Here is a 112329-nt window from a genome sequence, read left to right as displayed (position 1 = left end):
GAGCACGCAAATCAAACACCTGATCGCCACACTGCCTCTGGAAGATCGAAAAGCCATTGAGTATGGGAAAGTGACCCTGCTGACCGAGCACAGCATCTCTCATACCGCCTTCAACCAGAACCGTGTTGAAACCAAGGTACCCGACAGCCTGCTGCTGAAAACAGAGCTCGACGGCGTCGTCACTGTTTATCAAGTCAATTTAAGAGACAGCAACATCCGCCAGCGCGAAGAGCTCAAAGACCACCCGATCGGGCGCCAGACTGATGAAGCGGATAAGTGGCGCTACGCGAAAATGCTGCTGGAGGTTAAACCTTCCGGCCGTTATTCAGCACGCATTGCTGAAGAAAAACGGCGAGCGGGCACACCCGACAGCTTTGCCAGCGAACGGTCCGGCTACATTGCCGACGCCCTGGTCGAAGACCTGAACATCCGGGCGCTGCAGAGTGAGGCGCGGGGTGTGACGACGTTTGATACCGAGGTGCCATTCTACAAAAAAGCCCGCGAATTCATGCTCAACCTGATTCCCCTGCGCTCGGCAATCCAGAACTTTCGAGCCGGCGCCGTGGGCGACGGCATCGTTGACTTGGCGTTCGACGCCTTCGGGTTTGTCGTCGGCGTAGGCTTCGCAGCCAAAGGTGCCAAGGCACTGCAAGCAGGTACCAGCGCGGCGGCCAGGCTGGCCCAGGGCGTGAAGATCGTGGGGCGTGCTGCGCTGAGCGCACTCAACCCGCTGGATGGCGTGGGCAGCCTGATTTCCCGTGCCGCGGGTGGGGTGCAAAAAGGTGGTCTGTATGCCTACAACACGCTGCGCGGCAGCGCCGAGAGTTACAGCCTGATCAAGGCGAGTCGACATTTTGATGCCAGCGCAGTGGGCACCTTCAGGCTGGGCGGCGCCATCGCTGAAGGGCCGGCAGTGCTTCAACGTGGCAAGTGGTTTGCCTTCGATACGCTAAGTGGCCAGCCGTATGGCAAGGCTCTGGAGGACTTCCACCCCTCGATCAGAGCCAGCGGAGAATTACACGAGGCTCAGCAGACCGCCGGTGAAAGCGCCTGGACCGCCTGGGTTGAACACCACCAACACGGTGCAAACAGTGTGCAGTTCAACCATGGCTATACCCAAGTCGACCCGCTGACGATCAGCGGCTATCGCGCCGGAATGAAATCCGCTGAAGTGATGGCGCTGGCGCGCACGCCTGGACGCACACCGGCCGAGGTCGGCGCCTTGGTACGCCAGCGCGAGCGTTTGGCGGTGCAGCACAGCTTCAGCGGGGTCAATGCGTTTTACCAGCACATCAGCGGGGGCGGCGGCACGTTCACGCCCGTTCCCCAACTGTTCTATCTCAGCCAGACCACCCCGCTCAGCAAAGGCCAATGCGCAGCAATGTCGCGCGTCATGGCGACGGCCATGGAGCAAGGCAAGCACACCCGTTTCGCCGCCAGCTTATTCAGCGCAGCGGCCAACCCCACCGCCGCCGAGTCCAGGCAGTTCGTGGCGAACCTGACGCACATTCAAAAGCAACTGGATACACCCACGCAGTTTCATGCCGGTGCGCCCGTTCGCAAAATGGGCTACGCCCAACTGATGGATGACATTGCTGACGCCAGCGGCCCCAAGACCATGATGATCGGCACCGCCGACCACGCCATGATGATTGGCACGCAGGGCGAAGGCGTCGCCAAGCGGTTTTTTTATTACGACCCCAACTACGGCCTCGCCGAGTTCACGAGCGCTGCCGCCATGAAGAAGAGCCTGGGCAAGCTGTTTACCGACAAACACCTGCCGTTGCCCTACAAAACCGCGGGCGGCGACCCCACCCGGCTAGAGTTCAACGTCAGCACTCACAATGACGCATGGAAGAAAACCAACGATATTGCCGACGCACATGTTCAGTCGCTGTTCGACGACGCCCTGGGCGCGAAGCCTTCGGTCGCTGATGCGGCTGTGCAGCCACCGCTCATAGCCAACAGCGCCAGTAAGCCCGCCGTGCAAAACGTTGAAGTGTTCGTGGCCGAGGCGAAAACCCTCGATGACCCCACAAGCATCCTCAGCACCCATGGACTCGGTGACTGCTCGGCACTGGTGGTGCTGACCGATCTGCGCAACGGGGTGTACCACAAACGCACCTTGGTGCACTTGAACGGCAGCAATCTGGAGGCGCCTGTGGGGGCTGAGCACAATGCCTTTGCCCTGCTCCAGCAGCTGGACAGCGCATTGGAGAATGGCGGCAAGGTCATTTTTGTCGGCGGCACCGCAACACGCTCATCGCTGATGGTCGGCAGGGTAATAGGCCAAGTCGATAGCAACGGTAACAAACCGTTGTTATCGATCCTGCAAAAGAAAGACGTGTCCGTGACCTACGCCAGCTCCGTCGGGGTAGAAGTCTATCCCGATGGCAATTTCAAGCTGCGTGATGATGAGGGGGCGGGCGTGTTCGACCGCTCAAAGATCAACGAAATTCTGGACTGGGCGCGCGACTAAGCCGGTGAATGCTGCCAGGGACAGTGATACGCATCCCTGGCACAGACCGAACTCAAGCCAACAATCGCTGGATATGCTCCTGCAGCGTATCCAGATCAAACGGCTTGGCCAGGATCGGCGCGTTGCGCGTGATCGGGCTGTTGCAGTCGAGGATTTCCTGCGGATAACCGCTGATAAAGATCACTTTCAATTCCGGTCGCAACTTGATCGCCGGTTCAGCGATCTGTACCCCGGAAATTCCGCCCGGCAGGCGGTAGTCCGTGACCATCAGGTCCAGGTGCGGCTTGGTCGCGAGGATTTCGAAGGCTTGCTCCCCATCAATCGCCTTCAGTACTCGATACCCCAGCCCGGCCAGGTATTCACCCAGCACGAACATAATCGATTCGTCGTCCTCGACGATCAGAACAACATCTTGTGCATCTTCACTCATGGGAAGCCTTTGTCCGGTCAATTGCTGCAGTTACGACCATCGGGTCACGCAGAGGTTGCGTCGAGCTGACGATAGATTTCACGCCGGCGTCTCAAGGGGCAGGCACACCCGAAACAACGCGCCCTCGCCTATCTGGCTTTCTACCTCGATGGTGCCGCCGTGGGCCGCCACGATCTGCTCGGAAATAAACAGCCCCAGGCCCAGGCCAGCCGCAACATGGCTGGCGGAAACGCGCTCGAACTGCTGAAAAATTCGCTTCTGGTTGTCTGCGCTGATGCCGATCCCGTGATCGCGCACTTCAACCCTTGCCTCACTATGCTCGGTATACACCCGTACTTCCACCGGGCTTTTGGCCCCGTAGCGCAGCGCATTGGTCAGCAGGTTGGAAATCACCTGCTCGATGCGGAACTCATCCCAGTTGCCTTCTACCGGCCCCTGGACCTCCAGGTGCATCGACGACTCGGCGGCGGCCACTTGTGGCGCGAAGTTTTCCACCAGGTTGTGCACCAACTGGGTCAGGTCAAACCGCGCCGGGCGAATCGACAGCTTGCCGGTGCGGATGCGTGACACATCGAGCATGTCCTCGATCAGCCGAATCAGGCTTTTGATCTGCCGCTCATCGCGATCGACCATGGCGTGCATCTTGTCCAGGGTGAACGCGGCGGCGTTGTCCCGGGCCAGGTGCATTTTGCGCAGTTGAGTCTCCAGGATGAGCCCGTTGAGCGGCGTACGCACCTCATGGGCGACGATCGACATGAAATCGTCACGCATGCGCACTGCCTGCTCCAGCTCGGCCTGGGTGGCCTGCAGGCGGGTCAGCAAGAGTTCCTGCTCGCGGCGGCTGCGCTCCAGCGCTTCGACCTGCAGCTTCATCGCCTTGCTCTGGCGGTACAGGTCGACGAACACGTTGACCTTGCTCTTGACTGCATGGATGTCCAGCGGCTTGTGCAGGAAGTCGACGGCGCCGCTTTCATAGCCCTTGAAGGCATAGTTGAGTTCACGGCCGGCAGCGCTGACGAACACAATCGGGATGTTTTTGGTCTTTTCGGTGCCGCGCATCAGTTCGGCCAGCTCGAAACCATTCATGCCGGGCATCTGCACGTCGAGAATCGCCATGGCGAACTCGTGCTCCAGCAACAGTGACAAGGCCTCGTCGGCGCTCAATGCCTTGTAGACCTGGCGATCCTCGCTCTTGATCAGCGCTTCAAGGGCCAGCAGGTTTTCCGGCAGATCGTCGACGATCAGCAGTTTGGCCTGGACAGTACTTAACATGGGGAAGATTCCAGCAAAGCCAGCAACGAGCCAATTTGGCTCAGAGTCAGAATATAGTCAGGTGTTTGCAGGGCCAGGGCCGCCAGCGGCATCACGGCGATGCGTGCATCCTTGGGGTCTTGTACAACCGTGGTCCCGCCTGAGCGCTTGACGTGCGCCAGCCCGCGGGCACCGTCCTGGTTGGCGCCGGTCAACAAAATGGCCAGCAGACTTTTGCCATAGGCATCGGCGGCTGACGCAAACAGATAGTCAATGGAGGGCCGCGAATGGTGTACGCGGTCTTCCTGGCTCAGGGACAGGCTGCGGTCATGCTCCACCGAGAGGTGATAACCGGGCCCGGCGAAATACAGGGTGCCCGCCTCGATCACTTCCTTGTCACGCGCTTCACGCACCGGGATTCGCAGGCGCCGGGCAAAGACCTCGGCCAATTGGCTGCGGCGTTCGTCCGGCAGGTGCAGCACCGCGATGATCGGCAAGCCAAAGCCCTGGGGCAATGCACCAAAAATAGTCAGCAACGCCTCAACGCCGCCAGCAGAAGCGCCGACGACGATGGCTTCAATCCCGACAATCGGGTTGGCTGCAACGTCGTTCATGATTTGCGGTAGATCCGTTCCTGCTTGACCAAGGGTTCGAACTGTTTGCTGTAGGCGGAAAAATCCAGGGTTTCCTTGCTGCCCAGCACCAGGAAGCCGCGATGACACAGCGACTCGTGGAACAATCCAAACGCTCGGTCTTGCAATTTTTTATTGAAATAAATCAGTACGTTACGGCACGAAATTAACTGAGTTTCTGAGAATACACTATCGGTCGCCAGGCTGTGGTCGGCGAAGGTCACATTCTCGCGCAGGGACTTGTCGAAGATTGCGTAATCGTAGGCCGCGGTGTAGTAGTCGGCAAATGAACGTTGTCCGCCGGCCTGCTGATAATTGGCGGTGTAGGCGCGTACGTTCTCCAAAGAAAAAATGCCTTGCTTGGCTTTGTCCAGCGACGCCGGGTTGATGTCCGTGGCGTAAATGATCGTACGCTCCAGCAACCCTTCCTCGCGCAGCAGGATCGCCATGGAGTACACCTCCTCGCCCGTGCTGCAGCCGGCAATCCAGACCTTGATCGACGGGTAGGTTTTGAGCAGCGGCACCACTTCCCGACGGATCGCCAGGAAGTGCGACGGGTCGCGAAACATCTCGCTCACCGGGATCGTCAGGAACTGCAGCAACTGCATGAACGCGGACGGGTCGTGCAGCACGCGCTCCTGCAACGCCGAGATCGTGGCGCAATCGAACTGGCGCAAGGCATGGGCCACGCGTCGTTTGACCGACGCACCGGAATAGTCGCGAAAGTCGTAGCTGTACTTGAGGTAAATCGCCTCAATCAACAGGCGCAGCTCAATATCGCTGCTTTTATCCAAAAAACGTTGCTCCACTTAAATACGTTCCATCTTCGGTAGCCAGACGCGAATCAGCGAGAACAGGCGGTCCAGGTCAATCGGCTTGGCCAGGTAATCGTTGGAGCCCGCCGCGAGGCAGCGTTCCTGATCGTCCTTCATGGCCTTGGCCGTCACCGCAATGATCGGCAGCTTTTTCCAGCGCGGATCCTGGCGAATCAAGGCGGTTGCCTCGTAACCGTCCATCTCCGGCATCATCACGTCCATCAGCACCAGGTCGATGTCGTCAACTTCATTGAGTTTGTCGATGGCTTCACGGCCATTACGCCCGATCACCACCACCGCACCTTTGTGCTCCAGGGCGCTGGTCAGGGCGAAGATATTACGCACATCGTCGTCCACCAACAGGATCTTGCGGCCCTCGAAGACCTTGTCGCGGCTGCGGGCGGTCTTGAGCATCTTCTGGCGATCATGGGACAGCTGGGATTCGACTTTGTGCAGAAAGAGTGTCACTTCATCCAATAGGCGCTCGGGTGAGCGCGCGCCCTTGATGATGATCGAGCGCGAATACTTGCGCAGCTCGGCTTCTTCATCGCGGGTCAGGTTGCGCCCGGTGTAGACAATCACCGGCGGGAACGAGCAGATATCCTCGGTAGCCATGCGCTTGAGCAGCTCGTTGCCGAGCATGTCCGGCAGCTTGAGGTCGATGATCATGCAGTCGTAGACATTGGTGCGCAGCAGGTCCAGGGCGGCCTGGGCGTAGCCGACGTCGGTGATCTCAATGTCATCGTCGCCGATCAGGCGGGCAATGCTGTCACGCTGCAAGTCATCGTCTTCCACCAGCAGCACGCGCTTGACCTTTTGTGTCAGCTTGGCCTCCAGGCGCGCAAACACATCCTTGAGCTCCTCGCGGGTGGTGGGCTTGACGGCATAACCGATCGCGCCCATGTGCATGGCGGCTTCGACGCGGTCTTCGACGGATATCACGTGCACCGGGATGTGGCGGGTGCTGGCGTGTTCTTTCAGACGTTGCAGCACGGTCAGCCCGGAATGGTCGGGCAGGCGCATGTCGAGCAGGATCGCGTCGGGAATGAACTCTTCGGCCAGGCTGTAGCCTTCGTCCGCACCGTGCGCCACCAGGCAGTTGTAGCCCAGCTCATGGGCCAGGTCGAACAGGATGCGCGCGAAATTCGGTTCGTCTTCCACCACCAGAATGCATCGGGTGGTGAACGGCGCTTTGTCACGGTCATCGGCAAACCGCGGGATCTGTTGAACGTCGGCCACCGGCAGGGGTGAGACCGCCACGGGCTTGGGCGCAGGGGCCGTTACGGCTTGGCGCGGCTGCTCGACAGGTGCGGCGCCCTCCTCGCGCTCGACGTACTGCTCTGGCAATACCAGCGTGAACACACTGCCTTTGCCCGGCTCACTGCTCACGCTGATATAGCCGCCGAGCAATGTCGCCAGGTCGCGAGAGATCGACAAGCCCAGCCCGGTGCCGCCGTAACGGCGGTTGGTGGTGCCATCGGCCTGGCGGAACGCTTCGAAAATGCTTTCCTGCTGGTCCGGGGCAATGCCGATGCCGGAGTCGCGCACCGTAAAGGCAATGCCCTCGCCCGGCGCCCTGGACACCGACAGGCTGACTTCGCCCTGCTCGGTGAACTTGACCGCGTTGGACAGCAGGTTCTTGAGGATCTGCTCCAAACGCTGGCGGTCGGTGAACATCAGCGTCGGCGCATCGGCCTGAACCTCCACCTGGAAACCCAGCTTGCGGTCGGCGGCCAGCGGCTCGAACATGCCACGCAGGCCGTCCACCAGGCGCACAACGCTGGAGTTTTCCGGGCGCACTTCGAGTTTGCCGGCTTCCACCTTGGAAATATCCAGGATGTCGTTGATCAGGTTGAGCAAGTCATTGCCTGCCGAATAGATCGACTCGGCAAACTTGACCTGCTCGGCGCTGAGGTTGTCCTGAGGGTTTTCCGCCAGCAGCTTGGCCAGGATCAATGAGCTGTTCAGCGGCGTGCGCAGCTCGTGGGACATGTTGGCCAGGAACTCGGACTTGTACTTGCTGGAGCGCTGCAGTTCGTCGGCGCGGTCTTCGAGTTGAAGCTGGGCCTGGTTGAGCTCGACGTTCTTGCGGTCCATGGCGTCGCGCTGCTCGGCCAGGGTCTGGGTCTGCTCGGCCAACTGTTCGTTAGTCTGCTCAAGTTCGGCCTGCTGGGTTTCCAGGTGAGCCTGGGATTCCTTGAGGATGCGCGACTGTTCTTCGAGTTCTTCGTTGGCGGTCTTGAGCTCTTCTTGCTGCACTTGCAGCTCTTCGTTGAGCTGCTGGGTTTCAGCCAGCACTTCCTGCAGGCGCTGGCGATAGCGCGCAGCTTCGATGGAGGTGCCGATATTGCCGGCAATCAGCTCCACCAGTTCGACGTCACGCTCGTCCAGTGGGCGCAGGAAACCCAGTTCGATCACGCCGTTGACACGGTCGTCGTCGCTGGTCGGCATCACCAGTACGCTGCGGGTAGCGCCTTCGCCCAAACCGGAGCTGACCTTGAAGTAGTCCACCGGCACATCGTCCAGGCGAATCAGGCGATCGAGCTGGGCCGCCTGGCCGACAATGCCTTCGTCACTGTAGATCGCCTGCTCGCGTTGCTCCTGTTCGCGGGAGAAACCATACGTGGCCACACGCCTGAGACCGCCGTGTTCTTCACGCACATACAGCGCGGCGACCGCCGAGCCCATGTACTGGGCAAAGAACTGCAGGATGTTACGGCCCAGCATGTTCAGGCTGAGTTGCCCCAGCACTTGTTCGGCCAATTCGGTCTGGCCGTTGCGCAGCCAGGCTTGCTGTTCCAGGCGACGCGCAATCTTCTGTTGCGACGCGAGGTTTGCGCTGTAACTGTCTGATAACGCGATTAAATTCTTGCGACCCACATAGGCAAGAAAGCCGCTCAGACCGAGCACAAAGACCAGGTACAACGTGACGCTGACCACCGTCGTACGGGTGACGTCCTGGTTACGGGTCACACGGAACTGCTGCTCCATGTCCACCGCGTCCGCGTATTCCTGGCGAATCGCGTCGGTCAGGCTCTTGCCCCGGCCGGCCTTGACCGCTGCGCGGTAGTCACCGCTCTGGCGCTGCAGGTCAATCATCGATTGGGCGTATTTATTCCATTCGGCCTGCATGGCCTCAAGACGCTTGAGGCGGTCCACCTGTTGCGGGTTATCCGCTACCAGCTCCTGCAAATTGTGCAAATCGCCAATGATGCGCGGCTTTGCCACTTCGTACGGGTCCAGGAAATGCTCGTCGCCGGTGATCAGGAAGCCGCGCAGCCCGGTTTCCAGGTCCACCGTCAGCTTCGAAGACTCATTGAGGTTATTGATGACCCGGTCGGTGTGCTCTACCCACTGGATCACCGACAACAGGTAAGTGATCAGCACGACGAAAAACGCCGCGCTGAGCACGCCCACACCCAAAGGGAGGGCCACGTTACGGCTCAGGAGTTTACGAAAGCTCTTTTCATCGACAGACGACGCGGGAGTCATGGGCATGCCTTGGCCAGGTATGGAAAAACTGGGAGTTTGCCCGAATATCGACGCCCAAGGCTATGTTTCTGCATTGGTTTGAGGTGACTTCCTACGCTCTAAACGTGAATTTCCAAAGAATTCTGTCCGAATTCACCAATTCATTTACACAAATAAATACAGGTACGTGGCGCCGTGCTGGAACGAAATTTCCTCGTTTCAGCACTCAGGTGTGCGCCTCAGGAACACGGAAGATCTTTTGGGAAGGCGTCTTTTTAACCCAGCAAGGTAAACCAGATGACCAACACGAATGCAGTACAGCAAACCTTCAGGCTACAGTTGGCGCCGATGGCCAAAGCGCCTACACCGGCTGCGTTGAACGCCGCAACCGGCGCCGCCAACGATGACGTAACGTTGCTCGCCGAATATATCGCTGCCCTGCAGGACAAGTTGAAAGGCGTCGATGAAAAGATCGAGGTGCCAAAAAACACGCTGCTGGGTCAGTGGTTGACCCTCTATCACGCCCAGCTTGAGCGTCCGGTTGTACAGGAGTGGATGCGCCAGCAGCACATCGATCCTGCCACCGTCAGCATCGTTGCCAGCACCGGCGTGTTGCATGCCACGGTTGATGGCGTAGCCAGAAGATTTACCCTGAGCGATACCCCAGGCTGGAAGGCTATCGCCGAGCCAATACTGGCAGCGGCGCGCGTCATCACGCCCACGCCGGACACCCCGTTGCACCTGTCGTTCGAGAATGGCGTCCTGAAGGTGCCTCTGGCGGTTGTGGGCGATTTTTATGGCCAACCGCGCATGGACGGTGACGAGGTTCAGGTAGAACGCGAAATCCAGATATTGATCGCCACCAAGCGCCTGCGCCCTATCTCGGCAGGCGACCCGTTGCGACCTGCCGCGACCCGCTCTGTGCTGGCAATTGCAGATCAACGGTTAAGTGCTGAAACGTTCTATGCCGCCAAGCCCCAGGACGGTAGCGCCACAGGCACGGCGGTGCTGACCAAAACGGTAAAACACCTCATAGCAGACAAGGCAGATCTTTACGACTTGGCCGTCAAGCTGCGGTACGCAGCCACCCAGGGTGATGGTCAGCCTGCTACCGGTGCCCAGATCGCATACAGTTTGAACAATGAACGGTTAGTCCCTTTTGTCGGTTCGACATACGCCATGGCGCAAGGCCCGGCGCCCACATTGGCAGTAGCGCTGACCGACCTCGGCCTGGCACTTCCGCGCACCATGGAAGAGCTCACTGCGTTGGCGACCACGTTGGAGCAGCAGTCGCAATTGAGCCCTCTGGGCAATCTGGGTGGCGCACTTTCCTGGCCAATCCCGATGTCGCAAGCCGATCAACAAAAAATGTTGGATTTCCTCTACAGCGCCGAGCCCGGTGCGCCAGGCGGGGCATTGTCACCTGACAGCCAGGCGACGCTCGGTTACTTGATCAGAGGCAGTGCATTGACGGCGAACGATTTGCAGGACCCAGAAAAGGCCCTGCAAAAACTGCTCGACACCCCCAGGGCCCAAGCGTTGGGTAAAACCCTGCAAACGCAGATGAACGGCGCCTCCTCGGACAGCAGTATCTACGACTATCTATTGACCGCGCTCAACCTTGGAATGGATCCAAAGTCCTATCTTTCGCGTGAACGCAACGTAGTGGGCGAATTTGACCTGGCGGACCCGCAGCATTGGGGTCATTCACCCTCCTCGGTCATTGAAAGCCTTGGCCAGCATCTTGTCGCCACCCAAAAAGCCACGGTAGATACCGCCAAGCTCGCCACTCACCTGTTGTTAGGCCATACGGCCCCGCAGTTTCTGATTAAAGATATTCCCGGCAACCTGACCGTCGGCAGCCAGGCGTGGGCTTTCCTGTCGATTGCAGCGGCAACTATAGAAGCCGAGCGACCTGGCGCTGTGAGGCACATGACGTACGCCGAGGTCATGCTGGAGTACAACGCCTCCAAAGGCCGATCACCCGCTACCGAATACGCCCAAAGTACCGCGCTGGTTGATTGGGCTGTCGCCAACGGCGTCATTGCAAAAAATGCTGACGACACCTATACGCCCGCACAACTCGACAGCATAAAAAACAGCTTCAACCAACAACTGGAAGAGCGGCTCTCGGCTTCCAAAATGCTCTACGGAGCAATACCGACGCGAAAAGAAATTGCCCTGGCTACATTAAAGGAACGCTTTGGGGATCTGGGCCCGGTATTTGAAAAGAAAGTATTGGGCACTGATAGCTATCGCGGCACCGAGGACCAAACCGGGTTGGTCGGCCGACATTCGATGTTGGATATCGCCATGATGGACATGCCGAATCCGCGTCCTTGGAGGTCAGACGACCCCAGCATCCCATTGGAGCAGCTCAATGCAGCCCCGATAGTGGGTGTACAGAAAGCCTTCGATCAGCAGTTCACCCAAGCGATCTGGGATAAAAAGACCGGCACTAACGCCACGGTCAGGCATATGATCGCGCAGCTTCCACTCGAAGACAGACAAAACTTTGAGTTTGGAAAAGTCACTGTCTTTGAAGAGAGTTCACATCGGCTGGGCATGGGCTTTTTACCGAATAACACTGACCACCAAAAAGAACCCGGGCTGATATTCCGAACCGAACTGAATGGTCAGTCTCAAGCCTACGAAATCAATTTAAATGAAAGCACGATCAAACAGATCAATCTGAGCCGGGCACACACCAAGGTGTCGAGAGTAGCCAACCAGGTGCATGAGACCAAGCAAATCACGTTCAACCATCACGTGCATGACTTGGGTACAGAACGTGGCGTGCTGGCGTTACCTATGGATAGCTTTAACAGCATTCGATCCAACTTGATTGCCAGCGCATTTGTCGATCACCTCGAACTTGATGACCCCAGCATAAAAGAAGACGCCCGCGGGCAAACCACCCTGGATGCGTTACAAGGCGGCCCCAAACCACTTGACGATTTTTTGTTGAATCTGATCCCGTTCAGATCAGCCATTGTCAATTTCAATAGCGGCAACTACGGTGAAGCAGCCCAAGACCTCACCATGGATATATTCGGCTTTCTCACTGCCGGCGCTGCAGTCGCAGGCAAGCTGATCAAGATCGGCCGCTCAGCGCTCTCCATTGGCTCCAAGGTACTGAGTGGCACCCGCGTCATTGGCGCCGAAGCCATTTCCCTACTTAACCCTCTCAGTGGCTTGAATGAAATGGCGGCGCAGGGGGGCAAACTGCTGCTCAAAGGCGGGCGTTACGCACTGAACAAAAGTCTTGAAGCCGTTAACAAACTCAAAGGGGCTACCGGTAGCTATGACCTGCTTAAAGCCGCGAGTAAAAGCCAGGGTATAACAGCAACGGGCACCTACAAGTTTTTGGAGCAACGAGTGGACGTGGGCGCGACCCTACAGAACAATAAATGGTATGCCCTTGACCCCCTCAGCCAGAAACCCTTTGGGCAACCGCTGCTCGACTTCAAACCTGTCACTGTTGCTGGGAATGGTGAGATAAACCACAACTTCATTAACTGGTTGTCCACGTGGGTGGCGCCAACCCCCCGGACCCCTAATCTTGGCGAAGTGTTTAAGAAGGCCATAGATGACGTCAAGCTCAAGGATATCGCTGGTTACAACCGTGGCTACGCTAACCCAAGGGGCCAAACCATAGACGGCTACTACCCAACCATGAACGTGCTTGAACTTAAAGAGCTGGCCATCCTCCCCCGCCGAACCCCCGAAGAGACAGGGGCACTGGCCAAACTGATAGAAAATCTCCAGACCAAAAACAGTCTTGAGTACTCCAGGATGTTTAGCGAAGAAATTGCAAAGGCAGGCGGTAAAGCCATCGGCATGCCGCAAACCTTCTACCTGGCTTCAAACGACATTACTTCATCAGGAGAATGTGCTGCGTTGGCTAACACCATGGCGTTGGCTATTCAGCATGGTAAAGAGCGTGTACTGATCGATAACTTCTTCAAAGCCAGCTTAAATTCCATCGACCCCACCATTACTGGTTTCCGCCGACAACTGAACACCATGCACCAAGCGCTTCGCGTGAACTTTCACGGCACCAATCCGGTTTCCCGGCAAGCGTACACCGACATTATTAATGACCTCAGTAATAGAACCACATCAACCACCCTCAAGATCAGCACCCAAAATCACGGGCTTCTGGCGGGCGTCATTGTCAATAACAACCAGAAAGAATGGTTTTTCTTTGATCCCAACTTCGGCCTGGCGAAGTTCCCGGACGAAGCTTCAATGCGCCGGGGGCTGGACGCTACCTTGAATAGCGGCTGGAGCGCCGGCACGCTTAAACCGGTTGCCATTAACCACGGCATTCCGGAGTACGACGTCAGCACCTTCAATGACTTGGACTTTCTGGCGACGGTTCCTTACAACAACCCGTACGCACTGTTCAATACCGCGCTCTGATCCACAGGTGACTCACTGGCGTGAATGGCACTTTTGGACGGTGCCATTCACGCAACGCGTCATCCCCCCAAGCCGCGGACTTGCACGCGACATTTGCGCCCATTCCCTTCACAATGCCTGCGCCAACGGAACTTGCCGAGATTGACGCGACTCATTAGAGAATGGTCTTTCAACCGCTAAAGACCTGCCCACTTCATTTTTTCGGGAATTTTGATTATGTCCGCCACCCCCTCCACCCTCCTTGTAGTCGAAGACGACGCCATCGTGCGCATGCTGATCGTCGATGTACTCGAAGAATTGGAGTTCACAGTGATAGAAGCGGCGGACGCTGAAGAAGCTTTGAAAGTGGTCGAAAACACTGCACAGGTGATCGACCTGATGATGACCGATGTTGGCCTGCCTGATATGGACGGTAAAGAACTGGCCGCCAAGGTGCGTGAGCTACGCCCTGCCCTGCCAATCCTGTTTGCCAGCGGCTATGCCGAAAGCATCGACGTGCCGGCCGGCATGCAAGTAATTGGCAAACCTTTCTCCATCGATCAATTGCGCGACAAAGTCAAATCCATGCTGCCCCACGCATAGTCCCTCATTTGCCGCAGGCCGCCGGATACGGGGGCATTCCCGACCTCAGCGTATTTCGCCATTCCCAATGGCGCTGCGCGCTCATTTGACTGAGCCGCTCGCGCGTCAGGGATTTGCTGCTAGCTTGAATCGATATCATCCGTGAATGCCCAAGCGCGTCATCGTCAACACCTGCGTCAAACCGCAACAGACAGGGGCGCGCCAAGGCGATGATTTACCTCAGTTGGCCTGGTTTGCAGGGATTAACGTGACGTTCGCGAAATAAAACTGGAAACTCGTCGCCTTCAACTCCCGTCAGTCAAAAGAACTCTGGAAGGACGCAACAACATGATTGGAAAACCGACGCGCCTGCTGTTGGCGAGCCTCTCGATATTCATGAGCACCGGTGCCTGGGCTGACTTCACGGCAACCCCCGCCGAAGCACGGGCGATTGCCAAGGAAGCCTACCTGTATGGCTACCCGGTCGTGGCGATGTACAAGACGCTCTACACCCAGGCCGTCGATAAAGGCGGGCCCAACTTCAAGGCGCCGTTCAACCATATCGGCAATACCGCGCAGGTGTTCACCCCCAAGGACACTGCGTTCGCCACCCCGAATTCGGACACGCCCTACTCCTTCGTATGGATGGACCTGCGCAAAGAGCCGTTGGTGTTGACCCTGCCCAAGATCGAAGACAACCGTTACTACTCGGTGCAGCTGATCGACCTCTACACGCAGAACATCGCTTACCTGGGCACCCGCAGCACCGGCAACAACGGCGGCCACTACATGATCGCCGGCCCGGACTGGAAAGGTCAGCAGCCGGTTGACGTTGACCGCGTGGTGTACAGCGAAAGCAATATCGCCTACGCCCTGTACCGCACGCAGCTGTTCGATGAAAAAGACCTGAACAAGGTCAAGCAGATCCAGAACGGCTACAAAGTGCAGCCCCTGAGCAGCTACGTCAAACAGCCTGCGCCGGCCGCGGTGCCGAAAATTGAATGGCCCAAGCCGATGGCCACCATGACCGAAGGGCCGCAGCTGTTTCGTTACCTGAACTTCATGTTGGCCTTCGCCGCCCCTCAGGACAGCGAAAAGGACCTGCTGGCGCGCTTTGCCAAGATCGGCATCGCCCCGGGCGCGCCGTTCAAGGTCAAGGACTTGACCGCAGAGCAGCGCAAAGCCCTGGAAGACGGGATTGCCGACGGCCGAGCCGAATTCGCCGCGTTCAAGAAAGACAAAATCGACACTCACCAAGTGGCCAGCGGCGACCTGTTCGGCAGCCGCGACCGCCTGAAAAACAACTACCTGTACCGCTACGCCGGTGCGGACCTGGGAATTTTCGGCAACTCCCCCGATGAGGCCATTTACCTGAACTACTTCGTCGACAGCGAGGGTAAACCGGCCAACGGCGCACGGCACAGCTACACCGTGCACTTTGACAAGGATCAACTGCCGCCCGCTGAAGCGTTCTGGTCGCTGACCATGTACGACGCCAAGACCAAGCTGCTGGCGCCCAACCTCAAAAAGCGCTACCTGATCAATTCGCGGATGTTGCCCAACCTCAAACTGGACGCCGACGGCGGCCTGACCCTGGCATTGCAGCACCACGAGCCACCGAAGGCCGAACAGAGCAACTGGCTGCCGGCACCGCCCGGCCCGTTCTACGCAGTACTGCGCATCTACTTGCCCAAGCCTGAAGCAAGTAACGGCCAATGGAAGTTGCCACCGCTGACGCCGCTCAAATAATCCTCGGCTAACAGCCGCGTGCCCGTTCGCCACCGGTTTGCGACCGGGCATGCACCCTGCGGGTCTTCGAAGCGGGTGCGCCAAGTACGCCAGCAAGACCGCGCCCTCCCTCACTCCCACTGGTTCAGCGGACACTAAACCGGGTAAGGTGCGCGCGTTATTTATGGAGTTGTACCGCACATGACTTGCTGGGATGTCCTCGGCCTATCCCCGAATGCCGATAGCCGCACGATCAAACGCCAATACGCCACCTTGCTGAAGAAAACCCGACCGGATGATGATCCGGAAGGTTTTCAACGCCTGCGTGAAGCGTACGAACACGCCTTGAATTGGCAACAATGGACGCAGGAAGACGACGGCGCTGAGCTGGCCGTGGCCACGGTGCCGACGGCCTTGGCTGCCCAAACCTTGCAGGAGCACTACACGCTGGCGATGGCCGCGGGTGCCGGGCTGGAATTTGAAGTGGGGCTGCTTAAACGCTGCCTCTGGGACGAGGAGCTCAATGAAGAGGATCGGCGTTGGGCGTTTGACACTTTCCAGTGGCTCAGCGCCTGGCAACGCCTGGAGTTGCCGCAAGCGCTGATCGAAGCCTTGGCCGAACAGCGCAGGCAAGCCTTCCCACACACTGAGCCTGGCCATGGCCGAGCGTGACGAAGCGGCTTTTCTCGCAGCTTATGCCGCGCGCGTTGATCAGCCCTGGCTCCAGCAACCGGCGCATGCCCAGTGGGTTCACCACATGCTGGCGACGCTGTTGACCGAAAGCCAGTTCTGGTCCCCCGCCGTGTTTGAGGCCGTGCGCACCGGCCAGGGATGGCAGGGCAGCGAACACGCCTGCCCCGCAGACGAATGGCAACACTTGATACGGCGCCAGCAAGGCCCGGTATTCATGGCCCACCAGTACGCGTTGGCGGCCACAGCGCCCAATACCCCACAGCAACGCGCCGCGCGCTTATTGCTGGCGCCGATGTCTCTGGGCCAGCGGCGTGCATTCGCCCAGCGCCTGAGTGAACACGACTGGGAGGCGTGCCGAACCTTGGCCGCGACCCTTAAAGCCGACCATCCCGACATAGCACAGGCGATGCCAGGCGGCACGCCGTATTTCTGGCAGGATTGGGAAACCGCCTTCGACACCTTGCCGCTGCTGCTCGCGATTGTGCTGGGCTGCCTTGTCGGAGCGCTGTTCCAGTCGTCCTGGCAAGCGGGCGCGTTAGTGGACACTGCGGGGGACGCGTTGGCCTGGTCGATGGCCTACATGGCCGTTGGCGCACTGGCCTGGCAGGTGTGGCGCCCGTTGGCGCATTGGCTGCGCGTGCTGGATGAACGTCTCGGTGCAACACTACCGCGCTGGATGAGCCCCACCCGCCTGCCGTTGTTGCCGGTACGCGACCTGATCCCGGGTGCGGCCATGGGCATTGCCATCAGCGCTCAGTTCGGGCCCGTCGCCGGCCTGACACTGGTGGCGGTCCTGGCTGCCGTCGGCGCGGGCAAGCGCCGGGCAGGCATGAGCGTGAAGGAGTGGGCCGCCCATTTTCCGCGCCGGGCCTTGGGCGCCATCGGCCTGGGCGCCCTCGCCTTCGCCCTGGTGTTTGCCGGGTTCAAACACCTCGACAGCCGCCATCAAGTCGGTCGCCACCAAGGCCTGCAGCAATGGACCGAACGCGTGTGCAGCCGCATGCCGCAAACCGCTGAAGACTGTCAGGCCCCGGCCACACACGCGCAATGGTATGGCCAGGAGGCCGAGCAATGAACCCAGCCCTGTTACTCCCCATTGGCCTCGCGTTTATGCTGATGCTGGTCGGCCTGGCCGGCGCGGGCAAACACACCCAAGTGCTCGAGTTGTGGCTGGATAGGCTCGACGGCCCGCAAACCGCGGCCGCCAGTGCGCTGGCGCCGATCATCGACTGCATGAACCGCGTTGACCGAGACACGCGGCTGGCCTACCAGCGTTTGGTGCACCCGCCAATGGCCGAGTCAGCGCCTGAAGCGCAAACCTCTTTGCCGGCAGGTCGCTACGCCAGGTCACGCGAAGAGTTCGGCGACAACAGCGAGCCGCAGGCGCGGGTGATCCAGAACGACGTGTGCGCGCCCACCCTCACTACCAAGCTGGCGCATCAGCACCCCGCCAGCCCCTTGATCGGGATGACCGCTGAGTACCTCGCGAGCCTGCAGAAAATCTCCTCTACGCTGGGCACCTCGAACCAGCGGCGGCTGTTCGGCGACGTCTTGCAGCAACGCATTCAAGACGAACTCAGCAGAAATGGCGAAGCCTACGCGACGGTGTCCAGCCAGCTGCGCCGCGGCCTGGCGGTGCAAGATCAGCGTCTGCGCGTTGAGCAACGGGCTGTGCTGGAAGCGCGTCTGGGCCAGGACCTGCACTGGCACCTGCTCAATTACATGATCAGCGCACGCGCGGCGGTGGACCGGATCGACGACGGCGTGCGCACTGCCAGCCTGACGCCCCAGGCGCTGGCGAAGCTGACGGCGGCGGTGCAGCGCGCCAACGAAAACAGCGCAACCTTCGTGGACCACATCCCGAATAAAAACCTTAATGATGAAGCCCTGCACCTTTGGTACGTCATCAGGCAGCCCGCCGATGCCTACCTCATCGCGCTGCACAATCTGCTTCAAGACTGGCTGGACCACGCCCCGCCGCAACAGCTGAGTGACGATTACTACCTCGTGACTCGCCGCTACGACGCGCTGCTCAGTTATTACAACCGCCCGGCAAGAAATGCGTTCTAGCCCTGAGTGCGTGCGGCGCCCAGCTCAGGACTGCGCCGGGGCACCCGGCGCCGGGCGAGCCCGCTCAAACGCGATCGCGCGGGATCAGGCTCTGCAACTGCGACGCCAGAAAATTTGCGTCGAAGGCAAACGTGTCCGGGTCCTTCAGGCCGTTGGTTTTTTTCCATAGCCAATCGTTTTTATCAGCCGGCAGCACCAGTGATACGCTGCCGTGCCGTGCGGCGGTCAAGCCCATCACCGACACGGCGATCGAGCCGCCCGCCCCCATCACGTCCGGCACGAACTCCACCGTCTTGCCGGTGATGTGCACCGTCAGTTTTTCGGTTTTGAAGGTCGACGTCTCAACCGGCAGGCTCGGGCCGCTGGCGACATAGGCCTCACGGTGGACTTCCAGCAGCCCAGTGGTCTTGACGGGTTCCAGCCACTGCTCGATCTGCCCGAACAGCTCGCCGAGCTTTTGCGCCCAGCGTGCGGACTGTACGTCGAACTGCTGTTTTTTGTGCGCTTCGCTGTCGGCGTAATGACGAAGCATCTCGCCCAATTGCTGTACATCGTCCATTGCGGATTTCCTTGGGTGGGCCAGGTTGCGAACGCTGATCATGGCAGATGCGGCGGTTCAGCGTGCGGCTTAACTGCACCGGTCATTTGAACGGCAACTGCGTATGACTATTACGCAGCCGATGGGTAAGGTGAGGCGACATCCCCTGTCAGGAGCATCGCATGCGCACCATCGGCCTTATCGGCGGCATGAGCTGGGAGTCCAGCGCCGAGTATTACCGCATTATCAACCAGCGCGTGCGTGACCAGCTGGGCCCGCTGCGCTCGGCGCAACTGTTGATGTACAGCGTGGATTTCGGCCCGGTCGAGCAGGCGCAGCATGCCGGCCGTTGGGATGACGCCGCGCTGATCCTCGAGGATACGGCGCGCCGCTTGCAGGCTGGCGGTGCGGATTGCGTGGTGCTGTGTACCAACACCATGCATCGGGTTGCAGCGCGTATCGAGGCGGCCGTGTCGATTCCGTTCCTGCATATTGCCGATGCCGCCGGTGCCGCTGCGGTAGAAGCCGGTACGCTGACAGTCGGTTTGCTGGGCACGGCATTCACCATGGAGCAGGACTTTCTCACCGCACGCCTGACCGCCCAAGGCTTGACCGTGTTGGTGCCCGACGCTGACGAGCGCCAGGCCGTGCACCGAATCATCTATGAGGAGTTGTGTGTCGGCGTGCTCAGCGCGGCCTCGCGCCAGGTCTATCAGCGGGTGATCGAGTCGCTGGCCGCACGGGGCGCCCAGGCAATCATTCTTGGGTGCACGGAAATCGGCCTGCTGATCAAACCGCAGCACAGCAACCTGCCATTGCTGGACACCACCGAGCTGCATGCGCAGGCTGCGGTGGCGTTTGCTCTGGGGGGTTAAGCCGTCTGGCGCAGGCGCGCCATGCTCAGGGTGTCAACGAAGACGCCGTCACGCAGGGCGTAATCGCGCATCCGGCCTTCGACCTCGAAGCCGAACTTGCGATAGAGGTTATGCGCGGCTTCGTTGTCGGCGTACACCGTCAGTTCGACGCGGCGCAAATTCATCCAGTTGTCGGCCACGTCCAGCGCGGCCGTCAACAGCCTGGAGCCGACGCCCTTGCCTTGCCAGGCCGTGGCGACGCCCATGCCGAACGAACCGACATGGCTGCGGCGCACCCGCAGGGTTTGCTCCAGGCCAAGCTGGCCGATCACTTCCCCTGCATGCATCGCCACCAGCTGTAGCCGCCGCTCGTTATCCAGCGCCAGCTTGTTACGCCACGCCTGCACCGACTGAAAAGGCATTTGCAGCACCTGACGGCACACAGCCGGTTCGTTGTAGAGCGCAGCGACGCCTTCAAGGTGGGCCTCGGTGAAGCGCTGGATCACGATAGGGGATTCAGGTGTGCGCATTGCGTTTCTTCCTTGGAAAAACAAGTGGCCGCCCAGTGTAGAGGCCAAGCCGCCACGCTGGCTAGGGTGCTGGCACTGTCGTCCACAACGTCGGCCAATCGCCGTAACCCACCCCATTGCAGCGCGGCATCTGATGCAACTCGCGCAGTTGGAAAGCCTTGCCGTCAAACACCCAGACACCGCCCTCGCCGCAATCACCAACGCCACGCAGTTTGTAGAAATAGCTCAAGGTGCCGGTGGTCGGGTCGTAGCCGACCGAGCCTTGCAGGGCAGCGCCCTCCACAGGTAGCGGTTGAATGCTCAACGTGGTTTCGGCGTACGGCGCCTTGCGCTCACGGCTGCTGACTTCGTACTCGCAGGTGTAGGCCGCGCAGTCATAGCGCACCACTGTCAGGGCTTGAGCTTCGCTCAATGCGCCGACTTCGGCCTCGGGTTTCATCGCGGTGTCGGTGGTGGTGATCGCCTTCACCGCAGCGGCGGCCAGCGCGGCGTGTTCCTGGTCGTTGAGCGCCGGCGCCGACGTGAAGGGGCGCAGCACCGGTGGCGGCAAGCGTGCCGGCACGTCGCTGGCCGCGCTCTTGCCAGGCCGCGCAAGTGCGGTGACGTTATCCACCCGCCCTTGCACCGCGTCCATCAACAGCAGCGAGGCACTCAGCCCGCTCAGGGACACATGCGCGGTGTCATCGCCCGGTAACTGCAAACGCTGGCCGTTGCGCAAGCGCTGCAGCCAGAGCCGTGCCGGCGCGTCCTCGATCACGCCGTAGGATTGCAGGTGGGGATCAACACCTTGATCGTCCAACTGCACCTCCAGGCTGCGCGTCAGTGCCTGGCCCAGGGGCTTTCCGTCCAATTGCAGAGTAGAGAGGTCCAGCGCCTCACCGCGATGATCAACGCGTAAGCGCAGGTACCCTTCGGGGCCGGCTTGATGCCAGATATGCAAGGTCAGGGAGCTGGCATCTTCCTCATCCACGCCACTGGGCGCGCTGAGGGCGTGACAATTGCGCAGGTTGTCGCAGCCGGTGACCCAATTCTTGATTTCCCGCAGCAGCGGGACGGTTTCAGTCGCGGGTTGAGCGAGGGCCGGGGCGCTGATGCCAGTCAGCAACAGGGCCAGCAAAGCGGTGGTGCGCAGCATGGGGACTCTCCGTGTCGAAAAACGGCGCGGATTGTCCCACGTTCACGGTGTTGCGTCAGCGCCCGGTCGCTGTGCGCCACAGTCGCGCAATATCTGCCGCGCGCTCGCGCAGCAGGCGCGGCGCGTCGCTGCACGCCTGTTCAAGGCTCATCGGCCCGGACGGCAAGGCGAATGCGGCGCTCACGCCGTGGCTATACATATGCTCGTAGCCGTCGCCCAGGGTACCGGCGATCACGATGACGGGCACGTTGTGCTGCTGGGCGATGCGCGCCACGCCGAAGGGGGTTTTGCCGCGCAGGGTCTGGGCGTCGAAACGGCCTTCGCCGGTGACCACCAGGTCAGCCCCCTGCACCGCTGCATCCAGGCCGACCAGTTCGGCCACCACCTCAACACCCGCGCGAAATTGCGCGCCCAGAAACGCTTTGGCGGCAAAGCCCAGGCCACCGGCGGCGCCGCTGCCGGGTTCATCGCGCACGTCTTTGGGCAGGACCTTGGTGCAATGATCGGCAAAGTGACCCAGGGCTGCGTCCAGTTGTTCGACCTGCTGCGCGCTAGCACCTTTTTGCGGGCCGAAAATGGCAGATGCGCCGTGCGGACCACACAGCGGGTTATTCACATCGGCGGCAATTTCAAAACGCACCTGAGCCAAACGTGGGTCCAGCTGCTCAAGGCTGATCCGCGCAAGCCGCGCCAGCGCCAGGCCACCCGGGGCAAGTGCCTGATCTTGCGCATCGAACAGTTGCACACCCAGCGCCTGCATCGCCCCGGCACCGGCATCGTTGGTCGCACTGCCGCCAATCGCCAGAATGATGCGCTGGGCACCGGCGTCCAGGGCTGCACGGATCAGTTCGCCCGTGCCGTAGGTGCTGCTCGAACAGGCGTCGCGTTTGCCCGGCGCCAGCAGTTGCAAACCACTGGCTTCGGCCATTTCGATAATGGCGGTATGGCTGTCGGCCAACCAGCCCCAGCGTGCTTCAACCGACGCGCCCAAGGGGCCTCGAACGGTTTGGCTGCGCAACTCGCCCTTGCAGGCAGCAAGGACCGAATCCACCGTGCCTTCACCACCGTCCGCCATCGGGCACTGGACCAGATGTGCCTGCGGCCAGACCTCGGCCAAGCCTTCGGCGATGGCCTGGGCGACGCCTTCGGCGCTCAGGCTGTCCTTGAACGAGTCGGGGGCGATGATGATTTTCATGGGCGTTCTCCGGTTTTTATAACGCCCATGCTGCCAGTTGGCTGCGGCAATGACGCCGGTCCGATGCACAAGTGTGGCGCAGGTTTGTTGTTCATTCCGACAAAGCCTGGGGCAAAAGCTGTACGCCAAGGTACAGGGCCAGCATGCCGTCGAGGGTCAACGGGTCGACGCCGCTGAGCTCGGCAATGCGTTCCATGCGGTAGCGCAAGCTGTTGCGGTGGATGCCCAGCGCGTCGGCGCAGGCCTGGCTCTGGCCGTCGTGGTCGCACCAACTGCGCAGCGTGGCAAGCAGCTGGCCGTTGTTGTCCTTGGCCAGCACTTTGCGCAACGGGTTCAGCAGTTCATCCAGCGCATCGTCGTTGCGGTGGCGCCAGAGCATCACCGGCAGGCGGTAGCGGTTGAGCGTCAACAAACGTGACTGGGGCAGGATGTCACGACCGTAGGCCAGCAGATCGCCGACCCGGCGATAACACCGGCGCAGGCCCGCCAGGCCATCTGCTTGCCCACCGACGGCAACCCGCAGGATGTTCCAGCCCAGGCCCTGAAGTTTTTCCAGCAGCCGTGGGTTGTCCACCTGCACCGCCGCCGGCCGGCACCACAACAGGGAAAACTGCGCAGAGCTGACACACCAACTGTCCGGGTAACGGCTGGTCAGCCAGGCGCTCAGCGCTTCGGCCGACTGACCCACGCCCAGCTCAAACAGGTACGGCGTGCGCGGCATGTGCGGCTTGAGCCCCAGTTGCTGGGCCTCGTCCACCAGGCGCGGCGAGTCACCGCGTTCGGCCAGCAATAACGCAAGCAGGTCGTCGCACCGCTGGCGTCGCCATTGCTGCTCGGCTTGCTGATGACGGTGGCTGACCAACATCTCGGCGGTCATGCGCACCAGTTCAGCGTAGGTGCGCAACAGCTCGGGTTCACCGGTAATGCCCAGCACGCCGATCAGGCGTTGGTCGTGCATCAAGGGCAGGTTGATACCCGGCTGCACGCCTTTGAGGTGCTTGGCAGTCTGGCCGTCGATCTCGACTACCCGGCCGTTGGCCAGCACCAGCTGCGCACCCTCATGGCGGGTATTGATGCGCTCAGGCTCGCCGCTGCCCAGAATCAGGCCCTGGCTGTCCATGACGTTGACGTTATAGGGCAGGATCGCCATGGTGCGATTAACGATATCCTGCGCCAGGTCATGATCCAGCTCGAACATGGGGCTAAATTCCTGAAAAAAGCGAGTTGGTCATAGGCACAGCGCAAAGCGTGCCTGACTGTGCGCAAGCACAAAGACAGCACCCCGCAAGGTGGCCGAGACTCATTGAGCGATCAACGTTACCTTCGCATCGCGAAAAATCATAATAAAGAGAGACTGACATGTCACAGAGCGCCGCTGCCACACTGGCCACCGATGACGATAAAAACGCCATCTACAAGCGCATCACCCTGCGCCTGATCCCCTTCATTTTCATCTGCTACCTGTTTAATTACCTTGACCGGGTAAACGTTGGTTTTGCCAAGTTGCAGATGCTCGATGCGTTGAAATTCAGTGAAACGGTATACGGCCTGGGGGCCGGGATTTTCTTTATCGGTTATGTACTGTGCGGCGTGCCGAGCAACCTGGCGCTGACCCGGTTCGGCCCGCGGCGCTGGATTGCGCTGATGATGATCGTGTGGGGCACGCTCTCCACATGCTTGCTGTTCGTGACCACGCCGACACACTTCTATGGCCTGCGCCTGTTGACCGGTGCCGCTGAAGCCGGGTTCTTCCCAGGCGTGGTGCTGTACCTCTCGCAGTGGTTCCCGACCTTCCGCCGTGGGCGGATCATGGCGTTGTTCATGTCGGCAATCCCGGTGTCCGGCCTGCTTGGCAGCCCGTTTTCCGGCTGGATCCTCAACCACTTTGCCGCCGGCCAGGGTGGCCTGGCCGGCTGGCAGTGGATGTTCCTGTTGCAAGGCATCCCGACGGTGATTCTGGGCGCGCTCGCTTATTTCCTGCTCAGCGACAGCTTCGCCAATGCCAAGTGGCTTACGCCGCATGAGCGTGCAGTGCTGGAGGCCGACCAGGCGACGGATCTGGCGAACAAACCGAAAACCACCACAGATTCGCTCGGCGAGGTGTTCAAGAACCCGGCCATCTGGGCGTTTGGCCTGATCTACTTCTGCATCCAGAGCGGCGTGTACGCGATCAACTTCTGGCTGCCGTCGATCATCAAGAGCCTGGGCTTCAGCGATAACCTGGTGATTGGCTGGCTCAGCGCGATTCCGTACCTGCTGGCCGCGGTGTTCATGTTGCTGGTGGGCCGCTCCGCCGACTTGCGCAAGGAGCGTCGCTGGCACTTGGTGGTGCCGATGTTGATGGGCGCTATCGGTTTGGTGATCGCCGTTAATTTCGCCACTACTCCGGCGATTGCGATTCTTGGCCTGACCATCGCCACCATGGGCGCCCTCACCGGCCTGCCGATGTTCTGGCCGGTGCCGACGGCTCTGCTCAGTGCCGGCGCAGCGGCCGGTGGTTTGGCCCTGATCAACTCCATGGGCCAGATGGCCGGCTTCCTCAGCCCGTATATCGTAGGGTTTGTGAAGGATGCCACCGGGTCCACGGATGTGGCGTTGTACTTGCTGGCGGCGGTGATCGTTGCCGGTAGCGTGTTGGCGCTGCGCATGACGCGCACGTTGAAGGTATAACGCGCGCCCAGCAGCAATGAGTTCAATGTGAAAGCGGGCTTGCTCGCGAATGCGGTGGTTCAGTCTATACATTCAGTGACTGACACACTGCTTTCGCAAGCAAGCCCGCTCCCACTTTTGGTTGCCGGGTTTACAACAGGCCGCCGCCGTCGATGTCGATCACGGCGCCGGTGACGAAGCCATTTTCCATGGCCAGCACGTACCCCGCCGCCACTTCTTCAGCCTGCCCCACGCGCCCAACCGGCAAGGCCCCGCCGGCCTTGGCAAACATCGCCTGGCGCTGTTCTTCTGGCAAGCCTGCATAAGCAGGCGTGTCAATCACCCCCGGGCTGATCACATTGACCCGACGTGGTGCCAGCTCCTTCGCCAGCTGTTTGCCCAGCGCCTCGGTCGCGGCGTTGATGCCGGTCTTGATGAACTGGCCGGGCGCCAATTTACGGCCCAGTTGGCCAGAGGTCAGCGTGATGCTGCCGTGCTCGTCGAGAAATGGCAGCGCCTGTTGAATCGCGCGCAGCGAGCCCCAGAGCTTCACGTTGAAATTGTCCTGGGCTTCATCCAGGTCAGTGTCGAGCAAGGGTTTGGCCCGCACCGACGGCCCAGAGGTGTAGACCAGATGGTCAAAACGCCCCACCGCCTCGAACAAGCGTTGCAAGGACGCAGTGTCGGTCACATCCACCGGCTCGCTGCGTACGCCGTTGTCGACACCGGAGGTCAACCGGCGCCCGGCCAGCACCACCTGTGCGCCTCGTGCCGTGGCTGCCTTGGCCACGGCGGCGCCGATACCGCTGCTGCCGCCGATGACGATGACGGTTTTACCGCTGAGGGAAGATGTCATGGGTTAACTACCTGACTAAGAAAGTGAGCGTTGATCTTCTCAGCTTGGCAATCAGCGAAAAATCCCGGTAAAACGACAAGATCTTTAAAGGATTTTTACAAATGAGCTCAACCCTCGACCTTGAAGTGTTCGTGCGCACCGCCGACACCGGCAGCCTGTCAGCGGCGGCGCGCAGCCTCAACCTCACACCGGCTGCAGCGAGCATTGCGCTCAAGCGGCTGGAAACCCGGCTGGGCATCCGCCTGCTGGCCCGCTCTACGCGCAGCATGCGCCTGACCGAAGAAGGCCGGCGCTACCTGGACAGCGTGCGGGTTGCGCTGGAAGCCTTGTCGGAAGGCGAGCAGGCGATCAAGCAACAAGGCCAGAGCCTCAGCGGTTTATTGCAATTGGCGGCGCCCTCGGATTTTGGCCGCAATGTGCTGCTGGGCTGGCTGGATGAATTCAAGCGCGAACACCCGAACATCCGTTTGCAGTTGTTGCTCAACGACAGCAACGCCGACTTATTCCGCGACACCGTCGACATTGCCCTGCGCTTTGGTGTGCCACGCGACTCCAGCCTGGTCGCGCTGCCGGTGGTGCCGGGCCACCACCGCATTCCCTGCGCCAGCCCCGATTACCTGGCGCGCCATGGCACACCGCGCACGCCGGCAGACCTGGCGCAGCACAGCACGCTGCGCTACATGCGCCGTGGGCAGGCCAACAACACTTGGTACTTTCGTCAGGGCGCACTGCTGCAGGAAGTCGAGGTGACGGGCGATTACCTCAGCGACGACGGCGAAATCGTGCGGCGCTGGGCGCTGGCAGGCCATGGCATTGCCTACAAGGCCAACCTGGACATCGCCAGCGATATCAAGGCCGGGCGCCTGGTGTGGTTGTTGCCTGACTGGCAAGGCGAACCCACGCCGTTCAACCTGATGTGCCCGCACCGCCTGCAAGTGTCGGAACGGGTGAAAGTGCTGCACCGATTTCTGCAGGCACGCTGTCAGGCCTTGCTCAGTGCATGAAGAAACGCGCGCCGGGCTTGTTCCAGAGCCCTCGAGTCTGGTATTGCAGGGTTCACGTTTCCCTGCCATGAGGAGCTTTGCATGATTTACCGCACATTGGGCCAGTCCGGGTTGAAGGTCAGCGCACTGACACTGGGCACCATGATGTTTGGCGAGCAGACCAACACCGAAGACTCGCTGCGCATCATCGACAAGGCCTGGGACCAGGGCATCAATTTTATCGACACCGCCGACGTCTACACCGGCGGGCGTTCCGAAGAAATCGTCGGCGAGGCCATCGTTCGTCATCGCCAGGACTGGGTGGTGGCATCCAAGGTCGGCATCGGCCCGGCGGACGGCGTGCCGAATCGCAGCGGCTTGAGCCGCAAGCGCATTTTCAACGCGCTGGAAGCCAGCTTGACGCGCCTGGACACCGACTACCTGGACATCTATTACCTGCACCGCGAAGACCATGACACGCCGCTGGAAGTCACGGTGTCGGCAATTGGCGACCTGATCCGCCAGGGCAAGATCCGCTATTGGGGCCTGTCCAACTACCGGGGCTGGCGCATCGCCGAAGTGATTCGCGTGGCCGAGCGTTTGGGCGTGGACCAGCCGATCATCAGCCAGCCGCTGTACAACATCGTCAATCGCCAGGCCGAGGTCGAGCAGCTCACCGCCGCAGCCGCCTACGGCCTGGGCGTGGTGCCTTACAGCCCGTTGGCGCGCGGCGTGCTCAGCGGCAAGTACGCACCCGACGTCGCTCCTCAAGCGGGCAGCCGTGCGGCGCGTCAGGACAAGCGCATTCTGGAAACCGAATGGCGCGTGGAGTCACTGCGCATCGCCCAACAGATTCAGCAGTACACCCAAGGGCGCGGCGTCGGCATTGTCGAGTTTGCGATTGCCTGGGTGCTGAACAACTCGGCCGTGAGCTCGGCAATTGTCGGGCCGCGCACCGAAGCGCAGTGGGATGCCTACACCGGCGCGCTGGAGGTGAAGATCAGCGCTGAAGATGAGGCCTTTATTGATTCACTGGTAACGCCGGGGCATTCGTCCACGCCGGGCTTCAATGATGTGGGGCATTTTGTTTCGGGCCGCGTGGCACGCGCGTAGCGCCTGCAACGTGCAGGTGTGTATGGCGAGCGGGCTTGCCCGCGTTGGGCTGCGAAGCGGCACCATCGAGGACACCGTGTTGTGTCAGGCACAGCGCGGGGTCTGGTTTTGGGTCTGCTTTGCAGCCCAGCGCGGGGCAAGCCCGCTCGTCACAGGCGCTTGCATGAACCTGGTGTGGTGAGAAAATTTCCTGCAAAACGCCCCAAAACAGCGCAACCGTCTTGCGCCAAAAGCACCATAATCCCCTCCTGAAAATATCCCCCCAATTTATAGCTTTTCGTTTTCGCGAGGACAGTGTGTCTAAAGGTGTTGTGTTGTCGGTATTGGCCTCGGTGTTGTTTGCCGTGATGTATTACTTCACCTCGCTGCTCACGCCATTGAGCGGCCTGGAAATTTTCGGCTGGCGCATGTTGCTGACCGTGCCGTGCATGACCGTGTTCATGATCATCAGCGGCGAATGGCGGCGAGTCTGGGAGCTGGTGCGAATGCTGGCGGCCAGGCCGCGGCTGATCGGCGGCGTGCTGCTGTCGTCGGCCTTGCTCGGCGTGCAACTGTGGCTATTTATGTGGGCACCGCTCAATGGGCGCAGCCTGGATGTGTCGGTCGGCTACTTCCTGCTGCCGCTGACCATGGTGCTGACCGGGCGCCTGGTGTACGGCGAACGCTTGTCGCGCCTGCAGCAGATCGCGGTATTTTTTGCCGCGCTCGGCGTGCTGAACGAGTTGTATCAGGCCGGTGGTTTTTCCTGGGCAACCCTGGTGGTGATCATTGGTTACCCGATCTATTTTGTGGTGCGCAAATACCTGACCACTGATCACCTGGGCGGGTTGTGGCTGGACATGGCGCTGATGCTGCCCGTGGCCTGGTGGTTTGTGCAGCACGGTGAACAAGGTTTTGCCGTGATGGACATTCATCCAAAGCTGTATGCATTGATTCCGATGCTGGGGGTGATCAGTGCCTCGGCGCTGGTCAGCTATATCGTGGCCAGCCGGCTGTTGCCGTTCAGCCTGTTCGGGCTGCTCAGCTATGTGGAACCGGTGTTGCTGCTGGCGGTGGCGTTGATATTGGGCGAAGGCATCAAGGGCGGCCAGTGGCTGACCTATATCCCGATCTGGCTGGCGGTGATGGTGCTGGTGTACGAGGGCTTCAAGCACTTGGTGCGTCAACGCAAAGCGTGATGCGCAGGCCATAAAAAGCCCGGCCGAGGGTTACCTCGGCCGGGCTTTTTTACGCTTAGTCGGCGGTCAATACACCACGACGCACCTGGTCACGCTCGATCGACTCGAACAGTGCCTTGAAGTTGCCCTCGCCAAACCCATCATCGCCCTTGCGCTGGATGAATTCGAAGAACACCGGGCCCATCAGGGTTTCCGAGAAGATTTGCAGCAGCAGGCGCTTGTCGCCGGCAATCGACGAACCGTCGAGCAGAATGCCACGCGCTTGCAGTTGATCCACCGGCTCGCCGTGGTTAGGCAGGCGGCCTTCGAGCATTTCGTAGTAGGTGTCTGGCGGCGCGGTCATGAAGCGCATGCCGATCTTCTTCAGCGCGTCCCAGGTCTTGACCAGGTCGTCGGTGAGGAACGCCACGTGCTGGATGCCTTCGCCGTTGAACTGCATCAGGAACTCTTCGATCTGGCCCGCGCCCTTGGACGATTCTTCGTTCAGCGGGATGCGGATCATGCCGTCCGGAGCGCTCATGGCCTTGGACGTCAGGCCGGTGTATTCGCCCTTGATATCGAAGTAGCGCGCTTCGCGGAAGTTGAACAGCTTCTCGTAGAAGTTGGCCCAGTAGACCATGCGCCCGCGATACACGTTGTGGGTCAGGTGGTCGATGACCTTGAGGCCGGCGCCCACCGGGTTGCGGTCCACACCTTCGAGGTACACGAAGTCGATGTCATAGATCGAGTTGCCTTCGCCGAAGCGGTCGATCAGGTACAGCGGCGCGCCGCCGATGCCCTTGATGGCTGGCAGGTTAAGCTCCATCGGGCCGGTTTCGATGTGGATCGGCTGTGCGCCGAGTTCGAGCGCGCGGTTGTAGGCCTGCTGCGAATCCTTGACGCGGAACGCCATGCCGCACACCGACGGGCCGTGTTCGGCCGCAAAGTACGAGGCCAGGCTGTCGGGCTGGTTGTTGAGGATCAGGTTGATTTCGCCCTGGCGATACAGGTGCACGTTCTTGGAGCGGTGGGAGGCGACTTTGGTGAAGCCCATGATCTCGAAGATCGGCTCCAGAGTGCCCGGCGTTGGCGATGCGAATTCGATGAATTCAAAGCCCATCAGGCCCATTGGGTTTTCGTATTGGTCTGCCATGGTGGCACCTCATCATTCTTGTCATTAACACAGGGTTATTTGCGAGCAAGGATGAGGTTGCAGGGTGGCGCACAGGACAGGCCTCGCACACTGCGCGCGAGGAAATCACCAAAGATGAGGGGGGAGCCGAGTAGCTTCATGGTTACATCAGTCTCTGACGGCCGAGGCTTGCGTGAGCGCAAGTCCATATTCTTGTATGCGTAAATCGATTCTACACAGCGTAACAGCGTTTGTCCGCACTCTTATCAAATCCTCAATGGCTTGGGCTGCGCAAGGGGTTTGTTGCACAGATGGATGCCCAGCAGGATCACCGCCCCGCCCACCAGCATCGGCGTGCTCAGGTGCTCATCCAGCAGCATGGCGCCGCAGATCACTGCCGTCAGCGGGTTGAGCGCGATGAACACGCCGGCGCGGGTTGCGCCGATACGGCGAATGCCGTCATACCAGGCGATGTAAGCCAGCGGCGAGCCGAACACGCCCAGGTACAGCAGGCTGAGCATTTGCGGTAAATGGATCGCGCTCAGGGCTTTTAATGTGAGCTTGCCACCGACCAGTGTGGTGACCGTCAACATCGCCGTGCCCAGCAAGATCGACCAGGTCACCGTCTGCAATGGCCCCAGGCTCTGGTTGAGGCTGCGGGAAAACAGCGAGTAGGCGCCCCACCCCAACACACAGCCAAAAATCAGCAGATCGCCCAGCCAGGCGTTGGCCGCACCCTGCAGCACTTGGGGATTGCGGCTGATGATGACCGCACCCGCGCCGCCCAGGCACAAGGCAATGCCCAGGCATCTGGCCGTGCCTAGCCGCTCCTTGAACAGCCACCACGAACCCAGGCCGATCACCGCCGGGTTCAAGGCCACGATCAGCGACGCCCGCGACGCATTGATGTAATTCAGACCGTAGAAGAAACACAGGTTGTAGAAAAAGATTCCGCAGAACCCCAGCATTGCCAACTGCGCGAGTTGCCTGGCGCTGGGCCGCGCCAGGCGCACGCGTGCCAGGGCCATGAAGCCCAGCAGCGCTGCGCTGGCCAACACAAAACGCAGCGTGGCCGCCAGCAGCGGCTCCACGTCGGCTGCCAGGTAGCGGCCGGACACAAAGGTCGCGCCCCAGATCATGGTGACAGCAGCAAGTTTGAGGTAAGTCAGGCGATCGGGAGAGGACGTCATCGGTGAGGCTCAGTGGATGTCAGGATTGGGATATCCTGTGGCTAATGACTGATCATCGTAAAATGAGTAATTGCTCATGACCCTTACGCAGCTGCAAATCTTCTCGCGCGTGGCCGAGCTGCAAAGCTTCACCCACACCGCCCACCGCCTGGGTATCAGCCAGTCAGCCGTGTCGCATGCCATCAAGGCCCTTGAGCAGGAACTGGGCGTCGAACTGTTCCGGCGCCATCAGTCCCAGGTCGAACTCAGTGATATCGGCCAGCAATTGCTGATGCGTGCGCGCACCTTGCTGGGCGTGGCCGACACCCTGCAACAGGAAGCCTCGGATGCGCGGGGCATGAAGCGCGGCACGCTGCGCATCGGCTCTTTTGGCCCGACTTCGTCCAATTGTCTGCTGCCGCGCATTCTCGAGCCATTCAGGCGTCAGCACCCGGGCATTGAGGTGCACGTGGACGAAGGCCCGGACCGCCAAGTGATCCAGTGGCTGGACGAGCGGCGCATCGACGTGGGATTTGTGGTGCTGGAACAGGAGCGCTTCGATACGTTTGCGCTGTTCAACGACCAGATGGTCGCCCTGCTGCCCGCTGCGCACCCGCTGGCTGCGCAGCCTTGCGTGACTTTGAAGGCGCTGTGTGACGACCCGTTCATTCTCACCGACGCCGGCTCGCAGGAGCTGGTCTCGCGATTGTTCAGCAGCGCGCGACTAACCCCGAATGTGCGTTACCGCTGCTCGCAACTGCTCAGTACGCTTGCGGCAGTAAGCCGCGGCGACGGCGTGAGTGTGGTGGCGCAGGCGTCCTTGCCGCAGACGCCAGACGCACGTTACCAGGTGCGCCCGCTGTCGCCACGAGTGAATCGGGACATTGGCCTGGCGGTGCTGGACCAACGTCAGGCGACACCTGCGACCCTGGCGTTTATCCAACTGGCGCAGACGCTGAACTTCCAGCGGGGCTGACTCACCTGACCGCCAGGTACAGCGAGCTTATTTCGCACGCGCCATCTATCATTTGATGTATCTGATTAGCCCTTCGGGGCTTTTCCCATCCTGCGACAGGCCGTCTCTCCATGCCCCTGACCGTAAACGGCCCGCGAAAACGCGCCACCCGCTATTTGCTTACCACCCTCAGTGGCCTGCTGCCGATCGCGCTGGGGATGGTCATTCTGCACTGGCAAGCCGAACGCACCCTGCAACAAAGCACTGCGCAAACCGCCCGTGAAGCCGTGCGCCAGTTTGACCTGATGCTCGATAACACCACCCTCGCCGCCCAGGCCTTGCTGCCACTGGCGGGTCAGCCGTGCGACAACGGCGCGCAGCTGGCGCTGCGTGAACAAGTCACGCGCCGGCCCTTTGTGCGCGCAACAACGTTGTCCTGGCAGAAAAACATCTATTGCAGCTCGCTGTTCGGCGATCACTACCAGTCAGCGGTCAACCCGGATGATTACGTGGACGGGAGCCTGTGGTTGATGAATGGCAATCCGGTCACACCCGATACTGCGCTGCTGGTTAACCGGCTGGTCGAAGGCGACAAGGCGGCGTTCGCCTCGATTGATGGTTATCACCTGACCAACGCCTTGCGCTTGATCAGCCGTTACGCACACCTGGTGTTGCAAGTGGGCCCCAACTGGCTGGATGCCGACGGCAAGGTGCACAACACGCCCGTGCCGGTGTTCGAGGTGGCCCATCACCACCTGGCCTCGCAGCGCTATCACTACAGTGTCGACGCCGGCATGCCGGCCGGTGAAGTGTGGCGGTACATGGAAGCGCGCTATCCGGCCCTGTTCAGCCTGCTGGTGTTTTTTGGCGTACTGTCGGGCGTGCTTGCGCACTGGCTGCAAAAGCGCTCGTCTGCGCCCACCCATGAACTGCAACGCGCCTTGGGTGCCAACGAGTTCATTCCGTACTTTCAACCCGTGGTCCGCGGCGACACGCGTGAATGGGCCGGCTGTGAAGTGCTGATGCGTTGGCAGCACCCGAAAGAAGGCCTGGTGCGTCCCGACCTGTTTATCCCGTTGGCGGAGCATTCCGGCCTGATCGTGCCGATGACCCGCGCCTTGCTGCACCAGACGGCGGCGCAGTTGGCCCCGCATGCTGAGCGCTGGCGTCCGGGCTTTCATATTGGCGTGAATATCACGGCACGCCACTGTGAGGATCTGGACCTGGTGGAAGATTGTCGAACGTTTCTCGCCGCGTTCGCCCCAGGCCAAGTGACGCTGGTGCTGGAGTTGACCGAGCGTGAACTGATCAAGCCTACGGATATCACGCGTCAGCTGTTCGACGCCCTGCATCAACTGGGCGTGATGATTGCCATTGATGACTTCGGTACCGGGCACTCCAGCCTCGGTTACTTGCGCAACTTCAATGTCGATTACTTGAAAATCGATCAAAGCTTTGTCGCCATGATTGGCGCTGATGCACTTTCACGGCATATCCTCGACAGCATCATCGAACTCTCCGGCAAGCTGGACCTGGGCATCGTGGCCGAGGGCGTGGAAACAGCAGAGCAATGTGAATATCTGGCGGCCCACGGTGTGGATTTTCTGCAGGGTTACCTGTTTGGCCGACCACTCCCCGGTGACGAATTCATTAAGTCGCTGGCCAGCCATTGAATAGCCACTCATTACGCTTGATGAAATAATCTTATTTAGGTAAACGACGTGATTTACTCGTGGGGCATTAACTACTACAATTTTTCCTGCCTGTGCTGAACTCGCAGAAAGGCCTCTTTCTTTGAGTCACCTTATAAGCGCTTGGCTTATAGCTTTGTCTGCAGTTGATATCAGCAAACTACATTATTGGAGTACAGATTTTGTCCAGACTCGCCGAATTTCGCGCAGCAGAAAAAGCCCTTCAAGAGCAGCTGGCCCAGCTGGAATCACTGAAGAACGACGCCGGCCTGAAGAAAGAAATCGAATTCGAAGAAAAGCTGCAAGGCTTGATGAAGCACTACGGCAAAGGCCTGCGCGACATCATCGCGATCCTTGACCCTCACCCTGCCAAGGCCGGTGCTGCAACGGCCGCCGCCCCTAAACAGCGCCGCGCACGCGTGGTCAAGGTGTACCATAACCCGCACACCGGCGAGCTGATCGAGACTAAAGGCGGCAACCACCGCGGCCTCAAAGCCTGGAAAGAACAGTATGGCGCCGCCACTGTAGATTCCTGGCTTCGCGGCTGATCGCACTGCACTAACAAAAAGCCCCGCTGATGCGGGGCTTTTTTTGTTTAAGGATTCGAAAACGAACTTAACTAACATTTCACTTTGTTCAAATCCGATCAACCTGGCACATTCAAAGTTTCAGGCTGTCGCGTACCGATCCGACTTCGCCCTGGCTGGCCTCATAGGCTTCGGCTTGGCCGGCGTATGAAAAAACATAGGCTTTGTCAGTATCTACCGCACCGACTAATGTTTGCGACAACACGTGCCGCCCATTCTCGGTAATCACGCAAGTTGTTTCCAATGCATCAAGACGGCTCAATGTGGTTGGGTGCATCTTGGTGCACACGCTTTGATAACCGCTGCCGCCAAAGTCTTTCTGGATGGATTTACGCATTTCCAGCAACACGCCTTGAAGATTAACTTTATGACCCGCCTCGATCGGCGTGCCGGTCAACTCCATGACCATCAAGGTATTGCCATTTTCGTCATTTTTGATCGCGCGCTGGCGAGACACGGCCTGGGGTTTTACCGGGGCTTCGCCGTCCGGCTCCACTTCCTCGACCTGCCAGCCACTGGGCCAGTGAATTTCCGGGGCGGCTGCCAGTACGAACGGGCTGCCCAGCAGTAGAAACAACGAGCTCAACAGCGATTTACGAAATTCGATCATTACAAAAAACGCCCAAGGTTCAAGCGTCAAAGTTTGAGCCCCGGCACCCGCTAGTCGCAAGCGCTGCGTGACCTTTTTCATTTGGCGCAGTGGGCGGCCCTTGCGTATCATGGCTCGGCTGCATGGACGCTTGCCGCAAGCCAACGGACCGCGCCTATCATTTCAAGTCGCGTTTGCCCCATTTTTTTCTGGAGGGCCCATGAGCCTGCACGAACTGAACACTTTCCCGGGCGTCACCGCCCAGCCTGACACCGCCACCACGAACTTCGTGTTCAACCACACCATGCTGCGGGTCAAGGACATCACCAAGTCGCTGGATTTCTACACCCGCGTCCTGGGTTTTTCCCTGGTTGAAAAGCGCGACTTCCCGGAAGCCGAATTCAGCCTGTACTTCCTGGCCCTGGTGGACAAGGCTCAGATCCCGGCCGACGCCGCTGAACGCACCCAGTGGATGAAGTCGATCCCGGGCATCCTGGAACTGACCCACAACCACGGCACCGAAAACGATGCCGACTTCGCATACCACAACGGCAACACTGACCCGCGTGGCTTTGGCCACATCTGCATTTCGGTGCCGGACATTGTCGCTGCGTGCGAACGCTTCGAAGCCCTGGGCTGCGACTTCCAGAAGCGCCTGACCGACGGCCGCATGAAAAGCCTGGCCTTCATCAAGGACCCGGATGCGTACTGGGTCGAGATTATTCAGCCAGCGCCGATGTAAAAGCCTCGCGCAATAAAAAAACCCCATGATCACTCATGGGGTTTTTCATTTCCGGGTCCGACTTTACGCAGGTGCGGAAGTGCGGATCAGGTGATCAAACGCGCTCAGGGAAGCCTTGGCGCCCTCGCCTACCGCAATCACGATTTGCTTGTACGGTACGGTGGTGACGTCACCGGCGGCGAATACGCCTGGCAGCGAAGTTTCACCACGCGCATCGACAATGATCTCGCCACGTGGGGTCAGCTCCACTGTGCCTTTGAGCCAGTCAGTGTTGGGCAACAAGCCGATCTGGACAAAGATGCCTTCCAGGTCGAGGGTCTTGAACTCGCCACTGTCGCGGTCCTTGTACGCCAGGCCAGTGACTTTCTGACCATCACCTTTTACTTCACTGGTCAGCGCACTGGTGATCACGTCGACGTTCGGCAGGCTGTAGAGCTTGCGCTGCAACACGGCATCGGCGCGCAACTTGCTGTCGAATTCAAGCAAGGTCACGTGGCTGACGATACCCGCCAGGTCGATAGCCGCTTCCACGCCAGAGTTACCACCGCCGATCACGGCCACGCGCTTGCCTTTGAACAGCGGACCATCGCAGTGCGGGCAGAAGCACACGCCTTTGGCTTTGTATTCCTGCTCGCCCGGCACACCCATTTCGCGCCAGCGGGCGCCAGTGGCCAGGATCACGGTCTTGGACTTGAGGGTCGCACCACTTTCGAAGCGAATCTCGTGCAAGTCACCGGCGTTTTTTGCAGGGATCAAGCTGCTGGCACGCTGCAGGTTCATGATGTCCACGTCGTACTGACGCACGTGGGCTTCCAGCGCGCTGGCCAGCTTAGGCCCTTCGGTCTCCTGCACCGAGATGAAGTTCTCGATGGACATGGTGTCCAGCACTTGCCCGCCGAAGCGTTCAGCCGCCACACCCGTGCGGATGCCCTTACGTGCGGCGTAGATAGCGGCCGCCGAACCGGCTGGCCCACCGCCGACTACCAGAACATCAAAGGCGTCTTTGGCGCTGATTTTTTCTGCTGCTTTTTCGATGCCGCTGGTGTCGAGCTTGGCGAGGATTTCTTCCAGGCCCATGCGGCCCTGACCAAAGTTCACGCCATTGAGGTACACACTCGGTACCGCCATGATCTGGCGCTCATCGACTTCAGCCTGGAACAGCGCACCGTCGATGGCGACGTGGCGGATGTTCGGGTTGAGCACGGCCATCAGGTTCAGTGCCTGGACCACGTCGGGGCAGTTCTGGCAGGACAGCGAGAAGTACGTCTCGAAGCTGAACTCGCCTTTGAGGGCGCGAATCTGTTCAATCACTTCGACACTGGCCTTCGACGGGTGGCCACCGACTTGCAGCAGGGCCAGCACCAGCGAAGTGAATTCATGGCCCATAGGGATGCCGGCGAAACGCAGGCTGATATCGGCACCCGGGCGATTGATGGAGAACGACGGCTTGCGCGCATCATCGCCATCGGTTTTCAGAGTAATCAGCGTGGTGAGGCTGGTTACGTCTTGCAAAAGGGCAAGCATTTCCTGGGATTTCGCACCGTCGTCGAGGGAGGCGACGATCTCGATCGGCTGGGTGACCCGTTCCAGGTATGACTTCAACTGAGCTTTAAGATTGGCGTCCAACATACGGGCGATTTCCTATTAATTCGGTTTATTGCAGACAAAAAAACGCCCGAGCGAATCTCGCCCGGGCGTTTTGAGGGCGGTTGCGGCTTACTTAAGTGCGGAGTTCCGCCCTTGGTGCTTCACAGACTTAGATCTTGCCGACCAGGTCCAGGGACGGAGCCAACGTCGCTTCGCCTTCTTTCCACTTGGCTGGGCATACTTCGCCTGGGTGGGCAGCTACGTATTGAGCAGCTTTGATTTTGCGCAGCAGCTCGGAAGCGTCACGGCCAACACCACCGTCGTTCAGTTCAACGATCTTGATCTTGCCTTCTGGGTCGATCACGAAGGTGCCGCGGTCTGCCAGGCCAGCTTCTTCGATCAGTACGTCGAAGTTGCGGGAGATGGTCAGGGTTGGGTCGCCGATCATGGTGTACTGGATTTTGCCGATGGCTGGCGAAGTGTTGTGCCAGGCAGCGTGGGCAAAGTGGGTGTCGGTGGAAACGCTGTAGATTTCGACGCCCAGTTTCTGGAATTCGGCGTAGTTGTCAGCCAGGTCTTCCAGCTCGGTTGGGCAAACGAAGGTGAAGTCGGCTGGGTAGAAGAACACTACGGACCATTTGCCTTTCAGGTCAGCGTCCGACACGTCTACGAAGTTGCCGTTTTTGTAAGCAGTTGCTTTGAACGGTTTTACTTGGCTGTTGATGATAGGCATCGTTGACTCTCCGTCAGGGGTTAAGAAGTTGATGGGGTGAATCCTACCCACTCTCCTGGCCGTTGGCTCATTGGCAAACCTGATGCTGACGATTGGTTTTGCCTATCAGGTGACCGTATTAATAGAAGAAATCTCAAATCAACGGTTGAGTCGCCAAGGTCATGCCAAGAAAGGGCGTCGCTTCAACATAGCGCATGGCGGATTTCATGTCGTTCCAACCGACATAACTCATCAGCGACTTCAAGTCCCAGCCACTGCGATGAGCCCAGGTGGCGAAGCCTCGGCGCAGGGAGTGGCTGGTGTATTGATCAGCCGGGATACCCGCGCGCTCCAGCGCCTGGCGCAGCAGCGGAATGACGCTGTTGGGGTGCAAGCCCTCCTCGCCCAGGTTGCCCCAGCGATCAATCCCACGAAACACCGGGCCACGCACCAACGCCGAAGCACTGAGCCAGTCGCTGTAGGCCTGTACCGGGCACAGACGCAGTAATGCCGGGGTCTGGTAGGTTTTGCCGAGGTTGTCTCGATCACTTTTGCTGCGTGGCAGGTACAGGCTGATGCCAGCACCGGGTACGGCCTGCACGTGTTCGATCTGCAGGCGGCACAACTCGTCGCTGCGAAACCCTCTCCAGAAGCCCAGCAGGATCAGCGCGGTGTCGCGCTTGGCGCGCAGCAAGCGAGGCGTGTCCTGGTCGCTGCTCGCCTGCCGCGCTTCTGCGTCCAGCGATGCAACCACCTGCTCAAGGTGCTTGAGTTGCAGGGGCTCGGCCTGTTTCTCCTGCACCGGGTGCACCGCGCGAATGCCCTTGAGCACCTTGCGCACCACCGGCGCCTTGGTCGGGTCGGGAAACCCCTGGCTGCTGTGCCATTGCGCCAGTGCCGAGAGCCGCAACTTCAAGGTGTTCACCGCCAGCACGCCGGCATGCGCCACCAGGTAGCGCGCGACGCTGTCGCTGGTCGCCGGCAGGAAACCGCCCCAACTCACCTCGAAGTGCTCAATGGCCGCCCGGTAACTACGGCGCGTGTTATCGCGCGTGGCGGCGTTTAGGTATCGATCCAGTTCGCTCATGAAAGGCCTATTCGTACTGCTGCAAGGTGAATCCGCGTTTAAAACCGTTATGACACGGGATAATACGCCAATATCCCATCTGTTAAATCATGAATTTAAACGTGTTTTATTTATGTTACAGTATGTATATACATACTCTGTACCACAGTACGAAATCGACGGAGACTCCATGGCTCGCGGCGGCATAAACAAAGCAGTAGTTCAAACGGCACGCTTGGCGATCCTTGCCCGCGGCGAAAACCCCAGCATCGACGCGGTGCGCATCGAGATGGGCAACACCGGCTCGAAAACCACGATTCATCGTTACTTGAAGGAATTGGACGATAGCGAAAGCCGGCTGACGATCACCGAGGCGCCAATCGACGACGAGCTTGGCGAACTGGTTGCACGGCTGGCTTTGCGTTTGAAAGAGAAGGCTCAGGAACCTATCGACCTGGCCTTGGCGCAGTTCGAACAGCACAAAGCCGCCCTGCTCGCCCAGGTAGAGACGCTGGAGGCGGCTCACGCCGAGCTCAAGCAGCAATTTGATATCCAGGCCTCTGCATTGGCAGAAGAAAGCGCCGCCCTGCAGACCGTCAGTACCAGTCTGCAGACCGAGCAAACCCGCAACGCCGGGCTCAGCCAGGCGTGCAGCGATTACGAGTTGAGGATTACCGACAAGGACGAACAGATTCGATCACTGGAAGAAAAGCACCTGCACGCGCGCGAGGCGTTGGAGCATTACCGCACTGCAATCAAGGAGCAGCGCGAGCAGGAACAGCGACGCCATGAAGGCCAACTGCAACAAGTGCAGGCGGAACTGCGTCAGGCCCAGCAAAGCGCCATGGTGCGCCAGGACGAAATCACGCAGTTGCATCGCGACAATGAGCGGTTATTGATCGAACACCGTGTAACCCTGAAGGAACTGACCGCGCTGCAAGCGCAAACCCGCAAAGACCAGGCCCTGCAGCAAAAACTTGGCGAACAGTTAAACCTGATTGAAAGCGAACGCACCCTGCTTCAGGAACGCCTGCGGGTGGCGGTACTGGAGAGCCAATCGCGCCAGGAAGCGCTGACCGAACACCAGCTTGCCAACAAAAATCTGGAACTGGACCTTATCAAGGCCCAGGCCAGTATCGAGGCATTGCGCCTGGCGGCCGTCGTTGCAACGGCGCCAGAGGCAACACCGCAAGCCTGATCAGTCAGCCACAGGCGTGCGCATGGTGACGAATTCTTCCGCCGCCGTAGGGTGCACGCCGATGGTCTCATCGAAATGCTGCTTGGTCGCGCCCGCCTTGAGCGCGATCGCCAGGCCTTGCAGGATCTCGCCGGCATCCGGGCCGACCATGTGGCAACCCAATACCTTGTCGGTGTCGGCGTCGACCACCAGCTTCATCAAGGTTTTTTCCTGGCAATCGGTCAACGTCAGCTTCATGGGTCGGAAGCGGCTTTCGAAAATCTGCACCTTGTGGCCGTTCTTCTTCGCTTCTTCTTCAGTCAGGCCGACAGTGCCAATGTTTGGGAGGCTGAACACCGCTGTCGGGATCATCGCGTAATCCACCGGGCGGTATTGCTCGGGCTTGAACAGACGACGTGCCACCGCCATGCCTTCAGCCAGAGCCACCGGCGTCAATTGCACGCGACCGATCACATCGCCGATCGCCAGGATCGACGACTCAGCGGTCTGGTACAGGTCATCCACCTCAACGAAGCCGCGCTCGTCCAGCTTGACGCCGGTATTTTCAAGGCCCAGGTTGTCCAGCATCGGGCGGCGGCCAGTGGCGTAGAACACGCAATCGGCCTCCAGCACGCGGCCGTCTTTGAGGGTGGCCTTGAGGCTGCCATCGGCTTGCTTGTCGATACGCTCGATGTCAGCGTTGAACTGCAGATCCAGGCCGCGCTTGGTCAGCTCTTCCTTCAGATGGGTACGCACTGAACCGTCGAAACCGCGCAGGAACAGGTCGCCGCGATACAGCAGCGTAGTCTGCGCGCCCAAACCATGGAAAATGCCCGCGAACTCAACGGCAATGTAACCACCGCCCACCACCAGTACACGCTTGGGGAGCGCCTTAAGGAAGAATGCTTCATTGGAACCAATGGCGTGTTCGCGCCCTGGAATCTGCGGAATCTGTGGCCACCCACCTGTCGCGATCAGGATGTGCTTGGCGGTAAAACGTTCGCCGTTGATCTCTACCTGATGCGGATCCACCAGACGCGCATGCCCTTCATGCAGGGTCACACCGCTGTTGACCAACAGATTGCGATAGATGCCATTGAGGCGGTTGATTTCGCGATCCTTGTTGGCGATCAGGGTCGCCCAATCAAAGTCAGCCTCCCCCAGCGACCAGCCGAAACCGCTCGCTTGCTCGAAGTCTTCGGCGAAATGCGCGCCGTACACCAACAGTTTTTTCGGCACGCAACCGACGTTAACGCACGTGCCGCCCAGGTAGCGGCTTTCCGCCACGGCCACCTTGGCGCCAAAGCCAGCGGCAAAACGCGCCGCGCGAACACCGCCAGAACCGGCGCCAATTACATACAGGTCAAAATCGTAGGCCATTTCACTCTCCTCGGCAGGTCATCAGCATACCGATTTAGATGGGGCTGAAAAACGAAAAAGCCACCCGAGGGTGGCTTTCTCTTAAAACACTCAGCAAGCGTGAATCAGTAAGCCTTGCCAGTCTTGTAGAAGTGCTCGTAGCAGAAGTTGGTCGCCTCGATGTAGCCTTCAGCGCCACCGCAGTCAAAACGCTGACCTTTGAACTTGTAGGCAATCACGCAGCCGTCTTTGGCTTGCTTCAACAGGGCGTCGGTGATCTGGATCTCGCCACCCTTGCCCGGCTCGGTTTCTTCGATCAGCTTGAAGATGTCCGGCGTCAGGATGTAACGGCCGATGATCGCGAGGTTCGACGGCGCGTCTTCCGGCGCTGGCTTCTCGACCATGTCGCGTACGCGGATCAGGCCATCACCAATGTCGTCACCGGCGATCACGCCGTACTTGTTGGTTTCGGCCGGATTGACTTCCATCACCGCAACGATGGTGCAGCGGTATTTCTGGTACAGCTTGACCATTTGGGTCAGTACGCCGTCGCCTTCCAGGTTGACGCACAGGTCGTCCGCCAGTACCACGGCGAACGGTTCGTCACCGATCAGCGGGCGGCCGGTGAGGATCGCGTGGCCGAGGCCTTTCATCTGGGTTTGACGGGTGTAGGAGAACGAGCACTCGTCGAGCAATTTGCGGATACCGACCAGGTATTTTTCCTTGTCGGTGCCCTTGATCTGGTTTTCCAGCTCGTAGCTGATGTCGAAGTGGTCTTCGAGTGCGCGCTTACCACGGCCGGTGACGATGGAGATTTCGTTCAGACCGGCATCCAATGCCTCTTCGACGCCGTACTGAATCAGTGGCTTGTTCACCACCGGCAGCATCTCTTTGGGCATGGCTTTGGTCGCTGGCAAGAAGCGAGTGCCGTAACCGGCTGCTGGGAACAAGCATTTCTTGATCATATGAGTCCTTACAAAGGGCTGTGCGTACGGAATTCGGCGCAGTCTAATGAGGCCGCAGTCACCTTACAATGGGTCCTGCTGGCGTTGCGATGTCATCATAGAGAAAAAATGTCGGCGTAAGTTCCGCTGATCCTGCCAAGAGCGTGCCCAGCGGTTCGGCAAAACATGCCATCCCCCAATGATTAAAAGGGGTGTAACTGTTTTAGCACGCTTTGCCATGCGTCACACTGACCTGCAACAACTTGCGCTTTCCCCCGGCATTTGGCGCTATCATGAGCCGCTTGAACCAGACCACGAGATTGTTAATAGATGTCAGAACCAAAAGGCGTAAACGGCTACCTGATCACACAGCGAGCAGACGGCTGGCACTTGATCAACTTTCACGGTGACAGCGTTGCCGGGGTATTCCCGACTGAAAGCCAGGCTATTGCGGTAGCCGAAGTGTTTGTGGACGAAGCCGGCCACGCATCGAGCAAAAGACCCAAAGGCAAGTAAGCCAGAGCGACTTGCGCAAAAAGCCCCGTTTGACGGGGCTTTTTTGTGTTTGTCTGTACCTAGGTGGCAGTTCGCTATAATCTGCTGCGAACGCCCCACGACAGTGTCAGCGCTCCCTCCAACACCCTCGACGACGACTCAACTCATGAACAAGATTCTGGCACTGACTGCGGCCCTGGCGCTGATGACCGGCTGCACCACGACCTCCGACACCTTTCTGAAAAATGGCGAACAAGGCCTGACCATCGACTGCTCGGGCGAAGCCAACTCGTGGGCCAGCTGCTACGAGAAAGCCGACGCCTCCTGCGCGGGCACCGGCTACCGTATCGTCGGCACCGAAGGCACGCCCTCGCTCAAGGAAGACGACAAGACCCTGGGCAAAGATGTAGGCAACTTCAAGAGCCGAAGCGTAGTGGTCGTGTGCAAATAGCCAACGGCTACAGGTGAATTTCGGCGAACTTGATGCCCAGCCCGCGCAGAAGCTCAATGAGGTCATCCAGGCGCGCGAATGACTCGACTTCGTCCTGCTCGTCCACCAGAAAAAAACTGCGTCCGCCGCTTTTCTTGAAAAACACGATCCACTCGCCAAGATCGGCAGGGTTCTGAATGACATGGGTGGCCGAAATCTGACCCTCGGCCTGGCGGGCTTTGACGTGTTCACGCTTCATGACGGTTTTCCAGAAAAAGACAAATGCCGCGCATCCAGGAGGTTGCGCGGCATTTTTTGCATTGAATGCCCAACAGTTTAACGGATGCCTTGCCCGATCAACACGCTCATCACGGCTGCATTTTTAGAGTTATAGGTTTAGATCGCAAGCGCATAAGCTTACAAACGGTTGGGGAATGGACCTTTTGCGAAAACACCCAAAATGACTGCAAAAAAAACCTGACGCTGCAGTGCAGCGTCAGGCTTTTTATCGGATTCAAGCGCCCAATGAGGCTGGGGCTCAGCCGGAGATGCAATCCTCTGCGGCTTTTTTCACATCACCAGGTCGAATGGGCACGTTCGACATGCTTTCGTAAAGTTTGATACTGCTGCCGCTGGAGCGCTCTTCAATCTCGAAGATCGCCGACGGGTCAGCCGAGAATTTCTGCGGCACAATCACCTGTACACCGTCCTTGTGAGGCTCGATCTGCGGCGGTCTGCGGGTGGCGGCGAGCTTGCGCACGACACACGCGGCGTATTCCGGCGGTTTTTTACCTGAAATGACCACCAATGTTGGCGGGGTCTGCTTGATATCTGCAACCGAAGCACACCCACCTAAGGCCAAGGCCAGAACCAACACACTCCACTTCATACTTAAACCTCCGATAAAGATCCTACGACAGCGTAGAGAGTAAATTTCTCCCGCCAATGTAGGATTTATCTCTAAAAACTCGGGAAATAACTGTTTTAAATTGTCGAAGTCGTCGACGACGACCCGATAATAAACGCGCTGGGGCTGATAAACTCTATCTTAACCTACGTATCATTCTGATTTTTCAGAAAAAGCCCTTCTGGAGACACCCCATGAAATTCATCCACCAGCGCGAGCACCTCAACGAGGGCGACATCGTTGTCATTGAATGCTCACAGACGTGCAACATTCGCCTGATGAGCGACGCCAATTTTCGCAGCTTCAAGAACGGCGGCCGCCACACCTATCACGGCGGCGCATTCGACAAGTTCCCGGCAAAAATCACCGCCCCCAGCACCGGTTTCTGGAACATCACCCTGGATGTAGTGACACGCCGCGCCATCAGCGTTACGCGCAAGCCCGCGTTGTCGCACAAAATTCGCATCGTTCGCCGCACCAGTACCAAACTGAGCTGACCCGAACACTCGACAGGAAAACACTGTGACTACCACAACCAAATACGTCATCAAGTACAAACTCAACGGCGAACGTCGCTTTGAGTTCGCGCAATTGCGCACCAACAGTGTCGAAGAAGCCCAGCAGGCGCTGGCGAAAATCCACGATGCCAGTGACGAAATCACCGACATCACTGTGAGCAAGGCGCTGTAAGCCATGTCCGGCCCTACGGCGGATCTGTTCGCCGACGATGCGCTGCAACAACCGGCCGGGCGCGAGCAGATCGGCGAAGAGTCTTACGTGCTGAGGGGCTACGCCCTGCCCTGGATTGATCGCCTGCTACCTGAGCTGCGGCGCGTATTGGCTCAATCCCCGTTTCGGCAGATGGTCACACCCGGCGGATTTACCATGTCGGCGGCCCTGAGCAGTTGCGGCGCACTGGGCTGGACCACCGACAGCTCTGGCTATCGATACAGCCCGGTTGATCCGCGCAGCCTGCAACCCTGGCCGGCAATGCCGGACGCTTTGCGCGAGCTTGCCAGGCTGGCGGCCGCAGAGGCCGGCTTCAATGACTTTTCCCCGGATGCCTGCCTGATCAACCGTTATGTGCCCGGGGCCAAAATGTCGCTGCACCAGGACAAAAACGAACGTTGCTATAGCGCCCCGGTGGTGTCCGTGTCCCTCGGGCTGCCGGCTGTTTTCCTGTTCGGTGGGCATGAGCGTGGCAACCGCACGCAGAAAATCTCGCTGTTTCACGGCGATGTCGTGGTCTGGGGTGGCGTCGATCGCTTGCGTTTTCATGGGGTGATGCCGATCAAGGAAGGTGTGCATCCGGTGATGGGACCACAACGTATCAACCTGACTTTCCGCACGGCCGGTTGATTTGACCGCAAGCTTCGGAGTGTCGAGCGCAACCCGCGCGGTTAATCTGCCCGTGACCCGTCAAGAGTGCAGGCCATGAACAACCAACAAGACCCTCGCTGGGCCGCCATCGTTGCCCGCGACGCCAAGGCCGACGCGCTGTTTGTCTACGGCGTAAAGACCACCGGCGTTTATTGCCGTCCCAGCAGCGCCTCGCGCTTGCCACGGCCGGAGAACGTCGAATTTTTTGACTCCCCCGCCCAGGCCGAAGCGGCGGGTTATAGGCCGAGTAAACGCGCCGCGGGCGACCAGACCCAATTGGCCGCGCACCACGCGCAAATAGTCGCCGATGCTTGCAGGCATATAGAGCACGCCGAAACACCGCCCAGCCTGGACGTACTTGCGCGCCTGGCCGGGTTGAGTTCGTTCCATTTCCATCGCGTCTTCAAAACCATCACCGGCCTGACGCCCAAGGGCTACGCCAGCGCCCTTCGCTCACGCAAAGTACGCGTTGGCCTCAAGGGCGAGCATTCCGTGACGGACGCGGTGTACGGCGCAGGCTTTAATTCAAACAGCCGCTTTTATGAATCCGCCGATCAGTTACTCGGCATGAAACCCAGCGATTACAAGGCCGGCGGCACTAACAGCGAGATCCATTTTGCCGTGGGCCAGTGCTCGCTGGGGGCCATTCTGGTGGCGCAGAGCCAACGGGGCGTGTGTGCGATTTTGCTGGGAGACGATCCGGACACGCTGGTGCGCGACCTGCAGGATCAATTTCCCAAGGCCGAGTTGGTCGGCGCGGATCGGCATTTCGAGCAATTGATCGCCCAGGTCGTGGGCTTTGTCGAAGCACCGGCGCTGGGCCTGAATTTGCCCCTGGACTTGCGCGGGACCGCCTTTCAGGAGCGTGTGTGGCAGGCACTGCGCGACATTCCGGTGGGCAGCACGGCCAGCTACGCGCAGATCGCCCAGCGTATCGGCGCGCCCACGTCCTTTCGCGCAGTGGCCCAGGCCTGTGTGGCGCCAATCACCTGGCAGTGGCGATCCCCTGCCATCGCGTCGTACGCAGCAATGGCGAGCTCTCCGGGTACCGTTGGGGGGTTGAGCGCAAGCGGCAGCTGCTGGAGCGGGAAAGTCAGTAAAGACTCAGCGCACAAAACAGCAGCACACCGGTCCGACGTTGTGCGCCGGAGGTCGGACCTTCATCCGCATTACGTGCGCCCAGGTTAATCCCGGCCACCCGAAATTGCCTGCACCGCCCTCTCCTTTTATAGCGCCAGTGTGCGTTTACAAGGCCTTGCGTTTACGAAACTGCGCGACTTTATGCCGGTTGCCACACAACGCCATGCTGCACCAACGGCGCTTGTGCGCTTTGGTCCGGTCATAAAACCACAGGACACATTCCGGATGCTCGCAGCGGCGAATCAAGCTGAAATCGCCGGCCACCAATAACTGAGCCGCTGCTTCGGCAATCGGCGACAAAAACTGCTCCGCCGTCTGTTGCTTGCGCTGGCGCTCCAGTTGAGGCTGCCCGGACGCAGGCCAGACCAACTGCGGATAGCTGACCGCTTTGCGTAAAAAACCGTTGAGCACCGCAGGGTCGCCCGTCTCACCGTTCTTGCGCGCAGCCACCAGTTCACGGACTACCTCGCGCAGTTGGCGTGCAGCTCCCAGCAATGCGCCTTCTTCAAATGTGGGAATGCTCGCTTGCGCTACCCACTCCAGGCGCACCAGCCAATGCGCAACGTCGGCGTCGGTGTGCCAGAAATCCACCGGCTGGCCGTCGATATTCGCCAGGGTATTGAGCATGTCCAGCACCGGCTCATCGGCCAGTACATAGGGTTGTGATGGTGGCGCATGGGGCGTAAGGGTGGCCATGATTTGTCCTCTTGAGCACCGCGCAATCGTAACTGCTATTTTTGCCCCTGGATAGTTACAGCATGAAAAAAGATAACCGTAATAATTGGTTTGACAGGTTACATTTTTGGGCGCAGCTTTTAAATCAGTAACCCGTATTACCAGTCAATCCAGTTACAGAGGTGTCCTCATCATGTCTATCGCAACCCCCGTCGTTCGCTACCAGCACGTTGATGTCGATGGTGTGCGCATGTTCTACCGTGAAGCCGGCGATCCTTCGGCTCCGGTCATGTTGCTGCTGCACGGGTTCCCCAGCTCGTCGCACATGTACCGCGACCTCATTCCGCTGCTCGCCACGCGCTTTCGGGTCATCGCCCCCGATTTGCCCGGTTTCGGCTTCACCGAGGTGCCCGTCGAGCGCGATTACCTGTACAGCTTCGATAACCTGGCGATCAGCGTCGGGCATTTCGTCGATGCGCTGAAACTGAGCCGCTTCGCCCTGTACGTATTCGATTACGGTGCACCCGTGGGCCTGCGACTGGCGGTGGCGCATCCGGAACGGGTCAGCGCGCTGGTCTCGCAAAACGGCAACGCGTATCTGGAAGGGCTGGGCGATGCCTGGGCGCCGATTCGCGCCTACTGGGCGGACGCGAGCACAGCCAATCGCGAGGTGATCCGCAACGCGGTCATCAGCCTGGAAGGCACGCGCTACCAGTACTTGCATGGGGTGAGTCAGCCGGAGTTGGTCGCACCGGAGTCCTACATGCTGGACGTGCTGTTGATGCAACGCCCGGGTAACGACGAAATCCAGCTGGACCTGTTTCTCGACTACCGCAATAACCTCACGCTGTACCCGGCGTTCCAGGCATTTTTCAAAGCCAGCCAAGTGCCGACGCTGGTGATCTGGGGCCAGAACGATCCGTTTTTCATCCCGCCTGGCGCCCATGCCTACAAGGGCGACAACGCCAACGCGGTGGTTGAACTGCTGGACACCGGCCACTTTGCCCTGGAAACCCATGCGGCCCATATTGCCGAGCGCATTCACGCGGTGCTGGGGCATGCCATCGACTGATGGCGCTGCACGAAACCCTGCCCTCGTCCAGTGAATAATACGGACTGGCCGGGTGCCAATGGCCCTGTTAAAACAGCGCAAAGTCCTACTCACGCTGGAGACGCATCCCATGAGCACCTGGCCAGACTCGCGCATCATCGACCTGCTGGGCATCCAACTGCCCATCATCCAGGCCCCCATGGCCGGCGCTACGACCGCCGCCATGGTGATTGCCGCCAATGAAGCGGGTGCGCTGGGCTCGATGCCCGCCGCAGCGCTGACCATCGAGCAACTGCGCGAAGCCTTGAGCACGATCCGCCAGGCTGGTACGCGCCCCATCAACGTGAATTTCTTCTGCCATCGACCGCCCGACGCCGACGAGGCCGGCGACCGTCGCTGGAAGGACTTGTTGCAACCCTACTACCGCGAACTGGGCGCCGATTTCGATGCGCCAACACCCGTTTCCAACCGCGCGCCCTTTAATGAGGCCGCCTGCCAGGTGGTCGAGGCGTTTCGCCCCGAGGTGGTGAGCTTTCACTTTGGCCTGCCGGAAAAAACCTTGCTCGACCGGGTAAAAGCCACCGGCGCCAAGGTGCTGTCATCCGCCACCACCGTGGAAGAAGCGGTCTGGCTGGAACAGCATGGGTGCGATGCAATCATCGCGATGGGAATTGAGGCCGGCGGGCATCGCGGCTTGTTTCTCAGCGACGATCTCAATACCCAGATCGGCTTGATGGCGCTGGTACCGCAGATCGTCGACGCCGTCAGCGTGCCCGTGATTGCGGCCGGCGGTATTGCTGATGCGCGCGGCATTGTCGCGGCCCTTGCTCTGGGCGCATCAGCCGTACAAATCGGCACCGCCTACCTGTTTACACCCGAAGCCAACGTCAGCGCCTCCCACTACTCTGCGTTGCGTCAAGCCCAGGCCAGCGAAACCGCGCTGACCAACCTGTTCACCGGCCGCCCGGCGCGCGGCATCGTCAACCGCGTGATGCGTGAACTGGGTGCGATCAATCCGGCGGCGCCTGCCTTCCCCACGTCCGGTGGTGCCCTGATGCCGCTCAAGGCCAAGGACGAGGCGGGTTTCAGCAACCTGTGGTCGGGCCAGGCACTGCGCTTGTGCAAAGATGCATCTACTTACGACCTGACTCGCGAGCTGGCCGCGCAGGCGCTGGCAAAGCTCAAGCACAACTGATGCCGCGGGCAACTTTGCGCTGTACCGGCGATGGCTAACCGCTATATATTCCTCTACATAGCGGTAAAGCCTTCTATCTATAACAAGCCGTACATCCTCAAAGGAGCTGCTTCATGATGATCCGCGCCTCACGTCTGGCCCCCACAGCCCTCGCCACCCTGATCGCGGCCTTTGCCCTGGGCTCGGCGCAGGCCGACGAAGTGCAGGTGGCCGTGGCTGCCAACTTCACCGCGCCGATCCAGGCGATCGCCGCCGACTTCGAGAAAGACACCGGCCACAAACTGGTTGCGGCCTATGGCGCTACTGGCCAGTTCTATACGCAGATCAAGAACGGCGCGCCGTTCGAAGTGTTCCTCAGCGCAGATGACACCACGCCTAAAAAGCTCGATGACGAAGGCGCGACCGTCAAAGGTTCGCGCTTCACCTACGCGGTCGGCACCCTGGCGCTGTGGTCGGCCAAGGAAGGCTACGTCGATGCCAAAGGCGAGGTGCTGAAGAAAAACCAGTACCAGCACTTGTCGATCGCCGACCCCAAAACTGCACCCTATGGCCTCGCCGCCACTCAAGTGCTGGCCAAGGAAGGTCTGAGCGAGCAGGTCGCAGACAAGCTGGTCACCGGGCAGAACATCACCCAAGCCTTCCAGTTCGTTTCCACCGGCAACGCTGAACTGGGCTTCGTCGCCCTGTCGCAGATCTACAAGGACGGCAAAGTCACCAGCGGTTCGGCGTGGATCGTGCCCGCCTCGTTGCACGATCCGATCAAGCAAGACGCGGTGATCCTCACCAAAGGCAAGGACAGTGCCGCGGCCAAAGCCCTGGTCGACTACCTCAAGGGCCCGAAAGCCGCTGCGGTGATCAAGTCCTACGGTTATGAGCTGGCCCAGTAAATGCCGCTGTCGAGTGCCGATTTTTCCGCGATCTGGTTGACGGTCAAACTGGCGTCACTGACCACTGTGATCCTGCTGGTCATCGGCACTCCGATTGCCCTGTGGCTGTCGCGCACCCGTTCCTGGTGGCGCGGCCCCATCGGCGCAATCGTCGCCCTGCCGTTGGTATTACCGCCAACGGTCATCGGGTTTTACCTGCTGTTGACCATGGGGCCCAATGGGTATTTCGGCCAATTCACCCAATGGCTGGGCCTGGGCACCCTGACCTTCAGCTTCACCGGGCTGGTACTGGGCTCGGTGATCTACTCCATGCCGTTTGTGGTGCAGCCATTGCAAAACGCCTTCGGCGCCATCGGCACCCGCCCACTGGAAGTGGCCGCGACCTTGCGCGCCAATCCGTGGGACACCTTTTTCACGGTGATCCTGCCCCTGGCCCGCCCGGGGTTTATCACCGCGTCGATTCTCGGCTTTGCGCACACCGTCGGTGAATTCGGCGTGGTGCTGATGATCGGCGGCAATATCCCCAACAAAACCCGCGTGGTCTCGGTGCAGATCTACGACCACGTCGAAGCCATGGAATACGCCCAGGCGCACTGGCTGGCCGGCTCCATGGTGGTGTTCGCCTTCCTCGTGTTGCTGGCGCTTTACTCCAGCCGTAAAACCAAGATGGGCTGGAGCTGATCGCGATGATTGAGGTACGCCTGAAACTGAACTACCCAGGCTTTGCGCTTGAAGTGGATTTGAAATTGCCCGGCCGTGGCGTCACCGCGTTGTACGGGCATTCCGGCTCGGGCAAGACCACCTGCCTGCGCTGTATCGCCGGGCTGGAGCGTGCCGAAGACGGCTTTGTGCAGATCAACGATCAAGTCTGGCAAGACAGCCGCAACGGGCTGTTTGTGCCACCGCACAAACGGGCCTTGGGTTATGTGTTTCAGGAGGCGAGCCTGTTTCCACATCTGTCGGTGCGGGCCAACCTGGAATTCGGCTTCAAGCGTATTGCTCGTCAGCAGCGGCGCGTGGACATGGCTCACGCCACCGAACTGCTGGGCATTGCTCATTTGCTCGACCGCCACCCGCAGCATTTGTCCGGGGGTGAACGCCAACGCATCGGCATCGCCCGCGCGCTGCTCACCAGTCCCCAATTACTGTTGATGGATGAACCCTTGGCGGCGCTGGACAGCAAACGCAAAAGTGAAATTTTGCCGTACCTCGAACGCCTGCACGATGAGCTCGATATCCCCGTGCTGTACGTCAGCCATGCCCAGGACGAAGTGGCGCGGCTGGCCGATCACATCGTGTTACTCAGTGACGGCCAAGTGCTGGCCAGCGGCCCCATCGGTGAAACCCTGGCGCGGCTGGATTTGCCCATGGCCCTGGGTGACGATGCCGGGGTAGTGATCAATGGCAGCGTCAGTGCCTACGACACGCACTACCAACTGCTGACGCTGCAATTGCCCGACAGTGCGTTATCGATGCGCGTTGCCCATGCGCCGTTGGCACTGGGCAAACAGTTGCGCATCAAGGTACAGGCACGGGATGTCAGCCTCAGCCTGCAGGCGCAGGAACCCAGTAGCATCCTCAATCGCTTGCCGGTGACGGTGACCGGGGAGATCTCTGCCGACAACAACGCCCATGTGCTGGTGCGCCTCGACGCCGGCGGCACGCCGTTGCTGGCGCGCATCACGCGGTTTTCCCGCGACCAGTTGCAGCTGCATCCCGGCCAGGCGCTGTGGGCGCAAATCAAGGCGGTGGCGGTGCTGGCTTAAGAATTTGGCACGAGCGCAAAACCCTGCGGTCAATCAGACATACCGGCCTGATTACTGCCAAGGAATTTGCACCATGCCCGACTCCGCGTTGCTTGCCGACCTGCCCCGCGACCTGCATTACGTTGACGACACCCAACCGGGTATCCGCCGCAAGAAGCTGCGCGGCAAGTTTCAGTATTTCGACACCAACGGTGAGCGCATCACCGATGCCGACGAAATCAAACGCCTGAACTCATTGGCTGTGCCACCCGCCTACACCGACGTGTGGATCTGCGCCGACCCGCGCGGCCACTTGCAAGCCACCGGCCGCGATGCCCGTGGCCGCAAGCAATACCGCTACCACCCGCGCTGGCGTGAGGTGCGCGACACCGACAAGTATTCGCGCCTGCAACAGTTCGGCAATGCATTGCCGAAACTGCGCGCGCAACTGGAAGCACAAATTGCCGCGCCCGGTTTCACCCGCGAAAAAGTCCTTGCCACCGTGGTGATGCTGCTCGATGCCACGCTGATTCGCGTGGGCAACACTCAATACGCGCGGGACAATAAATCCTACGGCCTGACCACGCTGCGCACCCGTCATGTCGACATCAAGGGCAGCGAGATACTGTTCCAGTTTCGCGGCAAGAGCGGCGTCGAGCATCAGGTCAGCGTCAAGGACCGGCGCCTGGCCACGGTGGTCAAGCGTTGCCTGGAATTGCCAGGGCAAAATCTGTTTCAGTACCTGGATGAAGACGGTGAGCGGCATACCGTCAGCTCCCATGACGTCAACGCTTACCTGCACAGCCTCACCGGTGCCGACTTCACTGCCAAGGATTACCGCACCTGGGCAGGCACCGCCCTGGCCCTGGCGGTATTGCGCGAACTGGAGTGGCAACCGGAATCGGATGCCAAGCGGCATGTGGTCGCCATGGTCAAGGACGTCGCCAAGCAACTGGGCAATACCCCGGCGGTGTGCCGCAAGTGCTATATCCACCCTGCTGTGCTGGAGCATTTCAGCCTGGGCGAATTGTCCAAGCTGCCCAAGCCCCGGGTGCGCAAAGGCTTGAAAGCCGAAGAAGTTGCGCTGGCAATGTTCCTCGAGCAATTGGCCGCGGACTTGCCGAAAAACGCCAAGGTGGGTTAGCCTTTGCGCCTCCTCTGAATCACGGGATGCACGCCGACGTGAACAACTAAGCCTTCCAAAATGTATCTGCAACGAGCCGCCTGGCGCGCTTGTTGGCCTGTCCGACATTTTTTTGGAGGTGCTGATGACTGACGTCAAACGGCCGCCCGTACTCGTTTCATTGCAACACGTGTCCTTGCAGTTCGCCGATGGCGAAACCCTGCTGAACGACCTCAACCTGTCGATCGATCACACCCCCACCGGGATTGTCGGGCGTAATGGCCGGGGCAAAAGCCTGCTCGCCAAGCTGCTCGCCGGTTTGCTGACGCCCACTGCCGGCACGTTGAAAAGCTCGGCCAGCGTGGCATATGTGCCGCAGGCGCTGGCGGTTCAACCGGGCGAAACCGTCGCCGATGTCACCGGCACCGCGCAGGTGTTGGCCGCCCTTGAGCGACTGGCCCACGGTGAGGCCCGCGCGGATGATCTGGCGCTGGTCGATGATCGGTGGGACCTTGCCGAACGCCTGCGCACCGCGCTGGGTGCAGCCGGGTTGCATCGACTCGACGCTGCCACGCCAGCCGATCAACTCAGTGGCGGCCAACTGGCCAGGGTTGCGGTGATCGGTGCGCTGCTGGCCGCGCCGCAGTTGTTGATTCTCGATGAGCCAACCAACCACCTCGACAGCGCCGGCCGTGACTGGCTGCTGCGCACGCTGGCAGCCTGGCCCGGCGGCCTGGTGGTGGTCAGCCATGACCGGCAACTGCTCAATGCAATGGCGCGCATCATCGAGCTGTCGCCGCTTGGCGCGCAGGTGTATGGCGGCAACTACGATGCCTATCGCTTGCAACGCGACAGCGAACAGCATGCGGCCGTGGCCGCCCTGGAACACGCCCGCCTGGCGCGCAGCCGCGAACGCAAACGTCTGCAGAAAGATCATGACAACCTGCAGCGCAACGCCGCCCGCGCACGTAAGCACGCAGAAACCGCCAATGTCACCGGGTTCACCAAAGCCCGCTGGAAGGGCGCCGCCAAGGAGATCGTCAGCAGCGTGCGCAGCGCGCATCACGCGTATAAACACGCGCTCGATGCGCAGGTACGCCAAGCCCATGAGCGTGTGGAGGATCAATCGCCCACGCTGCTGGCGCTGCCCGGTTCAGTATTGCCCAATGGCCGCCAGGTTCTGAGCGTGGAAAACGCTCAACTGCCATGGCTTGACCCGCACCACGCCTGCAGCTACGTCACACTCAACCTGGCGGGCCCGGTGCGCATGGTCGTGCGCGGGCCGAACGGGTGCGGAAAATCCACGTTGCTCAAGGTGCTTGCGGGCCAATGGCCGGTGGTCAGTGGCGAATGCACCGTGCATGTGGCCAGTGCCTATATCGACCAGCACCTGGCACTGCTGGATGGCAACCGTAGTATCGTCGAACAGCTCAACCTGCTCGACACCCCTCTGGCCGAAGCCGAGCTGCGCACGCGTTTGGCGTTGCTGCAACTGGATGCCTTGCGGGTGACTCAACCCACCCGCCACTTGAGCGGCGGCGAGCGCTTAAAGGCCGCGATGGCGATTGCCTTGTGGCGCGAGGTGCCGGCGCAACTGCTGTTGCTGGACGAGCCGACCAACCATCTGGACCTTGAATCCGTGCTGGCCTTTGAGCAGGCGTTGCAAGGTTTTACTGGGGCGATGGTGGTGGTGTCCCATGACGAGACGTTCGTGCAAGCCGTCAAGCCGACGCACCTTTTGACCTGGCAGCGTCAGGGCTGGCGACTGGAGTGTGTCTGAGGTCATTGCGCGCGCAACCAAAGCGTCCTACGGTGGTGGCCGAATAATCTCACCGAGGAACATGGGGCCATGCTGCCTTCATCGCGCAAACCCTACGCCAACGCCGCACTCGCCCACCGCCAACGCTGGCGTGGGCGCGTCGGCTTGATGCTGGTGGCCAGCCTATCCGTGCTGGCCGGCATGACCGATGCGATAGGCTTTATGGCCAGCGGCGATTTTGTTTCGTTCATGAGCGGTAACACCACGCGCCTGGCCGTGGCAATCAGCGCAGGCGACCTGGGCCTCACCGGACGGTTGTTGCTGCTGGTCGCAACATTTGTCGTCGGCAACGCCCTGGGTGTGGTGATCAGCCGCCTCAGCCGTCGGCACGCGCTGCCCTTGCTGCTGTGCATTGCGGCTTTGCTGTGCGGCGGCGCGGTGTGGCCCTTCGACGACACCTTGCCTGCGCTGCTGGCAGCGATTGTGGCGATGGGTATGCTCAATGCTGCTGTGGAAGAGGTAAACGGTTTGCCGGTGGGCCTGACTTATGTGACGGGCGCCCTCTCGCGCTTCGGCCGCGGGCTGGGCCGCTGGATGCTGGGAGAACGGCGCAATGGCTGGAGGGTGCAACTGATTCCGTGGGCCGGCATGTTCGTGGGCGCGGTGATCGGCGCGGTGCTGGAGCACCAGCTCGGCCTGAAGGCGCTGCTGGTCAGTGGCGCGCTCGCCGCGTTGCTGGGCGTCGTGTCGCTGAAGATTCCGCGGCGCTGGCACTTGGGCTACATGCCACGCTAGGAGAAACGAGGCCCGCTCGACGTTGCGGCCTCGACGTCCGTGTACTGGTAAAGAGCCATCACGTCGAGCGAGCGGGGGAATGATAAGCCAATGTCCGTCGGCTGTCCCGCCGGGCTTTTCCGAATATTACTTAGGCAAAGGATTACAGGCAGGTCGCGAGCGCGGCCAGTCGACGCTTGGCGGGCATCGTGTCGGCAATGGCAAAGTAATTGACGCTGGAACCGGCGCCGGCACTGCGCACGTCGACAAAATAATCGCCGCCGGTGGTGTACACGGTAAAACCGCCTGCTTCGATCGGCTCCTTGAAGCCTCCGGCGTCAACGCCAAATACCGCCTCGTCCTGCCAGCCGAACTGAATGCATTGGGCGACCACCAACGGCGTCTTGTCCGAGGCCAGCGTTTTGTACGGCACGCCGGTGCGCGCGTCGTTCATTTTCGAGCCCGCGCAACCGGACAGTACTGCCAGTGCCAATGCGCCAATTACCAGCTTTCGCATGCCATCGCCTCCTTGGAAAAAAAACGCGACTCTACCATTAGCAGGCGACACTCAAGGATTATTACGTCACGCTGTCGCCTACTGATGCCCCCGCTTGCCCCTGGAACCCCGATGACGCCCAACGCCGAACGCTATAACCCGTCCACCGACTACGCCGATAAGCTGATCAGTCGCATCGGCCAGACGCCGACGTGGATCGCCAAGCGCATCGGCGTCACCGACAAGCGCATCCGCTACATCCTTGATGGCGAACGCACGGTAAAAGGTGAAAGCACGCCGATCCAGATGACCTATACCGAGCAGTTCGCCCTGGAATGCCTGGCGGCGGAGGCCAAGGCCAAGAAGCCACCAAAACCTGCGGCCGAATGAATTTAGTTTCACTGTGAAGGGCGCTCGCGCTGCCTATAGTTGGCAGGCTCATTTTTAAGAAGTCTCCCTTCTGCCCGCCCTCCCGCGGGCTTTTTTTTGCCTGGGTGTCGGTGGATGACCTCCAGCAACTCACCTGCGCATCAGAGCCACCAACGAAACAAATAGAACAGCCCCATGCTCAACAGCACCGTGATCAACACGCTACGCGTCCAGAACATCAACGCCACCGCACAGATCCCCGCCAGCAAGTAAGGATTGGCCGGACTCAGGTTGAGCTTATGCTCGGCGAGAAAAATGATCGGCCCGCAAATCGCCGTCAGCATTCCCGGCACCGCAAACCCGAGAAACTCGCGCGCGCCGCGATTGAGGCGCACCGGCAGACGCGGCTCGATAAACAAGTAGCGGTTGAGAAATACCACCAGGCCCATGGCCACAATCATGATGTAGATCATCGCTGCCCTACTCCCAGCCGCTTGCAGGCAAACCCTGCGCCCATCCCCAGCACGCCCGACACCACCACCGCCGACTCCCAGTGCAAGTAACTCAGCCATACCGAACACAGCAGCGAGACCGCCACGCAGACCACCGTGGGCACATCGCGCACCACCGGCGTGATCAAGGCGATAAAAGTCGCAGCGATGGAAAACTCCAGCCCCAGCTGATCAAGCCCCGGAATACTTTTGCCAAGCACGATGCCCGCCAGGGTGAAGAGGTTCCAGATGATGTAGAACGTCAGGCCGACGCCCAGCGCATACCAGCGATTGAAGGTCTGGCGGTCATAGTGGTTGACCAGCGCGAAAAACTCGTCAGTCAGCAAAAAGCCCAGGCTCATGCGCCACCGTACATTGAGCGACGAGAGCGTCGGGCGCATGTGCATGCCGTAAAGCAAATGCTGGGATGTGAGCAGCAAGGTGGTCAGCACAATCGAGATCAGGCTGGCACCGCTCTTGACCATGCCGATCGCCACCAACTGCGCGGCACCGGCGAACACAATGGCGGACAAACCCTGAGCTTGCAGCGGAGTAAATTGCGCATCAATCGCCATGGAGCCGGCCAACAATCCCCAGGGGGCACAGGCCAGAGACAGTGGAATAACGGCAAGGGCGCCGCGACCGAAGGCGTAATGAGGTAAGGCTGTAGGCATGGAGACGGCTCATCGACAGACAGTCGACAAGCATGCCAGCGTGATACGGGGCTTGTCTTGAACGATCGTGCTCAGGCGAGTTTGACCGAGACCTGCTCCACCGAATCACGCGCTTCGCGCAACTCATGGGCATCCTGGTTGAGCCGGTGAATGGTATTGAGCAGGCGTTGGCGCAGCACTTCATCGCCGAGTTTTTCGACGGCGCGCATCAGGTCAAACGCCGCAGTTTCATTATTGTCCGCGACAGAATCGAGGGTTTTGCGCAGGTTGCGAGTGGCACGGGTCACGCGAGTTCTTCCTTCATCAGCAATGGGCAGGCACTTTAGGACATTCGTGTTTCATTTTAATTTCAGACACTTGTGGCGGATTGTCGGGCATTTGATCCACGTCAACGGAATTCAGGATTTGACCTACATATATGGCTATCCATATATTCACCCGGCCATCCATACGAAGACCTCGATCATGTCCGCTCCCCTCTCCGCGCCCGAGCTGTTCAAATGCCTGGCCGATGCCACCCGCGTACGGTTGACGTTATTGATCCTGCGCGAGGGCGAACTTTGCGTGTGCGAACTGATCCATGCTCTTGGCGACAGTCAACCGAAAATCTCCCGCCACCTGGCGCAACTGCGCAGTGGCGGGCTGTTGCTGGACCGTCGCCAGGGTCAATGGATCTACTACCGCATCAACCCGGCACTGCCCGAGTGGGTGACCCAAGTGCTGGACATTACCTTGCAAGCTAACCAGCCATGGTTGCAAAACGACGCGCAGCGTCTTGATGCAATGGGCGACAGACCACAACGGGCCAGCACCTGCTGCTGAGCCATCGGAGCGTTTATTCATGCTTGTCGCAATTGCGATCTTTATCTTCACCATCGTTCTGGTCATCTGGCAGCCCAAGGGCCTTGGAGTCGGCTGGAGCGCAACCATGGGCGCGATTCTGGCCCTGGCGTGCGGGGTCATCAGCCTGGCTGACATCCCGGTGGTGTGGCACATCATCTGGAACGCCACCGGCACTTTTGTCGCGCTGATTATCATCAGCCTGCTGCTCGATGAGGCCGGGTTCTTTGCCTGGACCGCGCTGCATGTTGCGCGCTGGGGCCGTGGGCGTGGTCGGCGCCTGTTCGCCTATATGGTGCTGCTCGGCGCCCTGGTGTCGGCATTGTTTGCCAACGACGGCGCGGCGTTGATCCTCACACCGATCGTGATGTCGATGCTGCTGGCGTTGCGCTTTTCCCCGGCGGCCACCCTGGCCTTCGTGATGGGCGCCGGGTTTATCGCAGACACGGCGAGCTTGCCGTTGGTGGTGTCGAACCTGGTGAACATCGTTTCTGCAGATTATTTCAAGATCGGCTTCAACGAATACGCAGCGGTCATGGTGCCGGTCAACTTCGTCAGCGTTGCAGCGACACTGGCGGTGTTGCTGTGGTTTTTTCGCCGCGATATTCCGCAGGCCTACGACCCCGCCGACCTTGACGACCCGGCCAGCGCCGTCCACGACCGTGCGACCTTTCGAGCCGGGTGGTGGGTACTCGGTATTTTGTTGGTCGGCTGTTTTGCCCTGGAGCCGCTGGGCATTCCGATCAGTGCGATCTCCGCCGTGTGCGCCGTGTTACTGCTGGTGATCGCCGCCAAAGGCCACAAAATTTCTACGCGCAAAGTGCTGAAAGAAGCCCCGTGGCAGATCGTGGTGTTTTCCCTGGGCATGTACCTGGTGGTCTACGGCTTGCGTAACGCGGGTTTGACCACCTACCTGGCAACCTGGCTCGACACCTTCGCCACGTATGGCGTATGGGGCGCGGCGATGGGCACCGGGGTGCTGACGGCATTGCTCTCGTCGGCGATGAACAACCTGCCGACGGTGTTGATCGGCGCGCTGTCCATCGAATCCAGCCATGCCGTGGGCGTGGTCAAGGACGCCATGGTTTACGCCAACGTGATCGGCAGCGACCTGGGCCCGAAAATCACTCCGATCGGCAGCCTGGCCACGTTGTTGTGGCTGCATATTCTTGCGCGCAAAGGCATCACCATCACATGGGGCTACTACTTCAAGGTCGGAATTGTGCTGACCTTGCCGGTGCTGTTGATCACCCTGGCGGCGCTCGCCTTGCGCCTGAGTCTCTGAAGACCTGCGCCGTGAACCGTCACTGGATGAGTAAACACCTGTCAACTCTCACAGTAGACGCTTAAAGGACAGGTGCCTAAATTCAATTGCCAGAGGGACTTCGCACTGAACAAAAGGGACACCGACATGAAACATAAACAGCTCTACGAATTCAGAGACACCGACGGCGCAGGCAATCCTGAAGTGGTGATGTCTCGCTTTGACGAAGGCAACAGTGATTTAAGCAACCCCAATAGCCGCATCACCCTTTATTCAACGAACGACAATTGGACGTACGACGCCTCGTCCCCCACCAATGACGCAGACGGGGATGGCGACCATGACGAGGAGGATGCCTCCTACTACCTGGCTGCCGCGAACCTCATGACTGCCATGGCCACCTTGAGCCCTAGGGATGAGAGCAAGAGGCTCTATGACCGTATTTTGATGGGCTTCAGCGACAGCCCGGCAACCGATGTCAGCATCCTGCATTACCGAAAAGGCAATCGCGACCTTAACCGTCCCGACGTCATTGTCGTCGCCAGCAACCCTGACTACCTGGGCAGTTACCGCACCATCAAGGGTGCACTGGATGCCGACGGGGATGGTGATATCGATAGTGATGACGAGCGTATTTATAAAAAGCTCGCTTCCACGTTTGCGTCAATGAAGTATTTAAAACCCTAATCCTGTTTTTGCAAGGTGCAGAGCTTACTGAACCGTCATCCTGGCCAGTGAGCTCAGCCCCCGAATAGCGACCGGCTCACAGTGCGCATCTTAGGCACGCGTCGCAGCCAATGGTCGATCTGAACACCTTTGTCAGCGTATGCTCACGGCTGATTTTCTATCGAGCCGACCCGATGAGCGCCATGCAACACGCCTGGCTGGGCAACTACGAAGTCACCCATACACGCTGCACCGGCCTGACCTTTGCCCGCCATAGCCATGATGAATGCGTGATCGGCGTGAACCTGGTCGGCGAGGAAAGCGTTTGGCTCGACCGCCGCGAGTTCCAGGCCGGGCCCGGCAGCATTACGTTGTACAACCCTGGGCAGATTCAAGGTGGCGGCGCAGCTGATGGTGCGCCCTGGCATTTTGTCAGCCTGTACGTCGCGGCCGACGCGCTGGCAGCTGACCTGGGGCTGGCCCAGTTGGAATTTGATCGCTCGCTGTGCTTCCAGCCAGACTTGGCACAGCGCCTGGCTGCGGCGGTCAAGGGTGCCTTGAACGACGACCCATTGCTCCGCGAGATTAACGAAGACGCCTTGGTTCTGCTGCTGGGTGAAGTGGTCGGTGCCAGCGGCGTGCGCCTGCCCGACGCTGCCACGGGCGGCAAAGGCATGATCCACCGGGCCCAGGAGCTGCTCGCCGAGCAACTGAGCCAAGCGCTGCCGCTGGACCAGTTGGGCGATGAGCTGGGCTTGTCCAAATTCCACCTGTTGCGCACCTTCCAGAAAGAAACCGGGCTGAGCCCCAGGCAGTGGGCGATGCAATTGCGTACCTGTCGTGCCAAGGGACTCTTGCGCCGCGGCGCTTCGGCCAGCGGCGTCGCGCATGAGCTGGGGTTTGCTGACCAAAGCCATCTCAACCGGCATTTTCGCGCCGCCTATGGCATCACTCCAGGCCGCTATCAAAGCCTGTTGAAACGCTGAAAGCGCAATCTGGTTCAAGACGCCTGGGCCACACAGCCGCACACTGCGCGCCTCTGTTGAAGGAAAGCGGGCATGGTGACGATCTTTTTTTACGCGCTGGTATTCGGTTTTGTGTTTTGCCTCTCGCCCGGCGCGGTGCTGGCAGAAACCCTGCGCCGTGGCTTGCTCCATGGGTTCACCTCTGCCTTGCTGGTGCAAATCGGTTCGCTGGTGGGCGACGCCGCCTGGGCGGTGATCGGCCTCACCGGCATCGCCCTGCTGATTGAACACGAAGCCGTGCGCGTTCCGCTGACGATAGTGTGCGCGGCTTACCTGGCGTGGCTCGGCGTGCGCAGTCTGATCGACGCCTGGCACCTGCCCGCAGCAGACAGCGGGCCGGCCCACTCCGGTCGGAACGCACTGGCGGTTGGCGCGGCCATGTCCCTGGCTAACCCGAAGAACATTGTGTACTGGGGCGCGTTGGGCAGCGCCTTGTCCGGGATCGTCGGCGCTACGCCCAGCGCTGGGCAAACCCTGATGTTTTTTGCAGGTTTCATGCTGGCGTCGGTGCTGTCGTGTTTTCTGATTGCGGCGCTGGTCCATCTGTTACGCAAAAATGCCTCGCCGCTGTGGCAGCGCGTCAGTTACGGCGCGTGTGGTTTAGTGTTGATCTATCTGGCGGTTCTGGCTGCACGGGGTGTATGAAGTTATATAGCCCACAACTAACCGTGCCCTTGTCTGAATAAACTCTGAACACGGGCTCATTTAATTAATCATGCGTTGACATTTTGTAACCGTCTGAGTAGATTGCCCGTGCCCGCAACTGGGGCCTTTTTTAAACCTCACAAAAGAAGCCAATGGACACAGTATCTAGTCGCTGTCCGAGCACCGCTTTAGCGGGCATCGGGCGCCAAACCCAGAATATGACAGGACTCGCCTTCCAGGTCCGGTAAGCTGCGCTAGAGCTTGATGCTCCACCGTAACTGCCTCACCGGTCGCCCGTCCGGTCCCGAGGTGTGTTATGACCTTCCAACTCATTGCTTTGCCCGATGTACGTACGCTGGCCGCCGCCCTGCGCGCCAAGCTGTGCCGCGAGCCCGTAGGCTTTTCGCCTACCCGGGCCACGTTTGCTGCACCCTCCCCTCAAGCCAGCAAAGACCAGGCGCGTCCGGCCCCTGTGTTGGCGCACTGGCACCTGTGCCCTGCCAGCGGCCAACTGCTGCAGCATTGGGACCATGCCGACCCTCAAGACCCGCAGAGACCCCAGGTTTCCATGCTGGCTCAAGCGAGCCTGATGTTCGGACTTTACCTGAGCACTCGCAGCGCTTAACCCGGCTGGAAACAGCAACTTTCTAATTGATGTTCTGGAGTTCTTTATGAACACGTCCAGTAGTAGCCCGCTGCGCGTTAGTTAACTAACGCGCGTCTGGCGGGCGCTGTAGAAGTTATGTGAACACCTTATTTAAACCGATCGCGAAGTTTGCGGCTCGGCATGCTTTCGCTCGCCTGTCTTCAGGTAAGTACCGGGTATGTTTTGTCGAGAATTGGCGACAGGAGTACAGACAATGAGCGCCGTAAAAAACACGCCTCTGCACAAGAAAAATGGCACCGACACCGACACCAAACTGTCGATGCGCGCCGCCCGCGAAGCCCAGAACGGCCTGCAGGCCACCCTCGCCAACGTGCGCGCCACCCAGGATGGCCTGACCGAACTGGACGCCTCGGCGCGTCTGCAACGCGAAGGCTACAACGAAGTGGCCCACGACAAGCCGCCTCACGCCATCGTCCAGTTCCTGCAGGCGCTGAACAATCCCTTCATCTACGTGTTGCTGACCCTGGCGGGCATCAGCTTTGTCACCGACTATTGGCTGCCGTTGCAGGCGGGTGAAGAAGTCGACCTGACCAAAGTCATCATCATCATGACCATGGTGCTGCTCAGCAGCCTGCTGCGCTTCTGGCAGGAACACCGCTCGGCCAAATCCGCCGAAGCACTCAAGGCCATGGTGCGCACCACTGCCACTGTGCTGCGGCGTGAGCAAGTCGGCGCTCAGCCGACGCTGCGCGAAGTGCCGATGCGCGACCTGGTCGCCGGCGATATCGTGCAACTGTCGGCCGGCGACATGATCCCTGCCGATGTGCGCCTGATCGAATCCCGCGATCTGTTTATCAGCCAGGCCGTGCTGACCGGTGAAGCCTTGCCGGTGGAAAAATACGACACGCTCGGTGACGTCACGCAAAAATCCGCCTCTTCGCTGGCGGCCGACCAGGGCAACCTGCTGGACCTGCCCAACATCTGCTTCATGGGCACCAACGTGGTCAGCGGACGCGCCAAGGCCGTGGTGGTTGCCACCGGGCCGCGCACTTACTTTGGCTCGCTGGCCAAGGCGATTGTCGGCTTGCGGGTGCAAACCGCGTTCGACCGTGGGGTCAACAGCGTCAGCTGGCTGTTGATTCGCTTCATGCTGGTGATGGTGCCGATCGTGTTCCTGCTTAATGGCTTCTCCAAAGGCGACTGGGGCGACGCGTTCCTGTTTGCTCTGGCGGTAGCCGTGGGCCTGACCCCAGAAATGCTGCCGATGATCGTCAGCGCCAACCTGGCCAAGGGCGCGACCGCCATGGCCAAGCGCAAAGTGGTGGTCAAGCGCCTGAATGCGATCCAGAACTTCGGCTCGATGGATGTGCTGTGCACCGACAAGACCGGCACGCTGACCCAGGACAAGATCATCCTCGAACACCACGTCAACGCCTTTGGCCAACGTGATGATGCGGTGCTGTCCCTGGCCTGGCTGAACAGCTACCACCAAAGCGGCATGAAAAACCTGATGGACCAGGCCGTGGTGCAGTTCTCGGAACACAATCCCAAGTTCCAGCGGCCATTTGCCTACAGCAAGGTCGATGAGTTGCCGTTCGACTTCGTGCGCCGTCGCCTGTCGATCGTGGTCAAGGACGCTGCCGGCGACCAGTTGCTGGTGTGCAAAGGTGCGGTGGAAGAGATGCTGAGCATTTCCACCCACGTCATGGAAGATGGCGCCGCAGTGCCGCTGGATGATCGTCGCCGTGACGAGCTGCTGGCACTGGCCAATGACTACAACGAGGATGGCTTTCGCGTACTGGTGGTCGCCACCCGCAACATCCCTAAATCGCTGGCTCGCCAGCAGTACACCACGATTGATGAGCGCAACCTGGTGATCCAGGGCTTCCTGACTTTCCTGGATCCACCGAAGGAAACTGCGGCCCCGGCGATTGCAGCGCTGCAACAAATTGGCGTGGCGGTAAAGGTGCTGACCGGCGACAACGCGGTGGTCACCAGCAAGATCTGCCGTCAGGTCGGCCTGGAACCTGGTCAACCACTGCTGGGCGTGGAAATTGAAGCGATGGACGACGCGACGCTGCTGCGCCGCGTGGAAGAACGCAGCGTGTTTGCCAAGCTGACGCCGCTGCAGAAATCCCGGGTGCTCAAAGCGCTGCAAGCCAACGGCCACACTGTGGGCTTCCTCGGCGACGGCATCAACGATGCACCAGCGCTGCGCGACGCCGACGTGGGCATCTCGGTGGACAGCGGCACCGACATCGCCAAGGAATCGGCCGACATCATCCTGCTCGAAAAGAGCCTGATGGTGCTGGAAGAAGGCGTGCTCAAGGGCCGCGAAACCTTCGGCAACATCATGAAGTACCTGAACATGACCGCCAGTTCCAACTTCGGCAACGTGTTCTCGGTGCTGGTGGCCAGTGCGTTCATTCCGTTCATGCCGATGCTGGCGATCCACCTGCTGCTGCAAAACCTGATGTACGACATTTCCCAGCTGGCCCTGCCGTGGGACAAGATGGACAAGGAATACCTGGCCAAACCGCGCAAGTGGGATGCTAAAAACATCGGCCGCTTCATGATCTGGATCGGGCCGACCTCGTCAATCTTCGACATCACCACCTTTGCGCTGATGTGGTACGTGTTCAGCGCCAACAGCGTGGAAATGCAGACCCTGTTCCAGTCCGGCTGGTTTATCGAGGGGCTGCTCTCGCAAACCCTGGTCGTGCACATGTTGCGGACTCGCAAGATCCCGTTCTTCCAGAGCACGGCCGCCTGGCCGGTGTTGATGATGACCGCCATTGTCATCGGCCTAGGGATCTACGTGCCGTTCTCGCCGCTGGGCACATTGGTCGGCCTGCAGCCGCTGCCGCTGGCGTACTTCCCATGGCTGGTCGGCACGCTGTTGGCCTACTGCTGCGTGGCTCAACTGATGAAAACGATCTACATCCGCCGCTTCAAGCAGTGGTACTGATCCCCCGCCTCTGAAAACGGTGGCCGTCGCCCGGCGGCCACCGTGCAACACAAGGATTCTCACCATGCGCGTCTTGATCTGTGCAGGTCGTCATTACGCCGACACTAAAAAGTCCCGCCAAGTGCTGGACGCTTACCACCGCCTGCGCCCGGTGCAGGTATTGATTCACGGCGGCAACCAATTTCTGGGCAGTGACGTTGAGGAATGGGCGCGGGAAATCGGCATCGACGTGGTGCGATACCCGCCCAATTGGCAACGCCATGGCAAGCAGGCGGAACGCCAACGCAACCATTTCATGCTGACCGACAGCCGCCCCGACGTGGTCATCGCCCTGCCGGGTGGTGACGACACCTCGGAGCTGGTCTGCCAGGCCAAAGCCAGCGGCATTTCGGTGCTGACCGTAGAAAGCTGAATTCAAGCGAGGTGCATCATGCACAAAAAACACACCCCTCATCGCCAAGACGGGTTTGCCAAATATCGCGCACGTCACTATCGCGGCGCTCGCCATACCCTGTTGCTGCTGCCGCCGGCCAAGCGGCGTGCACTGCAACGTAACCTGACGTTTATCGGCGTGACCCTGGGCCTTGTCCTGCTCATCGCGCTGCTTTCCAAAGCTCACGCGGCCGGTGGTGCCTATATGGTTGATGACGGCGCGGTCAACGCCCCGGGCGAATGCAATGTGGACGCCTGGTACACCGCCAATCGGCACCAAAGCAACAGCCACAGCGAAACCTTGAACCCGGCCTGTACCTTCAACGCACTGCCCTCGGTGCAATGGAGCGCCGCACTGTCGCACGCCAGCCAGGCCGGTGATGCCCAAACGCAGGTCAGCCCGCAAGTGAAGGCGCAGGTGTGGTCACGCGAGGACCTTGGGCTACAGCTGGCGGTTTCGGCAACGTCGCATTTTGCCTTGGACCGCCAGCACGCGTTCGACGGCGCGGACCTGAATGTGCCATTGACCTGGCAACCTGTCGAAGCGCTGCGCCTGAACCTCAATGGCGGCTGGACACATGCCTACAACGGCGGCGAACAACACCACCGCCTGACCTGGGGCACGGGCTTCGAATATCAGCTTGCGCATGCTTTGACACTGATCGGTGAGCGCTACGGCCAGGAAGGCGGCGACCAGGCGTGGCAGGCCGGGCCCCGCTTCCATCTCGGCGCGTTGGTGGATGTGGATGTCGTCGTCGGGCAGAGCCTGAGCGGCGCGCGCGATCAGTGGTTGACGACCGGCGCCACCCTTCGCTTCTAAGCCTTGGCCTGCTGTTCCAGGTGCAGTTGCAGATCAGGATCGATCTGCAACTGCCCTGCCAGTTTATCCAGGTAGCTACGCTCTTCCTGCTGCTGATCATTGACCAGCATCACGCTGGCCAGGTAGATCTCCGAAGCCACCGCCGGGTCACGCGCATACTCGGCAAAATCCGCAGCATTCAGCGGCTTGGCCACTTCGGCGTCAAGCCATTGCTGCAGTTGCGGGTCGTTGGTGTGGCGGCCAATCTCGGTGCTGATCATCTGTTGCTCCTGCGCATCGATCTTGCCATCCGCCTTGGCGGCCGCAATCAATGCACGCAACAGTGCATGGCTGTGGGCCTCGGCCTCAGGGCCGTCGAGCTGGTCAACCGTCTGAATGGCTTGCTGGGGTGCAGACGCCTGCTGTCGTTGCCAGGCCTGATACGCCTGAAACGCGGCCATCCCGAGAGACGCCAATGCCGCGTAATTCATCCCGCCGGAACGCGCCTGCGTCGTACCGCTGGCGGGCCCGCCGCGCAGCAGCCCACCGAGGCCACCCAACAATCCACCCAACCCACCGCCGCCCGAGGCATTGCCGGCGCTGGTGTTTTTGAGCAAACCGCCCAACAGGCCGCCCAGGCCACCGCCCGAGGAGGCGCTGCCTGACTGCCCGCGCAGCAATTGTTCCAATAGATCGCTGGTGTTCATGGTCTTACCCTCCCAGGGCGCAGTGTTGGCATTCAACAACCATAGCCCGCCGCTGCTGGAACACCATGACCGCCGGGCAGGCACGCTCTATGATGACGCCACTGCGCCGTTGAGAGAGAACACCCGTGAACCGTATCGAGCACATCGTGTTGATGGCCAACTACAACCAGTGGATGAACCGCAAACTCTACGACGCCGCCAGCACGCTGACGGACGCGGAGCTGGCGGCGGATCGACAGGCGTTTTTTGGCTCAATCCTCGGCACGCTGAATCACCTCGCGCTGGGGGATACCGTCTGGCTCAAACGTTTTGCCCAGCATCCCGCGGGCTTTTCGGCGCTGGCCCCCTTAAGTGCGATTGCCACACCCACCGACCTCAAGCAGCTGGCCTTTGCCGATGTGCGCGTGCTGTCAGCCCATCGCGCATGGCTGGATCAGCTCATCATCGAGTGGGCGCACAGCCTGCGCGATTCCGACCTGGACCAGCACCTGCGTTATCACAACATGCGCGGCGCCGCGAACCACAAGCCGTTCTTTGGCTTGCTGGTGCATTTTTTCAATCACCAGACCCACCACCGAGGCCAGGCAACCACGCTGCTGACCCAAGCGGGCGTGGATGTAGGCGACACCGACCTGCTGGCACTGATTGACTGAACTCAGCGTGCGCTGAACGCGGCGTAGGCCTGCATCAAGCGTGGAAAGTCCTGCGGCGCTGGCAATTGCGCAAAGCTTTCGACGGCAGGCGTGGAGGCCCAGGGCAGCTTTTCGCTGGTCCAGGTTTCCATGAACGGCACGTAGTCGTGGGCGTCATCCAACAACGTCGCGCGCACATTGACGAATTCGTCGATGCCATGGGGACGGGTAAACAGCCAGCTCATGCAATGCGGGCAGCAATAGTGACGGTCCACACCGTGCAAGCCGCCTATGACCGGGCAACCCTGGGTCACGGTAAAGCCACTGGCAGGGATCAAGGCGCTGAGGGAGAACGCGCTTGAGGTCATTTTCCGGCAGCCGCTGCAATGGCAAGCCATGGTAATCACTGGGGGCAGGCTCACGCTGAAGCGCACCCGGTTACACCGGCAACTGCCTTCCAGCGGCAACACGTCGACAGTCATCATCCATTCCTTTTTATGATTGTTGGCCTCACAGGGTAACGTGAACCCGCCGCGGAACAAAACCGAACGCCGCGCCGCGCCTGGAGTCAAAACCCTGAGGCGCCGGGGTTAATTGCCCCGCCCTGCTCACGTGCACCTGCTGGTCTGGGATGCGCGTACCCCCATAAGAAGGAGACGCTTACATGGTCACTCACTTCAAGGTCGCCGGGCATCTAGCCTGCGGCCATCACGGCAGCAATCTTACGTCCAGCACCGAGCTGAACCGAGTCAAATGCCGCACCTGCCGCAATACCGAAGCCTACAAAGAAGCGCGCCGCACACAACGCAATGCCGCCCGCCGCTCCGCGCGCAAAACCCAGACCCACGCTGCCAGCGACTGGCGCAGTGCGTGGACGCAACGCCTGACCGACCTGCCCGGGTTGCAGCGCTTGCCACGCGGGTTCAGCGGGCAGCACTTTGTCTGAGCTGTTCGGGTATTGAGAAGATATTCACCAGGTTACCGTCGGGTTCCTGCAGCAGTGCGCAAGTATTGCCCTATGGCAGCATTGTCACGGGCATGACTACTTGCGTGCTGCTGACCCGCAGCAGGACAGCTTCGACCTCCTCCACTTGAAATGCCGGGATCGCCGAGCAGTTACTCGCAGTGACGGCCAGTCCGTTGTGATGCAAGCGGACCAAGCGCTCGTCGCTTATCGCCAGAACGACACCCTCGAAATCCATCTCGGCAAAACCGTCAGCCCGATGCTGCGGCTCGATAGTCGACAGCTTTCGATAGAGCGGTATGCGTTGCTCAAACGGTTGAGTGACGATGCGAACGGATGCAAATTTCATGAGCCAACCTGACTGGAATGCGCAGGCGCACTCTAATTCAGGGCTGCGTCAGCTGGTGACAGGAGCATGTCGTGGCGTGTCAAAACCCTCGCCTCGACGGCAGGTTTCTCGTGTAGACCACTGATCTGGCAAGCTTTTTCAACTTTGCGCGAATGCAACAAACACAACGTTCGACCTTGCATCCAAGCGCCTGGGTCTATATATTCCCAACCCTGCTGCACCGCGCTACCGCCCGAATGGCGAAACTGGTAGACGCATGGGACTTAAAATCCCCCGCTCGTAAGGGCGTCCCGGTTCGATTCCGGGTTCGGGCACCATAGATATCAAGGGCTTGCATGAGGAAACTCATGCAGGCCTTTTTCTTTTTTCCGCAATTGACACACCTGTTCCGCAATTGCCCTCCTGCGGCGTCCTGCCGAATGCAATTACCCTCCTGTAACCTCAATCGAACTACCCATACTTTCCCATGCTCTATCGAGAGTCGCCTGGGCCCTCCAGGCCAACCCGCAGGGAGTGGAGTATGTCTGATGATCTGAAAAACCGTGGGCCTCAAGATCGTGCTCGAGTGAACACATCAGAACCTTGGGAGCTAAATCACTGGACGAAGGAGTTCGGGGTAACAGAGCAACAGCTCAAAGACGCGGTTAAAGCCGTTGGCCCGATGGTGACTGACGTTCGTAAAAAACTCGGCAAGTAATGTCAGACACGCCCTGCGCTTGGCAGGGCGTGTTCAATTTCTTCGCGGTGTCTGCGGCAACCTACAGCGCCACACCGAAGAAGCTCCCTGCTACGCTGTTCGCCTCAGGGAGGAACACCGATGCCACATTCAGATGTGATCCTTCGCCGCTCTCAAACTGCTATGAAAACCTACTCGCACTTGAGGAAACCTGATGCGCGCTGGGTCTGTCGCCGCCTCATCTCTCGTAGTAGACCTTGGCGGAATATGTGTAGTCTCGTCCCAGTTTCGCGCAACATTCGGGGAAGCCGCCTTCGGGATTTTCCGAATAGGCTTTCCAGTCCGCGATGAGGCGGTCGAAATGCTGCACTTCAGATGTCAGATACGCCAGCGCTTCGGGATCAGGGGCTTCTGCTATGAGTCGTCTGGCACGCTCCAGCGCTGAGGTCGCCTCGTCAACACAGCTTAAGAATAAAGACTCGTCAAGATGATGGGTGGCATGGCCAACCCCGCCAAGCGCGAAGTCGATCAGTATCCTGCGCACAGCCATATCTTCTGGGAACCCAGAAAGCGCTCTGGTGAGTAGTTCAGGGTCACGGTTGAGCAGCCCGAGCCATCGCACGGGTAAGGTTGTGACTGCATCAGGGATATGCCATCGGAAGTCTTCGAGGGGTGCAAAGGCCATACGGCCCTGGGGAACGTCAGGATTAAAAGGCCTGAATCGATTCGGCCTTCAGATTAATTGTCGTAGAAATACCACATGACGGCCGCCACCGTGACGACCCACCCGAGGGTCAGCAGTATTGACAGACCCGCAAGCCGCTTGTCCATGATGCCCTATCAGTTACCAAAATGATCGAAGTCAGAGCGCTCCCGGCAAGCGTAGTTCAATGCGCGAAGCCTGCAATGGTGCGCACGTCGTTGCGGCACACCCCCGCTTGGATTAATCGAAAACTCTCCTCCGGCCCGCTTACGGCATAAGCGCCTAAAACTCATAAGCGCGCAATTATTTAGCGCGCCTATTATCTCGATTCATTCTTTTGTATTCCTGGATTTACGTCTGCCCCCCAAGCTGCAGCCGAGAGTCACTGTGCTGCATGAACAGTCTGTTTTGTTCGCGCTCAACAAAATGATGTGGATTGCCACGCCAATAAATCCCGGCCTTCGGAGGCCTATATGAAATTAAGATCCTTGAATATCGCGCGCAGGGCTTTCGTCTGCTTTGGGCTAATCACACTTCTGCTCATCAGCTTGGCGGGCTTCTCGTATCTGCAGATAGATCACCTGCGTAATGCAGAGCAGGACATCGAGCAAAACTCATTGCCCAGCATCCAGGTCATTGACGACATTCAAATCGCCCTGCTCCATGCTCGCCTTGAAAGTATCCGCATGCTGTCGAGCACGACCAAGGATGTGCATGATAAATCGCTGTCATTGGTCGAAGGCGCCATACAGACGCTCCAGTCGAAGACCGAGTTCTACCGTGAACACCTGATTTCTGGCCAGCAGGATGAACTGCAGTTTTCGAAGACAAGCCAAGCTATGAATGTCTACATCGACGGCCTCAAGAACGTACTTGCCCTCGATATTGCCGATCATGATCAAGCTGTCCTTTTTGCGAACACAGAGCAGGCACAGCGAGCAAGCGCCTATCAGGAGCAGCTAACAATTCTTCGTGAGCAAAATGCGCGTCAGGCGGTGGTGTCGGGGCAAGACGCGACAGATGTATATACCCATAGCGTTAACGTCTTGATTTCGGTACTGGTAGTCGCATTTATCTTAACCATCGTCCTGGCGACCCTGTTCACTAAAAGCATTGTCAGCCCCATCAGCGCCTCGCTGAAGTTGGCGGAAGATATCGCGTCTGGCGACCTCACCCACGACCTTGAAGTGACAGGTTCAGACGAAGCCTCGCGCTTGATGCATGCTCTCAATCGGATGCAGAAAAATCTCAGAAGCACGATTTTAGAAATCTCGGGAGCGTCTGCTCAACTGAGTACCGCAGCCGTTGAAATGACTTCGATCACAGAAAGTGCCGATCGCACCCTTCAGCAGCAAAACAGCGAAATCGAGCAAGCGGCCACAGCAGTGACCGAAATGAGCGCCGCCGTCGAAGAGGTCGCGCGCAATGCCAACTCCACATCTGAGGCGGCCACGCAGTCCAGCTTGGCGGCTGATCTGGGCAATCAAAAAGTGACTGAAACGTTAACGGCCATGCGCGGACTGACGGAACTGGTCGAAGTCTCCTCAGACCAGGTGAAAGAACTCGCAGGCCAGGCTCAAGACATCACCAAAGTGCTGAGTGTGATCAGGGCGATTGCCGAGCAAACGAATCTCCTGGCGTTGAATGCAGCAATTGAAGCGGCACGTGCGGGTGAACAGGGCCGAGGTTTTGCAGTGGTGGCCGATGAGGTTCGGGCGTTGGCGCACCGCACCCAAACTTCGACCCAGGAAATCGAACAGATGATATCCACCATCCAAGCCGGTTCTTCAGCCGCAGTGGAGTTGATGCACAAGAGCACTTCTGAGGTTTACATCACGCGAGATACGGCAGAGCAAGCAGGCCAATCGCTGCGCCAAATTATTGATTCCGTGCTGGAAATCAACGACCGCAATATTCAGATCGCGACGGCTTCCGAGGAACAAGCTCACGTTGCACGTGACGTAGATCGCAGTCTCATAAGCATTCGTGACTTGGCAATTCAAAGCACTGAGGGCACTCGCCAGACGTTGACTGCAAGCAATGAATTATCACGTCTAGCCGTGAACTTGAACGACTTGGTTCTCCGATTCCGGACTTAAAAGCTGGATCAAGCACAGTGCAGGGTTCATGGCACAGATTCACAAATCAACAGTGACACGCTCAGCGACAGACAGCAGAGGATAAAAATGGCTTCTCATGAGATTGCCTTGCACTCTGTGCTGAGCGCAGATGAACGCTCTGAAATAGCTGAACTGGAGGCCACGAGCACTATTTTGCAGCTTGTTACGCGCCTGACAGGGATGCGATTTGCAGGCATTGCCAAATTCACGGAAAAGGACTGGATAGTTTGCTCAGTGTGCGACCCAACCCATTTAGGGATAGAGGCAGGAAATATCCTGGAGTTGGAAATCACCCTCTGCAGCGAACTGAGAAGAAACCCCAAAGCCCTCTTCATTCCAAAAATCAGTGGCGATCACAGATATTCAGATCGCCATGTCGTCAAGCAATACGGACTGGAAAGTTATGCAGGCGCGCCTATCTTCCTTCCTGATGGACGCCTCTTTGGCGCTTTATGCGCGCTGGACTCACGCTCAATATTGTTTGAAGACCCGGATCTTGAGGAGACGTTAGTTTTATTCGCCAAGTTAATAGGCTGCATTTTTTTCACCAACCTTGCTGCTGAACAAACGCCAGCAAGTCCTTGTCAGGCTACGTAGAACTCATTGATTTAATCGTCAGCGTGCAACACTGGAGTGTGTTTCCAGTCCTGGGCCGCAAGGTCCTGCTCGATGGCCAGGCGCTTGTTTTTATGGAGCGCGAAGTACTGGAGGAGACTGGGAACGAGTCGAAGTGCGAATCCACCGTGGCGTTCACCGGCAAACACCCCATCAATTTGGCAAATTGAATATTCCCTTTATTTGTCGAATGACACCCCTTGCGCAGCGTATCAACATACTGGACACCGCCGAGACCTAAGGATTGAAGTGGGTAGCGCTGCATGCCTACCTTGCGTGCCGCCGCCTACCGCCTGTCCAACCGGCAGTTCGTCAGCGATGTAGCGCTCAGCCCAGGGCTCGTCCGCCGCCTTCAAATAAGCCTCCGGACCATGCCCGTTGAGACTTGTTATCGTCCAGGTTTTTGCTGCCAAGCAAGGCGGACGACGGCACTTAATGACATAGACTGTTAAACTCGCCCTTTCAAATTCCATGTGTGATCAGCGCAGGAGGCTTAAATGTCTGTCCTAATTCGCAACAATGTACGCGTCCACGGTTCAGGCCCTGCCACTCTAGTTTTTGCGCATGGTTTTGGGTGTGATCAAAATATGTGGAGACTGGTCGAGCCGGCATTCCGCGAAAACTTTCGGACGATTCTTTTCGACGTCGTAGGCTGTGGGAAGTCAGACCTCTCAGCCTACGAGGTTGTGAGGTACTCATCATTAAAAGGGTACGCGCAAGACATCGTGGAGATTATTGAGGAGTTTGCGGACTGCCCGGTCATATTTGTCGGGCATTCTGTCAGCGCTATGGCTGGCGTAATCGCCGCCAATAAGCGTCCTGACCTATTTGGGGCGCATATCATGGTTGGGCCTTCACCGTCGTATATCAACGATGGTGAATATTTTGGTGGTTTCAGCAGGGAGGACATCGACTCACTTCTGGAGACGTTGGAAAGCAACTACCTTGGCTGGTCCAGCTCCATGGCCCCCGCCATCATGGGCGCGCCTGAACAGCCCCATCTTGGTGTCGAATTAACCAATAGCTTCTGCCAGACAGACCCTGATATTGCGAAGCGGTTCGCCAGGGTGACGTTCCTATCTGATAACCGCAATGACGTGGCCAAGCTACTGGCGCCGGCGCTGATTATTCAGTCCTCCGACGACATCATTGCACCTGTCGAAGTCGGTCGTTACCTCAACAAGGTGATCCCGGATAATCGTCTTGAGGTGATAGAAAACGTGGGGCATTGCCCGCACCTGAGTGCTCCTGATCTATGCATCAATTCGATCCAAAGCTTCATTGCAAGCGTTCAGGGTCGAATTGCTCATGGGGGCTAATGACGACCCACTCCCTGATGCCGACTTGCTTTACGAGCACGCTCCCTGCGCCCTCATTATCACCAGCAAGGCCGGTTTAATCCTTCGGGCAAATACCACCTTCTGCGAGTGGCTGGGGTACTCCAAAGATCAGTTGGTTGGCCGACGTAAGCTTCAAGAGTTGCTGACTATCGGAGGACGGATTTTCCATCAAACTCACTGGATGCCTTTGCTTGAAATGCAGCGTTCCATCTGCGAGGTAAAGCTTGAGTTTGCGACGTCTGAGGGTAAAAAATTACCCATGATTCTCAACGCAACAAGGCGGGAGCACCTTGGAGGCATTTTCGATGAGGTTTGCGCTTTTGTAGTGATCGAGCGGCATCGATTCGAGCAGGAAGTGCTGATTTCCAAACGGCAAGCTGAGGAATCGCTCGAAGCTCACCTGGCGCTTCAGCGGGATTTGTCGGTTGCCGATGCCAGGCTGCGGGTTGCTCTGGAGTCGGCCAAAATGCACGTTTGGGACGTCGACCCGGTGACACTTGAGCGTCGTTACGATAACAGCGTCGCGCAATTGCTCGGTTATCCGTCAAACCAAGATGTTTCGGCCTCAGTGTACTCAGACCTAATAGACCCTAATGACCGCCCAAGAGAGGCCGAGTTATTTTCGGCGGCTCTCGGATCGGTTGCTCAGGAGTATCGCTGCACTTATAGTTTGAACGGCGTTGATGGCGTTCAGCGCACGGTACTCTCCACTGGGCGTGCGGCATTCGACCCAAATAACAAGCTCGTTCAGTTTGTCGGTATTCTTCATGACATTACAGACGTAAAACGGGAGCAGGCAGCAGCAGAAGATCGTGCTCTGTTCTCTGAGCAAATGATTGGCATAGTGAGTCACGATCTGCGTAATCCCCTCTCGGTGATCTCAATGGCCACCGAGGTGCTTGAGCGCAATGATCTGTCCCCTAAGCAGCGACAATTGGTTCGGCACACTCAGGAAGCGGCGCAAAGGGCACGCAGGCTTATCAACGATTTGTTGGATTTCACGCAGGCCAGAATAGGGCGCGGTATTGGGGTAACAAAAACGACTATCGACCTACACCTGCTGATCGGTGCGGCTGTCGAGCAGCTTCGAATCGTTTATCCCAAACGAGAGTTTCTGCATTCAATCAATGGCCAGGGTCTATGCATGGCTGACAGCGATAGGCTTACGCAGCTTGCAGGCAACCTTATTTCCAATGCTGTTACGTACGGAGCGGTGGATCGCCCGGTGACAGTAACCTCCTCCATTACGGAGCAAGGTTTCGAGTTGGTGGTGCACAACTGGGGTATACCGATTCCTCCAGACTTTCTGGCCACGGTCTTCAGTCCGATGACCCGTGGTGTCAATCTTGCGCAAGACAGTCGCAGCGTTGGATTGGGGCTTTTCATTGTTCGCGAAATCGTGAAGGCACACGGCGGCACGGTTTCGGTTAGTTCAACCATTGAAAGTGGGACAGCATTCATGGCTACCTTTCCGTTAAAGCAAGCCTGGATCAAGTAGCTATAACGCGCTCTACGGAGCGCCTTTCTTATACGTATGCTTTCGCCAGATGCAAAAAGCCCAGCGCGGGGCTGGGCATTGACGGCTGTCATGTACGCTTGAAATTGGCAACGATGTATCCATTTACCTCGTTGCGACAATCAACTGTCAGGTCGTCCAGGTAAGGCTGTATTTCCATGCACTCCATTAGACCAAGCAGTTTCTGGGCGTAATCACGAATGGGCTGCCATTCTTGATGATCGAATAACATCCTGTCGCCACAACGAAAAGCGTGTTCAGGCCGGTTGCTGCAGAGTTGCCAGAGGTTGTGGAGATTGCTTCCCCAGAGTGTTGTTGCGAATCCCATCTTGAAGCTCCTGAACCCCTACCGCCGCTATCAACATCCGCATGTCGTCGCCTCTTTGATTGGGCGGCAATTTAGTATTTGCGGCATCGAAGCCGCCCAGGAAGGGTATTTTCCCAATGCATCGCCGGTGTCGAAACTGATGTATTAGAGGTGGCACCTCTACATTTTTCGGGAAGTAAATTCACTCTCTCGATCATCGATCAACGCTTCAAAGCATCACATTGTGCACGCAGGTCTCTGTTGGAGATCGAACCACAGCTGCCGTTCCTTCTCGTTTTGCCCTCCGCAAATCCCCCCGCGTCCTGCCGACCGACAATCACACTCGCATCCTGATCCACTACAACTGGTTACCCACAAACGCATCACGCTCAACTTTATAAAAAAGGTTCTCTTGGGTGCGCCCGGCGACATCCTTCGTCGCGGAATGCGACAACCTTCCGCCGATTTTCTCCATGGCCCGTTGTGAGCGAATGTTCTGAGCGCCGATATGGAACCACACGGTGTCGACCCAGCGAAATGCGTGGTCGAGCATCAGGCGCTTGAGTTCCCCATTCGCTGCGCCGCCCCATTTTTCACGGGCTAAAAATGTGTACCCAATCGCAACCTCACGTTTTTCTTCACTGAAGTCGTAGTAGCGAGAACTGCCTATCAACGCGTTGCTGGCACGGTCGATCACCACCACAACGCTCTGCGACGTCAATGCCTGGTCGAACCACTCACGAAATACCGGCGCTTGATAGCGGGTTGGGCTCGGGTGCTGAGCCCAGAGTAACGGATCGGCTGCGACGCGGTACAGGGCTTCGAAATCAGCGCTGTCCAAAGGGCGTAACTCAAGCGTGTGCCCGACGATGGACGGCGGGATGGGCAGCGATTGCATCGATGTTTCTCCATGAATTCGATGTGGGCGGGTCGTGACGCGTGGGCCGTTAGCATCGCAATAATCAGCCTGTTTGCACCAGACCGATCAGCAGCCAGGCAAACCTCACTCACGCTTGAACACTCAAAAAACTCAAATAGATTTTATACAGAATCTATTTAATAGATGTTTACACTCATGTATCTTCACTCTCGCTTGAGAAATTCCTCAACGAACACGACCCAACCGTCGTGCTTGACCTACGATTAAAGGCCTGATGAGGCCGAGGTGATGCAATGAGTTTGAAAGACAACATTATCGGGCAACTGGGCTTCGGCACGGCGCCGCTGGGCAACATGTTCCGCGCCATTGATGAAGACGAGGCAGCCGCTACCGTCGCCGCCGCCTGGGCTCAAGGCATCCGTTTCTTTGACACCGCGCCGCTGTACGGCGCCGGGCTGTCCGAGACTCGCCTGGGCAAGGCGTTGGCCCATCACCCTCGGGATGCGTACACCCTTTCCACCAAAGTCGGCCGCCTGGTGTCTGACGAAGTGCACGCAAACGCAGGCTCCGGCCCGTTCAGCCAGGGCAACCCGAACAAGATGCTCAGCGACTACTCGGCCGATGCCACTTTGCGTTCCATCGAAAGCAGCCTGCAGCGTTTGGGCACCGACCGACTGGACATCGTATTCGTCCACGATGTGGCCCAGGACACCCATGGTGATGAGTGGATCGAACACTTCAACATTGCCCGCAAAGGCGCCTTCAAGGCGCTGTCGCGTCTCAAGGAAGAAGGTGTGATTCAGGCCTGGGGGCTGGGCGTTAACCGCGTTGAGCCTTGCGAACTGCTGCTGGATTTGGAGGAGGTTCAGCCCGACGGTTTCCTGCTCGCCGGTCGCTACACGCTGCTGGATCATGAGCAGCCGCTGCAACGCCTGTTCACCAAAGCTCAGGCCAAAGGCGCCGAGTTTGTCGCGGGCGGCCCTTACAGCTCCGGCGTGCTGGTCGGCGGCAAGCACTTCGAGTACCAACCTGCCTCTGCCGCCATGCTCGACAAGGTGGCGAAAATCCACGCGATCGCCCAGCACTACCACGTCGATATCAAGGCAGCAGCGTTGCAATTTGTGCTGGCCAACCCGCTGGTCGCCGCCGTCATCCCTGGCGCAAGTCGGCCTTCGCGTATTACCGAAGACACGCAGGCAATCAAGGCCCGCGTCCCGCGCGAATTTTGGCAAGCGCTGAAAGACCAGGGCTTTATTGCCCCCGATGCGCCTACCCCAAGCAGCCACTGACATGACCGCGTTTATTGTGTTCACCAAAGAACGTACCCACGACCAGTCACAGCTGGACCTGTACCAAAGCCAGGTCCGCGATACGTTTGACGGGCACCCCATTGACCTGGTGGTCAAGGGCACGCCGCACGCGCTCGAGGGCGCACAGGCAGAAGGTATGGTAATCCTGGCGTTCCCCACCCCCGCGGCGGCGCGCGCCTGGTACGACAGCCCCGCGTATCAGGCGGTCGCTGCACACCGTTTGAAGGGTGCGACCTACAGCGTCGCCCTGGTTGAAAGCAGCAATGAATAAACCCTATTGATCGGAGAGCGACCATGCACCCGCATAAAACCGCGATTGTGTTGATTGAATACCAGAACGACTTCACCACCCCCGGCGGAGTGTTCCATGACGCCGTGAAAGACGTCATGCACACCTCCAACATGCTGGCAAACACCGCCACCACGATTGAGCAGGCACGCAAGCTGGGCGTGAAGATCATCCACTTACCGATCCAATTTGCCGACGGCTACCCTGAGCTGACCACGCGCTCCTACGGCATCCTCAAGGGCGTGGCCGACGGCAGCGCCTTTCGCGCCGGCTCCTGGGGCGCCGAGATCAGCGACGCGCTGACGCGCGAAGCCGCCGATATTGTGATTGAAGGCAAACGCGGGCTGGATGCGTTCGCCACCACCGGCCTGGATTTGGTCCTGCGCAACAATGGCATCCAGAACCTGGTCGTCGCAGGCTTTTTGACCAACTGCTGCGTCGAAGGCACGGTTCGATCAGGTTACGAGAAAGGCTATGACGTGGTGACCTTGACCGATTGCACCGCGACGTTCAGTGAAGAACAACAGCACGCAGCCGAGCAGTTCACCTTGCCGATGTTTTCGCAAACGCTGCAACACACAGCGTTTCTGCAGGCGCTGAACGCCGAATAAAAAAAGGGGCGACTCAGACTGAGTCGCCCCTTTTTTAGTGCCTGGGTCACTCGGTCGGCGCGTACTGCATTTCACCGTTACCAAATGACCAGTCTTCGCGCTTCACATCGACCAGGCTGATCCACACGTCTTCCTTGCGCAACCCGGTCCTGGCGTGAATGCCTTCGGCGATAAATGTATAAAAGGCCTTTTTCACTTCAATGCTGCGCCCGGCGTTCCACGTTACCTGGATAAACACAATCCTGGGCGTGTAGGTGATCCCCAGATAACCGGCCGCCGGGTACACCAGTTCATCCTTGGCATGCCGGTTGATGATCTGGAATTTATCGTGCTCAGGCACGTTGGCAACGCTGGTCATCGCCGCATATACCACCTCACCGATGGTGGTTACGGTGTCGGTGGAGGTGTCGGCGGCGAGGTCAATTCGGACTAAAGGCATGAACATATCCTTAACAGGGTGAGCGGCCATCCACACCGGCGGCCAGTGGTACCACGCTAGTCGCGACGGCAAGATTCATCAAGCGCATAATTTTCTAAAAGATGATGAGTATTTCGCATGCTATTTCAAGACTTGAAGGCCTTCGTCACCGTGGTCGATAGCGCGTCACTGACCAAGGCAGCGCAAACGCTTTGCCTGACGCAGTCGGCGGTGTCTCGTCGCATTCAGCACTTGGAAGACACCTTGGGCGACGCATTATTCGATCGCTCGACGCGTCCGCCCTCGCCCACTGCCATCGGGCGTCGCGTCTACGAAAAAGCCGTGGCGCTGCTCAAGGACGCGGAGCACCTGCTGAGTATCCCCCAGGAAAATGCCACACCCAGCGGGCGCTTCCGTGTGGGGTTGACGCAGGTCGTCGCGGACGCGGTGGCGCTCGAGGTGGTCACGCGTATGCGCGACCAGCTGCCCGGGCTCGAACTGCAGATCGTCACCCACTGGAGTTCCGAGCTCGAGCAAAGCCTGCTCCTGGGCGAACTGGATGCAGCCACGCTGATGCTGCCCGCCGCCAATAGCCCACCCGCCTCGCTGAAAGCGCAACTGATCACAACACTCGACATTCGGGTGGTACAGAGCAAGCGCACACCGCGGGTGGCCCCGACCGTCACGATCAACGACCTGGCAGCCGTCGAGTGGGTGCTGAACCCCAAAGGCTGCGGGTATCGCGCGGCATTGGAAGCGGCCATGGGCGGACACGGCCACACGCTCAAACTGGCCTTGGACACCCATGGCGCGGCGATGCAGATGCGCATGGTCGCGGCCGGTTTCGGGCTGGGTCTCATCCCGGCAACGCTGTTAACCAGCAGTGCTCAGGCAGATGAGCTGACCACCGTCGAGCTGAGTGATTTTCAGCTGAAAATGGACGTTTGGCTGGCACACCCGCAGCAACCAGGCAATCTGCGCCAGGCCAACACATTGCTGGCCCAAGGCATTACCGAAGGTTTGCGCCAGCGCGACGCAGAGGATGCAGTTGATCGCCAGCCTCACGCTCAAACGCCGCGTTAATGCGGCACTTGATCGATGCTCCAATCAGCCCTTTCGGCACTTAAACCATCGGCGAATGACTGACAACGCGCAGCGCCAGGCCCTCGTAAGCATCCAGCGTGATGGTGAATTCACCCTCGGCAGTGAGGTCGCCCTCAACCCGTTCATTGATGATGTCCACCACCGGCCCCGGCGCGATATTGGGCAGGTGCAGGGTTTCAGTGATCGCGCTGCCGCCAAAGTTGAGCGCGGTAATCTGCGTGCCCTTCCCGGCCGGCAACTCGTGGACCATGATCAGCAAGCCGGGATGCTCGACGTCCGGCACCAGAATCTGCCGGCTGGCGGCGATGCCATAGGCACTGCGCACCGCGAGGATTTTTTGCAGCTGCGAGGCAAACGACTGCGGGTCCTGCAACTGCTGGTTGAGGCTGCCGTACAGGGCTTTCGAGCGCGGCATCTGCCCCGCCGACTGCTCGGCCTCGGGGTTCAAGTCCACCAGGTCGTAGGCGCCACGGTGCACCCAGCGGGTATCGCCGTCGGCCATCAAATGCGCGACTTCATCGGCTGCCAACGGCAGTGCGCCAACCAGGTCCCAACCCGACAAGGCAAACACCCCAGGCTGCATGGCGTTGTACATCACCAACAACAAATGGATCTGCCGGATCTGTTCGATGTCAGTCGGCGTAATCGCCTCCAGGTCACGAATACCCAGCGCTGCGGTAATGATGCTGGCGGTGGTGCAGGACACGCCGTTGGTGACGAATTTGAGGTTATACGGCGCATGTTCGCCGGCCAGTCGTTCGTACATCTGTTCGCGGATATGCTCGCGCAAAATGTTGCCGGGGAAAGTCTGGCCCTGATAGAGGTAATTGTCGTGGGCGTGCAAGGTCCAGAAATGCACCAGTTCCAGAGTCAGCTCATCATGGTTCTGCAACGCATGAATCAAGGAGCCTGGGTCGATGCCCTGGCTGTGCATCTCGCGCAGCATCAGGCGCAGAAACTCGGTGTCGCCCATCAGCAACGCGTGCTGATACGCCGGGCGGGTGATGAAGTCGTAGGACAGGTCCGCGCCGCCGTGTGACATGGCGGCGATGTCATCCACCGTGAGGTTAAGCTCCTGAAAGCTGAACCCCCCGGCCTTGCGAATCGCGCCGCCGAGCAACTGGTTGCCGGTAATCGACAGCGGATGGCTCTCTGACCAGGCGCCGCCCTCAAGCTTGCGCTCCACCCCCAGAAAGCCGTTGGCATCCAGGCGCAGGATCTTGGCGCCCATCACGTCAATCGCATGCAGGGCGTCGCCGATGATCATTTGCTGCGCGGCAAACGAAGGGTCCAGCCAGTTCAGCGACGGCTGCCCTTCTTTGAAGTAATGCAGGTAGACCCAACGGCGCGGCTTGCCATCCACGCCGACCACCACCGGGGTAGCACTCCAGTCGGTTTCCTTCACGCCGGGCTCGAAGAAAATCACCCGCTGCAACTGGCCGACGATGTAATGCTTGTCGCGTAGCGCATCCACCTGCGCGGGGCTGAGGTTCTGCGCGTCCCGGCCTTCGGCGACGTCGGGCAACATCGGCCAGTCTTCTTCGCGGATTTCTACCATGTGATAGAGGCCGGGATAGTCCTCATACGCCATCTCGGCCAGGCGGAAGTCCGCGCCTTTGCCGGTGTGGGATGGGATCACGTCGTCGATGATCACCGCGTTGTGCGCAGCGGCCATGCGTGTCAGGGCCTGCAACTGCGCCTCGGTGCCCAGTTGCGGGTCGATTTCAAAACTGATGCGGTCAAAATTGCCGTCGATGGTCGGTGTATGCCGCGTGCCGGAAAGCCCGCCGGATTTTTTTAGTGGGCCGTTGTGAATGCCCTGGATGCCGATCTTCGACAACGCGTGCCACAAGCTTTCGTCCCCCAGCGCCTCCAGGACCGTGCCGTTTTCACGGGTCACAATCGAGGCTGGGTACGCGGTAAACCACACCGACGACAAGGCTGAAGCATCACGCGGCCGGGTATGCGCATACGGCTGCTGCCACAACCGCCCTTGCCCCGAATAGAGCTTGGCGCGCTGGCGCGCCGCGTGCAGCATCGATTGCTCAACCAGCCAGTTCACATGATCGTTGTCCGCCGCCGTCATAAGCCCGTTACCTGTGTGCGTGAAAAGGTTATTCGTAAGCATAGGAGCGGCCACGAGGGCGATTCGTTGCATTGATACTGTTGGGCTAAGACAGAAACCCGATTCGACGGCTGAGAAAATCAATCAGCACACGCAGCTTGAGCGGCACCTGGCTGCCGGACGGCCACAACAGGTTGAAAGTGCTGGTCTCCTCGCTATAAGGCTCCAGCACCGCACATAACTCACCCGACGCCAGGTATTCCCTGACCATGAAGTCTGCCGCGTACGTGATCCCCAAGCCTTTGAGCGCAAAACACACGCGGCCCTCCACCGAGTTGCTGATCAGCGTGCGCGGCAGCTCCAGCTCAGGTTGCTCAGGCTCTCGAATCAGCCAGCGCTGCAGCTTGCCCGTGTCGGGAAAGCGAAAGTGAATGCAGCGGTGTTCAAGCAAATCGCGGGGCCGTGTCGGCAGACCGTGCCGGGCAAAGTACCCCGGCGAACCGACCGCGAGCATGCGGTAACGGCCCAGGCAACGGGCCGACAAGCCAGAGTCCTTGGGCATGCCGCTGCGCACCACGGCATCAAAACCTTCGCCGATGATGTCCACCAGGCGATCGGTGAATTCCAGGTCCAGCTGGATATCCGGGTACAGCAACTGGAAGTCGGCAAACACCGGCAGAAACGGCTTGCCGATCATCGGCAGGCTTACCCGCAAAGGCCCCTGAGGCAAAGAGGCGGTCTGGCGTAACTCCTCCCCTGCCGCTTCCAGCTCCTGAATGACCCGCCGACACCGTTGCAGAAAACGTGTGCCCTCAGCCGTCAGCGTCAGGCTGCGAGTACTGCGGTGAAATAGCCGCACGCCAAGCTTCGCTTCCAGCCGCGCAATGCTTTTGCTGACCGCCGAGGCCGAGATACCCAGGTTTCGCCCTGCACCGACGAAACTGCCGACTTCGCCAGCCTGCACGAACACCGCCATGCCCCCCAAACTGTCCATGAACGTCCTTAATCGTTGAGCCATTCATGACAAAACCGTCACTACTGATCTGACACCTATCCCACTTATTCCGGCCCCAGGCAACCGCTAGATTGCACGCTAACTTGATCCACCTATCAGCGAGGCATTCATGAGCATATTTCTGACAGGCGCCAATGGGTATGTCGGGGGCACCGTCGCCCTGCGACTGATCAACGCCGGCTACACCATTCGAGGCCTGGTGCGCGATGAAGAAAAAGCGCGCCAGGTGCAGGCATTGGGCATCGAACCGGTCATCGGCAACCTCGATGACCTGGCACTGCTGGCCAAGGAAGCGCGCGCCGCCGACGGCGTCATTCACACGGCTGACAGCGACCATCTCGGCGCCGTGCAGACCTTCATCCAGGCGCTGGCAGGCTCGGGCAAACCGTTCCTGCACACCAGCGGCTCCAGCGTAATCGGCGACGATGCCCAGGGTTTAGCCGTCAACCCTGCCGTATTTGATGAAGACAGCATCTTCGTGGTGGCCGCCTCCAAACAACCGCGCCGCGACATAGAGCTCACAGTGCTCGGCGCCGCCGCGCAAAACATTCGCGCGGTGGTGATTTGCCCCAGCAGCATTTATGGCACCGGCACCGGCGTGCACACCCAAAGCGTGCAGATTCCCTGGCTGATCACTCAAGCCCAGGAAAGTGGCGTGGTGCGCGTGGTCGGCACTGGCGTCAATCGCTGGTCCAACGTGCACATCCACGATGTCGCCGAGCTTTACCTGCTGGCCCTGCAAAACGCCCCGGCCGGCGCGTTCTACTTCGTCGAAAACGGCGAGGCGTCGTTCCTTGAGATCGGCCAGGCGCTAGCCCGTCGCCTCAAGCTCGAACCGCTGGGGTTCTGGAGCGTGGAGCAAGCGACCGAGCGCTGGGGCTATTTGCACGCGCACTACACCTTCGGCACCAACAGCCGGGTCACGGCCAAACGCGCACGCCAGGAGTTGGGTTGGGCGCCCATCCACGCATCGGTCCTGGAGTGGATTGAACAGGACAGGGTGCTATGAGCAAGGTCTGGCTGATTACCGGCAGTGCCAGCGGCATCGGCAAAGGTATCGCGCACGCGGCGCTGGCAGCGGGCGACCAAGTGGTGGCAACCGACCTTGACCTTGCGCGCTTGCACGACGTCTTCGGCGCCTGCGGCGACCAGGTCTTGAGCCTGCAACTGGATATTCGTGACCAGGCCCAGGCACATGCCGCCGTCAGCGCGTGTATCGCGCGCTTTGGCCGTCTCGACGTGCTGGTCAATAACGCCGGGTATGGCCAGTTCGGGCCTTTCGAAGAAATCGACGCCGACGCCGTCGAGCGCCAGTTCGCCACCAACGTACTGGGCACCTTCAACGTGACACGTGCAGCCCTGCCGACCCTGCGTCAGCAGCGCAGCGGGCACATCCTGAACATGTCGTCCAATGGCGGCTTCAAAGGGGTGGCCGGTGCGTCGATGTACTCCGCCAGCAAATTTGCCCTCGAGGGTTTCTCTGAGTCGCTGGCGCAAGAGATCGCCAGCTTCGGGATTCGCCTCACCGTGGTCGAGCCCGGCGCCTTTCGCACCGACTTCCTCGACCCGCGCGCGCTGAAGCTGGCCAGCGGCAGCATTCCCGACTACGACGACTACCGGGCCAGCGCACTGGCCGTGTTCGCCGCGCGCAACCACCAACAGCCCGGCGATCCGGCACGCCTGGGCAACGCCCTGGTGCGCCTGGTCAATGAGCCGGTGCCGCCGCTGCGGTTTATCGCCGGCGCCGACGCGCTGAGCGTGGTCAATGCCAAGCTGACGGCGGTCGCCAAGGAAACCGCCGCGTGGCTGGAACTCAGCCTGAGTACCGATTTCCCCACCCATCAGGAGCCAACAGCATGAGCCTGCAAGCATTGAGCGCGCGCCTGGATAACCTCGAAAGCCACATAGCGATTCAACGTCTGATTGCCGAGTACGCACACGCCTTTGATCGTCGCGATGAAGCGTTGCTGCGCAGTATCTGGCATGCAGATGCCGTGCTGGCGTTGGGCGCTGCGTTCGGCCACTTCGTGGGTGTCGACGCGATTGTCGACTCCGCTCACCAGAACTGGGCGCACATGCCCCACATGCATCACTGGATGGCCAATACGCTGATCGAGCTGCAGGGCGAAACGGCCACTGCCCAGGCCGCCGTGGATTGCATGGTGTTACACCGTGAGCTGAGGCAGGTGCAAATCAGCGGCCATTACCACGACCGGCTCGAACGTCGGGGTGGGCGTTGGGCCTTTGTCGAGCGCCGATTCGACCTGCACTACCTCACGCCGCTGCCCCACTGGAAGCCGGTGGCCGGTAGCGAGGCGCCTGCCGATACTGCCTCGGCGTAAAGCCGGTCAATGCCTTGAACTGGCGAGTGAACGCGCTGTGGTCGGTGTAGCCGCATTGCAGCGCGACTTCGGTGATCGGCAGTTCGGTGTGCAGCAACCGGTGCGCGTGTTCCAGACGCACTTTCTGGATCATCTGCCGTGGCGTCAGGTGGAACACGCGTTTGCAGTAGCGCTCCAGCTGCGCCACGGAAATGCCGGCGATGCGCGTCAGTTCACCGAGGCTGACGCGCCGGTTGAAATGCGTGCGGATGTGCGCGTCGACAGCGGCCAGGCGCTGATACGCCGGGTGCGTTTCGCTGGCTGACTGCAGGTCGACGGAGATGCCCGCCAGGCCGATGATCTGGTTGACATCGCTGTACAGCGGCCATTTGTGCGTCAGGCACCAGCCGGGTTCGCGCGTGCCATACAGGTGCAGTTCCAGCTGATCCTCAAGTACAAAGCCCTGTTCCAGCACGCGCCGATCCTGTTCGGTATAGCCCGGCCCCAGCTGCGCGGGGAACACCTGCGCACTGGTCTTGCCCAGCAGCGGTTGCAGCTGCTTGAGGCCGCAGCGCTGCACCAGCGTGTGGTTGGCGAGCACGTAGCGCGCCTCGATGTCCTTGATGAAGATCGCGGCATTGGGGAGCACGTCGAGCATCGGCAACAGCTGCGCCACCCCGGCCAATAGCTGCTGCATGTCGTGGGGACGATTGGCCTGAAAAAGGCTCGCAAATGCGCTCGGCAGCATGAACTGGACTCCCCTGTTTTCGAGCAGATTGCCGCATGCCGATGTGACTGTCGAGCGCGGCCAACTGTGCCGAATTCGTCATCCACGCAGGCGCAAAACATCAATCGCCACGCCCTTGATGCGTTCAGGATAGCGCCACTACCTGCCTATCCAATAACTCACAAGAAGGCGCCGCCATGTCTGCTCAAGGCAAGTTCAAGAAACAACTTTCATTGATGGACCTGACCTTCATCGGGCTGGGCGCCATCTTCGGTTCGGGCTGGCTGTTCGCGGCCAGTCACGTCTCGGCCATCGCCGGACCGGCCGGAATTTTTTCCTGGCTGATCGGTGGGTTCGCCGTGCTGCTGCTGGGCATCGTCTATTGCGAACTCGGCGCCGCCCTGCCCCGTGCCGGTGGGGTGGTGCGTTACCCGGTGTATTCCCACGGCCCGCTGTTGGGCTACCTGATGGGCTTTATCACGCTGATTGCGTTTTCAAGCCTGGTGGCGATTGAAGTGGTCGCCTCGCGCCAATACGCCGCTGCCTGGTTTCCCGAGCTGACCAAGGCCGGCTCCAGCGACCCCACCCCCTTGGGCTGGCTGATGCAATTGGCCCTGCTGTGCCTGTTCTTTGTGCTTAATTACCGCAGTGTGAAGACCTTCGCCATCGCCAATAACCTGGTGAGTGTGTTCAAGTTCATCGTGCCGCTGCTGGTGATTGGCGTGCTGTTCACCTTCTTTAAACCGGCGAACTTCCAGGCCCAGGGTTTTGCCCCGTTCGGCCTGTCGGGCATTGAGATGGCGGTGTCGGCCGGCGGCGTGATTTTTGCCTATCTGGGCCTGACGCCGATCATCTCGGTGGCCAGTGAAGTGAAGCACCCGCAACGCACAATTCCGATCGCGTTGATCCTCTCCGTGCTGCTCTCGACGGCGATCTATGTGCTGCTGCAAACCGCGTTCCTCGGCGGCGTGCCCACCGAGATGCTCGCCAAGGGTTGGGCGGGGATCAGCAAGGAACTCGCGCTGCCTTATCGCGATATCGCCCTGGCGCTGGGTGTGGGCTGGCTGGCGTACCTGGTGGTGGCGGACGCGGTGATCTCGCCCAGCGGCTGCGGCAATATCTACATGAATGCCACGCCGCGCGTGGTGTATGGCTGGGCGCAGACCGGCACGTTCTTCAAGATCTTCACGCGCATTGATGAGAAATCCGGCATCCCGCGCCCGGCGCTGTGGCTGACCTTTGGCCTGTCGGTGTTCTGGACCCTGCCGTTCCCATCCTGGGAAGCGCTGATCAATGTGGTGTCGGCCGCGCTGATCCTGAGCTACGCCGTCGCCCCGGTGACCGTCGCCGCGCTGCGCCGCAATGCACCGGGCATGCCACGGCCATTTCGGGTCAAGGGCATGGCGGTACTCGGCCCGCTGTCGTTCATCATCGCCGCGCTGATTGTGTACTGGTCCGGCTGGAGCACCGTGTCGTGGCTGCTCGGCCTGCAAATCCTGATGTTTGGGGTGTACCTGCTGTGCGCACGCTGGGTGCCGACCGCGCACCTGAACATCAAGCAGCAAGTGCGCTCGTCGGCGTGGCTGATCGGCTTTTACGCGGTGACCCTCCTGCTCTCCAAACTCGGCAGCTTTGGTGGCCTCGGCGTGCTCAGCCACCCGTTTGACACGCTGATCGTCGCGGCCTGCGCCTTGGGCATTTATTACTGGGGCGCGGCCACCGGCGTGCCTGCCCACCTTGTGCGCCTGGAACACGAAGACGACGAAAGCGAAGCCGTCAGCCAACCCCGGCACAGCGCACCCTTGTCCCCGGCCACCCACTGAATGGAGCGCTTTATGAAACGGTTGCACGTGATCGACTCCCACACCGGCGGCGAACCCACGCGCCTGGTGCTGGACGGCTTTCCCTCGTTGACAGGCAGCAGTATCGCCGAGCAACTGCAGAACCTGCGCACCGAGCACGACCGGTGGCGCCGCGCCTGCCTGCTGGAACCGCGAGGCAATGATGTACTGGTCGGCGCGCTGTACTGCGAGCCGGTCACTGCGGGTGCGACGTGCGGGGTGATCTTCTTCAACAACACCGGCTACCTCGGCATGTGCGGCCACGGCACCATCGGGCTGGTCGCCTCGTTGCACCACTTGGGCCGCATCGAGCCCGGCGTTCACAGCATCGACACGCCGGTCGGTCCCGTAACGGCCACCCTGCACGAGGACGGCGCCGTGACCCTGCGCAACGTGCCCGCCTATCGCCATCGCCACCACGTGGCGGTGGACGTGCCGGGCCATGGCGTGGTCCACGGCGACATTGCCTGGGGCGGCAACTGGTTTTTCCTGGTTTCGCAGCACGGTCAAACGCTTGAGATGAGCAACGTCGATGCCCTCACCGACTACACCTGGACGATGCTCAAGGCTTTGGAAAACCAAGGCATCCACGGCGCCGATGGCGCGCTGATCGACCATGTCGAACTGTTCGCAGACGACGCCAACGCCGACAGCCGCAATTTCGTCATGTGCCCCGGCAAAGCCTACGACCGCTCGCCGTGCGGCACCGGCACCAGCGCCAAGCTCGCGTGCCTGGCCGCCGACGGCAAGCTCGCGCCCGGTGCAACCTGGGTGCAAGCCAGCATCACCGGCAGCCAATTCGAAGGCCGCTATGAATGGGACGGCGAGCGCGTACGCCCCTTTATCACCGGCCGCGCCTACATGACCGCCGACAGCACCCTGCTGATCGACGCGCAGGACCCTTTCGCCTGGGGCATCTGAGCCCCGATTTTTACTGAACGCTGCAAGGAGTTAAAACAATGAGCGACAACATTTTCACCGGTTGCATCCCCGCGCTGATGACCCCGTGCACGCGTGAGCGCAAGCCGGACTTCGACGCCCTGGTGGCCAAGGGGCGCGAACTGATCGATATCGGCATGAGCGCCGTTGTTTACTGCGGCTCCATGGGTGACTGGCCGTTGCTCACCGAAGCCCAGCGCCAGGAAGGTGTGGCGCGCCTGGTGGGTGCCGGTGTACCGACCATTGTCGGCACGGGTGCGGTGAACAGCCGTGAGGCCGTGGCCCACGCAGCGCACGCGGCCAACGTCGGTGCCCATGGCCTGATGGTGATCCCGCGCGTGCTGTCACGCGGTGCGTCGGCGACCGCGCAAAAGGCGCACTTCTCGGCCATTCTCAATGCCGCGCCAAACCTGCCGGCGGTGATCTACAACAGCCCGTACTACGGCTTTGCCACCCGCGCCGACCTGTTCTTCGAACTGCGCCGCGAACACCCCAACCTCATCGGTTTCAAGGAATTTGGCGGCGCTGCCGACCTGCGTTACGCGGCTGAAAACATCACCTCCCAGGACGATAACGTGACCCTGATGGTCGGCGTCGACACCCAGGTGGTGCACGGCTTCGTCAACTGCAACGCCACCGGCGCCATCACCGGCATCGGCAATGCGCTGCCACGTGAAGTGCTGCACCTGGTGGCCCTGAGCAAGCAAGCCGCCAAAGGTGACGCCAAGGCGCGGCGCCTGGCCCGCGAACTGGAAGCGGCGCTGGGCGTGCTGTCCTCCTTCGACGAAGGCTGCGACCTGGTGCTGTATTACAAACATCTGATGGTGCTCAACGGTGACCACGGTTACGCCCTGCACTTTAATGAAACCGACGTGCTCAGTGATGCGCAGCGCCATTATGCCGAGCACCAATACGCGCTGTTCCGCCAGTGGTACGCCAACTGGTCGGCCGAACAGAACCTCGCCTGAGCCTTCGCGCGCCGCTGTGCTTCTCACAGCGGCCAACCCTCATTTTTCCAGGACGACCCCATGACTCTGACGGGCAAGATGCTGATCGGTCAGCAAGCCATTTCCGGCCATCGCGAAGCGATTCGGGCCATCAATCCCGCCACCGACGCGCCACTGGAACCGGCTTACGCCGGCGGCGGTCGTGAGCATGTCGAGCAGGCGTGCGCCCTGGCGTGGGCTGCGTTCGACACCTATCGCGAAACCTCGCTGGCCGAGCGCGCCAGCTTTCTGGACGTCATTGCCGACGCTATCGAAGCTCTCGGCGATGAGTTGATCGAACGCGCCATGGCCGAAACGGGCCTGCCGCGCCCGCGCATCCAGGGCGAACGAGGCCGCACCTGCGCGCAGTTGCGTACCTTTGCGCGCACCGTGCGCGCCGGTGAATGGCTGGGCGTGCGTGTAGACACCGCGCAGCCCGAGCGCCAGCCGTTGCCACGTCCAGACCTGCGTCAACGGCAGGTGCCACTGGGCCCGGTGGCCGTGTTTGGCGCGAGCAATTTCCCCTTGGCGTTCTCGGTGGCGGGCGGTGATACCGCCTCGGCCCTGGCGGCCGGCTGCCCGGTAGTCGTCAAGGCACACGGTGCCCATCCCGGCACCAGTGAACTGGTCGGACGCGCGGTGGCCCAGGCGGTGAAGGCCTGCGGTTTGCCCGACGGGGTGTTTTCACTGCTTTACGGCGCAGGCACGGACATCGGCGTGGCGCTGGTCACCGACCCGCGCATCAAGGCCGTGGGCTTTACCGGTTCGCGCAACGCTGGTATCGCGTTGACCCAGGCGGCACAGGCGCGGCCGGAGCCGATCCCGGTGTATGCCGAGATGAGTTCGACCAACCCGGTGTATCTGTTTCCTGCCGCGTTGCAGGCACGTGGCGAAGCGTTGGCACAGGGTTTTGTCGCGTCGTTGACTCAGGGCGCCGGGCAATTTTGTACCAACCCTGGGTTGGTGATTGCCGTCGCAGGCAGCGCACTGGATGCGTTCATCGCCACCGCAACGCAGTTGCTGCGCGGTTGCGCGGCCCAGACCATGCTGACGCCGGGTATTTTCCACGCCTACCAAACCGGCGTGAGTACGCTGGCCGAACATGCCCGGATTGCAGCAATAGGTCAGGCGGCCGACGGCCCCAACCAGGGGCAGGCGCACGTGTTCGTCACCCCGGCCCATGACTTTTTGCGCAATCAGCACCTGCAAGCAGAAATCTTCGGCGCCGCATCGCTGGTGGTGGTGTGCGCCAGCGAAGATGAAGTGCGCCAGGTCTCGGAACACTTGGACGGCCAACTGACGGCCACACTCCACTTGGATGATGGCGACGTTGCAAGTGCCAAAGCCTTGATGCCGGTGCTTGAACGCAAGGCCGGGCGCTTGCTGGTCAACGGCTGGCCCACGGGTGTGGAGGTGTGTGACGCCATGGTCCACGGCGGCCCCTTCCCTGCCACCTCGGACTCACGCAGCACCTCGGTGGGCACGGCGGCGATCCTGCGGTTTTTGCGCCCGGTGTGTTACCAGGACTTCCCCGATGGCTTGTTGCCTCGCGCGCTGCAACAGGGCAACCCGTTGCAGTTAAGGCGTTTGCTCGACGGTCAGAGAGAGGCCTAGGCCATGTCCGACTCCAATACCGCGGACACCGTCGTCATCGGTGCCGGGATAATCGGCGTGGCCTGCGCGTTGCAATTGGCGCGTCAAGGCCGGCGCGTGGTGGTCATCGACCCGCAGCAGCCCGGTATGGGCGCCTCCTATGGCAACGCCGGGCACCTGGCGACCGAGCAGGTGTTTCCGATTGCCGACGTGTCGATCCTCAAGCGCCTGCCGGCGATGCTGATGGACCCCAGGGGCCCGCTGAGCCTGGACTGGAAATACCTGCCGCGCGCCCTGCCCTGGTTTGTGCGCCTGTTGCTGAACCTGCGCCCGGCGAGCTACCGGCGCACGGTCGCAGGTATTCGCGCGCTGAATGAAGCCAGCCTGGCGGCGTGGCAACGGTTGTTGCAGAGCATTGACCGGCCACAGTTGTTGCGCCCAGACGGCTCCTTGCTGGTGTTTGAGCGCGCCGCGTCAGCTGAGGCGATCAATGCAGTGCGCCTGCGCATGCAGCAGCAAAACGTGGCAGTGGAATTCTGGCCAGGTGAGGCTATACGCCAGGTGGCGCCGCAATTGAGCGAGGCTATCCGAGGCGGCCTGTTTTTCCCCGGCACCGGGCATTTTATTGACCCGTACACCGTGGTCTGCGAACTGGTGAGCGCCGCCAGGGCCAGTGGCGTGCAGTTTGTGCAGCAGCGCGTGCTGGATGGGCGGCTGGATGGCGCCGGCGTGTCGCTGATGACCGATCAAGGCGTCGTCGCCGCGCGCCAGGTGTTGATCGCCTGCGGTGCCCATTCGGCCAGACTCACCGCGGCACTCACGGGTAAAACAGTGCCATTGGACACCGAACGCGGCTATCACTTGATGCTGCCAACGGAACAGAACCGCCTGCCGTTTGCCGTCACCTCGTTTGAGCGCAAGTTCATCATGACGCCCATGACCGATGGCTTGCGCCTGGCCGGCACCGTCGAGTTCGCAGGGCTCAAGCGCCCGGCGAATATGCAACGTGCCTGGCAATTGCTCCGGCTGAGCCAAGGCTTGTTTCGTCAGGACCTGAACGCGCAGGACGCGACCGCCTGGATGGGATTTCGCCCTTCCCTGCCCGACTCATTGCCGATCATTGATCGGCTGTGCGACGGCAAGGTGCTGCTCGCGTTCGGGCACCAGCATTTGGGCCTGACGCAGGCAGCGGTGACGGCAGAGATCGTGGCGCAACTGGCCGACGCACACCCCTCGCTGTCAGGGCTGCCCACGCTTGCGCCCTACCGACTGGGGCGATTCTGAGCAACGCTGCCGGGTGCGGGCCTCAGTGGCCGGCCCTGGAGGCGTCTGATAAGGCATCCGCCATCTGCTGAATCTCCGCGCGCATCCATACTTTTTCCAGCCAGCCTGCGGGAATGCCCTGGACGCCATAGTGGGCGCCCGCCAGCTGACCCACGATGGCGGCCGTGGTGTCCGCATCGTCACCCAGGTTTGCAGCGGCGAGCACGGCATCGGCAAAGCTGTCGGTGTGGTGAAAGCACCAGAACGCGGCTTCCAGCGAGGCAACCGAATAGCCGGAACCGACAATCTCGCCACGCGACTTGTCACGGTATTCGCCGGCGGCGATGGCCAGCACTTTGGGCGCCGTCAGCGCAGCGTCCGAGACGCGCAATACGTCGTCTTTGGGCATGCCGCCCAAGGCATTGCAAAGCGCCTGCGCGAGTACCACACAGCATTCGATGGCCTCCGGGGCTGCGTGGGTTGTGCGTGAACTGTCGATGGCAAAGGTGCGCACACGTTGCCGGTTCGGGAAGAAGAACAACACCACAGGCGCGAGGCGCATCATCGAGCCATTGCCGGCCGAATACGGGTGCGTAGAACCCGCAAACGGGTCGCCATGCTGCTGGAAAGCCGCCAGGGCCTCGCGCACGGTCATGCCGATATCAAAGCAGTCCCCCGTGGCACTCAAATAGCCCCATTGCCACCAGTTCAGGTACCGGCCCATCTGATCCTTCGCGTCAAAGCCGCCCTTGCTCAGCAGGCTTTCGGCCAGACACAGGGCCATCGATGTGTCGTCGGTCCACTGGCCAGGCTTCAGGCTGAACGGCCCGCCTCCGACCATGTCCGTCACGGCGGCAAATGTGCCGCGGGGCATGAACTCAACCGTGGTGCCGACCGCGTCGCCACAGGCCAGCCCAAGCAAGCTGCCGCGGTAGCGGTCTGGCAGTGTTATAGGCATAGGTACTCCTTGATAAAACGTCGTCCAAATAGAAAATCAACGCGCGCAGCCTACTTGACCAGCCGCTTCTCCTTGGAGGGGCGATAGCCGAAATACGCGCTGTAACATTTGCTGAAATGGCTCGGCGAGACAAAACCGCACGCCACCAGCACGTCCACCTGGGACAGTTCGGTGTGCTGCAACAAGCGCCGCGCCTCGGTTACCCGCAGTTCCATGTAATAGCGCTGCGGCGTGGTACCCAATTGTTCCTTGAACAGCCGCTCCAGCTGACGGCGCGAGCGGCCGGCGTAAACGGCCAGTTGGTCGAGTTCCAGCGGTTCTTCAAGGTTGGCGTCCATCAGCTTCACCACTTCACGCAACGGCGCACTGACGCAGACATTTTCCGTGGGTTTGATGCGTCGGTAACGCGACTCCTCAAACGCCAGAATGTCTTCAATGCCCTCGACCAGCGCCTTGCCGTGCAGGCCCTTGATCCAGTCCAGGGCCATGTGAAACGCGCCTGAGGGGCTGGAGGCCGTCAGGCGGTCACGGTCGATCACATAGGGCTCGCTGGTCACCTGGGCGGCCTTGGAGACCTCCGCCAGCGCCGGGCGATGTTCCGGGTGAATGGCGCAGCGATAGCCCTGCAGCAGGCCGGCACGGCCGAGAAACCAGGCGCCGTTCCACAACCCGGCAAGGGCGACAGCCTGTTCGGAGGCGCTGCGTAACAAGTGGCTGAATTCGTCATCAGCCTTGAGTTCGGTACGAAAGCCGCCGCACACCACCAACAAGTCCAACTGCGGCAACGCCGACACGTCCAGGCGCGCATCGGGACGGATGACCAGGCCCAGGTCGCTGATGACCTCGCCGTTGCCGCAACCGAACGTACGGGTGGCAAACAGTTCGGGACGCAACAGGTTGGCGGTGATGAGCGTGTCCAGGGTCTGGGTGAATGCGGGCAGGGAGAAGTGTTCGAGCAGCAGAAAACCCACACGGGTAACCGGCGGCGACTGCTGGGGGGTGTCATTCAGGTAGCGCAGGTTCTTGCCTTGCATGCCACCGCTGAATTGGCGTCTTTCCATCGAGGGTTGGCCCACTCTTATTGTTGATGCAGTGGGCGCTATCTTAGGGGCAAATGCAGACGCTGTCCCCCGGCATTCCCCAGGCGTGGCGCCTGAGCTTGCGGTTGCACCGGCGGCGCTGTTGGACGCCGCCGCGTGCCTGATCTTGAGAAAACAGTGTGCCTTCCAGGCCTGCTACCGGGCAGTCGCGGGGCCATCTGATACGGTTTTTTCTTTGCTATCTGCGTCTGTATCGAAAACGCCTCGAAGCGGACAATGGCGCCATCCCGACATTCCTGTCGTCCCCTTCCCTTCGGAGGCCTTATGACCAAGATGGCACTTTTCCTGTTCGGCTTTTTGGTGTTGACCATCGGCATCGGCTTGCTGGCGACCATCTCGCCCGTGTGATTGCGTCACCGCCTGGGTATCGGCCGAGCTGCGCGCTGCCTGTGTGGCCAGCTCGCTGATGATCAGCGCAGTGGCCGGCCAACCCGTCCATGACTGAGTGGGTCGGCAATACTCGAACAGCGCCGCGACCACCGCTGCCGCTGGCGCCTCACCCTCGTCATAGGGGTCGCCGGCCCGCAGCTGCAACACCTGTGACGTCACCCGGCTCTGTCAACTCGCAAAGAGCATCGGGTACAGCGATACCACCAGCAACCCGGCCATCGACACGTTGAACAGACGCAACCAACGCGGTTCACGCAGCACAGTGCGCAGGCCAGTGCCGCAAACCACCCATACACACACGCTGGGCAAGTTGACCACCGCAAACACCAGGGCAATCACCAACACGTTGGTCACATAACCTTCGGCCGGCGTGTAGGTGGTGATCGCCCCCAACGCCATGATCCACGCCTTGGGATTGACCCATTGAAACGCCGCCGCCCCGAGGAAGGTCATGGGTTTGGCGTGTTCGTTGTTGCTCTCGGGCATGCCGCCCGAGGTTGCAATCTTCCACGCCAGGTACAACAAGTAAGCCGCGCCCACATACCGCAACAGGGTGTAGGCCCATGGAAATACCTTGAACACTTCGCCCAGACCCAGCCCCACCGAAATCACCAACAGCATAAAGCCGATGCTGATGCCCATCGCGTGGGGCATCGACCGGCGAAACCCGAAGTTCACGCCTGAAGCCAGCAGCATCGTGTTGTTGGGGCCGGGTGTGATCGAGGACACGAAGGCAAACAGCACAAAGGCTGAGAGCAGGCTGGTAGACATGAACATGGCGCGGCATCCCGACGGCAGTGGTATGCCTGCGACAGTAATCGGTTGCAGCCCTGGCTGCCCCGTACAGCTACGGGCGGATCGAGGAATACACTTTGGCTTTGTCGAGAAATTCGCGACAGTGCGCGACGGTCTGCTGCGTGGCCTCCACCATCGGCAAGTGGCCGATGCCTTCAAGAATTTCCAGGCGCGCATGCGGGATCCCCTCAAGCCAGGTTTGCGCGCTGGCAACGGGCACCATGCGGTCCTCCCGGCCCCACAGGATCAGGCTTGGCACGCGTACGTGCGGCAACCAGGGCTCCATGCGCGGGCTGTCGGAGAAGTTCGCGAAAATCTCCGCCAGCTCAGCGCGGCGCTTGATGTAGCTTTGCGCCTCGGCCGCCAATAACACTTCGGGGATGAAAGGCGGTGCCGCCATGGTCATGGCGAAAAACCGGTCGAATTGCTGACGGGTGCGAATCAGAAACGGGTTATCGCCACTATTGACCAACGCTTCGACTTCGTTGGGCTGCGGCAGATTCACGCCCGCGGCGCCAATCAAACCCAGCGACAGCACGCGCTCCGGATAATGAGTGGCCAACCAGCTGGCGACATACGCGCCCATGGAACTGCCAATAACGTGCACTTTGTCGACCTGGCAGGCGTCCAGCAGCGCCACCATGCGCCGCGCCTGAGCCGCAATGCTGTAGTCGCCGCCCGTCACAAAGGCAGTTTTACCGTGGCCGGCCAGATCCGGAATGATCACGCGGTAAGCATCGACAAAGTGCCGCGCAAACCCCAGCCAGACGCCCTTGTCGGCGCTGAAACCGTGTATCAGCAACAGCGCCGGCGCATGCGTGTCGCCCCCCTGATAAGTGGCGAGGGTCATGCCTTTGATCGGTACGTTGAGGGTCTTCAATCGAGACCGCCGCGCTTCTACCCAGGCGATGAGCGCAAACAGCACGTTGCCAACCCGGGGGTAGGTCCACCAGATCCACACGGGCACGAGGGCAAGTACGCCGACGATCACAAGCATCAAGGTTTCTCCGGCAGTGACGACTGGATTGCTTTCACTGACCGGTATAGTTGCTCACGTCGCTTGAATCTGCGCTGAACGCATCACAAAAGGCCAAGCCATGAGTGTCGGCACAGCGCTGTGGTTGAGTTGCGGGGACTGAATGACACTGACCGCCGGTCAAGCACAAAACGGTCCCCACTGACGCACCGGGAACCGTTTTTGGCGTGGCTGACAACCTGCGGCCTCAGTTCTGCGGCCGTTGTTTGGTCGAGTCCAGTTCGGCTTTTTTAGCGGTGGAAATTTCAGTGATCTGCGCGGACTTGGCGATGGCCATGTCAAACGTGTCCTGCATGTTGGCGATGGCATCGGTCGCCGTGCCCTTCAGCCCGCCATTGGCCGCCCAGTCGAAGTTCCACACGCCGGACAGGTTATCGGCACCGGCCACGTCGTGGGTTTCGATGGCGGTGAATACATCGGGGTGTTTTTCCATGTACTTGGCAGCGTCGGAAACGTTCGCTGGCACCTTGCCTGAGGCGTTGCTGGCCAGTTGCGACAGCTCCTGCTTGGTGATGGCCGACTTGCCGGTCTGGCGCATGTAATCGGCAATAACCTTGCTGGACTTGGCAATGTTCAACTTGTCGTCGAAAGACGACGGCGAGGACTTTGGCGTGTTCGACCCGCCAGACGCGGGCGTTACGGTAGTAGACATCGGCGCTGCTCCCTCAATGGAACGAATGAAATCGTCGTGCTGACGATACCCCGATGCGGACGTTAGCATGGGCAAAGGGCCATTCCCCATGCTTCACAACATTTCACAACGGCTGGCCGATTTTCGCAGCCTTTGGGCACAGCCATCAGCGCAAAAGCGCGGCTGCAGATGCTCGTGTCGACACTGCGCAGCACCACAATCGCCGCCGCCCTTAATGCTGCGTTCAGCCCTGACGCACATACGCGAACATGTGCGGCACATAGTCCGCTTTGCCCAGCGGCACGCCGTTATGGCGCAGGATGTTGTAGGCGGTCATCAGGTGAAAATAGAACTGCGGCGTGGCCCAATTGACGGCGTATTCGTTGCCGGTCATCTGGAAGGCGATACCACCGGGGAGTTCAATGGCGATGGATTCATCCGCACGACGCTCAATCACGCTACGGTCAGCGTCGGCGAGCACTGCCAGCGTCTGGTCGATCAGTGCAAGCGCCTCAGCCATTGAGGTCGGGGCCTGCAGCGTCGACAGCGGATGCCCGCTTAGCCGCTCAACCGCCTCGCGCGCCTGGGTGCAGGCGTAGCGAACCTGAGTCGCCAGGGGGTGCATGTCGGGTGCCAGGCGTGAATCGAGAAGAACTTGCGGGTCGAAAGCCAGTGCTGCAGCGTGAGCGTCACCCTTGGAGAGCAGGCCTTTGAGCGAGTTCAGCATCTGGGCGAAGCAGGGAATGGTAATGGTATAGAGCGACATCGTTGCGTCCTTTTCTGAGGTTGAAAAAAATCACATCACGTAGCGACCACGCCGCGTTGCTTGACCAGGCCTTCCAAGGTAAACCGGGCTTGCATCAGCACCACGTCGCGTACCAGTTCCATTTCCTTCTGGTTGACCTCGGCCCACTTCAACGCCTCAAGCAGCTTGGGTTTTTGCACCCGGAATGCCAGGCCTTGGGTGAACAGTGCCATCGAGTGAATCACGGTGCGCTCGTCCTCCACCGCAAAGCCGGCCAGGCGCGCGATCAGTTGGCGGATAACCCGGCCAATGCGCGCCTTGAAGCGATCCTCAAACGCTGTTGTCGCGCTTTCTGGACACAGGCCGGCCTGGTGGCGGTCTAGAAACGCACGCCAGGCGGTGGTTTGCGGGCTGTCCTGGATGGTGGAAACCACCGTACCGAGGATGCCCAGCGACACGTCGATCAGGGTTTTATCGTCCGAGGCCTGATCGGCCAACGCGCATTCGGCGGCCTCCACGCAAGGCGCCATCTTGCGCCATAGCAGTGCGATCAAGTGCTCGACACACTCCAGATAGATGCCTTCCTTGCCGTCAAAATAGTACTGAATCGCCGGGGCGTTGACGCCCGCGGCCGTTGCGATGTCGCGGGTCGACGCGCCGTCGTAGCCGCGCTCGCCAAATACCACGACCGCCGCGTCGACAATGCGCGCGCGGGTTTCTTCACCACGCTGATAACCACCCTCGGCGGCAGGTTTATGTCGTGCCATGTGCAGCTCCTTTCGAATACCGGACCAAAATATACCAGTTGACAAAAATTCGCGAAAAATAGAATTTATTCCACCTGTTATAAATCTGGAGTGACCCGATGTCCGCTGCACCTCCCTCGCCTCAGGTCATTCCTGAAGACACCGTCAACCGTCAACGCGGCAAGGCTCGACGGATCCTGCTGACCATCGCCACCGTCGCACTTTTGGGTGCTGTGGGTTGGGCCGCCTGGTGGTGGCTCAGCGGACGTTTCATCCAGACCACCGACGACGCCTACCTGCAAGCCGACAGCATTAGCGTGGCGCCCAAGATCAGTGGCTACGTCGCCCAAGTGCTGGTCAGTGACAACCAGAACGTAAAGCGCGGCGACGTGCTGGTGCGCCTGGATGCGCGCAAATACCAGGCCGTCAGCGATGAAGCCTCGGCCACAATCGCCGCGCGCACGGCCGACTACGCCAAGGCCCAGGCCGACCTGGTGCAGCAGGACTCGACCATTGCCGAAGCGCGCGCGCAGTTGCAAGGCGCCGAGGCCGATGCGAAACACGCGCAGGCCGAAGTCGCGCGCTATGCCCCGCTGGCGCGCTCAGGTGCCGAGCCCGAAGAGCGCCTGGCGCAGCTCAATAACCAATTGGCCCAGGCCCGCAGCACCGTGGCAGCCAAACAGGCCGCCTTGCGTTCCAGTCAGACCCGCTATGGCACGCTTGAAGCGCAGCTCAAACAAGCCCAGGCGCAACTCGGCGTGGCCAAGGCCAGCGAGGCGCAGAGCCAGCTGGACGTGGATGACGCAGTGATTCGCAGCCCGCTGGACGGGCGCGTGGCCGACCGCGGCGTGCGTGTCGGTCAATATGTGCAGCCCGGTACCCGCTTGCTGACCGTGGTGCCGATCAGCGCGATTTATCTGACCGCCAACTATAAGGAAACCCAGATCGGCGACATGCGCCCCGGCCAATCCGTCAGCGTGCACGTGGACGCGCTGCCAGGGCGTGATCTGCAGGGCCATATCGACAGCCTGTCCCCAGGCACCGGCGCGCAGTTCGCGCTGCTGCCGCCCTCGAATGCCACCGGCAACTTCACCAAAATCGTGCAGCGCGTACCCGTGCGCATCTCGCTGGACATACCCGATGAGGTGCGCGTGGCGTTGATGCCTGGTCTGTCGGCAACCGTTGACGTCGACACCCGCACCCCCGCCGCGGACGCCAACCATGGCTGAAGCACTGATGGCCGAGGTGGCCGCAGAAAAACCACGCAACGCCTCGCTGACCGACTGGATCGCCGTGGCTGCCGGCGCACTCGGCGCCTTGCTGGCGACGCTGGACGTGTCGATCACCAACTCGGCGCTGCCACAGATTCAGGGGCAAATCGGCGCAACCGGCACCGAAGGCACGTGGATCGCCACGGGCTATCTGATGTCGGAAATCGTCATGATCCCCCTCGCCGCCTGGCTGACTCGCGTGTTCGGCCTGCGCCGGTTCCTGATCGGCACGGCCTTGATGTTCACGGCGTTTTCGATGTTCTGTGGCCTGTCCTCCAGCCTCGGCGCCATGATCGCCGGGCGCATCGGCCAGGGGTTCGCCGGCGGCGCGATGATTCCCACCGCGCAAACCATCGTGCGCACGCGCCTGCCGCCGCACCAACTGGCCATCGGCACCACGATGTTTGGCATGACCGTGATCCTCGGCCCCTTGCTTGGCCCGGTCATCGGCGGCTGGCTCACGGAAAACATCAACTGGCGGTGGTGCTTCTTTCTCAATCTGCCCATCAGCATCGCCCTGATCACGCTGCTGATCACCGGCCTGCCAAGCGAACGCATGAACCTGCAACGCTTCATCAGTGCCGACTGGTTGGGCATCCTCGGCCTGGCCATGGGCCTGAGTTCGCTGACGGTGGTACTGGAAGAAGGCCAGCGTGAGCATTGGTTCGACTCGCTGCTGATCACGTGGCTGAGCATTGCCACGGTGATCGGCTTTTTCCTGATTGCGCTCGGGCAGTTGCGCTCGAGTACGCCGATCGTGCGACTGCAACTGGTGCTGAACAAAAGCTTTGGCAGCGTGCTGTTGATCGGTACTGCCGTGGGCGCCGGGATTTATGGCACGGCGTATCTGGTGCCGCAGTTCCTGGGCATCCTCTCGGGCTACAACGCGCAGCAGTCCGGCGCGATCATGTTGCTGTCGGGGATACCGGCGTTTTTGCTGATGCCCATTCTGCCGCGCATGCTCGGCCGTTATGACCTGCGCTGGATGGTCGGTGCCGGCCTGTTGCTGTATTGGGCCAGCTGCTTTGTCGACACCCAACTCACCGCCGAGAGTGTCGGGCACGACTTTGTCTGGTCGCAGCTATTGCGTGGTTTTGGGCAGATTCTGGTGATGATGCCGCTCAGCCAACTGTCGATGCGCTCGGTCGAGACCCGTGACGCCGGGGACGCCGCCGGGCTTTACAACATGTCGCGCAACCTGGGCGGCACCATCGGCCTGGCCTTGCTCGGCGTGCTGATGGACCGGCGCAGCCACTTTCATGACGACAGGCTGCGCGAAGGCATCCAGGCCAACAGCCAGTTGGCGCAGGACCACATGGCGAGCCACACCGCCAGCTACCTCGCGCAAACCGGCGATGCCTCGACGTCGCAAGCGCAGGCGTTCGCACAACTTGCCAATGACATTGCGCAACAAGCCTCGGTGATGGCCTACAACGACTCGTTTTATGTACTGGGACTCGCGATGCTGGCGTGCCTGCCCCTGATCTTCATCCTGAAAAAGCGCACGGTACAACGATGATTCCTCGCACCCTTCCCCTCTTGCTGACCGTCGGCCTGTTGTCGGCCTGCACCGTCGGCCCGGACTACCACGGTGCCCCCGACGTCGCGCCAAAGACCCTGGCGGCCGGGCACCTGCCGCACGCTGACAGCGCATCGGCAAGCACTCCTGGTGTCGCGCAGTGGTGGCGAACCCTGGGCGACGCGCAATTGAACCAGCTGGTGGAGCAAGCCCTGCAAAACAGCCCGGACATTGCCACGGCCCAGGCGCGCCTCAAGCAGTCCCGCGCAAGCCTCAGCGGCGCGCAAGCCAACGCGATGCCCAAGGTCACCGGGGACGCCGCGATGCTCAAACTGCGCTCCCCGGACACCTCCGCGCTGGGTGGCAGCAATGGCGGTGGCCGAGGCCCGTTGAGCCTGTACCTCGCCGGTTTCGATGCCAGCTGGGAGGCCGACCTGTTTGGCGGCACACGCCGTGCAGTCGAAGCCGCCCAGGCAGAGGCCGACGCCTCCCAGGCCCGGTTGGCTGACGCCCAAGTGCAACTGGCTGCCGAAACAGTGCAGGCCTACACCGACCTGCGCGACCAGCAAGCACGCCTGGCATTGGTCGACGCCAGCGTCGGCATCGAAAACCAGGCCCTGGACCTCACCCAGCAACGGCGCGAACGCGGCGTGGCCTCGCAACTGCAGCTGGAGCAGGTGCTGACACAGGCCCAAAACACCCAGGCCCAACGCCTGCCGCTGCAAGCCGCTATCGTCGAATCGCTCGACCAGCTCGGCCTGCTCTGCGGCCTGGAACCCGGCGAGCTGGACGGCCAACTGGCTACCGCGCAGCCCCTGCCCGCTATCCCGGAGGCGGTGCCGGTCGCCGACCCGGCCGCACTCTTGAAGGCCCGCCCGGACATCCGCATCGCCGAACGCCAACTGGCATCGAGCAATGCCCAGATTGGCGAGAAGACCGCAGACTGGTTTCCCAAACTGAGCTTGATGGGCGACCTGTCGTTCTCGGCCGGTGACCCTGGGCACCTTGCACGCAAGGACAACGGCACTTGGTTGATCCTGCCTCGGATCACCTGGAACGCGCTGGATTTCGGCCGCGTTGCCGCCAGCGTCAAAGGTGCAGAGGCTGGACGAGACGAAGCCCTGGCCAACTATAAAAGCGTGGTGTTAAGTGCATTGCGCGATGCCGACGTGGCGTTGGCGCGTTACGGGCACCAGCGCCAGAACGTGCTGCTGTTGCGCTCGGTGGAATCTTCCGCAGTGCGTGCCGCCGACCTGACGCGTCAGCGTTACCGCGCAGGCACCGCGAGTACGCTGGATTGGCTGGATGCGGAGCGCACGCGCTATCAGGCGCAAGAAAGCCGAATCTCCGCGGACGCAGAGTTGCTGAAGGATTTTGCGTCGCTGCACAAAGCGCTCGGGCTTGGATGGACACGGTGAGCAGGCGATTGGCGACAAATCAACTACCATGAGCCTTCCTTCATGGCTACCGGCTTGCATCCGATGAGAGACTTACCGCCCACCGCCACCTTGCGCGCCTTTGAGGTTGCCACGCGGCACGCTACCTTCACCTCGGCTTCGCAGGAGCTGCATGTCACCCAAAGTGCTGTCAGCCATCAGTTAAAACACCTTGAAGCGATTTGGGGTTTGGAGCTTTTTCAGCGCGGCAAGTCGCTGACGTTGACACCCGCCGGCGCCGCGCTAGCGCCGATCGTGCGTGAGTTTTTCATGAACCTGCAAGCCACCCTGGCTGACCTTCGGGAACACAAGGGCCGGGTGCGCCTCAAGGTCAGCACCACTTACTCCTTTGCGCTCAAATGGCTGCTTCCCAGGTTGCCGAGTCTGTCGCAGCAGCACCCGGAAATTCTGATCACGCTGGAGACCAGCGACAAAGCCATCACATTTTCCAGCAGTGAGTCTGACGTGGCGATCCGCCTGGGCAATGGTAATTATCCGGGCCTGCATTCGGAGTTTCTGCTCAGGGAACAGATTTTCCCCGTGGCCAGCCCCGATCTCCTGCACCGCTTTGGCCTGCCACAAACGCCGGCGCAGTTACTGCGTTACCCATTGCTGACGCGCGACGGCGCAGACCTGGTGCCGAAGTGGGAGGCCTGGTTCCAGCATGTCGGCACGGGCATCGCGGCGCTCAAGGAAAGTGTGCGCTTTGCAGACACCAATATGACCATCGAGGCTGCGCTGTTGGGCCAGGGCGTCGCGCTTGCCCGCAGCGGGCATGTCGAAGCGCAGATCCGCGACGGCAGTTTGGTCAGGCTGTTTGATGTGCCGTTCGACTCCCCGGTGGCCTACTACTTTGTCTGCCCAAAAGGCATCGAATCACAGCCCCACGTCGTCAGTTTTCGTCACTGGCTGATGGAAGCGTCACAGCAGGCACAACTGAGCTATCGCTAAAGCATGAGCGTTTGCTCATGCCTGGATGAGAGGACTTCGCTTTAGTGCAGGCGCGCCGTTGCTTAGGATGGCGCATGCCTTTTCATATTGTTTTGCTGATTCTGTTCGCCGCCCTCCTGCACGCCAGCTGGAACGCGCTGCTGCGCGGCGGCGCCGACAGGTTGTGGTCAATGACGGTGATGTGCCTGGCGGTGGCCACTGCCAGCGCGCTCATCGCGCCGTTTGTGACGCCGCCCGCGCGGGCCAGTTGGTGCTACGCCGGCCTCTCGGCGGTGCTGCATGTGGGCTATAACCTGTTTCTGGTTCGCAGCTACAAGGTTGGCGACCTGGGGCAAACCTACCCGATTTCCCGCGGTTCCTCGCCTATCCTGATCGCCCTCAGCGCTGCGTTTTTTGTCGGGGAAGCAGTCACCGGCGTGGCGCTGCTGGGCATTGCGCTGGTGTCTGGCGGCATCGTTTCCCTGGCGTTCAACAACCGCAGGCTTGCCGTTCCCAGCCTGCCGTACGCATTAGGCACTGGGATTTTTATTGCGGCTTACAGCGTGACCGACGGTATTGGCGCACGGCTGTCTGGCGCGCCTTTGGCGTATACCGTGTGGATGTGCGCGTTGTGGGGCGTGTTGATGCCTCTGGTGTATATCGGTTTACGTGGGACGCGCAGTTTGTTCAGCTGGCGACCCGGTGTCGCGACAGCCTTGGGCGGCGGGCTGGTCTCGCTGCTGGCCTACGCGATCATTATCTACGCGATGTCCTATGCGCCCATGGGCGCGGTGTCTGCATTGCGCGAAACCAGCGTGTTATTTGCCGCGCTGATCGGTTATTGGTTTCTCGGCGAGGCCTTCACGCTGCGCAAGTTTCTGGCCTGCGCAGTGATTGCGCTCGGCGCTGTACTTATCGGCTGAGGCCGTCCATGGCTGTCACACAGTGAGGTTTACGCGTTATGAGCACCCTTCTCCAGGCCCCTGTCATCCTGATTACCGGTGGCAGCCGCGGCGTCGGTGCAGCCACCGCGCGACTGGCCGCCGCACGCGGCTACGATGTCGCGATCAGCTACGTGTCCGACGAGGCCGCCGCTCTGGCCGTGGCGAATGACGTGAGAGCCGCCGGACGGCGAGCGCTGGCGGTACGCGCCGATAGCGCAGAGCCAGAGCAGGTCGCGGCGTTATTCGCCGCGATTGACCGCGAGTTCGGCCGTGTCGACGTGTTGGTCAACAACGCGGGCATACTCGGACCACAATCGCACCTCGAAGACCTCGACTTTGCACGCATGCAGCGCATCTTCGCGGTCAATGCCATCGGCCCGATGCTGTGCGCGCAACAAGCGGTCAAACGCATGTCCCATCGCCATAACGGCCGCGGCGGCGTTGTTATCAATGTATCCTCGGGCGCGGCCCGGCTCGGCAGTCCGAACGAATATATCGACTACGCTGCCTCAAAAGGTGCCCTGGAGACGTTCACCATCGGCTTCGCTAAAGAAGTCGCGCGAGACGGCATCCGCGTCAACTGCATCCGCCCCGGCCATATCTACACCGACATGCACGCCAGCGGCGGAGAACCGGGTCGGGTCGATCGGGTCAAGGACTCGATCCCCATGGGCCGCGGCGGACAACCCGAAGAAGTTGCGCGGGCTATCCTGTGGCTGGCGAGCGATGAAGCGTCGTTCATTACCGGGACGTTTCTTGACGTCACCGGGGGCAAGTAAGGGCAGGACGCACGGTTTTTTTGAGGCATTTGGGTAATCCCCCAGACCTGGCTGAAAGTGGGATGGGGGTTAATGGATTGGACTTCAAGCAACATCAGGTAGGCAGGCAGATGGAAGAATTGATGCAGGGGCTCGACGGGCTCAGGACTGCGCAGCAAGAACTGTTTTATGACCTTGAAGATGCGGCCGCCGTTATCGGCTGGTCAGTGGTTGAACTGACGGCCCTGGCCGGCACTGGCAGGACGCCGGCCGAAGCGGTGGCGCTGATGAAAATATGTGCGTTGCTGACGGCTCAGCAGGGGAAAATTGGCCTGTATGCAGATGAGGTCAAAGCGCAGCGCATCACCAGGTCCGAGGTCGGGGCTTGATCGGTGCTCAACGCGCAGGGACCGGCCCATCAGTCGAGGATGACATCGCCGCCCTCGGCCTTTAAACGAGCGAGGTTGTCCTTCATCTGCTGCAACCGCTCCGGTGAATGCCCTTGCCACTGGGTCACTTCGGCAACGACCCGCAGTGGCTCGCAGGAGCGATAGGACAGCGTCGGATTGCCGGGAAACTTCTTATCCGTCACGTTGGGGTCGTCCACGATCGGGCCCGTGGGCTCTACGACATAAATGCGTTCGCGCTCATGACCTAGCGCCAGTTCGGCGCCCCAGATAGCGGCGTCGAGCGTGCCCGCAAAATAAACCCAGGACAGCGCTCGCCCTTCGGTGAAATTGGACGGATAACCGACGCGGATCATGTCTCCGGGCTTGAGGTCAGCGCGAGTGCCGTGAAAGTACTGTCGTATAAACATGCCGGCGGCGTTTGACATGGGCTTGTTACTCCAAGAATGCGTGGTGCCAGGGCCGCCTGTCTGCAGCGCAAGGCATGCCCTTCTTGTAACTGACTGTCGAACCCCTAGGCAACCTTACGAGGGCAGGCGAGCCCCCTGCCGTCAGCCTTGCAATGCAGATAATCGCGCCACAGCCTGAACGCCCGTTGCTGCCTGGCAAATGCCGCTTGCCACTCTTCGCCGCCGATTTGCTCGACGGGCGTCGCCATCATCTGCTCCGTTGCAAGGTCCAGTTCTTCTACGAGCTGACGCCCGTTAGGCATATCCAAAATTAGAGATCGCATAGCTACCTGTCTTATTTGTTCTGTAAGTCGACCTCTGTATCCCTTTGATAGTGCGCGGGTTCCGACGAACGGTTACATTTTCTTACAGGTTTAACTGCCATTGCTTACAGACGATGACGGTGCGGGGTCGACCCCCGGCGAGACACACAGACAAGTAATGGAGACTGAGAGACAGGAGATTTCTCTCTGGAATTATTTGTAACATTTTATAATTAACGCTGGTTAACAGCCGTCGCGAAACAACAGCGCAGGTTCATAACGTGCGCTGTCAGACGACGATAGCTGAACCGCACAAGCGCTTAATTCACGTGTTATAGGCAAAAGGATAAGGAACATGTCACTGCACAAGTTATTTGCACTCGTCATCACTGTGGCATTGCTGGGCGGTTGCAATGCGCTCGCAGGCAAGACCAACATGTTGAGCGATGATGACGTGAAATCGCAGAGCGCCGGCGCACTGGGCTACGCCCCTGCGGACCTGACTATTGTCAATCGCCAAACCCAGGGCACCAATACCTACGTATTGCTGAAAACCAACGACAACAAGCAATTCAACTGCATCATCAACGGCGGCAATATCATGACCTTCGGCATGTCCAACCCGCCCTCTTGCGCGAAAAAAGGCGAGCAGGTAAAGAGCGGGCCGTTTGGTGGATAACTGTCACGCCAACATCGCAGGGCGTGATCAAATCGGCTCTCACTGTCAGCTTTTATATAGTCGAACTTCGGTATAAATCGAGTCATTTACTGCGATGACTAAAAGGGGAACGGACCTATTGAGTTGAATAAATCCGTTCCTTTTTTACGCTGGAAGTTGAACCGCGTTGTTATCAGGTCACGGTTACTCAATGTCTTCGTGAATAACCGCGCCTGCGCGGCGCAATTCATCCAGATACGCCTCGGCGTCCTCAAGCAGCTCGGGCATATACAGCCCGGCGGAAAAGGGAGAACCGCCGTTGAGGCCCAGCACGGCTGACAGCGAAAGCACCACGCTCAGTCCGGTGAGCGACGCTTGGCCATGCCTGAACTCAAGGGTAGCGCGTGACCGTCGTGGCCGCCCCTCAGCCTCGCCCTCGATCTCGACGATGATCTCTGCCGCCACTGCGTCACCGCGACGACGGCTCGATGATTCGCCACTCGCCAGGTCAAAGCGAATATCCGGCGCGCCCGTGGCGGCGTAGAGGCTGATAATGTCGAACGGAGAGTATGCGTCAGCCGCAAGCTCCCGACCGTCAATGGCCTTGATCCTGGCTTTGGCGGCGTCACCGGACACCCAGGAACGCTTCCCGCCTGTGAACACCAACGCGGCAGGCGCCGCCGCACTCAGCCGCTGCATATCTTCCAGCGCCAATGGGCCTGCAGCGTCTTGTGCATCCAGTACAACCCCGATCCTGATGGATCGTACGCGCTCGAAGCCTTTTACACCGTGCAGCGCAAGAAACACCGCGACCCCGGCGCCCCATTGGCTGGCAAGGACCACGGGCGCCGCCGTCGCACGGTGCGCGAACAGCGCCATCTCCGGCCCTACCTCTACCAGCCCGTTGCCGATGTTCAGGTACGCAATGCCCAAGTCCTGCGCATAGCGCAAACCCCGGAGTCCATCATCAGGTGCCAGCATGACCACCGCCGCTAATGCGACGCCGTCATCAAGGCCCAGGCGAGGTTTATCAAGGTCGATTGCCACCGCGTGGGCAGCGCCCGCCTCCCGCGCAACCTCGCGCGCCTCGTCCAGATTGCGGCCGCCCACCAGCAAGGGTATACCGGGCTGGCGCTCACGAAACCACCGGATGGCAGCACGCCCAACGATGCCCGACCCACCGGCAAACAGTATGTGTTTTGTCGTCATTGACCTGTCCTCTGTCTAGCCCGATACAGACGCAATCGAGCCCAGCAGCTATCGCCCCAGAGGTGCACCCGGCTACGCAAACAGCGCACACAGTGTCGATGAAGAAAACCGACACACGTCACAGCACCTCAGCATTGCGTCGATAGGGTAGTGACGGACGGGGTAATTTGTAGGTTCCAAAAACTTTGTAAGGCATGGGAGGTGGTAGCATCACGCCACAAGAACCGGATGACAGGCTGAGCGCAGTCAATTTGAGGGCAATAAAAAACCCCGTAGACGTTAATCTACAGGGTTTCTAAGAGTGGAGGCCGAGGTCGGAATCGAACCGGCGTAGGCGGATTTGCAATCCGCTGCATAACCATTTTGCTACTCGGCCTCAAACGACAAATGCTCTGATCGCTAACATTCACCGCATAAAAACTTGAGTGGGCTATAAAACCCTGCCTCTACTCTAACTCATTGAATACATTGAAGTTTTTAATGCTTCGTTGCGTTCGATGGGCGCCATTATGTACTCATTTGCTTTTACCTGCAACCCCTTGATTTCAAAAATATTTCGTATTGGCATCAAGGGGTTGCGCACCTGCCCTACTCCTGGATGAGCTGTTGCTGATACTGCGGGTCAGCCTGGATCTGGGCGTCGGTGAAGGGCAGCGGGCGCAGTTTTTTCTCGGAGAAAGC

The 112329-nt window shown here is 60.1% G+C and carries 112 protein-coding genes, 2 tRNA genes and 2 pseudogenes (2 of these 116 running past the window's edge); 70 read left to right on the top strand and 46 right to left on the bottom strand.

What is annotated here, in order from left to right; all coding sequences use genetic code 11:
- Window positions 1–2479 carry the 3' portion of a hypothetical protein gene (locus tag AACV02_RS13860; protein ID WP_119740340.1) on the top strand. Its footprint begins 2180 nt before the window's first position, so only the last 2479 of its 4659 coding nucleotides appear in the window; the start codon falls outside the window, past its left edge; its stop codon occupies window positions 2477–2479.
- Window positions 2480–2531: 52 nt separating this feature from the next.
- On the opposite strand, the gene AACV02_RS13855 is transcribed toward AACV02_RS13860, so the two are convergent.
- The 5 genes from AACV02_RS13855 to AACV02_RS13835 form a co-directional block, all read right to left on the bottom strand.
- Window positions 2532–2909 carry a response regulator gene (locus AACV02_RS13855; RefSeq protein WP_003217591.1) on the bottom strand — a complete coding sequence of 126 codons (378 nt, stop codon included), beginning with the start codon at window positions 2907–2909 and terminating at the stop codon, window positions 2532–2534.
- Window positions 2910–2987: 78 nt separating this feature from the next.
- Complete coding sequence (locus tag AACV02_RS13850) at window positions 2988–4181, bottom strand: hybrid sensor histidine kinase/response regulator (RefSeq protein WP_119740338.1); 1194 nt, start codon at window positions 4179–4181, stop codon at window positions 2988–2990.
- Window positions 4175–4774: a chemotaxis protein CheB gene (locus tag AACV02_RS13845; protein ID WP_106579184.1), complete on the bottom strand. Its 600-nt coding sequence runs from the start codon at window positions 4772–4774 to the stop codon at window positions 4175–4177. Before AACV02_RS13845 ends, AACV02_RS13850 begins: the two co-directional genes overlap by 7 nt.
- On the bottom strand, window positions 4771–5601 hold the full coding sequence (locus AACV02_RS13840) for a CheR family methyltransferase (protein WP_177410116.1): 831 nt from the start codon (window positions 5599–5601) through the stop codon (window positions 4771–4773). The genes AACV02_RS13845 and AACV02_RS13840 overlap by 4 nt, the downstream gene beginning before the upstream one ends.
- Window positions 5602–9099 carry a response regulator gene (locus tag AACV02_RS13835; RefSeq protein WP_119740336.1) on the bottom strand — a complete coding sequence of 1166 codons (3498 nt, stop codon included), beginning with the start codon at window positions 9097–9099 and terminating at the stop codon, window positions 5602–5604.
- A 276-nt stretch (window positions 9100–9375) separates the two neighbouring features.
- On the opposite strand from AACV02_RS13835, the gene AACV02_RS13830 reads away from it, so the two are divergent.
- The 6 genes from AACV02_RS13830 to AACV02_RS13805 all read left to right on the top strand — a co-directional run bounded on the left by AACV02_RS13830 (window position 9376) and on the right by AACV02_RS13805 (window position 18555).
- Window positions 9376–13503: a hypothetical protein gene (locus AACV02_RS13830; protein WP_119740333.1), complete on the top strand. Its 4128-nt coding sequence runs from the start codon at window positions 9376–9378 to the stop codon at window positions 13501–13503.
- A gap of 216 nt (window positions 13504–13719) precedes the next feature.
- Window positions 13720–14085: a response regulator gene (locus AACV02_RS13825; protein WP_106579181.1), complete on the top strand. Its 366-nt coding sequence runs from the start codon at window positions 13720–13722 to the stop codon at window positions 14083–14085.
- Between the two features lie 327 nt (window positions 14086–14412).
- Window positions 14413–15813 carry a DUF1254 domain-containing protein gene (locus tag AACV02_RS13820; RefSeq protein ID WP_119740331.1) on the top strand — a complete coding sequence of 467 codons (1401 nt, stop codon included), beginning with the start codon at window positions 14413–14415 and terminating at the stop codon, window positions 15811–15813.
- Between the two features lie 180 nt (window positions 15814–15993).
- Window positions 15994–16464 carry a J domain-containing protein gene (locus AACV02_RS13815; protein ID WP_256680501.1) on the top strand — a complete coding sequence of 157 codons (471 nt, stop codon included), beginning with the start codon at window positions 15994–15996 and terminating at the stop codon, window positions 16462–16464.
- Window positions 16451–17560, top strand: coding sequence for a J domain-containing protein (locus tag AACV02_RS13810; RefSeq protein ID WP_256680500.1), 1110 nt, complete (start codon window positions 16451–16453; stop codon window positions 17558–17560). Before AACV02_RS13815 ends, AACV02_RS13810 begins: the two co-directional genes overlap by 14 nt.
- Window positions 17557–18555, top strand: coding sequence for a DUF3829 domain-containing protein (locus tag AACV02_RS13805; protein ID WP_119740329.1), 999 nt, complete (start codon window positions 17557–17559; stop codon window positions 18553–18555). Before AACV02_RS13810 ends, AACV02_RS13805 begins: the two co-directional genes overlap by 4 nt.
- 64 nt (window positions 18556–18619) lie before the next feature.
- Here AACV02_RS13805 and AACV02_RS13800 read toward each other — a convergent pair whose 3' ends face one another.
- On the bottom strand, window positions 18620–19114 hold the full coding sequence (locus tag AACV02_RS13800) for a hypothetical protein (RefSeq protein WP_106579177.1): 495 nt from the start codon (window positions 19112–19114) through the stop codon (window positions 18620–18622).
- 161 nt (window positions 19115–19275) lie between these two features.
- Between AACV02_RS13800 and AACV02_RS13795 the strand changes: the two genes are divergently transcribed.
- Window positions 19276–19968 (top strand): aspartate/glutamate racemase family protein, encoded by a 693-nt coding sequence (locus AACV02_RS13795; protein WP_119740327.1) that lies wholly within the window; start codon window positions 19276–19278, stop codon window positions 19966–19968.
- Here the strand turns inward: AACV02_RS13795 and AACV02_RS13790 are convergent.
- The 4 genes from AACV02_RS13790 to AACV02_RS13775 form a co-directional block, all read right to left on the bottom strand.
- Entirely contained in the window at window positions 19965–20477 is a 513-nt protein-coding gene (locus AACV02_RS13790; protein ID WP_106579175.1) for a GNAT family N-acetyltransferase, read from the bottom strand. The two genes, AACV02_RS13795 and AACV02_RS13790, sit on opposite strands and share 4 nt — an antisense overlap.
- 61 nt (window positions 20478–20538) lie before the next feature.
- Window positions 20539–21612: a DUF1176 domain-containing protein gene (locus tag AACV02_RS13785; protein WP_119740325.1), complete on the bottom strand. Its 1074-nt coding sequence runs from the start codon at window positions 21610–21612 to the stop codon at window positions 20539–20541.
- 55 nt (window positions 21613–21667) lie between these two features.
- Window positions 21668–22807, bottom strand: coding sequence for a glycerate kinase (locus AACV02_RS13780; protein ID WP_119740322.1), 1140 nt, complete (start codon window positions 22805–22807; stop codon window positions 21668–21670).
- 91 nt (window positions 22808–22898) lie between these two features.
- The gene (locus tag AACV02_RS13775) at window positions 22899–24005 is read right to left on the bottom strand and encodes a sugar diacid recognition domain-containing protein (RefSeq protein ID WP_119740320.1); all 1107 of its coding nucleotides are present in this window, start codon (window positions 24003–24005) and stop codon (window positions 22899–22901) included.
- A 161-nt stretch (window positions 24006–24166) separates the two neighbouring features.
- Between AACV02_RS13775 and AACV02_RS13770 the strand changes: the two genes are divergently transcribed.
- Window positions 24167–25477: an MFS transporter gene (locus tag AACV02_RS13770; protein ID WP_106579171.1), complete on the top strand. Its 1311-nt coding sequence runs from the start codon at window positions 24167–24169 to the stop codon at window positions 25475–25477.
- Window positions 25478–25607: 130 nt separating this feature from the next.
- On the opposite strand, the gene AACV02_RS13765 is transcribed toward AACV02_RS13770, so the two are convergent.
- Entirely contained in the window at window positions 25608–26312 is a 705-nt protein-coding gene (locus AACV02_RS13765; protein ID WP_119740318.1) for an SDR family oxidoreductase, read from the bottom strand.
- Window positions 26313–26413: 101 nt separating this feature from the next.
- Between AACV02_RS13765 and AACV02_RS13760 the strand changes: the two genes are divergently transcribed.
- The 3 genes from AACV02_RS13760 (at window position 26414) to rarD (ending at window position 29586) form a co-directional block, all read left to right on the top strand.
- Complete coding sequence (locus tag AACV02_RS13760; RefSeq protein WP_119740316.1) at window positions 26414–27316, top strand: LysR family transcriptional regulator; 903 nt, start codon at window positions 26414–26416, stop codon at window positions 27314–27316.
- Between the two features lie 81 nt (window positions 27317–27397).
- Window positions 27398–28408, top strand: a complete 1011-nt coding sequence (locus AACV02_RS13755) for an aldo/keto reductase (RefSeq protein WP_106579168.1) — start codon at window positions 27398–27400, stop codon at window positions 28406–28408.
- A 296-nt stretch (window positions 28409–28704) separates the two neighbouring features.
- The gene (gene rarD, locus AACV02_RS13750; RefSeq protein WP_106579167.1) at window positions 28705–29586 is read left to right on the top strand and encodes an EamA family transporter RarD; all 882 of its coding nucleotides are present in this window, start codon (window positions 28705–28707) and stop codon (window positions 29584–29586) included.
- 55 nt (window positions 29587–29641) lie between these two features.
- Here the strand turns inward: rarD and hppD are convergent, their stop codons facing one another.
- Together hppD and AACV02_RS13740 are read right to left on the bottom strand one after the other, a co-directional pair.
- A complete protein-coding gene (hppD, locus tag AACV02_RS13745; protein WP_106579166.1) occupies window positions 29642–30718 on the bottom strand; it encodes a 4-hydroxyphenylpyruvate dioxygenase in 1077 nt (358 codons plus the stop codon).
- Window positions 30719–30963: 245 nt separating this feature from the next.
- The gene (locus tag AACV02_RS13740; protein WP_119740314.1) at window positions 30964–31887 is read right to left on the bottom strand and encodes a DMT family transporter; all 924 of its coding nucleotides are present in this window, start codon (window positions 31885–31887) and stop codon (window positions 30964–30966) included.
- Between the two features lie 76 nt (window positions 31888–31963).
- Between AACV02_RS13740 and AACV02_RS13735 the strand changes: the two genes are divergently transcribed.
- From AACV02_RS13735 to AACV02_RS13725, 3 genes are all read left to right on the top strand, one after another.
- Entirely contained in the window at window positions 31964–32842 is an 879-nt protein-coding gene (locus AACV02_RS13735; protein ID WP_119740312.1) for a LysR family transcriptional regulator, read from the top strand.
- A 110-nt stretch (window positions 32843–32952) separates the two neighbouring features.
- The gene (locus AACV02_RS13730; protein ID WP_119740310.1) at window positions 32953–34494 is read left to right on the top strand and encodes an EAL domain-containing protein; all 1542 of its coding nucleotides are present in this window, start codon (window positions 32953–32955) and stop codon (window positions 34492–34494) included.
- Between the two features lie 200 nt (window positions 34495–34694).
- Window positions 34695–35060 (top strand): histone-like nucleoid-structuring protein, MvaT/MvaU family, encoded by a 366-nt coding sequence (locus AACV02_RS13725; RefSeq protein ID WP_106579162.1) that lies wholly within the window; start codon window positions 34695–34697, stop codon window positions 35058–35060.
- 112 nt (window positions 35061–35172) lie between these two features.
- On the opposite strand, the gene AACV02_RS13720 is transcribed toward AACV02_RS13725, so the two are convergent.
- On the bottom strand, window positions 35173–35709 hold the full coding sequence (locus tag AACV02_RS13720) for a DUF4946 domain-containing protein (RefSeq protein WP_119740308.1): 537 nt from the start codon (window positions 35707–35709) through the stop codon (window positions 35173–35175).
- Between the two features lie 199 nt (window positions 35710–35908).
- Between AACV02_RS13720 and gloA the strand changes: the two genes are divergently transcribed.
- A complete protein-coding gene (gloA, locus tag AACV02_RS13715) occupies window positions 35909–36430 on the top strand; it encodes a lactoylglutathione lyase (RefSeq protein WP_106579161.1) in 522 nt (173 codons plus the stop codon).
- 63 nt (window positions 36431–36493) lie between these two features.
- Here the strand turns inward: gloA and ahpF are convergent, their stop codons facing one another.
- The 3 genes from ahpF to AACV02_RS13700 form a co-directional block, all read right to left on the bottom strand.
- On the bottom strand, window positions 36494–38059 hold the full coding sequence (gene ahpF, locus AACV02_RS13710) for an alkyl hydroperoxide reductase subunit F (protein WP_119740306.1): 1566 nt from the start codon (window positions 38057–38059) through the stop codon (window positions 36494–36496).
- A 127-nt stretch (window positions 38060–38186) separates the two neighbouring features.
- Complete coding sequence (gene ahpC, locus AACV02_RS13705; RefSeq protein WP_053255965.1) at window positions 38187–38750, bottom strand: alkyl hydroperoxide reductase subunit C; 564 nt, start codon at window positions 38748–38750, stop codon at window positions 38187–38189.
- 133 nt (window positions 38751–38883) lie between these two features.
- The gene (locus AACV02_RS13700) at window positions 38884–39816 is read right to left on the bottom strand and encodes a site-specific integrase (protein WP_119740304.1); all 933 of its coding nucleotides are present in this window, start codon (window positions 39814–39816) and stop codon (window positions 38884–38886) included.
- A 169-nt stretch (window positions 39817–39985) separates the two neighbouring features.
- On the opposite strand from AACV02_RS13700, the gene AACV02_RS13695 reads away from it, so the two are divergent.
- Window positions 39986–40993 (top strand): DNA-binding protein, encoded by a 1008-nt coding sequence (locus tag AACV02_RS13695; protein ID WP_119740301.1) that lies wholly within the window; start codon window positions 39986–39988, stop codon window positions 40991–40993.
- Here the strand turns inward: AACV02_RS13695 and gorA are convergent, their stop codons facing one another.
- Both gorA and galU read right to left on the bottom strand, forming a co-directional pair.
- Window positions 40994–42352 carry a glutathione-disulfide reductase gene (gorA, locus tag AACV02_RS13690; RefSeq protein ID WP_119740299.1) on the bottom strand — a complete coding sequence of 453 codons (1359 nt, stop codon included), beginning with the start codon at window positions 42350–42352 and terminating at the stop codon, window positions 40994–40996.
- 104 nt (window positions 42353–42456) lie between these two features.
- Entirely contained in the window at window positions 42457–43296 is an 840-nt protein-coding gene (gene galU, locus AACV02_RS13685; protein WP_003230743.1) for a UTP--glucose-1-phosphate uridylyltransferase GalU, read from the bottom strand.
- Window positions 43297–43605: 309 nt separating this feature from the next.
- On the opposite strand from galU, the gene AACV02_RS13680 reads away from it, so the two are divergent.
- Together AACV02_RS13680 and AACV02_RS13675 are read left to right on the top strand one after the other, a co-directional pair.
- Window positions 43606–43791: a hypothetical protein gene (locus AACV02_RS13680; RefSeq protein WP_028616218.1), complete on the top strand. Its 186-nt coding sequence runs from the start codon at window positions 43606–43608 to the stop codon at window positions 43789–43791.
- Window positions 43792–43936: 145 nt separating this feature from the next.
- Complete coding sequence (locus AACV02_RS13675) at window positions 43937–44221, top strand: hypothetical protein (RefSeq protein WP_106579156.1); 285 nt, start codon at window positions 43937–43939, stop codon at window positions 44219–44221.
- A gap of 7 nt (window positions 44222–44228) precedes the next feature.
- On the opposite strand, the gene AACV02_RS13670 is transcribed toward AACV02_RS13675, so the two are convergent.
- Together AACV02_RS13670 and AACV02_RS13665 are read right to left on the bottom strand one after the other, a co-directional pair.
- Complete coding sequence (locus AACV02_RS13670) at window positions 44229–44459, bottom strand: hypothetical protein (RefSeq protein ID WP_106579155.1); 231 nt, start codon at window positions 44457–44459, stop codon at window positions 44229–44231.
- Between the two features lie 279 nt (window positions 44460–44738).
- On the bottom strand, window positions 44739–45089 hold the full coding sequence (locus AACV02_RS13665; protein ID WP_106579154.1) for a hypothetical protein: 351 nt from the start codon (window positions 45087–45089) through the stop codon (window positions 44739–44741).
- Between the two features lie 212 nt (window positions 45090–45301).
- Between AACV02_RS13665 and AACV02_RS13660 the strand changes: the two genes are divergently transcribed.
- From AACV02_RS13660 to ada, 4 genes and pseudogenes are all read left to right on the top strand, one after another.
- The gene (locus AACV02_RS13660) at window positions 45302–45604 is read left to right on the top strand and encodes a DUF1883 domain-containing protein (RefSeq protein ID WP_003173824.1); all 303 of its coding nucleotides are present in this window, start codon (window positions 45302–45304) and stop codon (window positions 45602–45604) included.
- A gap of 25 nt (window positions 45605–45629) precedes the next feature.
- On the top strand, window positions 45630–45797 hold the full coding sequence (locus AACV02_RS13655; RefSeq protein ID WP_177413695.1) for a hypothetical protein: 168 nt from the start codon (window positions 45630–45632) through the stop codon (window positions 45795–45797).
- A gap of 3 nt (window positions 45798–45800) precedes the next feature.
- Window positions 45801–46466: a DNA oxidative demethylase AlkB gene (gene alkB / locus AACV02_RS13650; protein ID WP_119740296.1), complete on the top strand. Its 666-nt coding sequence runs from the start codon at window positions 45801–45803 to the stop codon at window positions 46464–46466.
- A gap of 75 nt (window positions 46467–46541) precedes the next feature.
- Window positions 46542–47587 (top strand): annotated as a pseudogene (gene ada / locus AACV02_RS13645) (bifunctional DNA-binding transcriptional regulator/O6-methylguanine-DNA methyltransferase Ada).
- 145 nt (window positions 47588–47732) lie between these two features.
- Here ada and AACV02_RS13640 read toward each other — a convergent pair.
- The gene (locus tag AACV02_RS13640; protein ID WP_119740293.1) at window positions 47733–48323 is read right to left on the bottom strand and encodes a CGNR zinc finger domain-containing protein; all 591 of its coding nucleotides are present in this window, start codon (window positions 48321–48323) and stop codon (window positions 47733–47735) included.
- 172 nt (window positions 48324–48495) lie between these two features.
- On the opposite strand from AACV02_RS13640, the gene AACV02_RS13635 reads away from it, so the two are divergent.
- The 8 genes from AACV02_RS13635 (at window position 48496) to AACV02_RS13600 (ending at window position 56857) form a co-directional block, all read left to right on the top strand.
- Window positions 48496–49374: an alpha/beta fold hydrolase gene (locus AACV02_RS13635; protein ID WP_119740291.1), complete on the top strand. Its 879-nt coding sequence runs from the start codon at window positions 48496–48498 to the stop codon at window positions 49372–49374.
- Between the two features lie 109 nt (window positions 49375–49483).
- Complete coding sequence (locus AACV02_RS13630; RefSeq protein WP_119740289.1) at window positions 49484–50548, top strand: NAD(P)H-dependent flavin oxidoreductase; 1065 nt, start codon at window positions 49484–49486, stop codon at window positions 50546–50548.
- 113 nt (window positions 50549–50661) lie between these two features.
- Window positions 50662–51435, top strand: coding sequence for a molybdate ABC transporter substrate-binding protein (gene modA, locus AACV02_RS13625; protein WP_119740287.1), 774 nt, complete (start codon window positions 50662–50664; stop codon window positions 51433–51435).
- Window positions 51436–52116 carry a molybdate ABC transporter permease subunit gene (gene modB, locus AACV02_RS13620; RefSeq protein ID WP_106579147.1) on the top strand — a complete coding sequence of 227 codons (681 nt, stop codon included), beginning with the start codon at window positions 51436–51438 and terminating at the stop codon, window positions 52114–52116. It begins immediately after the preceding gene.
- Between the two features lie 5 nt (window positions 52117–52121).
- Window positions 52122–53201, top strand: a complete 1080-nt coding sequence (gene modC / locus AACV02_RS13615) for a molybdenum ABC transporter ATP-binding protein (RefSeq protein WP_119740285.1) — start codon at window positions 52122–52124, stop codon at window positions 53199–53201.
- Between the two features lie 73 nt (window positions 53202–53274).
- A complete protein-coding gene (locus tag AACV02_RS13610; protein WP_119740283.1) occupies window positions 53275–54324 on the top strand; it encodes a DNA topoisomerase IB in 1050 nt (349 codons plus the stop codon).
- A gap of 124 nt (window positions 54325–54448) precedes the next feature.
- The gene (locus AACV02_RS13605) at window positions 54449–56083 is read left to right on the top strand and encodes an ABC-F family ATP-binding cassette domain-containing protein (protein WP_119740281.1); all 1635 of its coding nucleotides are present in this window, start codon (window positions 54449–54451) and stop codon (window positions 56081–56083) included.
- Between the two features lie 69 nt (window positions 56084–56152).
- Window positions 56153–56857, top strand: coding sequence for a YoaK family protein (locus AACV02_RS13600; RefSeq protein ID WP_119740279.1), 705 nt, complete (start codon window positions 56153–56155; stop codon window positions 56855–56857).
- Between the two features lie 142 nt (window positions 56858–56999).
- On the opposite strand, the gene AACV02_RS13595 is transcribed toward AACV02_RS13600, so the two are convergent.
- Window positions 57000–57353, bottom strand: a complete 354-nt coding sequence (locus tag AACV02_RS13595) for a lipoprotein (protein WP_119740277.1) — start codon at window positions 57351–57353, stop codon at window positions 57000–57002.
- 111 nt (window positions 57354–57464) lie between these two features.
- Between AACV02_RS13595 and AACV02_RS13590 the strand changes: the two genes are divergently transcribed.
- Window positions 57465–57722 carry a hypothetical protein gene (locus AACV02_RS13590; protein WP_119740275.1) on the top strand — a complete coding sequence of 86 codons (258 nt, stop codon included), beginning with the start codon at window positions 57465–57467 and terminating at the stop codon, window positions 57720–57722.
- A 140-nt stretch (window positions 57723–57862) separates the two neighbouring features.
- Here AACV02_RS13590 and AACV02_RS13585 read toward each other — a convergent pair whose 3' ends face one another.
- The 3 genes from AACV02_RS13585 to AACV02_RS13575 all read right to left on the bottom strand — a co-directional run bounded on the left by AACV02_RS13585 (window position 57863) and on the right by AACV02_RS13575 (window position 59153).
- Window positions 57863–58174 (bottom strand): AzlD domain-containing protein, encoded by a 312-nt coding sequence (locus tag AACV02_RS13585; protein WP_119740272.1) that lies wholly within the window; start codon window positions 58172–58174, stop codon window positions 57863–57865.
- Window positions 58171–58866 carry an AzlC family ABC transporter permease gene (locus AACV02_RS13580; RefSeq protein ID WP_106579139.1) on the bottom strand — a complete coding sequence of 232 codons (696 nt, stop codon included), beginning with the start codon at window positions 58864–58866 and terminating at the stop codon, window positions 58171–58173. The genes AACV02_RS13585 and AACV02_RS13580 overlap by 4 nt, the downstream gene beginning before the upstream one ends.
- A 71-nt stretch (window positions 58867–58937) precedes the next feature.
- Entirely contained in the window at window positions 58938–59153 is a 216-nt protein-coding gene (locus AACV02_RS13575) for a hypothetical protein (protein WP_017138831.1), read from the bottom strand.
- A 178-nt stretch (window positions 59154–59331) separates the two neighbouring features.
- Between AACV02_RS13575 and AACV02_RS13570 the strand changes: the two genes are divergently transcribed.
- The 9 genes from AACV02_RS13570 (at window position 59332) to AACV02_RS13530 (ending at window position 68133) form a co-directional block, all read left to right on the top strand.
- Window positions 59332–59688 carry a metalloregulator ArsR/SmtB family transcription factor gene (locus AACV02_RS13570; RefSeq protein ID WP_119740270.1) on the top strand — a complete coding sequence of 119 codons (357 nt, stop codon included), beginning with the start codon at window positions 59332–59334 and terminating at the stop codon, window positions 59686–59688.
- Between the two features lie 19 nt (window positions 59689–59707).
- Window positions 59708–60991: an arsenic transporter gene (locus tag AACV02_RS13565; RefSeq protein WP_106579136.1), complete on the top strand. Its 1284-nt coding sequence runs from the start codon at window positions 59708–59710 to the stop codon at window positions 60989–60991.
- Window positions 60992–61117: 126 nt separating this feature from the next.
- The gene (locus AACV02_RS13560) at window positions 61118–61657 is read left to right on the top strand and encodes a hypothetical protein (protein ID WP_106579135.1); all 540 of its coding nucleotides are present in this window, start codon (window positions 61118–61120) and stop codon (window positions 61655–61657) included.
- 173 nt (window positions 61658–61830) lie between these two features.
- Complete coding sequence (locus tag AACV02_RS13555; RefSeq protein ID WP_119740828.1) at window positions 61831–62622, top strand: helix-turn-helix transcriptional regulator; 792 nt, start codon at window positions 61831–61833, stop codon at window positions 62620–62622.
- Between the two features lie 72 nt (window positions 62623–62694).
- A complete protein-coding gene (locus AACV02_RS13550) occupies window positions 62695–63306 on the top strand; it encodes a LysE family transporter (RefSeq protein ID WP_119740266.1) in 612 nt (203 codons plus the stop codon).
- A 316-nt stretch (window positions 63307–63622) separates the two neighbouring features.
- On the top strand, window positions 63623–63931 hold the full coding sequence (locus AACV02_RS13545) for a hypothetical protein (protein WP_119740264.1): 309 nt from the start codon (window positions 63623–63625) through the stop codon (window positions 63929–63931).
- Window positions 63932–64166: 235 nt separating this feature from the next.
- Window positions 64167–66881 (top strand): magnesium-translocating P-type ATPase, encoded by a 2715-nt coding sequence (mgtA, locus tag AACV02_RS13540; RefSeq protein WP_119740261.1) that lies wholly within the window; start codon window positions 64167–64169, stop codon window positions 66879–66881.
- Window positions 66882–66945: 64 nt separating this feature from the next.
- Entirely contained in the window at window positions 66946–67293 is a 348-nt protein-coding gene (locus AACV02_RS13535) for a DUF2493 domain-containing protein (protein WP_106579131.1), read from the top strand.
- Between the two features lie 18 nt (window positions 67294–67311).
- The gene (locus AACV02_RS13530; RefSeq protein ID WP_119740259.1) at window positions 67312–68133 is read left to right on the top strand and encodes a hypothetical protein; all 822 of its coding nucleotides are present in this window, start codon (window positions 67312–67314) and stop codon (window positions 68131–68133) included.
- On the opposite strand, the gene AACV02_RS13525 is transcribed toward AACV02_RS13530, so the two are convergent.
- Window positions 68130–68819 carry a tellurite resistance TerB family protein gene (locus tag AACV02_RS13525; RefSeq protein ID WP_119740257.1) on the bottom strand — a complete coding sequence of 230 codons (690 nt, stop codon included), beginning with the start codon at window positions 68817–68819 and terminating at the stop codon, window positions 68130–68132. The genes AACV02_RS13530 and AACV02_RS13525 overlap by 4 nt on opposite strands.
- A gap of 125 nt (window positions 68820–68944) precedes the next feature.
- Between AACV02_RS13525 and AACV02_RS13520 the strand changes: the two genes are divergently transcribed.
- Complete coding sequence (locus AACV02_RS13520) at window positions 68945–69472, top strand: DinB family protein (RefSeq protein WP_119740254.1); 528 nt, start codon at window positions 68945–68947, stop codon at window positions 69470–69472.
- 2 nt (window positions 69473–69474) lie between these two features.
- Here AACV02_RS13520 and AACV02_RS13515 read toward each other — a convergent pair whose 3' ends face one another.
- The gene (locus tag AACV02_RS13515; RefSeq protein WP_106579127.1) at window positions 69475–69933 is read right to left on the bottom strand and encodes a GFA family protein; all 459 of its coding nucleotides are present in this window, start codon (window positions 69931–69933) and stop codon (window positions 69475–69477) included.
- Window positions 69934–70115: 182 nt separating this feature from the next.
- On the opposite strand from AACV02_RS13515, the gene AACV02_RS13510 reads away from it, so the two are divergent.
- A complete protein-coding gene (locus AACV02_RS13510; RefSeq protein ID WP_106579126.1) occupies window positions 70116–70397 on the top strand; it encodes a hypothetical protein in 282 nt (93 codons plus the stop codon).
- A gap of 70 nt (window positions 70398–70467) precedes the next feature.
- Here AACV02_RS13510 and AACV02_RS13505 read toward each other — a convergent pair whose 3' ends face one another.
- The gene (locus tag AACV02_RS13505) at window positions 70468–70764 is read right to left on the bottom strand and encodes a VOC family protein (protein ID WP_256680499.1); all 297 of its coding nucleotides are present in this window, start codon (window positions 70762–70764) and stop codon (window positions 70468–70470) included.
- A gap of 230 nt (window positions 70765–70994) precedes the next feature.
- Between AACV02_RS13505 and AACV02_RS13500 the strand changes: the two genes are divergently transcribed.
- Window positions 70995–71081, top strand: a tRNA-Leu gene (locus AACV02_RS13500).
- Between the two features lie 203 nt (window positions 71082–71284).
- Window positions 71285–71461: a DUF3606 domain-containing protein gene (locus AACV02_RS13495; protein ID WP_119740252.1), complete on the top strand. Its 177-nt coding sequence runs from the start codon at window positions 71285–71287 to the stop codon at window positions 71459–71461.
- Window positions 71462–71678: 217 nt separating this feature from the next.
- Here the strand turns inward: AACV02_RS13495 and AACV02_RS13490 are convergent, their stop codons facing one another.
- Window positions 71679–72125, bottom strand: coding sequence for a hypothetical protein (locus tag AACV02_RS13490; protein WP_119740250.1), 447 nt, complete (start codon window positions 72123–72125; stop codon window positions 71679–71681).
- Between the two features lie 491 nt (window positions 72126–72616).
- On the opposite strand from AACV02_RS13490, the pseudogene AACV02_RS30960 reads away from it, so the two are divergent.
- The 5 genes and pseudogenes from AACV02_RS30960 to AACV02_RS13470 form a co-directional block, all read left to right on the top strand.
- A pseudogene (locus tag AACV02_RS30960) lies at window positions 72617–73336 on the top strand (MCP four helix bundle domain-containing protein); the annotation flags it as partial.
- A 24-nt stretch (window positions 73337–73360) separates the two neighbouring features.
- Entirely contained in the window at window positions 73361–74242 is an 882-nt protein-coding gene (locus tag AACV02_RS30955; RefSeq protein ID WP_372239729.1) for a methyl-accepting chemotaxis protein, read from the top strand.
- An 87-nt stretch (window positions 74243–74329) separates the two neighbouring features.
- The gene (locus AACV02_RS13480; protein WP_119740246.1) at window positions 74330–74860 is read left to right on the top strand and encodes a GAF domain-containing protein; all 531 of its coding nucleotides are present in this window, start codon (window positions 74330–74332) and stop codon (window positions 74858–74860) included.
- 515 nt (window positions 74861–75375) lie between these two features.
- On the top strand, window positions 75376–76197 hold the full coding sequence (locus AACV02_RS13475; protein ID WP_119740244.1) for an alpha/beta fold hydrolase: 822 nt from the start codon (window positions 75376–75378) through the stop codon (window positions 76195–76197).
- A complete protein-coding gene (locus AACV02_RS13470; RefSeq protein ID WP_119740242.1) occupies window positions 76187–77716 on the top strand; it encodes a sensor histidine kinase in 1530 nt (509 codons plus the stop codon). The genes AACV02_RS13475 and AACV02_RS13470 overlap by 11 nt, the downstream gene beginning before the upstream one ends.
- A 683-nt stretch (window positions 77717–78399) precedes the next feature.
- Here the strand turns inward: AACV02_RS13470 and AACV02_RS13465 are convergent.
- Window positions 78400–78939: a GNAT family N-acetyltransferase gene (locus AACV02_RS13465; protein ID WP_119740238.1), complete on the bottom strand. Its 540-nt coding sequence runs from the start codon at window positions 78937–78939 to the stop codon at window positions 78400–78402.
- 275 nt (window positions 78940–79214) lie between these two features.
- On the opposite strand from AACV02_RS13465, the gene AACV02_RS13460 reads away from it, so the two are divergent.
- Genes AACV02_RS13460 through AACV02_RS13450 form a run of 3 tightly spaced genes read left to right on the top strand, consistent with a single transcriptional unit; the run spans window position 79215 to window position 81131 of the window.
- Complete coding sequence (locus tag AACV02_RS13460; RefSeq protein WP_119740235.1) at window positions 79215–80210, top strand: aldo/keto reductase; 996 nt, start codon at window positions 79215–79217, stop codon at window positions 80208–80210.
- A 1-nt stretch (window position 80211) separates the two neighbouring features.
- Complete coding sequence (locus AACV02_RS13455) at window positions 80212–80502, top strand: DUF1330 domain-containing protein (RefSeq protein ID WP_119740233.1); 291 nt, start codon at window positions 80212–80214, stop codon at window positions 80500–80502.
- A gap of 23 nt (window positions 80503–80525) precedes the next feature.
- On the top strand, window positions 80526–81131 hold the full coding sequence (locus AACV02_RS13450; RefSeq protein ID WP_119740231.1) for a cysteine hydrolase family protein: 606 nt from the start codon (window positions 80526–80528) through the stop codon (window positions 81129–81131).
- Window positions 81132–81177: 46 nt separating this feature from the next.
- Here AACV02_RS13450 and AACV02_RS13445 read toward each other — a convergent pair whose 3' ends face one another.
- Complete coding sequence (locus tag AACV02_RS13445) at window positions 81178–81570, bottom strand: tautomerase family protein (protein WP_119740229.1); 393 nt, start codon at window positions 81568–81570, stop codon at window positions 81178–81180.
- A gap of 117 nt (window positions 81571–81687) precedes the next feature.
- Between AACV02_RS13445 and AACV02_RS13440 the strand changes: the two genes are divergently transcribed.
- Complete coding sequence (locus AACV02_RS13440) at window positions 81688–82632, top strand: LysR family transcriptional regulator (RefSeq protein ID WP_119740227.1); 945 nt, start codon at window positions 81688–81690, stop codon at window positions 82630–82632.
- Between the two features lie 40 nt (window positions 82633–82672).
- Here the strand turns inward: AACV02_RS13440 and treS are convergent, their stop codons facing one another.
- Both treS and AACV02_RS13430 read right to left on the bottom strand, forming a co-directional pair.
- Window positions 82673–84739, bottom strand: a complete 2067-nt coding sequence (treS, locus tag AACV02_RS13435) for a maltose alpha-D-glucosyltransferase (protein ID WP_119740225.1) — start codon at window positions 84737–84739, stop codon at window positions 82673–82675.
- An 85-nt stretch (window positions 84740–84824) separates the two neighbouring features.
- Window positions 84825–85712 (bottom strand): LysR family transcriptional regulator, encoded by an 888-nt coding sequence (locus AACV02_RS13430; RefSeq protein ID WP_119740223.1) that lies wholly within the window; start codon window positions 85710–85712, stop codon window positions 84825–84827.
- Window positions 85713–85842: 130 nt separating this feature from the next.
- On the opposite strand from AACV02_RS13430, the gene AACV02_RS13425 reads away from it, so the two are divergent.
- The 3 genes from AACV02_RS13425 to AACV02_RS13415 are packed head-to-tail and all read left to right on the top strand — an operon-like array spanning window position 85843 to window position 88075.
- The gene (locus AACV02_RS13425) at window positions 85843–86742 is read left to right on the top strand and encodes an NAD-dependent epimerase/dehydratase family protein (RefSeq protein ID WP_119740220.1); all 900 of its coding nucleotides are present in this window, start codon (window positions 85843–85845) and stop codon (window positions 86740–86742) included.
- Window positions 86739–87593 carry an SDR family NAD(P)-dependent oxidoreductase gene (locus tag AACV02_RS13420; protein WP_119740218.1) on the top strand — a complete coding sequence of 285 codons (855 nt, stop codon included), beginning with the start codon at window positions 86739–86741 and terminating at the stop codon, window positions 87591–87593. Before AACV02_RS13425 ends, AACV02_RS13420 begins: the two co-directional genes overlap by 4 nt.
- Complete coding sequence (locus tag AACV02_RS13415) at window positions 87590–88075, top strand: nuclear transport factor 2 family protein (RefSeq protein ID WP_119740216.1); 486 nt, start codon at window positions 87590–87592, stop codon at window positions 88073–88075. Before AACV02_RS13420 ends, AACV02_RS13415 begins: the two co-directional genes overlap by 4 nt.
- Here AACV02_RS13415 and AACV02_RS13410 read toward each other — a convergent pair.
- Window positions 88008–88802 (bottom strand): AraC family transcriptional regulator, encoded by a 795-nt coding sequence (locus AACV02_RS13410; RefSeq protein WP_119740214.1) that lies wholly within the window; start codon window positions 88800–88802, stop codon window positions 88008–88010. The two genes, AACV02_RS13415 and AACV02_RS13410, sit on opposite strands and share 68 nt — an antisense overlap.
- Before the next feature lie 176 nt (window positions 88803–88978).
- Here AACV02_RS13410 and AACV02_RS13405 point away from each other — a divergent pair, with 176 nt between their 5' ends.
- From AACV02_RS13405 to AACV02_RS13385, 5 genes are read left to right on the top strand one after another with little or no spacing between them, the layout of a single operon-like run.
- Window positions 88979–90604 carry an APC family permease gene (locus AACV02_RS13405; protein WP_119740212.1) on the top strand — a complete coding sequence of 542 codons (1626 nt, stop codon included), beginning with the start codon at window positions 88979–88981 and terminating at the stop codon, window positions 90602–90604.
- A 12-nt stretch (window positions 90605–90616) separates the two neighbouring features.
- On the top strand, window positions 90617–91543 hold the full coding sequence (locus AACV02_RS13400) for a 4-hydroxyproline epimerase (protein WP_119740210.1): 927 nt from the start codon (window positions 90617–90619) through the stop codon (window positions 91541–91543).
- A 38-nt stretch (window positions 91544–91581) separates the two neighbouring features.
- Window positions 91582–92529, top strand: a complete 948-nt coding sequence (locus AACV02_RS13395; protein ID WP_119740208.1) for a dihydrodipicolinate synthase family protein — start codon at window positions 91582–91584, stop codon at window positions 92527–92529.
- Between the two features lie 60 nt (window positions 92530–92589).
- A complete protein-coding gene (locus tag AACV02_RS13390; RefSeq protein ID WP_119740206.1) occupies window positions 92590–94161 on the top strand; it encodes an aldehyde dehydrogenase (NADP(+)) in 1572 nt (523 codons plus the stop codon).
- Window positions 94162–94164: 3 nt separating this feature from the next.
- The gene (locus AACV02_RS13385; RefSeq protein WP_119740203.1) at window positions 94165–95424 is read left to right on the top strand and encodes an NAD(P)/FAD-dependent oxidoreductase; all 1260 of its coding nucleotides are present in this window, start codon (window positions 94165–94167) and stop codon (window positions 95422–95424) included.
- A 22-nt stretch (window positions 95425–95446) separates the two neighbouring features.
- On the opposite strand, the gene AACV02_RS13380 is transcribed toward AACV02_RS13385, so the two are convergent.
- The 7 genes from AACV02_RS13380 to AACV02_RS13350 all read right to left on the bottom strand — a co-directional run bounded on the left by AACV02_RS13380 (window position 95447) and on the right by AACV02_RS13350 (window position 101825).
- Window positions 95447–96361: an ADP-ribosylglycohydrolase family protein gene (locus AACV02_RS13380; protein WP_119740201.1), complete on the bottom strand. Its 915-nt coding sequence runs from the start codon at window positions 96359–96361 to the stop codon at window positions 95447–95449.
- A 50-nt stretch (window positions 96362–96411) separates the two neighbouring features.
- Window positions 96412–97395, bottom strand: a complete 984-nt coding sequence (locus AACV02_RS13375) for a GlxA family transcriptional regulator (protein ID WP_119740199.1) — start codon at window positions 97393–97395, stop codon at window positions 96412–96414.
- Between the two features lie 624 nt (window positions 97396–98019).
- Entirely contained in the window at window positions 98020–98628 is a 609-nt protein-coding gene (locus AACV02_RS13370; RefSeq protein WP_119740197.1) for a LysE family translocator, read from the bottom strand.
- A 70-nt stretch (window positions 98629–98698) separates the two neighbouring features.
- Window positions 98699–99643, bottom strand: coding sequence for an alpha/beta fold hydrolase (locus AACV02_RS13365; protein WP_119740195.1), 945 nt, complete (start codon window positions 99641–99643; stop codon window positions 98699–98701).
- Window positions 99644–99869: 226 nt separating this feature from the next.
- Window positions 99870–100334: a hypothetical protein gene (locus AACV02_RS13360; protein WP_106579097.1), complete on the bottom strand. Its 465-nt coding sequence runs from the start codon at window positions 100332–100334 to the stop codon at window positions 99870–99872.
- Between the two features lie 223 nt (window positions 100335–100557).
- Window positions 100558–101079 carry a DUF1993 domain-containing protein gene (locus AACV02_RS13355; protein WP_119740193.1) on the bottom strand — a complete coding sequence of 174 codons (522 nt, stop codon included), beginning with the start codon at window positions 101077–101079 and terminating at the stop codon, window positions 100558–100560.
- A 35-nt stretch (window positions 101080–101114) separates the two neighbouring features.
- The gene (locus tag AACV02_RS13350) at window positions 101115–101825 is read right to left on the bottom strand and encodes a CerR family C-terminal domain-containing protein (RefSeq protein ID WP_119740191.1); all 711 of its coding nucleotides are present in this window, start codon (window positions 101823–101825) and stop codon (window positions 101115–101117) included.
- 98 nt (window positions 101826–101923) lie between these two features.
- Here AACV02_RS13350 and AACV02_RS13345 point away from each other — a divergent pair, with 98 nt between their 5' ends.
- The 7 genes from AACV02_RS13345 (at window position 101924) to AACV02_RS13315 (ending at window position 109051) form a co-directional block, all read left to right on the top strand.
- Entirely contained in the window at window positions 101924–103033 is a 1110-nt protein-coding gene (locus AACV02_RS13345; RefSeq protein ID WP_119740189.1) for an HlyD family secretion protein, read from the top strand.
- Entirely contained in the window at window positions 103026–104594 is a 1569-nt protein-coding gene (locus AACV02_RS13340) for a DHA2 family efflux MFS transporter permease subunit (RefSeq protein ID WP_119740187.1), read from the top strand. The genes AACV02_RS13345 and AACV02_RS13340 overlap by 8 nt, the downstream gene beginning before the upstream one ends.
- Complete coding sequence (locus AACV02_RS13335; RefSeq protein WP_119740185.1) at window positions 104591–106012, top strand: efflux transporter outer membrane subunit; 1422 nt, start codon at window positions 104591–104593, stop codon at window positions 106010–106012. Before AACV02_RS13340 ends, AACV02_RS13335 begins: the two co-directional genes overlap by 4 nt.
- Window positions 106013–106075: 63 nt before the next feature.
- On the top strand, window positions 106076–106981 hold the full coding sequence (gene gcvA / locus AACV02_RS13330; RefSeq protein WP_106579220.1) for a transcriptional regulator GcvA: 906 nt from the start codon (window positions 106076–106078) through the stop codon (window positions 106979–106981).
- A gap of 74 nt (window positions 106982–107055) precedes the next feature.
- Window positions 107056–107883 (top strand): DMT family transporter, encoded by an 828-nt coding sequence (locus AACV02_RS13325; RefSeq protein WP_119740183.1) that lies wholly within the window; start codon window positions 107056–107058, stop codon window positions 107881–107883.
- 38 nt (window positions 107884–107921) lie between these two features.
- Window positions 107922–108683, top strand: coding sequence for an SDR family oxidoreductase (locus AACV02_RS13320; RefSeq protein WP_119740180.1), 762 nt, complete (start codon window positions 107922–107924; stop codon window positions 108681–108683).
- Window positions 108684–108793: 110 nt separating this feature from the next.
- Window positions 108794–109051, top strand: coding sequence for a hypothetical protein (locus AACV02_RS13315; protein ID WP_119740826.1), 258 nt, complete (start codon window positions 108794–108796; stop codon window positions 109049–109051).
- 29 nt (window positions 109052–109080) lie between these two features.
- Here the strand turns inward: AACV02_RS13315 and arr are convergent, their stop codons facing one another.
- On the bottom strand, window positions 109081–109497 hold the full coding sequence (gene arr, locus AACV02_RS13310; RefSeq protein ID WP_119740178.1) for an NAD(+)--rifampin ADP-ribosyltransferase: 417 nt from the start codon (window positions 109495–109497) through the stop codon (window positions 109081–109083).
- A gap of 639 nt (window positions 109498–110136) precedes the next feature.
- Between arr and AACV02_RS13305 the strand changes: the two genes are divergently transcribed.
- Window positions 110137–110460, top strand: coding sequence for a hypothetical protein (locus AACV02_RS13305; protein ID WP_106579087.1), 324 nt, complete (start codon window positions 110137–110139; stop codon window positions 110458–110460).
- Window positions 110461–110643: 183 nt separating this feature from the next.
- Here AACV02_RS13305 and AACV02_RS13300 read toward each other — a convergent pair whose 3' ends face one another.
- The 3 genes from AACV02_RS13300 to pvdQ all read right to left on the bottom strand — a co-directional run.
- Complete coding sequence (locus AACV02_RS13300; protein ID WP_119740174.1) at window positions 110644–111648, bottom strand: hypothetical protein; 1005 nt, start codon at window positions 111646–111648, stop codon at window positions 110644–110646.
- A gap of 302 nt (window positions 111649–111950) precedes the next feature.
- Window positions 111951–112024: transfer RNA gene (locus AACV02_RS13295), tRNA-Cys, on the bottom strand.
- Between the two features lie 212 nt (window positions 112025–112236).
- On the bottom strand, window positions 112237–112329 hold the 3' portion of the coding sequence (pvdQ, locus tag AACV02_RS13290; RefSeq protein WP_119740171.1) for a bifunctional acylase PvdQ. It continues 2187 nt past the right edge of the window; the window shows 93 of its 2280 coding nt (coding positions 2188–2280); its start codon lies beyond the right edge, outside the window — the gene reads right to left on this strand; it ends in the stop codon at window positions 112237–112239.

The organism is Pseudomonas sp. Larv2_ips, from assembly GCF_963879675.1.
In the GTDB taxonomy this organism is placed as follows: Bacteria; Pseudomonadota; Gammaproteobacteria; order Pseudomonadales; family Pseudomonadaceae; genus Aquipseudomonas.
The sequence above is the reverse complement of the archived record's forward strand: the minus strand, read 5'-3'. Positions and strand labels throughout refer to the sequence as shown.

Excerpts from the sequence above, each read along its gene's own strand:
- AACV02_RS13855 (WP_003217591.1), bottom strand. The coding sequence starts at position 2,909 with ATGAGTGAAGATGCACAAGATGTTGTTCTGATCGTCGAGGACGACGAA.
- AACV02_RS13850 (WP_119740338.1), bottom strand. The coding sequence starts at position 4,181 with ATGTTAAGTACTGTCCAGGCCAAACTGCTGATCGTCGACGATCTGCCG.
- AACV02_RS13845 (WP_106579184.1), bottom strand. The coding sequence starts at position 4,774 with ATGAACGACGTTGCAGCCAACCCGATTGTCGGGATTGAAGCCATCGTC.
- AACV02_RS13835 (WP_119740336.1), bottom strand. The coding sequence starts at position 9,099 with ATGACTCCCGCGTCGTCTGTCGATGAAAAGAGCTTTCGTAAACTCCTG.
- AACV02_RS13830 (WP_119740333.1), top strand. The coding sequence starts at position 9,376 with ATGACCAACACGAATGCAGTACAGCAAACCTTCAGGCTACAGTTGGCG.
- AACV02_RS13825 (WP_106579181.1), top strand. The coding sequence starts at position 13,720 with ATGTCCGCCACCCCCTCCACCCTCCTTGTAGTCGAAGACGACGCCATC.
- AACV02_RS13820 (WP_119740331.1), top strand. The coding sequence starts at position 14,413 with ATGATTGGAAAACCGACGCGCCTGCTGTTGGCGAGCCTCTCGATATTC.
- AACV02_RS13815 (WP_256680501.1), top strand. The coding sequence starts at position 15,994 with ATGACTTGCTGGGATGTCCTCGGCCTATCCCCGAATGCCGATAGCCGC.
- AACV02_RS13810 (WP_256680500.1), top strand. The coding sequence starts at position 16,451 with ATGGCCGAGCGTGACGAAGCGGCTTTTCTCGCAGCTTATGCCGCGCGC.
- AACV02_RS13805 (WP_119740329.1), top strand. The coding sequence starts at position 17,557 with ATGAACCCAGCCCTGTTACTCCCCATTGGCCTCGCGTTTATGCTGATG.
- AACV02_RS13800 (WP_106579177.1), bottom strand. The coding sequence starts at position 19,114 with ATGGACGATGTACAGCAATTGGGCGAGATGCTTCGTCATTACGCCGAC.
- AACV02_RS13795 (WP_119740327.1), top strand. The coding sequence starts at position 19,276 with ATGCGCACCATCGGCCTTATCGGCGGCATGAGCTGGGAGTCCAGCGCC.
- AACV02_RS13790 (WP_106579175.1), bottom strand. The coding sequence starts at position 20,477 with ATGCGCACACCTGAATCCCCTATCGTGATCCAGCGCTTCACCGAGGCC.
- AACV02_RS13785 (WP_119740325.1), bottom strand. The coding sequence starts at position 21,612 with ATGCTGCGCACCACCGCTTTGCTGGCCCTGTTGCTGACTGGCATCAGC.
- AACV02_RS13780 (WP_119740322.1), bottom strand. The coding sequence starts at position 22,807 with ATGAAAATCATCATCGCCCCCGACTCGTTCAAGGACAGCCTGAGCGCC.
- AACV02_RS13775 (WP_119740320.1), bottom strand. The coding sequence starts at position 24,005 with ATGTTCGAGCTGGATCATGACCTGGCGCAGGATATCGTTAATCGCACC.
- AACV02_RS13770 (WP_106579171.1), top strand. The coding sequence starts at position 24,167 with ATGTCACAGAGCGCCGCTGCCACACTGGCCACCGATGACGATAAAAAC.
- AACV02_RS13765 (WP_119740318.1), bottom strand. The coding sequence starts at position 26,312 with ATGACATCTTCCCTCAGCGGTAAAACCGTCATCGTCATCGGCGGCAGC.
- AACV02_RS13760 (WP_119740316.1), top strand. The coding sequence starts at position 26,414 with ATGAGCTCAACCCTCGACCTTGAAGTGTTCGTGCGCACCGCCGACACC.
- AACV02_RS13755 (WP_106579168.1), top strand. The coding sequence starts at position 27,398 with ATGATTTACCGCACATTGGGCCAGTCCGGGTTGAAGGTCAGCGCACTG.
- hppD (WP_106579166.1), bottom strand. The coding sequence starts at position 30,718 with ATGGCAGACCAATACGAAAACCCAATGGGCCTGATGGGCTTTGAATTC.
- AACV02_RS13740 (WP_119740314.1), bottom strand. The coding sequence starts at position 31,887 with ATGACGTCCTCTCCCGATCGCCTGACTTACCTCAAACTTGCTGCTGTC.
- AACV02_RS13735 (WP_119740312.1), top strand. The coding sequence starts at position 31,964 with ATGACCCTTACGCAGCTGCAAATCTTCTCGCGCGTGGCCGAGCTGCAA.
- AACV02_RS13730 (WP_119740310.1), top strand. The coding sequence starts at position 32,953 with ATGCCCCTGACCGTAAACGGCCCGCGAAAACGCGCCACCCGCTATTTG.
- AACV02_RS13720 (WP_119740308.1), bottom strand. The coding sequence starts at position 35,709 with ATGATCGAATTTCGTAAATCGCTGTTGAGCTCGTTGTTTCTACTGCTG.
- gloA (WP_106579161.1), top strand. The coding sequence starts at position 35,909 with ATGAGCCTGCACGAACTGAACACTTTCCCGGGCGTCACCGCCCAGCCT.
- ahpF (WP_119740306.1), bottom strand. The coding sequence starts at position 38,059 with ATGTTGGACGCCAATCTTAAAGCTCAGTTGAAGTCATACCTGGAACGG.
- ahpC (WP_053255965.1), bottom strand. The coding sequence starts at position 38,750 with ATGCCTATCATCAACAGCCAAGTAAAACCGTTCAAAGCAACTGCTTAC.
- AACV02_RS13700 (WP_119740304.1), bottom strand. The coding sequence starts at position 39,816 with ATGAGCGAACTGGATCGATACCTAAACGCCGCCACGCGCGATAACACG.
- AACV02_RS13695 (WP_119740301.1), top strand. The coding sequence starts at position 39,986 with ATGGCTCGCGGCGGCATAAACAAAGCAGTAGTTCAAACGGCACGCTTG.
- gorA (WP_119740299.1), bottom strand. The coding sequence starts at position 42,352 with ATGGCCTACGATTTTGACCTGTATGTAATTGGCGCCGGTTCTGGCGGT.
- galU (WP_003230743.1), bottom strand. The coding sequence starts at position 43,296 with ATGATCAAGAAATGCTTGTTCCCAGCAGCCGGTTACGGCACTCGCTTC.
- AACV02_RS13680 (WP_028616218.1), top strand. The coding sequence starts at position 43,606 with ATGTCAGAACCAAAAGGCGTAAACGGCTACCTGATCACACAGCGAGCA.
- AACV02_RS13675 (WP_106579156.1), top strand. The coding sequence starts at position 43,937 with ATGAACAAGATTCTGGCACTGACTGCGGCCCTGGCGCTGATGACCGGC.
- AACV02_RS13670 (WP_106579155.1), bottom strand. The coding sequence starts at position 44,459 with ATGAAGCGTGAACACGTCAAAGCCCGCCAGGCCGAGGGTCAGATTTCG.
- AACV02_RS13665 (WP_106579154.1), bottom strand. The coding sequence starts at position 45,089 with ATGAAGTGGAGTGTGTTGGTTCTGGCCTTGGCCTTAGGTGGGTGTGCT.
- AACV02_RS13660 (WP_003173824.1), top strand. The coding sequence starts at position 45,302 with ATGAAATTCATCCACCAGCGCGAGCACCTCAACGAGGGCGACATCGTT.
- alkB (WP_119740296.1), top strand. The coding sequence starts at position 45,801 with ATGTCCGGCCCTACGGCGGATCTGTTCGCCGACGATGCGCTGCAACAA.
- AACV02_RS13640 (WP_119740293.1), bottom strand. The coding sequence starts at position 48,323 with ATGGCCACCCTTACGCCCCATGCGCCACCATCACAACCCTATGTACTG.
- AACV02_RS13635 (WP_119740291.1), top strand. The coding sequence starts at position 48,496 with ATGTCTATCGCAACCCCCGTCGTTCGCTACCAGCACGTTGATGTCGAT.
- AACV02_RS13630 (WP_119740289.1), top strand. The coding sequence starts at position 49,484 with ATGAGCACCTGGCCAGACTCGCGCATCATCGACCTGCTGGGCATCCAA.
- modA (WP_119740287.1), top strand. The coding sequence starts at position 50,662 with ATGATGATCCGCGCCTCACGTCTGGCCCCCACAGCCCTCGCCACCCTG.
- modB (WP_106579147.1), top strand. The coding sequence starts at position 51,436 with ATGCCGCTGTCGAGTGCCGATTTTTCCGCGATCTGGTTGACGGTCAAA.
- modC (WP_119740285.1), top strand. The coding sequence starts at position 52,122 with ATGATTGAGGTACGCCTGAAACTGAACTACCCAGGCTTTGCGCTTGAA.
- AACV02_RS13610 (WP_119740283.1), top strand. The coding sequence starts at position 53,275 with ATGCCCGACTCCGCGTTGCTTGCCGACCTGCCCCGCGACCTGCATTAC.
- AACV02_RS13605 (WP_119740281.1), top strand. The coding sequence starts at position 54,449 with ATGACTGACGTCAAACGGCCGCCCGTACTCGTTTCATTGCAACACGTG.
- AACV02_RS13600 (WP_119740279.1), top strand. The coding sequence starts at position 56,153 with ATGCTGCCTTCATCGCGCAAACCCTACGCCAACGCCGCACTCGCCCAC.
- AACV02_RS13595 (WP_119740277.1), bottom strand. The coding sequence starts at position 57,353 with ATGCGAAAGCTGGTAATTGGCGCATTGGCACTGGCAGTACTGTCCGGT.
- AACV02_RS13590 (WP_119740275.1), top strand. The coding sequence starts at position 57,465 with ATGACGCCCAACGCCGAACGCTATAACCCGTCCACCGACTACGCCGAT.
- AACV02_RS13585 (WP_119740272.1), bottom strand. The coding sequence starts at position 58,174 with ATGATCTACATCATGATTGTGGCCATGGGCCTGGTGGTATTTCTCAAC.
- AACV02_RS13580 (WP_106579139.1), bottom strand. The coding sequence starts at position 58,866 with ATGCCTACAGCCTTACCTCATTACGCCTTCGGTCGCGGCGCCCTTGCC.
- AACV02_RS13570 (WP_119740270.1), top strand. The coding sequence starts at position 59,332 with ATGTCCGCTCCCCTCTCCGCGCCCGAGCTGTTCAAATGCCTGGCCGAT.
- AACV02_RS13565 (WP_106579136.1), top strand. The coding sequence starts at position 59,708 with ATGCTTGTCGCAATTGCGATCTTTATCTTCACCATCGTTCTGGTCATC.
- AACV02_RS13560 (WP_106579135.1), top strand. The coding sequence starts at position 61,118 with ATGAAACATAAACAGCTCTACGAATTCAGAGACACCGACGGCGCAGGC.
- AACV02_RS13555 (WP_119740828.1), top strand. The coding sequence starts at position 61,831 with ATGAGCGCCATGCAACACGCCTGGCTGGGCAACTACGAAGTCACCCAT.
- AACV02_RS13550 (WP_119740266.1), top strand. The coding sequence starts at position 62,695 with ATGGTGACGATCTTTTTTTACGCGCTGGTATTCGGTTTTGTGTTTTGC.
- AACV02_RS13545 (WP_119740264.1), top strand. The coding sequence starts at position 63,623 with ATGACCTTCCAACTCATTGCTTTGCCCGATGTACGTACGCTGGCCGCC.
- mgtA (WP_119740261.1), top strand. The coding sequence starts at position 64,167 with ATGAGCGCCGTAAAAAACACGCCTCTGCACAAGAAAAATGGCACCGAC.
- AACV02_RS13535 (WP_106579131.1), top strand. The coding sequence starts at position 66,946 with ATGCGCGTCTTGATCTGTGCAGGTCGTCATTACGCCGACACTAAAAAG.
- AACV02_RS13530 (WP_119740259.1), top strand. The coding sequence starts at position 67,312 with ATGCACAAAAAACACACCCCTCATCGCCAAGACGGGTTTGCCAAATAT.
- AACV02_RS13525 (WP_119740257.1), bottom strand. The coding sequence starts at position 68,819 with ATGAACACCAGCGATCTATTGGAACAATTGCTGCGCGGGCAGTCAGGC.
- AACV02_RS13515 (WP_106579127.1), bottom strand. The coding sequence starts at position 69,933 with ATGACTGTCGACGTGTTGCCGCTGGAAGGCAGTTGCCGGTGTAACCGG.
- AACV02_RS13510 (WP_106579126.1), top strand. The coding sequence starts at position 70,116 with ATGGTCACTCACTTCAAGGTCGCCGGGCATCTAGCCTGCGGCCATCAC.
- AACV02_RS13505 (WP_256680499.1), bottom strand. The coding sequence starts at position 70,764 with ATGAAATTTGCATCCGTTCGCATCGTCACTCAACCGTTTGAGCAACGC.
- AACV02_RS13495 (WP_119740252.1), top strand. The coding sequence starts at position 71,285 with ATGTCTGATGATCTGAAAAACCGTGGGCCTCAAGATCGTGCTCGAGTG.
- AACV02_RS13490 (WP_119740250.1), bottom strand. The coding sequence starts at position 72,125 with ATGGCCTTTGCACCCCTCGAAGACTTCCGATGGCATATCCCTGATGCA.
- AACV02_RS30955 (WP_372239729.1), top strand. The coding sequence starts at position 73,361 with ATGCATGCTCTCAATCGGATGCAGAAAAATCTCAGAAGCACGATTTTA.
- AACV02_RS13480 (WP_119740246.1), top strand. The coding sequence starts at position 74,330 with ATGGCTTCTCATGAGATTGCCTTGCACTCTGTGCTGAGCGCAGATGAA.
- AACV02_RS13475 (WP_119740244.1), top strand. The coding sequence starts at position 75,376 with ATGTCTGTCCTAATTCGCAACAATGTACGCGTCCACGGTTCAGGCCCT.
- AACV02_RS13470 (WP_119740242.1), top strand. The coding sequence starts at position 76,187 with ATGGGGGCTAATGACGACCCACTCCCTGATGCCGACTTGCTTTACGAG.
- AACV02_RS13465 (WP_119740238.1), bottom strand. The coding sequence starts at position 78,939 with ATGCAATCGCTGCCCATCCCGCCGTCCATCGTCGGGCACACGCTTGAG.
- AACV02_RS13460 (WP_119740235.1), top strand. The coding sequence starts at position 79,215 with ATGAGTTTGAAAGACAACATTATCGGGCAACTGGGCTTCGGCACGGCG.
- AACV02_RS13455 (WP_119740233.1), top strand. The coding sequence starts at position 80,212 with ATGACCGCGTTTATTGTGTTCACCAAAGAACGTACCCACGACCAGTCA.
- AACV02_RS13450 (WP_119740231.1), top strand. The coding sequence starts at position 80,526 with ATGCACCCGCATAAAACCGCGATTGTGTTGATTGAATACCAGAACGAC.
- AACV02_RS13445 (WP_119740229.1), bottom strand. The coding sequence starts at position 81,570 with ATGCCTTTAGTCCGAATTGACCTCGCCGCCGACACCTCCACCGACACC.
- AACV02_RS13440 (WP_119740227.1), top strand. The coding sequence starts at position 81,688 with ATGCTATTTCAAGACTTGAAGGCCTTCGTCACCGTGGTCGATAGCGCG.
- treS (WP_119740225.1), bottom strand. The coding sequence starts at position 84,739 with ATGACGGCGGCGGACAACGATCATGTGAACTGGCTGGTTGAGCAATCG.
- AACV02_RS13430 (WP_119740223.1), bottom strand. The coding sequence starts at position 85,712 with ATGGACAGTTTGGGGGGCATGGCGGTGTTCGTGCAGGCTGGCGAAGTC.
- AACV02_RS13425 (WP_119740220.1), top strand. The coding sequence starts at position 85,843 with ATGAGCATATTTCTGACAGGCGCCAATGGGTATGTCGGGGGCACCGTC.
- AACV02_RS13420 (WP_119740218.1), top strand. The coding sequence starts at position 86,739 with ATGAGCAAGGTCTGGCTGATTACCGGCAGTGCCAGCGGCATCGGCAAA.
- AACV02_RS13415 (WP_119740216.1), top strand. The coding sequence starts at position 87,590 with ATGAGCCTGCAAGCATTGAGCGCGCGCCTGGATAACCTCGAAAGCCAC.
- AACV02_RS13410 (WP_119740214.1), bottom strand. The coding sequence starts at position 88,802 with ATGCTGCCGAGCGCATTTGCGAGCCTTTTTCAGGCCAATCGTCCCCAC.
- AACV02_RS13405 (WP_119740212.1), top strand. The coding sequence starts at position 88,979 with ATGTCTGCTCAAGGCAAGTTCAAGAAACAACTTTCATTGATGGACCTG.
- AACV02_RS13400 (WP_119740210.1), top strand. The coding sequence starts at position 90,617 with ATGAAACGGTTGCACGTGATCGACTCCCACACCGGCGGCGAACCCACG.
- AACV02_RS13395 (WP_119740208.1), top strand. The coding sequence starts at position 91,582 with ATGAGCGACAACATTTTCACCGGTTGCATCCCCGCGCTGATGACCCCG.
- AACV02_RS13390 (WP_119740206.1), top strand. The coding sequence starts at position 92,590 with ATGACTCTGACGGGCAAGATGCTGATCGGTCAGCAAGCCATTTCCGGC.
- AACV02_RS13385 (WP_119740203.1), top strand. The coding sequence starts at position 94,165 with ATGTCCGACTCCAATACCGCGGACACCGTCGTCATCGGTGCCGGGATA.
- AACV02_RS13380 (WP_119740201.1), bottom strand. The coding sequence starts at position 96,361 with ATGCCTATAACACTGCCAGACCGCTACCGCGGCAGCTTGCTTGGGCTG.
- AACV02_RS13375 (WP_119740199.1), bottom strand. The coding sequence starts at position 97,395 with ATGCAAGGCAAGAACCTGCGCTACCTGAATGACACCCCCCAGCAGTCG.
- AACV02_RS13370 (WP_119740197.1), bottom strand. The coding sequence starts at position 98,628 with ATGTTCATGTCTACCAGCCTGCTCTCAGCCTTTGTGCTGTTTGCCTTC.
- AACV02_RS13365 (WP_119740195.1), bottom strand. The coding sequence starts at position 99,643 with ATGCTTGTGATCGTCGGCGTACTTGCCCTCGTGCCCGTGTGGATCTGG.
- AACV02_RS13360 (WP_106579097.1), bottom strand. The coding sequence starts at position 100,334 with ATGTCTACTACCGTAACGCCCGCGTCTGGCGGGTCGAACACGCCAAAG.
- AACV02_RS13355 (WP_119740193.1), bottom strand. The coding sequence starts at position 101,079 with ATGTCGCTCTATACCATTACCATTCCCTGCTTCGCCCAGATGCTGAAC.
- AACV02_RS13350 (WP_119740191.1), bottom strand. The coding sequence starts at position 101,825 with ATGGCACGACATAAACCTGCCGCCGAGGGTGGTTATCAGCGTGGTGAA.
- AACV02_RS13345 (WP_119740189.1), top strand. The coding sequence starts at position 101,924 with ATGTCCGCTGCACCTCCCTCGCCTCAGGTCATTCCTGAAGACACCGTC.
- AACV02_RS13340 (WP_119740187.1), top strand. The coding sequence starts at position 103,026 with ATGGCTGAAGCACTGATGGCCGAGGTGGCCGCAGAAAAACCACGCAAC.
- AACV02_RS13335 (WP_119740185.1), top strand. The coding sequence starts at position 104,591 with ATGATTCCTCGCACCCTTCCCCTCTTGCTGACCGTCGGCCTGTTGTCG.
- gcvA (WP_106579220.1), top strand. The coding sequence starts at position 106,076 with ATGAGAGACTTACCGCCCACCGCCACCTTGCGCGCCTTTGAGGTTGCC.
- AACV02_RS13325 (WP_119740183.1), top strand. The coding sequence starts at position 107,056 with ATGCCTTTTCATATTGTTTTGCTGATTCTGTTCGCCGCCCTCCTGCAC.
- AACV02_RS13320 (WP_119740180.1), top strand. The coding sequence starts at position 107,922 with ATGAGCACCCTTCTCCAGGCCCCTGTCATCCTGATTACCGGTGGCAGC.
- AACV02_RS13315 (WP_119740826.1), top strand. The coding sequence starts at position 108,794 with ATGGAAGAATTGATGCAGGGGCTCGACGGGCTCAGGACTGCGCAGCAA.
- arr (WP_119740178.1), bottom strand. The coding sequence starts at position 109,497 with ATGTCAAACGCCGCCGGCATGTTTATACGACAGTACTTTCACGGCACT.
- AACV02_RS13305 (WP_106579087.1), top strand. The coding sequence starts at position 110,137 with ATGTCACTGCACAAGTTATTTGCACTCGTCATCACTGTGGCATTGCTG.
- AACV02_RS13300 (WP_119740174.1), bottom strand. The coding sequence starts at position 111,648 with ATGACGACAAAACACATACTGTTTGCCGGTGGGTCGGGCATCGTTGGG.